At 48.1% G+C, this 115343-nt stretch carries 96 protein-coding genes and 1 riboswitch (2 of these 97 cut by a window edge); of the genes, 23 read left to right on the top strand and 73 right to left on the bottom strand.

All coding sequences use genetic code 11. The annotated features are described in order from the left end of the window. Together ACXADP_RS05275 and ACXADP_RS05270 are read left to right on the top strand one after the other, a co-directional pair. On the top strand, window positions 1–1144 hold the 3' portion of the coding sequence (locus tag ACXADP_RS05275; RefSeq protein WP_474969468.1) for an APC family permease. Its footprint begins 317 nt before the window's first position; 1144 of the gene's 1461 nt are visible here — the last part of the coding sequence; its start codon lies beyond the left edge, outside the window; the stop codon is at window positions 1142–1144. Between the two features lie 177 nt (window positions 1145–1321). Continuing rightward, entirely contained in the window at window positions 1322–2359 is a 1038-nt protein-coding gene (locus ACXADP_RS05270; protein ID WP_474971021.1) for an LCP family protein, read from the top strand. Window positions 2360–2409: 50 nt separating this feature from the next. On the opposite strand, the gene ACXADP_RS05265 is transcribed toward ACXADP_RS05270, so the two are convergent. Together ACXADP_RS05265 and ACXADP_RS05260 are read right to left on the bottom strand one after the other, a co-directional pair. Continuing rightward, window positions 2410–2667, bottom strand: coding sequence for a hypothetical protein (locus ACXADP_RS05265; RefSeq protein WP_474971020.1), 258 nt, complete (start codon window positions 2665–2667; stop codon window positions 2410–2412). 360 nt (window positions 2668–3027) lie between these two features. After that, complete coding sequence (locus tag ACXADP_RS05260; RefSeq protein WP_027955031.1) at window positions 3028–3237, bottom strand: YkvS family protein; 210 nt, start codon at window positions 3235–3237, stop codon at window positions 3028–3030. Window positions 3238–3432: 195 nt separating this feature from the next. On the opposite strand from ACXADP_RS05260, the gene ACXADP_RS05255 reads away from it, so the two are divergent. Beyond that, window positions 3433–4026, top strand: a complete 594-nt coding sequence (locus tag ACXADP_RS05255) for a YdcF family protein (protein ID WP_474969471.1) — start codon at window positions 3433–3435, stop codon at window positions 4024–4026. Window positions 4027–4150: 124 nt separating this feature from the next. Further along, the gene (locus ACXADP_RS05250; RefSeq protein ID WP_474971019.1) at window positions 4151–6907 is read left to right on the top strand and encodes an alpha-amylase family glycosyl hydrolase; all 2757 of its coding nucleotides are present in this window, start codon (window positions 4151–4153) and stop codon (window positions 6905–6907) included. A 35-nt stretch (window positions 6908–6942) separates the two neighbouring features. Here the strand turns inward: ACXADP_RS05250 and ACXADP_RS05245 are convergent, their stop codons facing one another. From ACXADP_RS05245 to ACXADP_RS05195, 11 genes are all read right to left on the bottom strand, one after another. Then, window positions 6943–7410: a hypothetical protein gene (locus ACXADP_RS05245; RefSeq protein WP_474971018.1), complete on the bottom strand. Its 468-nt coding sequence runs from the start codon at window positions 7408–7410 to the stop codon at window positions 6943–6945. Between the two features lie 84 nt (window positions 7411–7494). Then, window positions 7495–9174, bottom strand: a complete 1680-nt coding sequence (locus ACXADP_RS05240; protein ID WP_474971017.1) for a catalase — start codon at window positions 9172–9174, stop codon at window positions 7495–7497. Window positions 9175–9304: 130 nt separating this feature from the next. Next, window positions 9305–10327, bottom strand: a complete 1023-nt coding sequence (locus ACXADP_RS05235; RefSeq protein WP_474971016.1) for an SEC-C domain-containing protein — start codon at window positions 10325–10327, stop codon at window positions 9305–9307. 162 nt (window positions 10328–10489) lie between these two features. Then, window positions 10490–11527, bottom strand: a complete 1038-nt coding sequence (locus ACXADP_RS05230) for a LacI family DNA-binding transcriptional regulator (RefSeq protein WP_474971015.1) — start codon at window positions 11525–11527, stop codon at window positions 10490–10492. A gap of 331 nt (window positions 11528–11858) precedes the next feature. Then, window positions 11859–13559, bottom strand: coding sequence for a methyl-accepting chemotaxis protein (locus ACXADP_RS05225; RefSeq protein ID WP_474971014.1), 1701 nt, complete (start codon window positions 13557–13559; stop codon window positions 11859–11861). Continuing rightward, window positions 13556–14683: an ATP-grasp domain-containing protein gene (locus ACXADP_RS05220; protein WP_474971013.1), complete on the bottom strand. Its 1128-nt coding sequence runs from the start codon at window positions 14681–14683 to the stop codon at window positions 13556–13558. Before ACXADP_RS05220 ends, ACXADP_RS05225 begins: the two co-directional genes overlap by 4 nt. Before the next feature lie 207 nt (window positions 14684–14890). Then, on the bottom strand, window positions 14891–15841 hold the full coding sequence (locus ACXADP_RS05215) for an ArsA family ATPase (RefSeq protein ID WP_474969480.1): 951 nt from the start codon (window positions 15839–15841) through the stop codon (window positions 14891–14893). A 12-nt stretch (window positions 15842–15853) separates the two neighbouring features. Then, window positions 15854–16117: a cory-CC-star protein gene (locus ACXADP_RS05210; protein WP_474969481.1), complete on the bottom strand. Its 264-nt coding sequence runs from the start codon at window positions 16115–16117 to the stop codon at window positions 15854–15856. A 12-nt stretch (window positions 16118–16129) separates the two neighbouring features. After that, on the bottom strand, window positions 16130–16510 hold the full coding sequence (locus ACXADP_RS05205) for a hypothetical protein (protein WP_474969482.1): 381 nt from the start codon (window positions 16508–16510) through the stop codon (window positions 16130–16132). Window positions 16511–16566: 56 nt separating this feature from the next. Then, on the bottom strand, window positions 16567–18303 hold the full coding sequence (locus ACXADP_RS05200; RefSeq protein WP_474969483.1) for a carbon starvation CstA family protein: 1737 nt from the start codon (window positions 18301–18303) through the stop codon (window positions 16567–16569). Between the two features lie 156 nt (window positions 18304–18459). Beyond that, window positions 18460–19599, bottom strand: a complete 1140-nt coding sequence (locus ACXADP_RS05195; protein ID WP_474969484.1) for an acyltransferase — start codon at window positions 19597–19599, stop codon at window positions 18460–18462. A 788-nt stretch (window positions 19600–20387) separates the two neighbouring features. Between ACXADP_RS05195 and ACXADP_RS05190 the strand changes: the two genes are divergently transcribed. The 3 genes from ACXADP_RS05190 (at window position 20388) to ACXADP_RS05180 (ending at window position 23986) form a co-directional block, all read left to right on the top strand. Then, window positions 20388–21596, top strand: coding sequence for a S8 family peptidase (locus tag ACXADP_RS05190; RefSeq protein WP_474969486.1), 1209 nt, complete (start codon window positions 20388–20390; stop codon window positions 21594–21596). 254 nt (window positions 21597–21850) lie between these two features. Beyond that, window positions 21851–22816 (top strand): sodium:calcium antiporter, encoded by a 966-nt coding sequence (locus tag ACXADP_RS05185; protein WP_474969487.1) that lies wholly within the window; start codon window positions 21851–21853, stop codon window positions 22814–22816. 225 nt (window positions 22817–23041) lie between these two features. Next, a complete protein-coding gene (locus ACXADP_RS05180; protein WP_474971012.1) occupies window positions 23042–23986 on the top strand; it encodes a nuclease-related domain-containing protein in 945 nt (314 codons plus the stop codon). A 170-nt stretch (window positions 23987–24156) separates the two neighbouring features. On the opposite strand, the gene ACXADP_RS05175 is transcribed toward ACXADP_RS05180, so the two are convergent. The 9 genes from ACXADP_RS05175 to ACXADP_RS05135 form a co-directional block, all read right to left on the bottom strand. After that, window positions 24157–25452 carry a (Fe-S)-binding protein gene (locus ACXADP_RS05175; protein ID WP_474969489.1) on the bottom strand — a complete coding sequence of 432 codons (1296 nt, stop codon included), beginning with the start codon at window positions 25450–25452 and terminating at the stop codon, window positions 24157–24159. Then, window positions 25445–26848 carry an FAD-binding oxidoreductase gene (locus tag ACXADP_RS05170; protein WP_474971011.1) on the bottom strand — a complete coding sequence of 468 codons (1404 nt, stop codon included), beginning with the start codon at window positions 26846–26848 and terminating at the stop codon, window positions 25445–25447. Before ACXADP_RS05170 ends, ACXADP_RS05175 begins: the two co-directional genes overlap by 8 nt. A 15-nt stretch (window positions 26849–26863) precedes the next feature. Further along, window positions 26864–27757 carry a MurR/RpiR family transcriptional regulator gene (locus ACXADP_RS05165; RefSeq protein ID WP_474971010.1) on the bottom strand — a complete coding sequence of 298 codons (894 nt, stop codon included), beginning with the start codon at window positions 27755–27757 and terminating at the stop codon, window positions 26864–26866. A 14-nt stretch (window positions 27758–27771) separates the two neighbouring features. Beyond that, complete coding sequence (locus ACXADP_RS05160) at window positions 27772–28608, bottom strand: carbohydrate ABC transporter permease (protein ID WP_474969492.1); 837 nt, start codon at window positions 28606–28608, stop codon at window positions 27772–27774. A gap of 19 nt (window positions 28609–28627) precedes the next feature. Continuing rightward, window positions 28628–29521 carry a carbohydrate ABC transporter permease gene (locus ACXADP_RS05155; RefSeq protein WP_474970434.1) on the bottom strand — a complete coding sequence of 298 codons (894 nt, stop codon included), beginning with the start codon at window positions 29519–29521 and terminating at the stop codon, window positions 28628–28630. A gap of 81 nt (window positions 29522–29602) precedes the next feature. Further along, window positions 29603–30979: an extracellular solute-binding protein gene (locus ACXADP_RS05150; RefSeq protein WP_474969493.1), complete on the bottom strand. Its 1377-nt coding sequence runs from the start codon at window positions 30977–30979 to the stop codon at window positions 29603–29605. Between the two features lie 57 nt (window positions 30980–31036). Continuing rightward, window positions 31037–31942 carry an N-acetylmuramic acid 6-phosphate etherase gene (murQ, locus tag ACXADP_RS05145; RefSeq protein WP_474971009.1) on the bottom strand — a complete coding sequence of 302 codons (906 nt, stop codon included), beginning with the start codon at window positions 31940–31942 and terminating at the stop codon, window positions 31037–31039. Window positions 31943–31949: 7 nt separating this feature from the next. Further along, window positions 31950–32909 carry an N-acetylglucosamine kinase gene (locus ACXADP_RS05140; RefSeq protein WP_474969495.1) on the bottom strand — a complete coding sequence of 320 codons (960 nt, stop codon included), beginning with the start codon at window positions 32907–32909 and terminating at the stop codon, window positions 31950–31952. A 133-nt stretch (window positions 32910–33042) separates the two neighbouring features. Continuing rightward, window positions 33043–34119 carry a YkvI family membrane protein gene (locus ACXADP_RS05135; protein WP_474971008.1) on the bottom strand — a complete coding sequence of 359 codons (1077 nt, stop codon included), beginning with the start codon at window positions 34117–34119 and terminating at the stop codon, window positions 33043–33045. Between the two features lie 185 nt (window positions 34120–34304). Between ACXADP_RS05135 and ACXADP_RS05130 the strand changes: the two genes are divergently transcribed. From ACXADP_RS05130 to ACXADP_RS05115, 4 genes are all read left to right on the top strand, one after another. Then, entirely contained in the window at window positions 34305–35555 is a 1251-nt protein-coding gene (locus tag ACXADP_RS05130) for a PucR family transcriptional regulator (protein WP_474971007.1), read from the top strand. A gap of 107 nt (window positions 35556–35662) precedes the next feature. Continuing rightward, window positions 35663–36793, top strand: a complete 1131-nt coding sequence (gene ald, locus ACXADP_RS05125) for an alanine dehydrogenase (RefSeq protein ID WP_474971006.1) — start codon at window positions 35663–35665, stop codon at window positions 36791–36793. Window positions 36794–37090: 297 nt separating this feature from the next. Beyond that, on the top strand, window positions 37091–38746 hold the full coding sequence (locus ACXADP_RS05120) for a M4 family metallopeptidase (protein ID WP_474971005.1): 1656 nt from the start codon (window positions 37091–37093) through the stop codon (window positions 38744–38746). A 516-nt stretch (window positions 38747–39262) separates the two neighbouring features. Further along, window positions 39263–40165 (top strand): acetamidase/formamidase family protein, encoded by a 903-nt coding sequence (locus ACXADP_RS05115; protein WP_474971004.1) that lies wholly within the window; start codon window positions 39263–39265, stop codon window positions 40163–40165. A gap of 58 nt (window positions 40166–40223) precedes the next feature. Here ACXADP_RS05115 and ACXADP_RS05110 read toward each other — a convergent pair whose 3' ends face one another. From ACXADP_RS05110 to ACXADP_RS05085, 6 genes are all read right to left on the bottom strand, one after another. Continuing rightward, complete coding sequence (locus ACXADP_RS05110; RefSeq protein WP_474971003.1) at window positions 40224–41516, bottom strand: aldehyde dehydrogenase; 1293 nt, start codon at window positions 41514–41516, stop codon at window positions 40224–40226. Between the two features lie 552 nt (window positions 41517–42068). Further along, the gene (locus ACXADP_RS05105; protein ID WP_474971002.1) at window positions 42069–44228 is read right to left on the bottom strand and encodes a TRAP transporter permease; all 2160 of its coding nucleotides are present in this window, start codon (window positions 44226–44228) and stop codon (window positions 42069–42071) included. Then, a complete protein-coding gene (locus tag ACXADP_RS05100) occupies window positions 44228–44707 on the bottom strand; it encodes a DUF1850 domain-containing protein (protein ID WP_474971001.1) in 480 nt (159 codons plus the stop codon). The genes ACXADP_RS05105 and ACXADP_RS05100 overlap by 1 nt, the downstream gene beginning before the upstream one ends. Before the next feature lie 53 nt (window positions 44708–44760). Next, on the bottom strand, window positions 44761–45756 hold the full coding sequence (locus ACXADP_RS05095; RefSeq protein WP_474969504.1) for a TAXI family TRAP transporter solute-binding subunit: 996 nt from the start codon (window positions 45754–45756) through the stop codon (window positions 44761–44763). Between the two features lie 132 nt (window positions 45757–45888). After that, window positions 45889–46578 (bottom strand): response regulator, encoded by a 690-nt coding sequence (locus ACXADP_RS05090; RefSeq protein ID WP_474969505.1) that lies wholly within the window; start codon window positions 46576–46578, stop codon window positions 45889–45891. Then, window positions 46553–48175 (bottom strand): ATP-binding protein, encoded by a 1623-nt coding sequence (locus ACXADP_RS05085; protein WP_474971000.1) that lies wholly within the window; start codon window positions 48173–48175, stop codon window positions 46553–46555. The genes ACXADP_RS05090 and ACXADP_RS05085 overlap by 26 nt, the downstream gene beginning before the upstream one ends. Before the next feature lie 85 nt (window positions 48176–48260). On the opposite strand from ACXADP_RS05085, the gene ACXADP_RS05080 reads away from it, so the two are divergent. Together ACXADP_RS05080 and ACXADP_RS05075 are read left to right on the top strand one after the other, a co-directional pair. After that, a complete protein-coding gene (locus tag ACXADP_RS05080; RefSeq protein WP_474970999.1) occupies window positions 48261–49319 on the top strand; it encodes a DctP family TRAP transporter solute-binding subunit in 1059 nt (352 codons plus the stop codon). A gap of 13 nt (window positions 49320–49332) precedes the next feature. Continuing rightward, the gene (locus ACXADP_RS05075; RefSeq protein WP_027954985.1) at window positions 49333–49638 is read left to right on the top strand and encodes a DUF3870 domain-containing protein; all 306 of its coding nucleotides are present in this window, start codon (window positions 49333–49335) and stop codon (window positions 49636–49638) included. Window positions 49639–49788: 150 nt separating this feature from the next. On the opposite strand, the gene lhgO is transcribed toward ACXADP_RS05075, so the two are convergent. The 23 genes from lhgO to ACXADP_RS04960 form a co-directional block, all read right to left on the bottom strand. Next, on the bottom strand, window positions 49789–51000 hold the full coding sequence (gene lhgO / locus ACXADP_RS05070) for an L-2-hydroxyglutarate oxidase (protein ID WP_474970998.1): 1212 nt from the start codon (window positions 50998–51000) through the stop codon (window positions 49789–49791). An 18-nt stretch (window positions 51001–51018) separates the two neighbouring features. Further along, window positions 51019–51954 carry a glutarate dioxygenase GlaH gene (glaH, locus tag ACXADP_RS05065; protein ID WP_474970997.1) on the bottom strand — a complete coding sequence of 312 codons (936 nt, stop codon included), beginning with the start codon at window positions 51952–51954 and terminating at the stop codon, window positions 51019–51021. A gap of 450 nt (window positions 51955–52404) precedes the next feature. Then, window positions 52405–53613 (bottom strand): MFS transporter, encoded by a 1209-nt coding sequence (locus ACXADP_RS05060; protein WP_474969521.1) that lies wholly within the window; start codon window positions 53611–53613, stop codon window positions 52405–52407. Next, window positions 53600–54037 (bottom strand): MarR family winged helix-turn-helix transcriptional regulator, encoded by a 438-nt coding sequence (locus tag ACXADP_RS05055; RefSeq protein ID WP_474969522.1) that lies wholly within the window; start codon window positions 54035–54037, stop codon window positions 53600–53602. Before ACXADP_RS05055 ends, ACXADP_RS05060 begins: the two co-directional genes overlap by 14 nt. Window positions 54038–54354: 317 nt before the next feature. Next, a complete protein-coding gene (locus ACXADP_RS05050) occupies window positions 54355–55134 on the bottom strand; it encodes an enoyl-CoA hydratase/isomerase family protein (protein ID WP_474970996.1) in 780 nt (259 codons plus the stop codon). Between the two features lie 29 nt (window positions 55135–55163). Next, window positions 55164–56348, bottom strand: a complete 1185-nt coding sequence (locus ACXADP_RS05045) for a thiolase family protein (RefSeq protein ID WP_474970995.1) — start codon at window positions 56346–56348, stop codon at window positions 55164–55166. 16 nt (window positions 56349–56364) lie between these two features. Further along, window positions 56365–57516 (bottom strand): acyl-CoA dehydrogenase family protein, encoded by a 1152-nt coding sequence (locus ACXADP_RS05040; protein WP_474970994.1) that lies wholly within the window; start codon window positions 57514–57516, stop codon window positions 56365–56367. A 76-nt stretch (window positions 57517–57592) separates the two neighbouring features. Further along, window positions 57593–58816, bottom strand: a complete 1224-nt coding sequence (locus ACXADP_RS05035) for an ABC transporter substrate-binding protein (RefSeq protein WP_474970993.1) — start codon at window positions 58814–58816, stop codon at window positions 57593–57595. A 60-nt stretch (window positions 58817–58876) separates the two neighbouring features. After that, complete coding sequence (locus tag ACXADP_RS05030; protein WP_474970992.1) at window positions 58877–59584, bottom strand: ABC transporter ATP-binding protein; 708 nt, start codon at window positions 59582–59584, stop codon at window positions 58877–58879. Continuing rightward, entirely contained in the window at window positions 59577–60341 is a 765-nt protein-coding gene (locus tag ACXADP_RS05025; protein WP_474969527.1) for an ABC transporter ATP-binding protein, read from the bottom strand. Before ACXADP_RS05025 ends, ACXADP_RS05030 begins: the two co-directional genes overlap by 8 nt. A 2-nt stretch (window positions 60342–60343) precedes the next feature. Next, window positions 60344–61366, bottom strand: a complete 1023-nt coding sequence (locus tag ACXADP_RS05020; protein ID WP_474969528.1) for a branched-chain amino acid ABC transporter permease — start codon at window positions 61364–61366, stop codon at window positions 60344–60346. Then, the gene (locus ACXADP_RS05015) at window positions 61367–62230 is read right to left on the bottom strand and encodes a branched-chain amino acid ABC transporter permease (RefSeq protein WP_206933365.1); all 864 of its coding nucleotides are present in this window, start codon (window positions 62228–62230) and stop codon (window positions 61367–61369) included. 64 nt (window positions 62231–62294) lie between these two features. Next, window positions 62295–63974 carry a long-chain fatty acid--CoA ligase gene (locus tag ACXADP_RS05010; RefSeq protein WP_474969529.1) on the bottom strand — a complete coding sequence of 560 codons (1680 nt, stop codon included), beginning with the start codon at window positions 63972–63974 and terminating at the stop codon, window positions 62295–62297. A 46-nt stretch (window positions 63975–64020) separates the two neighbouring features. Beyond that, window positions 64021–64782 (bottom strand): SDR family NAD(P)-dependent oxidoreductase, encoded by a 762-nt coding sequence (locus ACXADP_RS05005; RefSeq protein WP_474970991.1) that lies wholly within the window; start codon window positions 64780–64782, stop codon window positions 64021–64023. Beyond that, the gene (locus ACXADP_RS05000; RefSeq protein ID WP_474970990.1) at window positions 64779–65192 is read right to left on the bottom strand and encodes an acyl-CoA thioesterase; all 414 of its coding nucleotides are present in this window, start codon (window positions 65190–65192) and stop codon (window positions 64779–64781) included. The genes ACXADP_RS05005 and ACXADP_RS05000 overlap by 4 nt, the downstream gene beginning before the upstream one ends. Before the next feature lie 61 nt (window positions 65193–65253). Next, the gene (locus ACXADP_RS04995) at window positions 65254–65823 is read right to left on the bottom strand and encodes a TetR/AcrR family transcriptional regulator (RefSeq protein WP_474969532.1); all 570 of its coding nucleotides are present in this window, start codon (window positions 65821–65823) and stop codon (window positions 65254–65256) included. A gap of 68 nt (window positions 65824–65891) precedes the next feature. Further along, window positions 65892–67067: a thiolase family protein gene (locus ACXADP_RS04990; RefSeq protein ID WP_474970989.1), complete on the bottom strand. Its 1176-nt coding sequence runs from the start codon at window positions 67065–67067 to the stop codon at window positions 65892–65894. A gap of 14 nt (window positions 67068–67081) precedes the next feature. Further along, window positions 67082–67855 (bottom strand): SDR family oxidoreductase, encoded by a 774-nt coding sequence (locus ACXADP_RS04985; RefSeq protein WP_474970988.1) that lies wholly within the window; start codon window positions 67853–67855, stop codon window positions 67082–67084. Then, window positions 67842–69074: an acyl-CoA dehydrogenase gene (locus tag ACXADP_RS04980; protein WP_474970987.1), complete on the bottom strand. Its 1233-nt coding sequence runs from the start codon at window positions 69072–69074 to the stop codon at window positions 67842–67844. Before ACXADP_RS04980 ends, ACXADP_RS04985 begins: the two co-directional genes overlap by 14 nt. Before the next feature lie 13 nt (window positions 69075–69087). Further along, window positions 69088–69507 (bottom strand): MaoC/PaaZ C-terminal domain-containing protein, encoded by a 420-nt coding sequence (locus ACXADP_RS04975; protein WP_474970986.1) that lies wholly within the window; start codon window positions 69505–69507, stop codon window positions 69088–69090. Further along, the gene (locus tag ACXADP_RS04970; RefSeq protein WP_474969537.1) at window positions 69504–69938 is read right to left on the bottom strand and encodes a MaoC family dehydratase N-terminal domain-containing protein; all 435 of its coding nucleotides are present in this window, start codon (window positions 69936–69938) and stop codon (window positions 69504–69506) included. Before ACXADP_RS04970 ends, ACXADP_RS04975 begins: the two co-directional genes overlap by 4 nt. A gap of 19 nt (window positions 69939–69957) precedes the next feature. Beyond that, the gene (fabG, locus tag ACXADP_RS04965) at window positions 69958–70722 is read right to left on the bottom strand and encodes a 3-oxoacyl-ACP reductase FabG (RefSeq protein WP_474970985.1); all 765 of its coding nucleotides are present in this window, start codon (window positions 70720–70722) and stop codon (window positions 69958–69960) included. Between the two features lie 15 nt (window positions 70723–70737). Beyond that, window positions 70738–71907, bottom strand: a complete 1170-nt coding sequence (locus ACXADP_RS04960; RefSeq protein WP_027954953.1) for an acyl-CoA dehydrogenase family protein — start codon at window positions 71905–71907, stop codon at window positions 70738–70740. A gap of 279 nt (window positions 71908–72186) precedes the next feature. Between ACXADP_RS04960 and ACXADP_RS04955 the strand changes: the two genes are divergently transcribed. Next, window positions 72187–73008 carry an alpha/beta fold hydrolase gene (locus ACXADP_RS04955; RefSeq protein ID WP_474970984.1) on the top strand — a complete coding sequence of 274 codons (822 nt, stop codon included), beginning with the start codon at window positions 72187–72189 and terminating at the stop codon, window positions 73006–73008. Between the two features lie 350 nt (window positions 73009–73358). Here the strand turns inward: ACXADP_RS04955 and ACXADP_RS04950 are convergent, their stop codons facing one another. Both ACXADP_RS04950 and ACXADP_RS04945 read right to left on the bottom strand, forming a co-directional pair. After that, complete coding sequence (locus ACXADP_RS04950) at window positions 73359–73550, bottom strand: hypothetical protein (protein WP_474970983.1); 192 nt, start codon at window positions 73548–73550, stop codon at window positions 73359–73361. 261 nt (window positions 73551–73811) lie between these two features. Continuing rightward, on the bottom strand, window positions 73812–74732 hold the full coding sequence (locus ACXADP_RS04945) for an aminotransferase class IV (RefSeq protein ID WP_474970982.1): 921 nt from the start codon (window positions 74730–74732) through the stop codon (window positions 73812–73814). Between the two features lie 188 nt (window positions 74733–74920). On the opposite strand from ACXADP_RS04945, the gene ACXADP_RS04940 reads away from it, so the two are divergent. After that, window positions 74921–75292, top strand: coding sequence for a DUF948 domain-containing protein (locus tag ACXADP_RS04940; RefSeq protein ID WP_474969542.1), 372 nt, complete (start codon window positions 74921–74923; stop codon window positions 75290–75292). A gap of 175 nt (window positions 75293–75467) precedes the next feature. Here ACXADP_RS04940 and dhaM read toward each other — a convergent pair whose 3' ends face one another. The 9 genes from dhaM to ACXADP_RS04895 form a co-directional block, all read right to left on the bottom strand. Further along, window positions 75468–75848 carry a dihydroxyacetone kinase phosphoryl donor subunit DhaM gene (dhaM, locus tag ACXADP_RS04935; RefSeq protein WP_474969543.1) on the bottom strand — a complete coding sequence of 127 codons (381 nt, stop codon included), beginning with the start codon at window positions 75846–75848 and terminating at the stop codon, window positions 75468–75470. Beyond that, window positions 75848–76456 (bottom strand): dihydroxyacetone kinase subunit DhaL, encoded by a 609-nt coding sequence (gene dhaL, locus ACXADP_RS04930; RefSeq protein ID WP_474970981.1) that lies wholly within the window; start codon window positions 76454–76456, stop codon window positions 75848–75850. The genes dhaM and dhaL overlap by 1 nt, the downstream gene beginning before the upstream one ends. A 13-nt stretch (window positions 76457–76469) precedes the next feature. After that, window positions 76470–77465 carry a dihydroxyacetone kinase subunit DhaK gene (dhaK, locus tag ACXADP_RS04925; RefSeq protein WP_474970980.1) on the bottom strand — a complete coding sequence of 332 codons (996 nt, stop codon included), beginning with the start codon at window positions 77463–77465 and terminating at the stop codon, window positions 76470–76472. A 62-nt stretch (window positions 77466–77527) separates the two neighbouring features. After that, window positions 77528–79021 (bottom strand): glycerol kinase GlpK, encoded by a 1494-nt coding sequence (gene glpK / locus ACXADP_RS04920; protein ID WP_474970979.1) that lies wholly within the window; start codon window positions 79019–79021, stop codon window positions 77528–77530. A 21-nt stretch (window positions 79022–79042) separates the two neighbouring features. Next, a complete protein-coding gene (locus ACXADP_RS04915) occupies window positions 79043–79942 on the bottom strand; it encodes an MIP/aquaporin family protein (protein ID WP_474970978.1) in 900 nt (299 codons plus the stop codon). A gap of 889 nt (window positions 79943–80831) precedes the next feature. Beyond that, window positions 80832–85121, bottom strand: coding sequence for a cell wall-binding repeat-containing protein (locus ACXADP_RS04910; RefSeq protein WP_474970977.1), 4290 nt, complete (start codon window positions 85119–85121; stop codon window positions 80832–80834). A gap of 229 nt (window positions 85122–85350) precedes the next feature. Further along, a complete protein-coding gene (locus ACXADP_RS04905; protein WP_474970976.1) occupies window positions 85351–85755 on the bottom strand; it encodes a GNAT family N-acetyltransferase in 405 nt (134 codons plus the stop codon). Between the two features lie 116 nt (window positions 85756–85871). After that, a complete protein-coding gene (locus tag ACXADP_RS04900; protein WP_474970975.1) occupies window positions 85872–87938 on the bottom strand; it encodes a S8 family serine peptidase in 2067 nt (688 codons plus the stop codon). A gap of 177 nt (window positions 87939–88115) precedes the next feature. Then, the gene (locus tag ACXADP_RS04895; RefSeq protein WP_474970974.1) at window positions 88116–88886 is read right to left on the bottom strand and encodes a tyrosine-protein phosphatase; all 771 of its coding nucleotides are present in this window, start codon (window positions 88884–88886) and stop codon (window positions 88116–88118) included. A gap of 559 nt (window positions 88887–89445) precedes the next feature. Here ACXADP_RS04895 and ACXADP_RS04890 point away from each other — a divergent pair. The 7 genes from ACXADP_RS04890 to ACXADP_RS04860 all read left to right on the top strand — a co-directional run bounded on the left by ACXADP_RS04890 (window position 89446) and on the right by ACXADP_RS04860 (window position 98791). Continuing rightward, complete coding sequence (locus tag ACXADP_RS04890) at window positions 89446–91041, top strand: DUF2334 domain-containing protein (RefSeq protein ID WP_474969552.1); 1596 nt, start codon at window positions 89446–89448, stop codon at window positions 91039–91041. A 52-nt stretch (window positions 91042–91093) separates the two neighbouring features. Then, window positions 91094–92809, top strand: a complete 1716-nt coding sequence (locus ACXADP_RS04885; RefSeq protein ID WP_474970973.1) for a DUF2334 domain-containing protein — start codon at window positions 91094–91096, stop codon at window positions 92807–92809. Continuing rightward, window positions 92802–94082: a glycosyltransferase family 2 protein gene (locus tag ACXADP_RS04880; RefSeq protein WP_474970436.1), complete on the top strand. Its 1281-nt coding sequence runs from the start codon at window positions 92802–92804 to the stop codon at window positions 94080–94082. The genes ACXADP_RS04885 and ACXADP_RS04880 overlap by 8 nt, the downstream gene beginning before the upstream one ends. Next, window positions 94060–95169 carry a glycosyl hydrolase family 8 gene (locus tag ACXADP_RS04875; protein WP_474970972.1) on the top strand — a complete coding sequence of 370 codons (1110 nt, stop codon included), beginning with the start codon at window positions 94060–94062 and terminating at the stop codon, window positions 95167–95169. The genes ACXADP_RS04880 and ACXADP_RS04875 overlap by 23 nt, the downstream gene beginning before the upstream one ends. A gap of 121 nt (window positions 95170–95290) precedes the next feature. Continuing rightward, window positions 95291–97018, top strand: coding sequence for an ABC transporter ATP-binding protein (locus ACXADP_RS04870; RefSeq protein ID WP_474970971.1), 1728 nt, complete (start codon window positions 95291–95293; stop codon window positions 97016–97018). A 301-nt stretch (window positions 97019–97319) separates the two neighbouring features. Continuing rightward, the gene (locus ACXADP_RS04865; RefSeq protein ID WP_474970970.1) at window positions 97320–97754 is read left to right on the top strand and encodes an S-Ena type endospore appendage; all 435 of its coding nucleotides are present in this window, start codon (window positions 97320–97322) and stop codon (window positions 97752–97754) included. Window positions 97755–97906: 152 nt separating this feature from the next. Next, the gene (locus ACXADP_RS04860) at window positions 97907–98791 is read left to right on the top strand and encodes a hypothetical protein (protein ID WP_474970969.1); all 885 of its coding nucleotides are present in this window, start codon (window positions 97907–97909) and stop codon (window positions 98789–98791) included. Between the two features lie 468 nt (window positions 98792–99259). Here ACXADP_RS04860 and ACXADP_RS04855 read toward each other — a convergent pair whose 3' ends face one another. Next, entirely contained in the window at window positions 99260–100201 is a 942-nt protein-coding gene (locus tag ACXADP_RS04855; protein ID WP_474970968.1) for an LCP family glycopolymer transferase, read from the bottom strand. A 232-nt stretch (window positions 100202–100433) separates the two neighbouring features. Here ACXADP_RS04855 and ACXADP_RS04850 point away from each other — a divergent pair, with 232 nt between their 5' ends. Next, complete coding sequence (locus tag ACXADP_RS04850; RefSeq protein ID WP_474969565.1) at window positions 100434–100778, top strand: VanZ family protein; 345 nt, start codon at window positions 100434–100436, stop codon at window positions 100776–100778. A gap of 808 nt (window positions 100779–101586) precedes the next feature. On the opposite strand, the gene ACXADP_RS04845 is transcribed toward ACXADP_RS04850, so the two are convergent. From ACXADP_RS04845 to ACXADP_RS04800, 10 genes are all read right to left on the bottom strand, one after another. Further along, window positions 101587–103194 (bottom strand): C40 family peptidase, encoded by a 1608-nt coding sequence (locus ACXADP_RS04845; protein ID WP_474969566.1) that lies wholly within the window; start codon window positions 103192–103194, stop codon window positions 101587–101589. 85 nt (window positions 103195–103279) lie between these two features. Then, on the bottom strand, window positions 103280–104908 hold the full coding sequence (locus tag ACXADP_RS04840) for a gamma-glutamyltransferase family protein (RefSeq protein ID WP_474970967.1): 1629 nt from the start codon (window positions 104906–104908) through the stop codon (window positions 103280–103282). 219 nt (window positions 104909–105127) lie between these two features. Continuing rightward, complete coding sequence (locus ACXADP_RS04835; protein WP_474969568.1) at window positions 105128–105505, bottom strand: hypothetical protein; 378 nt, start codon at window positions 105503–105505, stop codon at window positions 105128–105130. Between the two features lie 43 nt (window positions 105506–105548). After that, window positions 105549–106706 (bottom strand): CapA family protein, encoded by a 1158-nt coding sequence (locus ACXADP_RS04830; protein WP_474969569.1) that lies wholly within the window; start codon window positions 106704–106706, stop codon window positions 105549–105551. Between the two features lie 12 nt (window positions 106707–106718). After that, entirely contained in the window at window positions 106719–107168 is a 450-nt protein-coding gene (pgsC, locus tag ACXADP_RS04825) for a poly-gamma-glutamate biosynthesis protein PgsC (protein WP_160837953.1), read from the bottom strand. Between the two features lie 19 nt (window positions 107169–107187). Continuing rightward, window positions 107188–108369: a poly-gamma-glutamate synthase PgsB gene (gene pgsB / locus ACXADP_RS04820; RefSeq protein ID WP_474970966.1), complete on the bottom strand. Its 1182-nt coding sequence runs from the start codon at window positions 108367–108369 to the stop codon at window positions 107188–107190. 298 nt (window positions 108370–108667) lie between these two features. Continuing rightward, a complete protein-coding gene (locus ACXADP_RS04815; protein ID WP_474970965.1) occupies window positions 108668–110545 on the bottom strand; it encodes an LTA synthase family protein in 1878 nt (625 codons plus the stop codon). A 120-nt stretch (window positions 110546–110665) separates the two neighbouring features. Next, on the bottom strand, window positions 110666–111616 hold the full coding sequence (gene mmuM, locus ACXADP_RS04810; protein ID WP_474970964.1) for a homocysteine S-methyltransferase: 951 nt from the start codon (window positions 111614–111616) through the stop codon (window positions 110666–110668). Next, complete coding sequence (mmuP, locus tag ACXADP_RS04805) at window positions 111582–112991, bottom strand: S-methylmethionine permease (RefSeq protein ID WP_474970963.1); 1410 nt, start codon at window positions 112989–112991, stop codon at window positions 111582–111584. The genes mmuM and mmuP overlap by 35 nt, the downstream gene beginning before the upstream one ends. 86 nt (window positions 112992–113077) lie before the next feature. Then, window positions 113078–113182, bottom strand: a riboswitch (SAM riboswitch). Window positions 113183–113308: 126 nt separating this feature from the next. After that, window positions 113309–115343, bottom strand: partial view of a cell wall-binding repeat-containing protein gene (locus tag ACXADP_RS04800; RefSeq protein ID WP_474970962.1) — the 3' portion only. 425 nt of this gene lie beyond the right edge of the window; only the last 2035 of its 2460 coding nucleotides appear in the window; its start codon lies off the right edge, out of view; the stop codon is at window positions 113309–113311.

The following is a 115343-nucleotide window of genomic DNA, read 5'->3' as shown; positions in this document are numbered from 1 at the left end:
TGCATTAAATGCCTCAGCCCTCGCACTGCTGGCAAAATTCCTCTTCCCTGATTTTGTTCAGACAGGGAATATGTATACCGTAGCTGGATATGATGTTTCCATGATCCAGATCGCGATTGCATCTCTAGCCCTTATCGTATTTGCTCTATTGAATATCCGCGGTGCCAGCTTTTCCGGACAGACACAATTTGTTTTCAGCCTGATCTTGATTGCGGGAATCGTCCTGCTTGGGATCGGTGCCATCATGACCGACGGACCAAGCGTATCCAATATCTCCCCTGGATTTACACCGGATCAGACCGCAATGGCATCCATTTTAACGATTCTTGCCATTGCCCCGTTCGCGTACGTCGGGTTTGACAACATTCCTCAGACAGCGGAGGAATTTGAATTCGAACCGAAAAAGGCCTTCAGCCTGATCATCTGGTCGCTGCTCGCTGCAGGAGTTGCCTACAGCGCCATGATTCTGATTACAGCCAGTACGATGCCTTGGCAGCAGCTGCTTGCGATGATCAACGACACCCAGTCGGTCTGGGGTACCGGTGACGCGATTGAAAGCTACCTCGGACGCGCCGGCGTCTTCATCATTGCTGTTGCTGTCTGTATGGGTATTTTCACAGGATTGAACGGGTTTTACATTTCTGCCAGCCGTCTGACATTTGCTATGGGACGTGCCCGCATTCTGCCGGACATCTTCCGCAGGCTGCACCCGAAATATAAAACCCCCTATGTCGGCATCCTGTTTACGATGACGATCTGTCTCGTCGCTCCGTGGTTCGGCAGAGAAGCCCTGCTATGGGTCGTCGATATGTCATCCACCGGCGTCGCCATCGCGTACTTTTTCTGTACCGCAACGGCGTACAAGTTTTTCCGCTGGTCAGAGAATTCTAAGGCGGAGAAAAAAGCCAGCACGGTTTCCCCTGGACGCAAGCTTCTTTCCCTGGTCGGAATGATCAGCTCCATCGGCTTTCTCGTTCTCCTTCTGCTGCCATGGTCACCGGCAGCCTTAGGGAAGGAATCCTACATCGCTCTTGGTGTATGGATCATCATCGGCATCGTCTTCTATCTATTAAATGCGAAACGCTACAACGAAATCAGCCGTAAGGAAATGAACTATCTGATTTTAGAAAAAGAAGAATTATAATAGGAAAACTCCCCGGAAATGTTTCGGGGAGTTTTCTTTTTCGACAAAATCACTACAAAAACGACGTTGTATGACAGCCAGTTAACAATTTCCCAATCCTCAAAAAGAACGCCTTCCCCCCGTTTTCATCTATGATAGAATGGGAATTTGAGAGGTTAGAAAACAGAGGTGGAACAAATGGCGAAAAAACTCGTCCGCGTCCGCAGACGCAGGAAAAAAAGAAGAATAAGAAGATGGGTCGTTTTTTTATTTGTCCTGTCGCTGCTGATCGGTGGTGGCTTTTATTACGTGAATAAAGTCTACACCGCCTCTTACGAAGATCTGGATAGAGGAGAAAAATCAGACCTGCGGGATGAAGCTGTGGACATCGGTGATGATCCGATTTCAATTTTACTGATGGGTGTTGAGGATTATTCGACAGAAGGCGGCGCCGGCCGTGCGGATACCCAGATTGTAATGACTCTTGATCCTGATACGAAGGACATTACGATGACAAGTATTCCACGGGATACGCAGGTGGACATCCCGGCCTATAAAGTCGGCGATCAATATGCAGGCTCCCACAAATTGAACGCAGCCTACTCACTCGGGGAAGTTTCCGGATACGGGGCTGAAAAGCTGACGATTGAAACCGTAGAGGACTACCTCGGCATTCCGATTGATAAGTTCGCGTCCGTCAATTTCGAAGGGTTCATGGAAATTGTCGACCTGATGGGCGGCGTCACGATCGATGTAAAGGAAGGCTTCTGGGAACGAAGCAGCCTGGATTATGATAAGAAGATTGAATTTGAAACTGGTGAAACAACGATGAACGGGGAGGAAGCTCTCGCTTTTGTGAGGATGAGAAAGCGTGATGTTGCCGTATCCTATCCACGGGACGAGCGACAGCGTCAATTCATCCAGGCAAGCATTGATGAGGCCCTTTCTGCCGACAATCTGCTCAAAGCCGGTGAATTTGCGGATATCCTCGGTGACAGTGTCAGTACGAACCTGACGATCTCCGAACTGTACGCCATCCAAAAAACGCTGTCTTCCGAAAATCCTTCGACGACAACCTATACGATTGAAGGACAGGACATGCGTCTGGAAGACGGGTTGTATTATTTCGTCCCGGACGAAGGGGCTCTAGAGGAAACGAAGCAGAAACTGCAGCAGGCTCTCGATATTACGCCTTCCGGATCCTACGGGAACACTACGGATGATTCAAGTGAATAAACACAGCAAAACTGACCATACTCCGGTGTGGTCAGTTTTTTTATGTATCCTTAAGCTGTCCTGGTAAAAATCAAGATTCCGTTGGTCCGTTTCGATGTGTAGGGACCTTCGTACTCCTGTGGAAATCCCTCTTCATCACTTTCAAGTTTAATCCGCTGTATGAAGGCTTTCTCTTTCAATATCCGGCGGAACGTATCTTCTGTTAAATGTCTGAAAGGTTCCACGACAATCGTTTTGTCAATCCGCACGCTGCACCGGCCGCTCACCGGCAGTTCTGTCTGGTCCAGTAAAAGCTTGGTTACATGCACTACCCCTGACATCCTCTCTGTATAAAATGACAAAGAGCCCTTCCTTTTGAAGGGTGCTCTACCCATATTATAAGAAAAGGAGAATAAATTGGAAACGGCAGATATTCCTAGTTGGTTAGAAAGCCTCTTTCATTAATCTTTGAATTTCGTTCTTCCAATATCACTCCTTCCACCCTAAATCCTTATTCCCGCGGGATTGAAGGTCTTTTTCCGGCCATTGAGCCATCCGAAACTCATAGATCCTATGGAAGGATCCCTTCGTACCACTTTTCAGTCGATCCAATTACTTCCATCCCCTAAACCGGCTGATCGTCTCCATAAAAAAACCTTCCCCACCGGAGTGGAGAAGGCCTGTTCATGTTATTCTTCGATAATGCGATAGTTTGTATGAGCTACAACCGTCCTGTCATATTCGAAATCGATGTCATTCAGATTATCCATAATGGTTAAATCAACGATGACAGACTGCTGGCATTGACTTGGAATAACTCTTCCTTTAAATGTGATATCATTTCGTTCAAAGGTAACAATTTGACCAGGTGTTGCAATACGATCATCAGGTTGTATCATATCTCTCTATCCTTTCCGAATCAACATTATTGGTTTCAAAAAAGTTTACATGAAATAAACAAACAATTCAAACAAAACTTTTACAATATATGTTACTAAATTCGACAAAAGTATACAAGTAAAATACTTATGGTTTCACAAATCACTCAGGCGGTATATAGTAGAAATAGAAAAAAATGGAGAGGATGATCTTTTTTGTCTGTAGCCGTTTATAAAATAAAGCGGACCATCCTGATCTTGTTCGGGGTTTTTCTCATCGCTGCGGCAGCTTTCCTTTTCACACTCTACCAACTGGGTACGGATTTTCTTATCCTGGAGGATACCGTGGAGGAGGATCCGGAGGCGGATGCCATTATCGTCTTGAGCGGTAGTGCAGAAAGACTGGAACGCGGAGCGGAATTGTACACCATGGGAGCATCAGATACGGTCATTTTAACGAATGCCGAAGAAAACGGGACGACGCCGGACCGGGCGGTTTCCCTGGGGATATCCGAAGCCGATCTTTTAGAAGACACAAAAGCGACGAGTACATATGACAATGCCCTGTACGCCAAGGACATTATGGAGGAGCAGAACCTTTCCTCAGCCATCGTCGTTACGAGTGAATTCCACTCGCGGAGGACGAAAATGACGTTCGATGATATTTTCGGAAAAGACTATACGTTAAGCTATGCCTTTACCTCCTCCTCGTACAATCCCGCTGACGGTTTGACGGAAATGGAAAAAAAGACAACCTTCAGCGAATATACGAAAATGATCTTTTACTCGATCCGTCTGCTCTTTGACTGACTTTTTATATGCAGTATCCATGCGCCTGAAACAATCACTAGGATAGTCCTATGGACAGGCGTATGTCTATCCGATACAATGAAAGCGATTTCATAAAAATGGAAAAAGGAAGGAATGAAAACGCATGAAGAAATCATGGATCTGGATGATTGGGCTTATCCTTTTATTTTTACCTTTTGTGCAACCGGTTGCACAAAAGGTTCAAGCCGATGCCAAAACGTACGACAGCGTCGTTCTGCGCGGCAGTGCCGAGGCGCTTGACTGGAGTTCTGATCGTCATCCACTGCAGTATGACGAAGAGGAAGGGGTATGGCTCAGTGAGCCGGTGACCCTGGAAGGCGGTGAAACAACAGAATACAAGTTTGTGTACGACGGGACATGGATGACTGGTTCCAACCTGACCGTCACTGCTCCTCAGGATGCATCGTATATCTTCGCTTTTCACCCCGAGGAGGAGCGGACGGTGGATATCCGTCCTGCCGGAACGCATGAAGCATCCGCCACACTCGAACTGACTGTACCGGAACATACACCTGAATGGGTGAAACCGACCGTTGCCTCAAGCACGAACGATTTTCATTACACGGCTGCCCCGATGACAAAGACGGGGGAAGATACGTATACGTTCACGCTTGTAGGTAATGAAGGACAGAACGTTTCCTATACGTACAGTCTTGCGGGGAAAGCCTATGAGGAAGTCCGCAGCGAGCGGCGCACGGTCACTTTGACAAAGGATCCAAGCGTCCAGAACGATACGGTGGAGCAATGGCGGACGATTCCCGTAGCCCAGTCAGTCACCCATGATTTCAACCACGATCCTTACACCCCCACGAAAAAAGATGAGGTGGACGTAACGGTGGAGGTCGAGCACTTTGGTCCCATTGATACAGGAGCTGTTTATTATACGACGGATGGATCCTCCCCTTCCGGTAAGCGCGGAGAGGCTGAAAATGGGACGATCGCTGCTCTACGTGTCGTCGAAACGAGCGGATCAGCCGACGGCTTAAAAACTTCAACCTTAAAGGGCACGATTCCTGCTCAAAAGAATGAAACGCGTGTGAAATACAACATCGATGTTTGGAACACTGGATCGCAGGGCTCCCAGTTTGCCGACAACAACGTCCTGGACCCTGAGGAAGCCACCGAGTTTGCCTATTACGTCGAAGACTATCAATCTCCCGACTGGGCTAAAGAATCTGTGATCTATCAGATTTTCGTAGACCGTTTCCGCGATGGCAGTGAGGAGAACAACACATCCGTCGATCCGGAACTTCCGATAGATGAGCAGTTGAAAGGTTGGATGGGCGGTGACCTGCAAGGCGTGTTGGAAAAAATCGATTACCTCGACGAGCTTGGGGTGAACACACTATGGATCTCACCGATTTACGAAGGTCCGTATTCCCACGGCTATCATCCAACAGATTTCATGAACATCGACCCCCGCTTCGGCAGCAACCAGCTGATGAAGGAACTTGTCGATGAAGCTCATGACCGCGATATGAAAGTCGTCTATGATCTTGTTCCGAACCATACATCCAACCAGCATCCATTTTTCCAGGACGCCGTTGAAAAAGGAGAAGCCAGTACGTATTACGAATGGTACACCTTTTTGAAATGGCCGGATGAATATGAAACGTTTTATGATGTCCAGGAGCTTCCGGAACTGAACAACGACCATCCGGAAACGAGGGCCTATATGCTTGAGGAAGTGGTTCCATTCTGGATGGAGGACATCGGTGTTGACGGCTTCCGTCTCGATTATGCGAAAGGACCGAGTCACAGTTTCTGGGTCGATTTCCGCCACCAGGTGAAATCCATAGATTCCGACGCCTTCATTTTCGGCGAAGTATGGGACAGCCTGGAAACGATTGATTCCTATGCCGGGAAGCTGGATGGAGCGATTGATTTTGAAACCCAGTCCGCGATTTTCAATACGTACATTAACGATGGATCGATGAACAGCTTAGCTGATTCCTTGATAACGATTCATGAAACCTATGATGACGAATTCGTACCTGCCACATTCCTGGACAGCCATGATATGCCGCGTTTCATCTATGAAGCAGATGAAAATGGAACCACGATGAAAAACGCAGCAACCCTCCAGTTCGCTCTGCCGGGAGCTCCGATCATCTATTACGGAGATGAAGTCGGTTTGTCCCAGAGCGGTGATCATACGAAAGTGGAAGAATGGAAAGACCGCTACTACCGGGAAATGATGCCGTGGGATGAAAGTAAACAGAACCTTGATATAAAAGCCCACTATGAAGAATTGATTCAGGCGAGAAAAGATCAACCGTCCCTAGCCTACGGAGATATGAAGGTGATTTATTCGGATGATGACGTCCTCGTATTTGAACGGAGAATGCCTCAGGATCATGTGCTTACCGTCATCAATAAAGGGGAAAACAGCCGCACATTAAACATCAAAGAGCTGTACAACCAAAAGACGCGGAATAAAGTTATGCTGCAGTCTGTGATTGATGACAGCCGCACGCTGAGCCGCCGGGATGACTTGTACGTCAAAGCAGACGCCCATTCCGCCCAGGTGTACGATGTCAAAGGCACATTGACATACGAAGAGCCTTCCGAAGAGAAAAAGTACAACAAAGTGGTCCTCCGCGGTTCTGCTCCTCTGGACTGGGAAACGGATAAGCACGCCCTGACGTACGATGAACAAGCAGGCGTCTGGAGCAGTGCCCCTGTCGCTTTGAAAGCAGGTGAAACTGTCGAGTATAAATTCATCCGTGACGGCGAATGGCTGGAAGGAGAAAATCTGACGTTTACTCCGGAATCGAGTGGAGACTATATCTTCCACTTCGATCCACAGCAGGAGCATGCCGTCAAGGTCGATCAGGTTCCTTCTTCAAAAGCATCTTAATCGAATGGCCTCCCCTATAAAGGCGGAGGCCTTTTTTATTTATTGTAATCCCAGAGTATCTTCCAACCGCCCTTTTCCTCAGCCACATATACATCCTGATGAAGGCGGAATCGACCGTATTTCCCTTTGAACGTCTGCTCAACCGACACTACGAACACGTTCTTAAACGGATCCGTCCCTTTTTCCATCGACCAGGTGTCCAGATGATTGACCTCTCCCGTTGTGAAAGTGAACGTTTCCACGCCGAAATGATTCATAAACACATGAGCCCTGTCCTGTATGTAATGACCCTTTCCGAATTTATCCTTCATCCGGGAATGAAGCAGTAACCAGGAATCCGCGTACTGACCTTTCTGTTCGTAGCTGTAAAACGTCTCCACTGTCTTTTCCGCCTGATAACCCGGGCGGGATGTGATGAACAGGCCGGCAGCCGTCACAGCAGCAGCCAGAAGGATGAGGGCCGTGATGACAAGGAATTTCCCACCAGAACCTTTCTTCTTCATTCCATCGCCTCCCTTTATCACCTTATGCGGAAACAGGTGAAAAAAGAAAAGCCGGCCTTCCACCATTGGAAGACCGCCTTTCAATCAATACGGATCTGCTTCGTGTCCTTTTTCCTCGGCCTGCTCGACCGCATCCGCAGCCCCATCGCTGCCTATCGGAGAGCCACCCCGCTTTGGAAGTCTCCCTTTGGAAGGAGTGATGTCATCCGCAAATTCCTCGTTCATCTGTCCCGCTGCTGTATTCATTCCAAGTCCCTCTGCCACTCGGCTTCCATAATCCTCATCGCACTGGGTCAGCAAGGATACCATCTTCTTCTGGATATGGGTGTGGCACGGCTTGAGCGATACGACGAGGTTGTTGATTAAATCATCCCGTTCCCAGTCCTTCAGCATCCGGTACCGTTCTCCTGCCTGCTTGAAATTGTTTTCCCTGTCAATCGGCTCTTTCTTCAATTTCCCTTCCACGTACGGCTGGTGAGGTGCCTTTTTCGGAGGGGATTCCTCCAGACCATTCAAGGAGGAAGGCTCATAGTTCACGTGCGGGTTGGACCCTTCCGGCCGATCCACAAAATAAGACATGCTTCCTCCTTCATAGTTGGTGGCGGCATGTTTTTTCGGTGCGTTGGCCGGAAGCTGCTGGTAGTTTGCTCCGACCCGGTAGCGCTGCGTATCAGAATAGGAAAATGTCCGTCCCTGAAGCATCTTATCATCAGAGAAATCGAGACCGTCGACAAGCACACCTGTACCAAATGCCGCCTGCTCGATTTCATTGAAATAGTTGTCCGGATTTTTGTTCAGCACCATTTTTCCGACTTTCAAAAACGGGAACTGATCCTCCGGCCACAGCTTCGTATCATCAAGTGGATCAAAATCAAGCTCAGGATGCTCGTGGTCCTCCATAATCTGGACGCAGAGCTCCCATTCAGGATAATCGCCGCTCTCGATGGCTTCGTACAAATCCTGTGTCGCATGGTTGAAGTTTTCTGCCTGGATCTGGTTTGCTTCCTCCTGGGTCAGGTTTTTGATCCCCTGCTTGAGAGGCTCCCAGTGATACTTCACGAGGACTGCTTTTCCTTCGTCGTTGACCCACCGGTATGTGTTCACACCGGATCCCTGCATCTGGCGGTAGTTGGCCGGGATGCCCCACGGGGAAAACAGGAAGGTGACCATGTGCATTGATTCGGGCGTCTGGCTGAGAAAATCAAAAATCCGCTCGCTGTCCTGGATGTTGGTCACTGGATCAGGCTTGAACGAATGGATCAAATCCGGGAATTTCATTGCGTCACGAATGAAGAATACCTTCAAATTGTTTCCGACCAGGTCCCAGTTGCCATCCTCTGTGTAAAATTTGACGGCAAATCCGCGCGGGTCCCTCAGCGTCTCCGGAGAACCAGCCGAATGGGTCACCGTCGAAAACCGGACGAGCACCGGTGTTTTCTTCCCTGCTCCAGAAAAAACTTTCGCCCGTGTATATTTCTCCACCGGTTCATCGCCGGCTTTCCCGTAAGTTTCAAAGTAGCCGTGTGCCCCTGTTCCCCGGGCGTGGACCACCCGCTCAGGTACACGTTCCCGGTCGAAGTGGGAAATCTTTTCGATATAATCGTAGTTCTCCAGCGTGGCCGGTCCCCGGTTCCCGATCGTCCTTAAATTCTGGTTCGTCCGGACCGGGTGCCCCTGCCTCGTCGTCAGCGTTTTTTCGCCTTCTCCTTCGGCAAAACGATGGTCGTCCGCACCGCCGGGTCCCTGTTCTTTATAGTTGTCCATATGGTTCCCTCCTGTCATTGACTATCTACAAGGAGAGTTTCTGCAGGCATCCGGTTTTTTATTCCATCTTTTCCATCAACCTTTTGATCCTAAAAAAAAACGCCCAGGAAGATCCTGGACGTTGAAGTACTTATGATGGAAGAAGATAATCCGACAGCTGAGTGATGCGTTTGCTCATGCTGCCCGGACTGACTTCATACTTTTCAGCTACCGCTTTTTTCGTTACTTTTTCCGGTTCCGTACGGAAAGCAGACGTGCTGCGGTACATATGCTCAAGGGCTGCGGTTACGACTTCCGGCTTACGGAATGTCGGGTTTTCCGCCTGCTTGTACATTTCCCAGCGCTGCTTCAACAGTTCAAATCCTTCTTCCTGCTTCAAGCTTTCGTCGAACAAGTCAAGCACGTCATCACCTTCAGCAGGGGCCTCGACGGGCTGTTCAGCTGGGGCCTCTTCCGTTTCATCTGTAGAAGTCATATACATCCAGCTGCGCAGCTGTTTTATAATCGTTGCCTGCATATAGTCATAAATCGTCGCAGCACCGCTCGCTTCAAACGCTTCTTCCAGCTGTTTGCGGAACGTCACGTAAGAAGACTCGTAGTTCGGGATCGCCAGGGGTACGAAGTTATGGACAGGTCCCCACTTCAAGAGAACGCCGATACAGTATGGCATGTGCTCATAATTCTCTTCTTTCAAAGGAATGCCGTCCTTTTTCACTTCAAACGATTCTCCGCTCCACACGTCTTCTACAGAAGCGGTGGATTCAGAGGCTGAACCGTTGATTTTGAATAAGCTCACGTGCGGAGATTTCCAGGCTTCCATCGTTGCCATCGTTGCCGGACGGATGATTTTATCCTGTTTCTTCGCAAAAAATTCCTCATACAGGGTGGAGCCATCCTCCTGTTTGTCGATCAGGACACGCTGCACCATCTGGAACGCCGCTTCTACTTCTTCTTCCTGTGTTTCTCTCGACTCAGATGGCGTAACGTTCGGATAATTACGGTTCACATAAGCCATAAAGTGGCTGTAGTTACTCTGCAGTTCCTCATGAAGGCTGCTGGATCCGACAGCCTGATCATCTTTCACCATGCAGCATTTTTTATATTTTTTCCCGCTTCCACAAAAGCAGGGATCATTCCTTTTTGTCTTACTCATATAAATCCCTCTCCTAATTGTTTAAAGGTCAACTCTACTAGGGTACCGAAAATTGCGCAAACATGCAAAAAATTTTCCACATCTATGCAGTTTTCTGTAAAAAAAGGCGGATATAGGAAGTTTATGGAACAGATGCCATCTTCATAAAAAACCGCCTGAAGGTTACCCTTCAGACGGAGCGGAGCGGGAGATCGCCGACGAACGATATTCAATTTTGTGCGGAATGATGATACGCTTCGGCGGCTGCTCCCGCCGCTGCACGTTCTCAATGAGGCAGGCGGCTGCCTCTGTCCCTAAGGCCTGGATGTGGACGTCCACCGTCGTCAGGGCCGGACGGGACACCTGAGCAAGGTAGACATTGTTGAAACTGACGATTGATAAATCCTCCGGTACGTGAATGCCTGCTTCCTCCAAAGTGGATATGACGCCAATCGTCATCAGATCATCGGCGACAACAAGCCCGGTCGGCGGATGAGTGAGAGACATGAGTGCACGAACAGCTGAGCGTCCGCCCGATTTCAAGAACTCTGTATGGACTTTATAATTGTCTTCAAGGGAGATTCCGGCCTCTTTTAACGCCTCCTCATACCCTTGAAGGCGGTCGAGCGTCACCACGAGCTCAGGAGAACCCCCGATAAACGCCACCCGCTCATGACCGAGATCGATCAGATGCTTTGTCATATCCTTGGAAGCCTGAATGTTATCGTTATCAACGTGCGTCACGTAGTTTCCGTTTTCTGCCGGACGGCCGACGACGACAAAAGGAAACTTCTGCTCCAGCAGAAAGGATTGAATCGGGTCACGGACCTGCGAATAGAGGAGAAGAATCCCATCTGTCTGACTGCTGTACACCATCCGTTTCACAGCCTCCAGCATTTCCTCATCCGTTTCTCCCGTGCAGAGAACAAGGGAATACTCCATCTCATGGGCGATGGAACTGATGCCCCGAAGCACCTCCGGAAAAAATGGATTCTGCAGCGCTTTATCTGCACTGAAAGGCAGAACAACACCGAGAGATTTCGTCGTCCGGCTTGCTAAATTACGGGCGGTCACATTCGGGTGATATCCCATCTCCTCCATCGCGTGCTTCACTTTCCTTTTCGTAGCCGGACTGATCCGCGGATTGTCTGCAATCACACGGGAAACCGTCGAGGGCGCTACACCTGCCGCTCTGGCTACATCCTTAATGGTTACGTCCAAAACAATCACCTTCTATTCATATACTGCCTCCATCATAACACTCCCCGTTCCAAGGGAGGAATGAGTATTTAGGTGGCCAGGAAGAAAAGGTGTCCTCCAGAATGAGAGACCTGCCCCACCCTTTCCTTCCGGCTAAACGTGCATCCACATGAACGTTTCAGAATTCGCTTCCCGCACCTTTTTACAGGAGACAGGGCTCTTCCCCGCCCGGACGTGAAGGATAAAAAAAGAAGACCTTCTAATAAACAGAAGATCTTCCTCTTTTCAGCTCATCAATCGTCGCAAGCGGCGCTGACGCCACCTTCACACATGACCTTCTACACGAGTGGTCCTACAGTTTAAATTGCTGGATCTCCTCGTTCAACTGTTCAGAAAGCTCAGACAGCTGACGGGCACTGTGAGAAACTTCTTCCATTGAACTTGTCGTCTGCTGCGAGGAAGCGGCCACCTGCTCCACCCCTGCCGCCGACTCCTCGGAAACAGAAGCAATCTCTTCAATCGACTGGTTCATCTGCTGGCTGTTTTCTGCAATATCCGAAAGGTGCTCGGAAATTTCCCCGATCCGTCCGGACATGTCACTGACCGATGTATGGATATGGTGGAAGGTTTCCCCGGTCACCTCTATCTGTTTCGTTCCTTTGTCCACTTCCTGATAGCCGGATTCAAGCGATTGAGCGACCCGGTTCGACTCGGATTGGATACTTTCCACAATGGATGTGATATCAATGATGGACGTTGAAACCTGCTCGGCAAGCTTGCGGACTTCATCAGCCACGACAGCAAATCCTTTGCCATGCTCCCCGGCTCTGGCCGCCTCTATAGCCGCGTTCAAGGATAACAGGTTGGTCTGTTCGGCAATATCCTGAATGACCTGGACGAGTTTATTAATTTCCTTGGACTGCTTATCCAGTCCGTGCACACGCTCTACAGACTCCTTGACGATGCCATTGATGGTGTTCATCTGTTGGACGGACGTCTCCATCAACCCCCGCCCTTCTTCGGTCATCGACAGCACTTCCTTCGATGTTCCAGCTACTGCTTTTCCACTTTTGTTGGCTTCATCCAGACGTCGGACGAAGTTGTCCATCCCTTCGGAAAGGCTGCTGGAGCTGTCTGCCTGGGACTCTGCACCAGAGGACAGTTCCTGCATCGTAGAAGCGACCTGCTCGCTTCCTTCTTTCACTTCGTTGGCCGACTGCGTGAGTTCCTCACTCTGCGCCGACACTTCACTCGACGCTGTCGTCACCCTCTGAACAAGGCTCCTCAAGCTCTCCACCATTTCATTCATCGCCACAGACAGCTGACCAATTTCATCGGCCCGCTTCGTTTCGATGTCCTCTGTCAAATCTCCATCACTAATCCGGTTCACCGACGACAGCAGGGAGCGGACAACTTTCGTCAGACGGCTGCCGAAGATATAAGCAAACCCGGCACCAAGCAGAACAGCGACCGCTAAAAAGATAGCAAGGAAGCTATTGATTTCCTTCTGGAGGCTTCCAACAAAGGAGGTACTCATATCGACGCCGACAATCGCATCCATGTCACCAATCTGCATGAAGACCGATTTATGGACGCCCCATTCATCTTCATAAATGGAGGTCACAACGGTATCCCCTGTCTGGAACGCCTCCCTCTGCTTATCTGTAAAAGGAGACTCCACCATTACATCCTCAGAACCGTTCAAGGCGACGATGTATTCCTGCTCTCCCTGCTTTGTCAATATATAGGCATATTCCAGACGCTCCTGTCCTTCAATGAAGCTGTCCAGCGTGTTGATCAAGCTGGCATGGTTCTCTGATGGGTTTTCCATTGCTTCACGGACGGCATTCGGTTCAATCGAGCGGACAAGCTCCTGACCATTTGTCAAAAGAACCTGTTCAAACTGCGGCAGAATATGATCATCAATCATATTACCGGTTATATATTTCACGAATCCGAAGGTCAGTCCACCAAGAATAAGGATCGGAATGATGAAATTAACGAACAACTGGGTTTTTAACGACTTCTTCGGGTTCAAGGCCTGCCAATTCATCGGACAGCCTCCTTTGCTGGTTTCATTGTAAGGAAGGGCTCTAAATCAAGGGTAAGTAACCGGTCCAGTTCATTCAGCTGGTTCGTTTTGAAAAAGACGACGGCAAACGTCCGGTCACTGGCTGACTGGATGATCCGATACTCCAGGATGTGACTGAACTCTTTTTTCAGCTCCTCATGCTGAATGGATTGAATAAGATTCACGCTGATATGCCCCGGCACTTCCGCACAGAAAAATCCGTAAAAGGACTCGTCGGCCCGCTTCACAATCGTTTTCCAATCCGGCTTTACGCCCTTGAAGTAGGCTGAGGCCGAGTTGATATCATAGGCGTAATGACTCACATCTGTCGTACCTGCCCCGGCAAAGCGGAGCGGATTCATCTCAATGGGAACGATGCCGCCGTCGTTTTGTCTCATTTCTATGTGAAAAGGATAGTTTCGGAGCTGAAGACGGTCATTTAAAAGACGCAGGTAATCCAGCGCCTGCTCACGTACTTCCTCAAGAATCCGGCTGGACGTGTAATAAATGCGGTCGGACGTATCCTGATCGTGGGCAAACCGGCGTTTCAGGATATTCAAAATCACCGGCTCACCCGCTTCGTCATAGTAGCAGTCAAGCGCATACTCCTGTCCTTCAATATATCCTTCAATAATGATCTGTTCACTGTCCAGAACGGCATCCGAATACATCGACCGGGAGAGAAGCAGGTCGGAATACAATCCTTGTACCGCCTGATCCCACTCCGCTTTTTCCTTCACGATATAAACACCGACACTGGAATAGCCTTTGTTCGGCTTGATAACGACCGGGAATGGGAGATCTTCCTTGTTTGAACTCATCAATTCATCAAGCGTGACAAGCTTGAAATAATAGTCTTCATCCAGATCGGCAATCAGCTCCCGGAACCGGGCTTTGTTTTTGACCATCTGGGATACTTTCGTATGTATGTGCTCCGGATGGTGGTGCTGCAGCATCTGCAGACAGCTTTCCGAATTGGTTAGTAGTTTAGAATGTTCCTTCATATCCAGGGCTCTTTCATCGTCCTTATAATAGATAGGCAAATGATGAATCAGGGCCGTTTGTACTAGGATAGGGGACACCGTTTGTTCATCAATAATCAGCATAAATTCCCTCCTGAGCGTGCAATTTCAACTTATTTGTGCTCGACTCCTTATATATCGGCCTCCCTCGGAGTTCATACAGGTCCCTACGCCCGATTTAGTCATAAAGTCCTATGTAATCAGAAAATTAAGCACAAAAAAATCCGTGTACGGCTACACGGATTCCGGTGAATGATGAGTCGGACTTTTTCATCGATTGAAGGTAATCTTCTAGTCAGAAACAGGGATCGATGATTGAAAAGAGCCCGCAAACGTATGCAGCTTTTCCATATCGGAGACATCTTCTTCAAAAAGAGGCACATATACCAGCTCTTTGTCTCTAAACGTCCGCTTGATCTTATCAAGGTAAACACGCTCCTGTTTTCTCCTTTTAGCGAGAAAAGCACCATCAGCGTAGTCAGGCAGAACTTTATTCACAATCAGTGTCTGCACATCAAGTCCATGTTTCCCCAGCTGCTCCACGGCTTTCTTCGTTTCAAGAATCGGGAGGCGCTCAGGAATGAGAACAAACACAAAGGCGGTCTTCTTTTCGTCTAATATGATTTTCCGTACGGCGTCGAATTTTTCGCGGCGCCTCTGCAGCACGTTGAAAATCGGGTCATCTACAGGCTCTCCATCATGAAGCAGCTGTGTGTACGTCTCATTCATCCGCCCCCGGCGCTCCAGCATGCCATCAATCCATACGTTCATGATCTCAGGGAGTGTAAGCAGGCGGATCGTATGTCCGGTCGGAGCGGTGTCAAACACGATTTTATCGAACCGGCCGGACTCTTCCAGGATAATGGACACGAGGCGGTCAAATAAGGCGGCCTCATCTGCCCCGGGCGAGGCGGATGCCATATCGATCTGCCGGTGCACCTCCTCGACCATTTTAGACTTCACAAGCCCTTGCAGGTTTTCCTTCACCCCTTCAATATACCGCTTCGATTCATAACCGGGATCAATTTCCATCCCGTATAAACGCTTGGCGAGCTTCGTTTTCGTATGGGATAAAGACGTAAGAAAAACATCGCCGAGATTATGAGCAGGATCTGTCGATACGACAAGCGTTTCATATCCCTGTTCAGCAAAGGAGAGCGCAAGGGCCGCTGATGAGGTCGATTTTCCGACACCGCCTTTTCCTCCCGCAAAAATGATAGAGTGATGCTGGATATGTTTCATAGATAACCCTCCTTAACAGCAGCGGATGCCATCGAGCGGGGATTTCTCCATGCCCATCCGCAAATGCCAGTCATGAAATTTTTCAACAATATGTGGGTACAATTCAAGCGTGTAATAAAACGCGGGGTTGGGGATGCCGAGCAGATCGGAATAAAGCAGCAGAAGAAAAAGATCTTCTTCATCCCTCAACTCCCGGGCCACCTCCTGCTTATGTGGCAGACTCAATACTTCATCATACAGTTCCACCATCCGTTTCAGGGAAAGCTTCTTTTCCATCCGTCTCCCTCCTCAGGATTTTGTCCATTCCAACAGCCGCTCTTCATAGCGTCCGGCTGAAGCTGTATATTCTCCATTTACAAACACCGCCCCGTACGTGCTGTGCAGCAGAAAGGAAGCCAGTGCCCGACGGCGTGTAATACGTCCCCGGCGCTGCTGCTGACAGAAATAAGCGGCTGCAGCCAGCAGGTTCCTTGGGTCGATGAATTGCATGTTGATATCAGGATCGATCTCCAGTGTCATAAGATAAAGCTGCTGCAGATTTTTTCGTTCTTCGTCATGGTGCGAAAATTCGTCCTCCATGTTAATCAAACCATCCGGATCGGAGCAGATGCCGCCACAGCACCCCATCCCGATTTCCTTCTCCGCTCGCATCATCATGACATCGATCATGCCTTTTTCCTCCTTACTGAATGGAAAAAGCCGTACATCGGCACGGCTTCTTCTTTTTAAGCACTTCGTTCGATGGAATTTTTATGGTCCTTCGTAATCGCTGAAAAGGCCGTCAGTAAAATCCAGAAGGTGAAAACGAGGATGACTGCACCAAAAGCAAACAGCATCCAGTCACTATTCTCATTCCAAGGCGCCCATTCTGTCAGCACCTGTGAAATCATCGCCCACAGCGTCATGAACATGAGAAAGACCATTGGAATAATTGTCGGAAGGTAATTTCTCCCCTGACGCTTCAGCCAGATCGATACGAGCAGGAGACTAATGCCGGCCAGGAGCTGATTGGATGTTCCAAATAACGGCCAAAGCAGATAACCTCCGGATCCGAATCCCTTCGGCCCCTGCGGAATCAGGGTCAGTGCAGCGCTTGAAACAACCGCCAGCGTAGTTGCGACATGCATTTTCGTCAGTGGTGTGATCTTATATTCAGTACCGAGCTCTGCGATAATATACCGCATCAAACGAACCGAAGAATCCAGTGTTGTCGCAGCGAAACTGACGACAATCACACTCACAATCGTAGCCGCGACAGAGGCGGGAATCCCGAGTCCCGCCGCCAGCTGGCCGGCCCCTTGGATGAAGACACCAAGTCCGGCATTACTGGCCGCCGCAAAACCGCTGTAGGTTGCAGTGAATTCCGCCGCTGTTGGGAAGAAGGTGACAACAGCGATGATCGCGACTAAGGCGAGAGCTCCTTCTCCGACGGAACCAAGATAGCCGACAAACCGCGCTTCTGTTTCATTGTTCAACTGTTTCGAAGAAGTCCCTGAAGATACGAGACCGTGGAATCCGGAAATCGCTCCACAGGCGATGGTAATGAACAAAAGCGGGAACCAGGATGTATCCGCCGACGCATTGGTCACCGGTGCTGTAATTTCAGGGTTGGAAAACAGCAGCCCGAGATAGAGAAGGCCCAGTCCGACAATCAGCTGATGGGAGTTGATATAATCCCTTGGCTGAAGCAGTTTCCACACAGGAAGCGTCGATGCAATATACACATAGATCATGAGTACGATGATCCAGACGAAAAACGCCATGGATGTCGCACTCAATCCAAAGGCTGCTTCCGCTCCTTCGCCTCCGAAATAGCGGACAAGGTCAATCTGCAGGGCAGGGACATAACTTGCAATGACAGCAGAGAGATACATGACAGCAAGAGCTACTAGCGATGGCAGAAGCATACTGCCCTGTCTCTTGTAGACACTGTAACCAATCCAGACAGCGAGTGGAATTTGAATAAAGACCGATAATACACTCGCAGGAAACGAGATGAACAAGTTGGCAATGACCCAGGCGAACACTGCATTGACCATAAGAACAAGCAGAAGGATAATGAACAAAAACAACACCTTCGCTTTCTCGCCGATCAACTTACTCGCCAGCGTCCCGATCGACTGTCCTTTGTTTCGCACGGATAAAACGAGTGTACCGAAATCATGGACCCCTGCAGCGAACACCGTGCCAAGCAGCACCCAGAGCACAGCCGGAAGCCATCCCCAGTACACCGCGATGGCCGGCCCTACAATGGGAGCTGCTCCAGCCACCGACGTAAAGTGGTGCCCCCAGAGGACGAACTTGTTCGTAGGTACGAAATCGACACCATCCTTAAATTGATGGGCGGGCGTTACGTAATTCGGATCAAGCTTATAAATCTTTTCGGCAATAAACTTAGAATAATACCGATACCCTAGAAAAAAGACAAGCATACCAACAACGGCCAGCCAAATCCCACTCACAAAAACCCTCCTTTTATGTATGCGCTTACACATTATGGTTATTATATCTCACCATTCGCCATCGTTTCAATGAAATTTACAGATTTATCAGAAAATAGAAGCCATAAAAAAACCGCTCCTTTCGGCAGTCCGGTTGGAGCGGTTTTCTCATGACGATTATAAGATGGCTTTTCCTGTTTCCTGCTGCGACTTGTTCCCCTTCGATCGGTTTCCCTCGAAAAAGCCCGGTTTTTTATTCGGCAGTTTTCCGAAGAACAAACCAGCAAAAGGAAGGTACCTGTGGGACAGCCAGATGATCACATAACATGACAGCAGGGTGGCAGCGAGCCGGACAATGATAGCTGCGTGGAACATGTTTCCGGCCGGAATGGGAATGGTAAATTCATAGATCTTCAATACGAATGGGTGAAGAAGATAAAAGCCAAACGAATAGACCGCAATATTCTTCACGTAGGACAGCGCCACCGGCCACTTGACGACCAACCGTTCCGCAATACGGAACATGGCATAGCTTCCGACAACGAGAAAGAGCATATTAATAATCAAATAGCCCCATGTCGGCAGCTGTGCGCCAAAGATCTGATACCCGCTACCATGCAGGTAAACAGTCGTCAGACCTGCAAACAGGCCTCCGACTGCCCATATAGGTGTTGTTCTTGAAAAAGCTGCCGTCTTCTGCTGTTTATAATAGGCGCCGATCCACGCACCGAGCAGGTAAGGTCCCATACTCGTCATAAACAGGTTGAATGAAAACACTTGAAATTCCCGGTTGAAGAAGTAGTACCCGACCTGCAGGATCATTCCGAACAGCCACATGTACTTTCTGAAGAAAGCCCATTTCTGTGCGGCATAGAGGACGACAGGGAAAAACAAATAAAACTGGACGATTAAGAAAATAAAGTGCAGATGATAAAACGAATCCCCTGTAAACACCCGGGTCAGAATGTTTTCCGGCGTCGTCGACACCACTCCGAGATAAATAGAGAAAGCTTCATAGAAAAGCGCCCACAGGAAATAGGGAACGACAATATAGAGAGCTCTCTTCCTGAAATAAGAGAAGAGTTCCTGTTTATCCATTTTCTGATCGATATACTTATAGAAAAAGACCATCGCCGTAAGCATAATGAAGATGCCGGCTTCAATCCGGATGATCCGGTTGATAAAATGATAGGCCTCATACATGCCCGTGCCTTCCGTAAGAACCTTCACATAGGCCGCGCTGACGTGTACGAGGACGACCATGACCATGGCAAAGATGCGTAGAAAGTAGATGGACTCAATTCTTTCTTTTTTCATGGAATCATTCCTTTAATGGTTCGACTTAATGGTGCGTGAGCCATTTTACCATGAAATCATGGTCTGCTTTCGCATTGTAGCCGATTATTCATGAAATTATTGAACTGTCGTAATATAAATTACATTTTATTCCTATTCGTATCAATACGACCGAGGAAAAAGCCATCGATTCTGTCGAGACGTCCCTTTCACCGGAGTGGCCGGGGCATCGCCATTGTAGACCTGGGCATTTTCGAGATGAATGTATTGAATTTCCTCCTGCGAATCATTCATCTGACTGGCTTTTTCAAGCTTTTCACTTAGGGACTGAGCCGTTTATCTGCCTTCAGCAGGGGTACCGCTTAAAGAGTGGAAGTATTTTTCAGCCGAAACCGTTGTCCCTGTCACCAAAGCTCCGTTAACGTTTAACGTCATGTCCAGGGAAAAATCTTCCCTATCAGCTGCTTTCACAAATTTTCTCAGCCCATGACCCATCAAGGATCTTCCTTCCTGACTGGATATTGAACGGGATCGGCATCAATCTATTTTACGGGATCAATACACCTCTCATCGAGCCATCGTTTATCTTTTTACTTCCCAATTGGACGTTTCTGAAACCCCGGGAAACTCCCATTCTATGAGAAGGATCATCATGATGGATTTGGTTACAACATAAAGTTGCCCAACCCCTATGTCGAAACCACGCTTAAGGGGGCTTTTTTCCACACCTCTATCCCAACCCCGATATCGCAGGAATCCTTACGATTTCTCCGAATTACTAGAGTATATCTTTTAAAGGAGGAAATCGTTTGAAGTTTAAAAAGCTTGCTTCCCTGTCCCTTGCCGCCGCCCTTGTCCTTATGCCGTCCACTGGAGGTGTCCTGGCCGATTCCCTTTCCGACAAAACATCATCAGAACGGACAAACAAAATTGATACTTATCTCGAAAAAGGAAAGTACGTGCCGGGTGAAGTCGTCGTGAAATATAAAGAAGGCTTCTCTCCAAACAAAAAAGAGATGAACCAGATGGACGCTGTTGTCCTGGAGGAACAACAGGAAGTCGTCGAAGCTGAGGAGAAAGTGTTGAAGGTAAAAAACGTTGAAAAAGTCGTCGAAGCCTTAAACAAAAATCCGAATGTGGAATACGCAGAGCCGAACTATCTATTCCAAGCCACCTGGACACCAAATGATACGTACTACAGCGGCTATCAATATGGACCGCAGAACACAGATACCCCAAGGGCATGGGACGTAACACGCGGAAGCAGCAGCCAGGAAATCGCCATCATCGACTCCGGTGTCGACTACAACCACCCGGATCTTGATGGAAAAACGATCAAAGGCTATGACTTCGTCGATAACGATAACAATCCAATGGATCTCAATGATCACGGCACGCACGTAGCCGGAACCGCCGCCGCTGAAACCAACAACGCCAGAGGTGTCGCCGGAATGGCTCCGAATACAAAAATCCTTGCCGTCCGCGCCCTCGACGCGAATGGCAGCGGCTCCCTGAACGACATAGCAGATGCCATCCGCTACTCCGCTGATCAAGGCGCAGAGGTCATTAACCTTTCCCTTGGCTGCAACTGTGATACACAGACATTGGAAAATGCGGTCAATTACGCTTGGAACAAAGGATCCGTCGTCATTGCAGCGGCAGGAAATGACGGAGTTTCCACAACTTTCGAGCCTGCTTCCTATGACAACGTCATCGCCGTAGGAGCCGTCGACCGCTATGATAGAAAAGCCTCCTTCTCCAACTACGGCACGTGGGTGGATGTAACAGCGCCAGGCGTGAGTATTGCGTCTACGATGCCGAACGGAGGGTATGCCTACATGTCCGGAACATCCATGGCAGCCCCTCACGTAGCCGGTCTTGCCGGACTGCTCGCCTCCCAGGGCCGTTCCAACAGCAATATCCGTGCAGCCATTGAACAGACAGCTGATCCAATCAGCGGAACAGGTTCCTACTTTGAGCACGGATTGATCAATTCCTACGACGCGGTGAACTATTAAGTAGAAAAAGAGGAAGGCGCCTGCATGCGCCTTCCTCTTTTCTTATCGGTTGACTCCCGGACGAATCTTTCGCTATAGTAAAACTACCAAAGGGAGTAGCGACCGCATATCCGCGGCTGATGAATCGTCATTTCGGTGATCCACTCACCTGGTTCATCAAACTATATAGATAGGACGCGAGACTTTGGCCCTCCACAGGGCCGGAGTCTCTTTTTTTTGAGCAGAGCCCTGTGTATAGAAAGGAGATTGGAATGATGGTTTACTTTATTTTTCTATTATCCGCCGTCATCGTTGTATTTGCGGCTGTCCAGCTGAACCGGTTCGGCGATGTGATCAGCCGGAAATCCACGCTGAGCGGTGCTGTCGTCGGCACCTTTCTCATCGCCGGGGCGACCTCTCTGCCGGAGTTGACGACCAGTTTAACAGCCGTCTATATCGACAACCCTGACATCGCTGTCGGGAACATGCTCGGCAGTAATGTGTTCAACCTGCTCATCATTGCTGTTGTGGACATGATTTACCGAAAACGGAAAATGTTTAACGCCATCGATGAGAAGCAGCACATGCCAACAGCAGTGGCCGGTATCGTATTCACCCTGATTGTAGTCGCCGCCCTCATCCTGCCGTTCGATTTTTCCTTGTTTAACATTGGGGTAGAGATGTTCATCCTCGTCGGGTTGTATATATTGGCCACCCGATTTATGAATCAAGGGGAAGAAGAGGAGATGGATGAAGCAGCCGCCGCAGGCAAAGATTATACGTTAAAAGCAGCGGTCATCGGTTTCATTGTTGCAGCACTCATCGTGTTCGCCTCAGGGAGCGCCTTATCGATTTCCGGTGATCAGCTCGCCCAGCAGACAGGGATGAGTTCAAGCTTTGTCGGAAGCTTCCTCATTGCCGCTTCCACCTCGCTTCCGGAACTCGTAACCGTCCTTGTGGCCATGAAGATGTCCAACTACGGCATGGCGCTCGGTTCTATCCTCGGAAGTAACCTGTTCAACCTGCAGCTGCTTGCTGTGACGGATGTGTTTTACCAGAAAGGCGCGATTCTGCAGTCGCTCAGCTCCACCCATCTGCCTGTGGCGCTTTTAAGTACAGCGATGCTTTTCCTGACCGTATTCATGGTGAATCGCAAGCCGAAGGAAAACAGCTTCCGTTATGCGGTACCGTCGCTGCTTATGATCGTCATTTATTTTGCAGCATCGTATCAGTTGTTTTAAAAAAAGCAGGAGAGCGCCGGCTCTCCTGCTTTCATTTATTTATGTCCCGTCTCAATTTAGTTGATATACCTGAGGTTTAGTTGATATATCTCGAATTTAATTGATATATCTCGAATTTATTTGATATATCGCAGAAAAAATTGATATATCGAAAATAAAATCGATATCCGCCATAGGAATACCGATCTCCGTGTCGAATAAGGAAAGAGCGAAAGGATGGATGCCATGATTATGAAAGAACGCACTTTCCCCAGCGATATCAAAGTTCTGCAGGCTTTGAAGCGGAGACTGATGGACCATCACCCTCAATCCGCAGCTGTAAACGAACAGTTGAAGCTCCGATTAACCGGCTACAAAGGCGAACTCTCCTTGAATTATCCTCTTACTTTTCTCCCCTCGGACCATGATATTTTCCATGACCTGCGTCTGTATGACGGCACCCACCATTTTCAAATCGACTGCCTTGTCGTAACCGCTGCTCTCCTAATCATTCTTGAAGTGAAAAATATTGGAGGGGAGCTGTTTTTCAACCAGCGTTTCCACTACCTTGAACGAAAATGGGAGGAAAATCATTCGACGTTTGCCGATCCTGTCATTCAGGTAGGCCGTCATACCCGCCAGCTTCAGAAGCTGCTGAAGCTCTGGCAGATTCCTAATGTTCCGATTTACGGTCTGGTCGTCAACAGCCACCCTGCGGCAAGGATTGATACAGACGATGCTGACCTTGAGAACGTCATCCGGATCGAAACACTTTCCGAAAAGGTGGCGGATCTGACGGAAGATCGAACCTCCATTTTGAATGCCTCCCAGATGAACCGCTTATCCACCCACTTGCTCACCAATCACGAAAGCTACTTTTATGACTATGTGAAATTTTTCAAACTGGAAAAAGAAGATTTCAAGAAGGGAGTATTCTGTCCGGAATGTTCCTCACTTCCAATGAAACGTATACACGGCAGATGGAAATGCTTGAACTGCGCTCATATCAGCAAGTCCGCTCATGTGGCTGCCTTGGAAGACTATTCGCTCTTAATTGGAAAAACCATCTCAAACAAACAGGCCAGAGATTTTTTGCATGTTCCCTCTCCCTCAGCTGCTAATATCCTGCTAAAAGCGATGAAGATTAAAACAGTAGGCAGGAATAAAGGAAGAATATATGTATTGGAATGAGTGTTTAAATTGATATATTGGATAATTCGTTGATAAGTTGCTGAATTAATTGATATCTGCGGAAAATAATTGATATATCGCCATTTTAATTGATATACACAAGAAATAATCGATATCCGCGCACACGCACCCCGCTTAAAGAAAAAAAGCGCCCCACAAAAGGGGACGCCTTACATTTTCGGCTGAGGATCCGCTTCCATCAACACATCCACCAAATGCACGGCTTCCATCCGGTCGCCGGCACCTTCGCGGACGACGCCGAGCTTCATCTGCAGCAGGCAGCCCGGGTTGGAAGTGACGATGCCATCGGGATCAACGCCGCAGACGTCCTGCATTTTAACATCGAGGATGTCCATCGCCTCTTCGTAGTTCACGATGTTGTAAATCCCTGCAGAGCCGCAGCAGAATTCTGGACGGTCCATCTGTTTCAGCGTCAGGCCGGGCACTTTTTCCAACAGCGCGACAGGCGCTTCGGTGACCTTCTGGACGTTTCGCAGGTGGCAGGAAGGCTGATAGGTGACGGTTCGCGGAACGGACTGCTCAAACTGGAGGCCGTCCAGATCGATCAGCACTTCTGAGATGTCCTTCACGTTTGCCGCAAAGGCAGAAGCACGGCTGTGCCATTCTGTCCCCTCTTCAAACAGGTGCGGATATTCAATCAGACGAGCGCCGCATCCGCCTGCGTTATTGACAATGTAATCAAAACTTTCCTCTTCAAAGGCTTCAATGTTCCGTTTGGCCAGCTCAACAGATGCATCGACTTTGCCGGAGTGCGCGTGAAGAGCCCCACAGCACGTCTGCTGGTCTGGAAAAACAACTTCCGCGCCGCTTCGCAAAAGCAGTTCCATCGTGTTTTGATTCGTTTCATAAAACACACTATCCATGATGCAGCCCTTGAAAAAAGCAACTTTGGCTGTGGCCGGACGTTTACGGACGTATCGGCCCGCCCTGGATTTCCGCCGCTTCGGGGAAGGCATCTCGGGAAGTACGGCCTCAAATTCATGGATGTGCAGCGGCGCCCGCTTCGTCAGACCGAACCGCTGGGACACTTTTTTCAGACCACTGGATTGATAGAGCCAAGTCGCATGTCCAAGCGAATCCATCCACGCCGTGGAAGGAAAGAAGCGTTGGAACATGAAGTTTTCGACCAGTTTCCGTGGTCTGCTTTTTTCCTCGTGTTCATCAATGACGTGCTTGGCACTCTCAAGGATTTCTCCATACTGGACGTTGGTCGGGCATACAGTTGTACACGCCATGCAGCCGAGACATTTTTCGATCGGCTCCTTCAAATCCTCGACGGATGCTTTGCCTTCCGCGACCATTTTCACGAGGTTGATCCGGCCGCGCGGCGAGTGGGTTTCTCTTTCCATCGTCTCATACGTCGGACAGGCAGGAAGACAGTAGCCGCACTGCACACAGTCAAACGTCTTATCATAGCTGAGCTTTTCCTGCAGCAGACTATTCATGATGCAGCACCAGCTTCTGCCCTTTTTCCGGGAAGACCTTGCCAGGGTTCAGGATGCCGTTGGGGTCCCAGCTTTCCTTGATCCGCTTCATCATATCCAGCCCGACTTCACCGAGCTCCATCTCCATGAACGGAGCTTTCATCGTTCCGATTCCATGTTCACCGGAGAGGGTGCCGCCGAGCTCCAGAGCTGCTTCAAACATTTCTTCCACAGCTTTTTCCACCCGGTTCATTTCTTCGACATCACGTTTATCACAAAGAACATTCGGATGGAGGTTTCCATCCCCGGCATGACCGAAGGCGACCACTTCCACGTCATACTTCTCTTTAATGACCTGAAGCCGGTCCATAAAATCGGGAATTTTACTGCGGGGCACCGTCGCATCTTCGGAAACCTTTGTCGGCTTGATTTTCGCAATCGCAGGTGATACTTGTTTCCTTGCATGCCAAAGCTTAGCCGCTTCTTCGTCTGACTTAGGGATGATCACATCCAGCGCACCCATATCCTCCATAATTTCTTCAATGAGCCGGCGCTCGACCTTCAACGTCTCCGGATGACCGTCCAGTTCAATAATAATGACGGCAGCAGCATCGACAGGCAGACCGGCCGGTTGAAATTTTTCTACAGCCACAACACAAGCCTGATCCATAAATTCCATTTTGGACGGAAGGATCCCGGAGGTAAGGGTCTGGGAAATCGCCTCTCCCGCTTTTCGCACTTCATCGAACGTGACCATCAGCGTCTGAACAGCCGGCGGCTTCGGCATCAGTTTCAGCGTCGCCCCGACGATGACACCCAAAATACCCTCTGATCCTACAATCAGCTTCGTTAAGTCAATGCCGGTGACATTTTTGATCGTCCGTCCGCCGGTGCGGATGATTTCCCCTTGCGGAGTAACGACCTCAAGACCAAGCACATGATCTTTTGTTACCCCGTACTTCAAGCCGCGCGGGCCTCCGGAATTCTCTGCAAGATTGCCGCCGATCGTAGCAACATGGGCACTGCTTGGATCCGGCGCGTACATGAGGCCGTGCTCCTCAGCGGCCTTATTGATATTAGCCGTAAGTACACTCGGAGTGACGTCCACGGTGAGATCCCGGGGGCTCAGATGGATTTCAGCGGGATATTGAGACATGTCCAGCACAATTCCTCCGTGTACGGGAAGCGGGCCCCCACTCAGACAGGTGCCCGATCCTCTCGGGTGGACGGGGATGTTATGCCGGTTGGCCAGTTTCAAAACATCAGCGGTTTCCTCCTTGGTTTTCGGCTGGACCACAACATCGGGCAGATGCTCGCCGAACGAGGCATCAAAGCTGTAGCTGTGCCGGTCGGCGAGATCGGTCAGCACCCTTTTTTCAGGGATAATGCGGCGGAGTTCCTCGATCCATTCGTCCATATACTCAGCTCCTTATTAAGATTGGGCTTTTTTCTGACGAAGCGGTTTTCCTTTCAACACATCCATGACGTCGGTAATTTCATTAAAGTAATCGGACGCTTCATTCCACTGGTCTGTGACAAGATTAACGAACAGAATGTCGATCATATGCAGTTGTGCCAGCCTTGAAGAGGTCGCCCCGCTCCGGAATGGGGCGGGAATTTCCCTGGAGGCTGAAATATACAGCGACACATCTGCATGGGCCGTCACAGGGGAATGCCCGTAGCGGGTGAGACTGACCGTTTTAGCCCCTTTGTATTTGGCAATCTCCATGATTTTCGCCGTTTCATACGTCTCACCGGAAAAAGAAATGCCGAAGACGACATCATTTTCCTTTACGTTCGCAATGTTCATCGCCGCATTGTGCATATCCGTAAATGCGGACGTCGCCTTGTTCATCCGAAGGAACTTCTGCTGGGCATCCTGGGCGATGATCCCGGAGGCCCCGACACCGAAGAAGTGGATGGTATCCGCTTTTTTCAAGACGTCCACCGCTTTTTCCAGGGTCCGGTAATCGACCATTTCCGTCGTTTCCTTGATCGCCTGCAGGCTGTTGTTGGTCACTTTTTCAACAATCGAATCGGAGGGTTCCCCTGGCTGGATATCCCGGAAGCGGGCCTCCGGCTTTTTCTGCAGGTCTCCGGAAATCCGCAGCTTCAGCTCCTGCAGACCCTTCAACCCGAGGGACTTACACAAACGGATGACAGCCGCACTGCTGGTGGAACTCAGTTCACCGAGCTGTGTAGCCGTACAATGGATCGCTTCATGAGGCTGATCCAGTATAAATTCGGCAATCTTTCTTTCTGACGGGGGCAGCTTGTCCTTCATTTCATTCAGAATGACAAGCCCGCCTTTCAATGAATTTTTCATATCTTCCACCACTCTTATCCTTTAATAGCTCCTTCTGTCATTCCTTTGACGATGCGCCGCTGGAAAATCGCATACAGGATGATGACAGGAACGATGGCAATCACTAAGCTTGCAAATAAGGTTCCCCACGCATTGGTGTACTGGGTCTCATTGCTTATGTAATCGATCGCCAGGGCCAGCGTATAGTTTTCTTCCGTCTGCAGGAAGATCAAAGCCATAAAATACTCATTCCAGAACTGGATCATGTTCATGATCGTTACGGTAATGATACCCGTTGTCGAGAGCGGAGTAATCACCTTCCATAGAATCCCATACGGGGACATTCCATCAATGGCTGCGGCTTCTTCCAGGGACTTCGGTATCGTAGCCATAAAGCTCGTCAGTACGAAAATGCTGAAAGGCAGCTGGCTTACCGCATAGACGATGCTCAATCCGAAAATGTTATCCAGTAGGTTCAGCTGCATCAATAAAAAGAAGAGCGGGATCCAGCCGAGAACCATTGGAATCATCATCGCAGAAATGTACAGCGTAAACAACAGACGGTTGCCGCGGAAACGCATACGCTCCAGGGCGTAGGATGTAGGAATCGCCATCATCAGCGTTAACGTGGCACCGAGACCTGTCACAATGAAGCTGTTGAAAACACTCGTGTCGATATTGTAGTTGCTCCAGGCATCCACAAAATTAGCAAAGCTGAACGATTCCGGCAGCCCCCACGGGTTGGCGTAAATTTCCGCGTTCGATTTAAACGCGCCCAGAACCATCCAGACGATCGGATACAGGACAGCGAGTGTCCAGATGATCAAAGGAATTCGAACGATGGTACGTGAAAAGAATTTTCCTGTCTGCACTCCATTCCCCTCCTGTCTGTTAATATTCCACTTTTTCCCTTCTCATGAAAAACTGCATAATAAGAACCGTGACCAACGATAGAATTAAAATCATCACACCAATCGTTGCGCCATAGCCGAAATTGTACTTCACAAACGCCTGTTCATATAAATACGATCCCATCACATGGGTCGAATTGTTCGGCCCACCCTTTGTCATAACCTGGACAATGATGAAGGAACCATTCAATGTCGTAATGATGATGTACAGAATGCTGATCTTAATCTGCGGCCAGATGAGCGGCAGGGTCACTTTCCAAAACTGCTGCCACTCTGTCGCACCGTCGATCTCAGCGGCTTCATAATAGCTTTTCGAAATGTTGGAAATCCCGCCCATCAGCATGAGCATGAACAAACCGATCCCTGCCCAGACAGAAGGAAGTACAAGGCTTGGAAGCGCCCAGTCCTCACTGCCGAGCCACGGCTTCGTCCAGCTTTCCAAGCCGATCAGCTCAAGACCGGAGTTGACAAGACCAAGACTCGGATTATAGATGAACATCCATAAGATACCGATGACCACCACCGACATAATGTTGGGAAAGAAGAAGACGATGCGGTAGAAAGGGGCTTCTTTAATTTTCAGCTGTGTCAAAGCGACGGCAAAAAATGTCGACAAAATCATGATCCCGACCACTTTGGTCACAACAAGGAAATAATCGTGAAGGATGGTTCTGGGGATAATCTCGTCACTGAACAGCCGGCGGTAGTTATCAAACCCGACAAATTTCGCCAGCGACGACGCACCGGACCACTCAAAGAATGAATAATAAAGGCCGTTGAACAACGGATAAAGGGTGAAAACAGAAAACAGGATAAACGTAGGAACAAGACAAAATGCAAGAAATAGATTCCTCTGCCTGCGCGATTGGACCATCATACTTCCCTCTCTTTCTGTATGGTTATGAAAAAAGGAATGTGAAGACAAGAGCCTTCCCATTCCTCCTTCCATGTAAGCCTACTCTAAACTGCTGCGGTATTCAGCTGCGGCTTTTTCAGCCTCCTCCACAAATTCCTCTGCTGTAATGTTTCCAAGCATGAGGGAAACGAGGGAGTTGCTGATCGGCGTTTCCAGCTCTGAACTCATTGGGTGGGGCTTCTGATGAATCTGCACCTGTTCCGGATCATTGATCATTTCATTCGCTTCGATCAAGAAGGAAGGTACTTCTTCACTGGAAGACAGATCAACACCCTGCAGGTTCATGATCGCTCCGGTATGTTCAGAGAAGCTCTTCGCATACTCTTTCGTGAAAACAAACTCGACGAACGCTTTTGCTGCTTCCTTGTTTTCTGCTTTTTCAGCAATCGCCAGCGGACGAAGATCAGGAACGATGGCATAAGGCTCTCCTTCATCCTGCATCGGTGATGGAACGAATCCATACTCGAAGTCATCCGGTGTATCGTTGGCCATTTCGTTAGGCAGCCAGAACCCGACAGGAATGAACGCATTGTCATGAAGAAGGAAGTTCATCTGGGACTGCGTATGGTTCAAAGCACCGAACCCGTCATCAATCATGCCTTCTGCCTGCATCTGCTCGACTTTTTTCATAACCTCAAGAACCGGATCGCTCGTCCAGGCTCCTTCCTTACCTTTAATCACATCCGTCAAAAGCTCATCCCCGCCGGCTGCACCAAAGGCGGGATACAGCACACCGCGCAGGAAGTAATACGGGTATTGACCAGTGGTGACAAAAGGAGCGATGCCCTCTTCGTCCTTGATCTGCCCCATCGTGTCCATAAATCCAGGAAAATCTTTTGGAACTTCCCAGCCTTTTTCTTCAAACCAGGCATTGTCATACCACGTGCCCCATGTATCAAAAACAAGCGGCAGGCTGTATACGCTGCCATCGTAATCAGCCGGATCGACGATAAAGCTCTCGCTCAAAGCCGTACCATCCTCAAGCTCGACACCTTCCATCCAGTCGGTCAAGTCCATCAACTGTCCGTCTTCCACCATTTGAGTTTCACTGGATCCTGCTCCATCGATGTAAACGACATCAGGCGGATCGTCCGAGACCCAGCGGGAACGCATTTCTTCGTTAATATTCGGACCGGCATGCTCCGTAATCGTGACATCCGGATACTCCTCCTGGAAATCACCGATAACCTCTTTCCACCAGGAATCTCCGTAACCACCGACAAAATACTGAATTTCAAGTTCTCCTGAAACCTCTCCGGATTCTTCTCCGCTGTTCTCTGAAGAAGACTCCTCTTCGGTGCCCTCACTATCTGTCTCTTCTGTTCCTGCTCCGGGCGCACAACCGACGAGCAAAAGAAAACCAAATAAAACGGCGGCAATCAACCAAGCTGATGTTTTCCTCCATAAACTCAACATAAGCTCCCCCTTTTTTGATTGAAATCATGTATTTGAAACCAACGTGTGGTCTTCAAATTAAGTTTTCGCTTTCACCGCATCCCGGAGCTGCCCGTCACAAGTATCGAGGAGACGTTTGGCTTCCTGAAAGGACACCTTCTTTTTCAACATAACAATGGCAGGTTTCACCTGATGCTGCGCTTTCTGCAGAGCTTCTTCCGCTTCCTCATAGGAAGTTCCGGCCGCTTCCATTAAAATGCTTTTGGCCCGCTCCCGCAGTTTGTAGTTGTTTGCATGCACATCCACCATCAGGTTTTCATACACCTTTCCAAGCTTGACCATCACCGCTGTGCTCAGCATGTTCAACACCATCTTATGGGCCGTCGCTGACTTCAAACGGGTGGAGCCTGTCAATACTTCTGGTCCGACGATGACTTCGATCGGGCATTCGGCCTTCCCACTGATTTCGGACTTATCATTACAGGAGAGAGAGATTGTAAAAGCGCCGATCTCCCCGGCATAAGTCAGCGCTCCGATAGGATAAGGGGTCCGGCCGCTGGCGGTAATCCCGACAACGACATCTTTTTTGCTGAACCCGCGGGCCTTCAAATCTTCCCGGCCCTGATTCTCGTTATCTTCGGAGTTTTCCTTTGCTTCTGTAAACGCCCGGCCGCCTCCGGCCATCACTGCCTGCACAAGCGAAGGGTCGACCATAAATGTCGGCGGACACTCTGATGCATCAAGTACGCCGAGTCTGCCACTCGTTCCTGCGCCGACGTAAAATAAGCGGCCTCCGTTTTTCAAGGCTTCTGCGATGTGATCGACAGCTTTTGTAATCGCCGGCAGTACGTTTTTCACAGCCTCCGCTGCTTTATGATCTTCGTCATTCATCACCGTCAGCATTTCTATTGTTGTCATCTCGTCCATATGTATCGTCCGTGCGTTCCTCTGTTCCGTCGTTAAAAATGTAAGGGAATCTGTCATGAGTCCATCACCTTTCTTTTTCCATTCCGGCTGCTCTGCCAAGTAAAGCCGCTCCATATTCCGGTGGAGCGTAAGGATCGGTCAAGGGACCGAACTGCCTGTCTTCCAACAGTTTTCCAACATGATTTCGTAGAACCTGGGAGTATGTAAGGATGGAACCCGCTGCTGAAACAGGCGCTTCCGGATCCACTCCCTGCTTAACGAGACTTTCAATATGAAGCACCAGCTCTTCCGCCGCTTCCTTCAGCAGATCCACCGCTGCCTTATCGCCCTGTTCAGAGGCTTCGATGATGCAAGGAGCAAAGGCAGCGACTTCCTTCTTCTCAAAAGGACGATCATACATATACCGAATCAACTGTTCCGGTCGCTCTAAACCGCAAGCACGCAGTATATAAGAAGTCATTTGTGTAGGTTCCCCTCGCCCATCTGCTGCTTTGGCCACTTTTGATAACGCTTTCAAAGAAAGGTGATAACCGCTGCCTTCATCTCCAATTAGATGTCCCCATCCCCCGCATGTCACAACTTTCCCCGCCGCTGTTATTCCAACAGCATTGGATCCCGTACCGGAAATCAGCAGCATCCCCTCTTCTACGCCTGGGGCCAGCGATCCCTTCAACGCCGCATGCACATCGGATGTGATACACAAGTTTAAATTTTCTGAAAAATTTAGGTTAAAAAAAATTGTACGCACCGTACCAGCCATCTGTTCGACCTCATCCCGCCTGCCGACGCCTGCCAGCCCCATTCCTGCTCCGGATATTTCGTCCGGTGCAAGGGAGAACGTCTTCATTCCGTGCCGGATCAGGTTCTCCAGTCTTCTGCCGGCTTCCTCAAAACCAACGACGTGTGGGTTTGTCCCCGGCCCTTTCACGATCAGCGGCCGCTCGGGATACGCCTTTTCGTCCGCTTTCAAGAACAGACAGGTCGTCTTGGTTCCTCCACCGTCAATACCTATGATGTACGTCATGGGCTTCCTCCCAAACCTTGTTGAACTCATTATAGAGCGTATGAATTTTCATATCAATAAAATGTTAGAAAATTCGTAATTATATTTCAAGAAAAAGAAAAACCCGGACTGTTTGTAGTCCGGGCTGCCTTTGTTATGCTGCGCGTTTGCTGTTCTTCCTTTCTTCCGCCCTCAACCGGAACGGAGCAACAAGGAGGGCCGCAATTAAAAAGAGGCCCATATTTCCAATGAGAGGATAGAACAAGGAAACGAGATCGGTAAATCCGAGGAAGCTCAATCCGAAAGCAGCCGCAATCATGATTAGAACGAACTTTTTATGCCGGGCTGTCCCCAATGTTGTAAATCGTGCAGCGAAAGAGAAGAACATGCTGACCGCGGTGTTGAATACCATTCCAAATAAAACGATGGAATAAAAGGCCCCGAGCACCGGCGACAATTCGTCCACTAAAGCCAGCAGCGGCATGTCGTACCCCGCAATGGAATCGACTCTCGAAAAAATGGCAAGATGGCTGAGCACGATCATCAGACCGAGACCGAGTCCGCCAAAAAATCCGCCAAGCGCAGAGGTTTTTTCATCTGTTTCATTCCCACCCATCAACAGCGCCATCGAAGCACCGACAGCGATATTAAAGGACACATAATTCATGGCAGAAATGAACCAATAGGAAAAGTCACTCGGCTGCTTCAGGGCGGTCGCTTCCAATACAGCAAAGCTTTTATCCATCGACACCACACTATAGATGGAAATGAGCACGACAGTCAGTATTAAAAACGGAGTGATACTGCCAATAATCTTTACCACTTTGTCGACATTCAGCAATAGGGCCGCCGTCACGATGACGCACATGAAAATGATACCTGTAATCGCTGGGATTCCGAACTGCTGACTTGGAATCGAACCTGCACCGGCAATCATGACAACGCCTACGCCGAATAACGTGAAAATGATAACCGCGTCAACAATCCATCCCAGCCAGCGCCAGCCGCTCACACGGTGGATGGCTTCTTTATGAGATTCGGCTTTCATCCGGGTGCCGAGCTTTGTCAGCATCATGCCCATGTAGGCGAAGAAGGCTGTGGCCAGTACGGCTCCTGCGGTACCCATATGTCCGTAACTGGTGAAATACAACAACACTTCCTGGCCGGAAGCAAAACCTGCTCCTACAATAATTCCGATAAATGCACTGGCCATCTTAAAAATTCTACTCATCCTGCTCCTCCTTATGTAAAAATTCTTGTTGTTTTTATAATCCGCCCTCCACCTTTTGTGGTTTTACACAAACAGACCTTTCCATCTTCGTATAAATACACAAGATAAGCAAGAGAAAATGGTCATGTCTGCATACGAAAAACCATGATAGAATAGAGGTAATGATTGAAAGAAGGAGAACGTCTATGAGTCCATCACCACGTATCCCTAAAACATTGAACGATCTGATTGATTCTCCCGAAGGATTAGCCGATCGAATCGCCGAAAGCCTTGGCTGCCCCGTTACAATCGAAGATGCCAATCACCAGATTGTTTCCTACAGCAAACATGAAGAACGTGTGGATGATGCCAGAACGGCTACAATCATGCGCCGGAAAGTGCCGGAAAGTGTTGTCAACGGCTTATGGAAGCACGGCATTATGGCAAGGCTTTTTGAAAGCGGACGCCCGGTCATCGTCCCTCCGATTGAAGACATCGGCCTCGGCCGCAGGCTTGCCGTATCCGTCAGGCATAAAGAGGACATCCTCGGCTTCATCTGGGCACAGACCGCGGAATTGACGATCACGGAAGAACATCTTCAGACGATTGAAGATGCCGCCCGTATCGTAAGTCAGCATCTGCTCCGCCAGCAGGCGAAGAAAAAGAAATCCGAAGAAAACCAAAAAGAGTTTTTCTGGCAGCTGTTAACCGGCTCTTTGGAAAACTCCTCCGATATCAAACGACTGGGAAAAAAACATCAAATGAATCTTCAGGGCCAGCTTTGTGTAGCTGTCTTCGAATTCACGGAAGACCTCAGTCAGTCTGTCGAACGTCAGGCCTATTATTTATCAGAAACACTGTACCAGACTAGGATTGTCAGCCGGATTTTTGACGATCATCAGCTGATCCTGCTTGTACGGACAGATCCTAAAGAAGAGGCGGACCACTTGAGCCGTGCTTTTCTGAACGACTTCACCCAGAAAATGAAAGAACGGCTGAACTTCGATGATTTAAAGGGAGCTGTCGGCCTCGTCTACCATACACCGTCGCTGATCCACTCGAGTTACAAACAGGCCCTTAAAGTGCTTGAGTTGAAGGATCAATTCCCGAAAGCCCTTGCGGAAGTGGATCACTACCAGGACCTCGGCATCTATCAGTTCATTAACGAAATTGCCGATCTGCAGAGGAAGGAACATTACCATAATGATGCCCTCCGTAAAATCAAGGCGTATGATGAAGATAACCGGGCGGCCCTGCTCGAAACATTGAAGGTGTTCCTTGCTCATAACAGCAATGTCCATAAAGCAGCCGAAGACATGCATATTCACACCAACACGTTGAATTACCGGCTGAAAAGGATCCGGGAAATCGGTGGTATCGACTTTAAAAATGCCAGTCAGAAAATGATGCTGTTCATAGATTTGTTAATCGATGAAAAAGAAAAAGAGGATTTGTGATTTTTCACAAATCCTCTTCTTTATTTTCTCACTTTCTGCTAAACAAAAAACTCATTTCCCGGGCTATACTTTTCTTACAAATTGTTCTGAAAGGTGGTCATTTTCTTATGATTATCGGAGTACCGAAAGAAATTAAAAACAATGAAAACCGTGTAGCTATTACACCATCAGGGGTTGTAAACCTTACAAAAGCAGGACATAAAGTATACATTGAAGCCGATGCCGGTCTTGGCAGTAACTTCACGAACGAAGAATATCAAGCTTCTGGTGCTGAGCTTATTGAAAGCGCTTCAGAACTGTGGGCTGCTTCTGAAATGGTTATGAAAGTTAAAGAACCTCTAGCTTCAGAATATCCGTATTTCCGTAAAGGGTTGGTCCTTTTCACCTACCTTCACCTGGCGGCAGAGCCTGAATTGACGAAAGCGCTTGTGGAAAATGAAGTAACGGCGATCGCTTACGAAACCGTTTCTGCTGATCAGAAACTTCCTCTGCTTACACCAATGAGTGAAGTAGCCGGTCGGATGGCTACCCAGATCGGTGCTCAGTATCTGGAGAAATCCTACGGCGGCATGGGCATTCTATTGAGCGGTGTTCCAGGCGTTTCCCGAGGTAAAGTAGTGATCATCGGCGGCGGAATCGTTGGTACGAATGCTGCGAAGATTGCGATCGGCCTTGGTGCTCAGGTGACGATTCTTGACCTTAACCCGACACGCCTGCGCGAACTGGATGATCAGTTCGGTTCCGATATCCAGACATTGATGTCCAACCCGTATAACATTGCTGAATCTGTGAAAGATGCAGACCTTGTCATCGGCGCGGTTCTTATCCCAGGAGCTAAAGCACCGAAACTCGTTTCTGAAGATATGGTGAAATCCATGAAAGAAGGTTCCGTCATCGTTGACGTCGCCATCGATCAAGGAGGAAACTTTGAAACAGTGGATCACATTACGACTCACGATGATCCGATTTATGAAAAACACGGGGTTCTTCACTATGCTGTTGCCAACATTCCGGGAGCTGTCCCTCGCACGGCAACCATCGGTTTGACGAATGTCACCATTCCTTACGCGCTGCAGATTGCGAACAAAGGAGTTACCGCCGCAGTCAGTGACAACAAAGCCATCGAAGAGGGTGTCAACACAGCGAACGGTCATTTGACGTACGAAGCGGTTGCTCGTGATCTCGGCTACTCCTACACACCTGTGCTGGAAGCTTTAAAAGAAATTGCCCACGCCTAAGAAAAGACAATAAATGCTAACCATAAACCCGTGCTGGGAACACAGCACGGGTTTTACAATGTCTCCTTTTACAAATGCACCGCTCGTTCCTATAAGGAGCAGCGGACTTTTCCCCCACTCTTTATTCGTGAAACCACCGCCTCAAATGACCAGCCCCCTCCCCTTCTTACCTGCGTAAATAGTCACGATTCTTGTTATTCCCGCATAATTTTCAGAAAAGATAAACAGTTCAAACGACTCTGTCTTTTTTACCTATTTTTTCCTATAATTGGTTGTATTCTTGATAGGAGGTTGATTATGAAAAAGAAGTACGTCATTCCAGTAGCCGTCTTATCGTCCGCCTTGTTTATGGGAACATTAGCACCCCAGACGCATGCCGTCAGTACATCAGACCAGACACAGGTTCAACAGCAGATTGTACATAACCAGCAGAACAAGCCTTTTTTCAACAAAGAAAAGACACAGACGTCCTCAAGTGCCACGGAAAAGTCCGCCCAGGAGCACTTGAAGAAAAACAAAAAGACGTATAACATTTCCAATCCGGACAAGAGCCTCAAACAGACCGATTTGAAAACCGATGATCTCGGAATGACCCACGTTACCCTGCAGCAGACAAAAAACGGTGTTCCGGTCGAGGGACATCTCGTTAAGGTGCATTACAGCGAAGACGAGAAAGTGGAAGCTGTGAATGGACAGTTCAACACTTCTATAGAAAAGTCCACCATGTCGACAAAGCCATCCATAACAAAATCAAAAAGTATCACCACCGCTAAGAAAGCGGTTACGGCACCCGATGAACTAGTGGAATCCCCAACTTCAGAGCTTGTCATTTATCCATTCAACGACGAAAATCACCTGGCTTATAAAGTAAACGTCAACTTCCTCGGAGAAACGCCGGGCAACTGGTTTGTCTATGTGGATGCAGAAACGGGGAAAGTCATCGATCAGTACAATACGATCATGCATGCCAGCTATAAAACATCCCGCGGCTTCGGTATCGGGGTGCTTGGCGATTACAAGACACTTCACATTTCCAAGGACATGAGCACCCAGGGGCGCGATTACTACCTGCTTGATCAGTCCCATAAGGACCTGGACGGCATCTATACGCTCGATGCTGAAAATCAATATGTGCTTCCAGGAAAGCTCTTCTCATCCTCTGATGCTGCTTTCCGGACAAGCTATGAACGTCCGGCAGCAGATGCGCATTACAATTCTGAAGAAGTCTATAAGTACTTCAAGGATGAACACGACCGGAACTCTATTGACGGGGAAGGCATGCCGATTGTGTCCACCGTCCACTTTGGAGAGGATTACAACAATGCCTTCTGGAATGGTCAGCAGATGACCTACGGAGACGGCGACGGGGATTTCTTCATCCCACTATCCGCAGGTCTTGACGTTGCTGCCCACGAAATGACCCACGGAGTGACGACGTTCTCAGCAGGGTTGAAGTACCGCTTCCAATCTGGTGCTTTGAATGAAGCCTTCTCCGACATTTTCGGAGCCTTGGTTGATGAAGAGGACTGGGAAATGGGTGAAGATATTATGGGAGCCGGGGCGAAATCAGAAGGCCGGACAGCCCTACGCAGTTTGAGCAATCCGAGTAAGTTTCCTGTCGGGGCAGATTATGTCTCTTACGGAGATGGAAACGGCATGTATCCTTCCCATATGGACGAGTATTATGACCTGCCTATCGAACTGGACAATGGCGGCGTCCACATCAACTCCTCCATCATCAACCATGCCGCCTACCTGACAGGTGAAAAGATCGGTAAAGATAAACTCGGCCATATTTATTACCGAGCGCTTACAGTATACCTGATGCCTGATTCGGACTTTGATCATGCACGTGAAGTGATCATTCAATCAGCGGTCGATCTTTACGGGGAAGACAGCCCTGAAGCAGCAGCTGCTGCTTATGGACTGGACGAAGTAGGAATCACAGGCTGACCAATCGGAGGCTCCGATTGGAGAGAAATCTTTTTTCTAGTGATTCCAAAGGAACGGTCATCAATACTTGGTCATGGATAGGATTTTTCCCATGTAAGCGGAAGTAACGCAGCCTCTACTGTTCTTTGAAAACGGCGAGGAACTATGATCACCTTTCTCTTTTATCAGAGGGGAAAGCTATTTTCGCACAGGCATCGGCACGAGGAGCGTACGGTGGTGACGCCTGCAGGAACAGCGCGAGCCGAAGATCGACTTGGTCTAATGGTTTTCTTGACCAAGTCAGCTGAGGCCGTGCCCGCGGCAAGCATCCACCGATAAGCGGAACGTGCCCCCTCAACACGACATGCAGACAACTCTAACTGGATAACACGGATTTTTCTACAGCCTGAGGCTCCCATTAAGGGAGCCTCTTTCATAAGAATGGGCGGGAGCTCTCATCAGAAGAGAGGGGTCCAAGTCTTCGATACTGAAGAGTCATAATCTATTGATGTACGGCAACAAAAGGAGGAAAAGCCTATGACAGTCACTTTATCCAAGGAACATTTCATCTATGCGATGGACAAGGAGCATCCGCCTGCCTTACACGTTTCATCAGGCACAACGATTCAGGTGCATACACACGACTGCTTCGAAGGTCAGATCCAGTCGGAGGATACCGAAATCGATGCGGTGGACTGGAATCGGATCAACCCCGCTACAGGTCCTGTCTACATTGAAGAAGCAGAGCCCGGAGATACATTGAAAGTCACGATTCAGGATATTCAATTAGGAGACAGCGGAGTGATGGTCACTGGTCCCGACCTTGGAGTGATGGGGCACCGAATGGAGACATTCCAGGCAAAAATCATTCCTGTCGAAGACGGAAAAGCTGTTTTCAATAAGGATGTATCTCTTCCGCTTAACCCTATGATCGGGGTGATTGGAGTGGCACCTGAGGGTGATGCCGTATCCTGTGGCACACCAGGCGCCCACGGAGGAAATATGGATACAAAAGAAGTGACGACAGGATCTTCTCTCTACTTCCCTGTTTTTCATAAAGGGGCCCTTCTTTCTCTGGGGGATCTTCACGCAGCCATGGGAGACGGAGAAATCAGTGTCTCCGGTGTGGAAATTCCGGCCGAAGTTTCGATCCATGTAGCGGTTATCAAAAGCCGGCCACTTCCTTTCCCTTTCCTGAAAAATGAGGATGGACTGAGTATTCTTGTCTCTAAAGACACGCTGGATGAAGCTGTAGACACTGCGGTTGAGCTGATGATTGATTTCCTCCAGCCGCAGACAGACCTTTCTTTATCAGAACTGACGATGCTGATGAGTGCTGCCGGGCAGGTACAGGTCAGTCAGGTCGTGGATCCGCTGAAAACCGCCCGCTTCTTTGTACCACACACGGTGCTTAAAGCCTATTCCATCTCTATAGAATAAAAAAAGAGCTGCTTCCGGAAGTAAACCGGAGCAGCTCTTTTCGTAGAGGAATATTTTTTCATCGTTTCAAAACACTCTTGAAGTGTGTGAAAGTATCAAAGCTTGCTTTGCCGTGATAAGCTCCCATCCCACTGTTTCCTACACCACCAAATGGGAGGTAGTGGGTTGTCATATGGTTGATCGTATCGTTAATCGCACCTCCACCAAAGGAGATGTTCGTGAAGACCTCGTTCTGGACTTCCTCGTCTTCTGTAAACAAATAGAGGGCCAGCGGTTTCGGACGGTCCATGACCGCTTCAACAGCTTCAGATACTTCATCAAATGTGAGCACAGGAAGAATCGGACCAAATATTTCGTCCTGCATCACATCGTCCTCCCAAGTAATTTGATCAAGAAGCGTCGGCTCAATAAATAAGTTCTCCTTATCCGTACGTCCGCCCATGTAAAGTTCGCCGTTATCCAAGAAGTTTTTGAGACGATCGAAGTGCTTTCCGCTAACTACGTGAGGATACGCATCAGCCGGAACCACATCGCCATACGTGTTCGTTTTCGCTTCTTTGATTTTCTGCATCAATGCCTCTTTTACATCGCTGTGGGCTAGAACATAATCGGGAGCCACACAGGTTTGCCCGGCGTTCATGAATTTACCTCCAGCAATACGGGCAGCTGCCTGATCCAGATCAGCGTCCTTGTGAACAATCGCTGGACTCTTACCTCCCAGCTCAAGGGTCGTTGGTGTTAAGGTCTTCGCGGCAGCTTCGGCTACGATACGACCGACGCCTGTACTACCCGTGAAGAAGATGTAGTCGAAATTTTCTTTGAGCAGGGCCGTACTTGTCTCTACTTCCCCTTCGACTACATGGATGTATTCTTCCTTGAAATTTTCATTAATCATGCCGGCCAGCAGGCTGGATGTGTTCGGCGTTAACTCAGACGGCTTCAATACAGCCGTGTTTCCTGCTGCAATGGTTCCGACAAGTGGGGCCACAGCCAGCTGTACGGGGTAGTTCCACGGAGAGATCACCAGGGTAGAACCATAAGGCTCAGGCTGGATAAAGCTTTTGGCTTCGCCATGAGCTTCAGGAGTCGGAACTTCCTGCGCGGCCGACCATGTATCCAGATTCTCAAGCATAAAATCAATTTCTGCCAGTACAAGACCGATTTCTGCACGGTTAGTCTCTTCCTCCGGCTTATTCAAATCCGCCTTCACTGCATCGATGATATCCTGTTGGTGAGAGATCATATATTCTTTGATTGTTGTTAAAGCTTCTTTACGAAAAGCCGTTTCCTTCGTCTTTCCACTACGGAAAAAGGATTTCTGCTTCTGTACCAGTTCTTGATAGTTTTCCATCATAAACGTCTCCTTTTGAATGTTGAGCAGTCAAACGACCTTCTTGTACAGGCTGTCATGCCCCGGCTTTTCCCTGTCCAGGAAACGGTGAAACGCCGGGACCGTCTGCGGCCCAATTCCTTGGACTCACCTAACCAGATGAGCGTGCTGTCTAAACTACTCCTCTATAACCGGACAGTCAATTGATTTGTCTGGAAGAGGCCTTTAAACCAAAATCCCCTGACGTGATTTTTGAATCTCGCCAGGGGTCGAAATGCTTTAATTTTTCAGCTCTGTTAAAGTCTGTTGTTGATATTTTAAACGATTACTAAATCGTCTCCGTCTGGAATCAGGGGTCCGGTCCGTTATTACTCAGAGCGTGGGATGGCAGGGAAAACCGTCCGCTTTCCGGTGGGAACGATGAGCCTCCTCGAACTTCGTTCTCCGGGGGCTCACGGTACCCCACGGAAAGGGAGTCATTCCCAAGGCCGCCTCCTACAAATCCCATGACAGAAAAGGGTGATCTGAGCTCACATGTTACATAACAACACCAAGCAATAACAGAGCCAATTTTTAAAGAGCAGACCTCTGCTCACTGACTCCATTCGTCTGTCTAAGGTTGAATAGAAGGATGACCACAAAGGCTGCCAGTCCAATAAAGTCGGTCCATAACCCCGGATAAATCAGCAGCAGAGCGCCTGCTCCGGCAAGAAAACGATAGCCGGTGGAAACCTTCGTCTTCAAGTATCCCTCTGTCATGATGGACAGGAGGAAAACGCCGATGAGTGACGTAACAGTAATCGTCATGATGTTCATGATCGTCGCATCGATCATCAGCATTTCGTGCGAAAATACAAACATGAAGGGCACGATAAATCCGGCAATCGCCAGCTTCATCGCTTGGAAACCGGTTTTGTTCGGATCACCGCCTGCGACTCCGGCTCCGGCAAAGGCCGCCAGAGCGACAGGTGGAGTAATGTTGGCAAAGATACCGAAATAAAATACGAACATATGGGCAACAAACGTCGCCGTTTCCGTCGATCCTGCCAGCTCTCTATAAAGCGGAAGCTGGAGAAGAATAGGCGCAGCCATCGTACTTGTGATGATATACGTCGGAATACTTGGAAGTCCCATACCTAAAATAATCGACGTGATCATCGTAAGCACCAGCGTAATGATCAGCTGGATCAGCGGACTGTTCACCGCACTTCCGATACTTACGATACTGTTGGCAATTTCCAGGGCTACCCCTGTTAAAGAGGCAATCCCTACAACGATTCCTACCGCTCCACAGGCTATTGCAACAGGCACCGTTGTTTTCGCGCCTTCCTCCAAAGCTTTCAAGCAATCAACCACGCCTACTTCATCCCCTTTGATCCGGAGACGCTTCCTCCATAGATTAATAGCAAGTGGAACGGCTACAATAAGCAGCAGCTCCCACCAATCACTCCGCACATTCGGTACGGCGCTTCCGGACAGAACCGCAGACAGCTGCGGCTGGAAGATGAGAAACATAGAGATTCCAAGGATAATAGGAATCATCCGGCTCGTCCCGGCAATGATGACAGTGGCAATGATCGACCAAAACGCTGCATAAAACGGGGTTTTCCCGGAAAACAACAAATAAAGCAGAGTGAGCATCGGAATGATTAAGTGTCCGCGTTCAGCGATGACTTCCTTCACAGACGGCAGTTCACTTTTAGGCAGCCCCTGCAGCCCCCGTTTTGCCGCCCGGAAATGAACCTGAAGTAAAATCCCTACATAGAACAAGAGGGCAGGAATGATTCCTGCAAGAATGATTTTTGTGTAGGGAACGTTCAAATTCTCCGCCATAATAAAAGCAGCAGCCCCCATGATCGGAGGAAGGATCTGTCCACCTACACTGGCCGCGGATTCCACAGCACCGGCAAAGTTCTTTTTATAGCCGATTTTTTTCATCAGAGGAATGGTAAACGTTCCTGTTGTGACGACGTTGGCAATCGCTGATCCATTAATGGATCCTAAAAAACCACTGGCGATGACCGCCACTTTGGCAGGTCCGCCTTTCGTATGACCGGCCACGGCAAGAGCCAGATCATTAAACAACTGCCCCATACCGGACCGGGCTAGAAAAGCGCCGAATAAGATGAACAGGATAATGTAGCTGGCCGATACGCCGATGGCTGTTCCGAGCACTCCTTCGGTGATGAAGACGAGCTGGGCAATGATCTGCTTCGCCACACTCGTAACAATGACACCGTTCAGATCTGGATAGACAGACAATTTTACATAAAAGCCATAAACCAAAAAGCCAAGTCCCAGAAGGGTAAGCCCCCATCCCGTCACCCTTCTCGTAATATCAAATAAAAGAAGCAGAATGAGAATCCCTGCGTAGAAATCCATATCATTGATCTGCCCTCCGGATTGGATAATCCGTTCGGCCGTCACAAACATATACAAGCCGGCAAATACCGAGAGACCGGCCGTGATGTAATCATAAACCGGAACTTTACTGCTTCCCCTTTTTCTAACCAGAGGATACAGCAGAAATCCGAGCGTCATTAATGTATACAAGTGGATGCTCCTCTGTTTTACATCCACAAGGGAACCAGCATAGGACGTGTACAAATGAAATAAGGATAATGAAATCGCAAGGACAGAAATCGCAAGCGCCATCGGCTTTACAAAGTCCGTTCTCGTTGTACTTTCCCTGTCATACTTTTCTGCCGTTTCACTGTTCTGTTTGTTCATCATCATTCCTCTCCCTTCCACCCCTGTCCTTTCAAAACAATATACTTCCATACGGGCATCCGACGGACAGCAACCTGATAAGCCTTCTTTTCATCCAGCTGGTACGTGATATCCTTTCCATAGAAAAGGCGGTGTTCGGTTGCTTCCCCTGTACGGACGACCAGCTCGCTTCCGACCGGCTGGTGAATGCCTGTCATATACACCCACCCGTCCTGGACATACGTATCTTCCCCCGTATCGTGGGGGACGCCTGCCCCAAAAGTTTTAAAGCGTGTTTCTGTCAGGGTGATCTTCCCATCCTGGACAATAAATACTTCTTCCCAATCTTCTTTTTCAACCGAATGCTCCCAGCGGATGCGTAACGTCTGCTCCGAATCTGTAAGGTGTACAGCTGTGATCTTTCCTTCTTTCTTTAAAGTCAGCGCTTCCATAGAAAAAAAGACTGTAAAAAGAGAAACGGCTGATAAACCGATTAGAAACATATAGAAAATTCTCATCGTAGTAAAGGGCACCGGATCAACGATGCCCCTCTCCTTTACTCTAAAATTCCCTGTTCCTCATAGAATTTCTCCGCACCTGGATGCAGCGGAGCAATCAGGCCTTTCGCAATGTCATCTCTGTCCAGCTGTTTTAACGCTCCAACGGAAACTTCTTCTGTTCCTAAATACTCGTAATACCGTTTGGTCATGTCGTAAACGACGTCTTCACTCAAATCTTTGGACACGATAATCATGTTCTGAATACCAACGGTTTCCACTGCTTCATCAAGATCATACGCCGCTTCATTACCGGCCTCTATCGTATTCGCCTTATAGAACGGATACTTGTCCATCAGCGTCTTGGCTGTCTCCCCGCTGATTTCGACAAACTGGATATCTGACTGCTGCATCAAATCGGTAATATTACTGTTCGGTACCCCTGATGTGAAGAAGGCAGCATCCAAGTTTCCATTCTTCATTTCCTGCACGCTGTCGGCATAGCCGGTATGCGTCACTTTGGAAAGATCATCATAGGTAATATCCTCTGCCTCCAGCACTTTCTTCGCACTCTGCTCTACGCCGGAACCGACTTTTCCAACTCCGACTTTCTTGCCTTTCAAATCAGCCACAGACGTAATCCCACTGTCTTTTAAAGCGACAATCTGGACAACATTCTGGTACATTCCTGCCATCGCTTGAACGTCAACCGCATTTCCATCAAACTGTCCCTGCCCTTCTATTGCATCATAACCGACATCACTCATAATGATGGCCATCTGATTCAAACCATCTTTAATATTCTGGATGTTCGCGACAGAAGCCCCAGTTGATTCCACGGTGACATTGTCCACATTTTCACTTTCCTCAAATACGGGTTTGACCGCTCCGCCAATGGGATAATAAGTTCCTGATGTACCACCTGTGCCTAATACAATCGATTCTGAACCTGATTCACCGGACCCGGATGCCTCTTCAGAATCTCCGCTGCCTCCGCAGGCCGCTAAAAATGCCGTAAGAATCAGTACAGATATAAGAAAAACACGCTTCATCATAGAATTGCCTCCAATTCGTAATATTCTAAAAATAATGATAACGCTTACAAATCAGATTGAGAACATTACGGACATAATGAACATTTTGGTCTTTTTGTTCATAAAAAAACTCCCCTGCCTATGAGGAGAGAGTCAAGATCTTATCCGATAGCGGTTTACCGGACGGCCTACCGTTCCATATTGAATATCAATGATGACCGAGCCTTCTTTCTGAAGATATTCCAGATACCTTCTTGCCGTGACACGGGCTGCCCCGATCGCTTCAGCCGCTTCCTCTGCCGACAGAGGGTGCGGGGAGGATGTCAATACATGGACCACTTGTTTCAGTGTCTGCTCATTCAATCCTTTAGGAAGCACCTTATTCTCTGCTGGGACAGCCGATCCAAACAGCTCATCCAGCTGAGTCTGGCTGAGCTCCCCATTTCCAATCACAGCCGTCCGGTACGTTCTGTACTTTTCCAGTGCGTGCTGCAGCCGTTCGAATTTGAATGGCTTGATGATGTAGTCAATCACTCCGTACTGATACATCGTGCGGATGGTTTCTTTCTCTTTGGAAGCCGTAATAGCAATCACATCCGCTTGAACACCGTTCGCACGGAGCTTTTTCAACGTCTCTACTCCGTCCAGTTCGGGCATGTACACATCGATGACAATCAGCTGAGGGGTATGCCGGGAGGCCAGTTCAACTCCCTCTCTTCCATTGGAAGCAATGGCCTGCACCTTGTAAGAAGGCACCCTTTCAATGAACTGCCGGTTGACTTCCTGAACCATTGGGTCATCTTCAATTAAAAGAACTTCAAGCGTTTCTAACGGTCTGCTCATCCTGTCCCTCCTCGATGATAAGTGGTACATCAATAATGATGGTTGTTCCCTGTCCCTCCGCCGATTTCACCGTTATTTTACCCATGGCCTGATCCACGAGATTTTTAACAAGATACAATCCTATGCCGGACCCCTGATCTCCTTTCGTAGAAAAGCCTTTTTTATACATCTGCCGGCTGACCGAGGGACTCATCCCCATCCCGTTATCTTCAACGATGATGGAGCACGTTTCGTCGTCCTGTATAACTGATACCCGGATCGTTTTTTCATCCTGTTGGATCCCTTCAAAGGAGTGAAAGGCATTTTCAATCAGATTTCCCAATATAAGCACCAGATCATGATGGTCCCAGAGCGGCGGAAATACCATCAATCCGCTTTCTTCCTCTACCGAAACATCAACCCCTAATTCCCTGCCTCTGGAAATTTTACTCAGAAGGAGGCCGGCGATGCTGTAATCCTGGAAGGTGGCCAGAAGGGAACGTGACAGCTTCTCCTGTTTTTCTGAGGTGTCAAATACATACTGCAGGGCTGCATCGTTCTGTTCCAGCTGAATCATACCGGCGATGGTATGAAGCTTATTGCGATGTTCGTGGTTTTGTACCCGCAGGGCATCCACAAAAGCTTTCACACCTGTCAGTTCTTCAGCGAGCCGGGTCACTTCGGTCCGATCCTGAAAGATCAAAACGGCTCCTTCATATCGATCCTCCACTTGGATCGGAATACATGTAACAAGAAGAAGCTTCATCCCAGCCCGGATCTCACGATTCAACACAGGCTCTCCACCAGCAAGGACATCTCCGAGTTTCAGACCAGGGACGATAGTATGTACAGAATGCCCTGCGGGTGAGTCCGTAACATCCAGCAGGGATCCTGCCCTTTGGTTGATTAATGTCACTTTCCCAGCTGCATTTACAGTCACGATTCCTTCATTCATGGCTTCGAAAGCTGCGGTCCGTTCTTCATAAAGCTGAACAATTTCGTGAGGCTCCAAAGCAAACATCTGCTCCTTTAAATGACGCGCAAGCAGCCAGGATCCGGCCATCCCGAATAGAGAGGTGAGAAGAAGAACAATTCCGATATCGCTTTTCATCTCCCAGATGATTTCCCCCATAGAGGGAAGAATTTCACCGACCACTACAACACCGATCTGCTCATGATTCTCATCCATTACAGGGACGAACCCGCGCACGGCTGTCCCGGATTCCCCTTTGGCTTTGGAGGTGTAGCTGTGTTCAGCAAAGGCCGGCCCTTCATCCCTCCCGGAAGACAGCGTGCCCAGATTTTCCTCGACAGGGTGGGAGTAGCGGATCCGGTTCATGTTCAAAACAACGATGTAATTCGACTGGTAGACGGTACGCATCTGTTCGACCAGGGGTTGAATGTTCTCCCATCCCCTCGATTCTTTGAGATGGCTCTGGATTTCAGGAAGGCTTGCGATGGTCTGTCCGGTCAGGAGCGCCCGTTCTCCCAGTTCTTCTTCTTTTGTTTCGACCGTATGACCGACAATGAGAATTCCACCGATCAATAATGAGAAAAGGACCATACCAAACGATAGAATGGTAATCTTCCAGCGTATCGGCATGCGTTTCAATGACATGAATCTGCTCCTTTCCCCTTTTGTCCTTCCAGTGTATCATCTTCCAGACAGATTATGGTACACTTGTGTAAACGATTTCAGAGGAGTGCTGTCATTGAGAACGTTCGCACTCATTTCACTCTTTATTTGCAGCGGAGTGCTGGCGGCTTTCGTTTTCGGTTTTGACCTCAGAGATACTGTACAAACGCTGGAATATGATGATGAACAGGAAGGCCTGGAAGATCAGGTCGTCATCAAATTCAGCCATGTCGCGTCTGAACACACCCCTAAGGGTTTGGCCGCGCGTAAGTTTGCGGAGCTCGTGGAAGCACGGACAAATGGCACCGTGTCAGTAGAAATCTATGCCAATGGGGCGTTGTATAACGATCAGGATGAACAGCAGGCTCTTAAAGAAAACCGGGTACAGATGATTGCTCCCGCTACATCTAAACTCACTTCAGAGTATCCCGTTTTTCAAATTCTGGACCTTCCTTATGCTTTCTCTTCCTATGAAGAAGTTAGAAAAGCTTATGAAGGTACAATCGGGCGGACGCTGCTTGGTGAATTGAACAAATCAGAAATGAGAGGGATGGGATTCTGGTATAACGGCTTCAAACAGATGACAAGTACCAGCGAGCCTCTCTTTCACCCGAGCGACTTTAAACGGATGCATTTCCGCAGAATGCCGAGTCCGGTGATCGAAAGGCAGTTTCAAGCCCTGGACGCCAGTACAAGCCTGCTGCCCTTTAATAAAACCTACGAAAATCTGGATGTGGAATTTATCAATGGTCAGGAAAATACCACGTCCAACATTTATACGAAAAAGCTCTATGAGACACAGGATCACTTAACCATCAGCAGCCATGGCTATCTCGGCTATATCGTCCTTACAAATGAAACCTTCTGGAAGAACCTCTCCGAGGAACAACGAGAAAGCATTGATACGTCCATGGAGGAGGCTACGGATTGGATCCGCCGTCATTCTATTGAAACGAACGATGCCCACCTCAGAGAATTAAAGCGCACGGACTCGATCAGCATCCATTATTTAAACCAGGAGCAGCAGGACGTATGGCGGCAGGCGCTCGAACCCGTCTACATAGAAACAGAAACATTCGTGGGCAGAGAATTGATGCAGGAACTTGAACAAATCACCGACCAGTGAAGGAGGCATACCAATGAAAACGATTTTCGTAGCCGGCCACGCCAAACTCCCAGCAGGGATGGCCGCCAATCATATCTCGGAATCTTTAACACTGACGCTTGAAGTGGACAGAAAGTATGGCGTCATCGTCGATGCTTCCTGTACACTTGCTACAGAACACGGACGAAGTTTCGTCAAAGCGTTACTGAAAGGCTACAGTTTACAGGACGGTGTGGAAGAGCCTGCAGCTGAATTAAAAACAGGATATCTGGGTAAAGCAGGGAACGCTCTCGAAGCCTCCCTTAAAGACGCACATAAGCAGTACCTTCTCCATCAATAATGGTTTACTATGTAAAACCCCGTACAATGATTCAATCATTGTACGGGGTTTTTTTATTGGAGCGTGCACGACCTCCGCTTTCCTTAGAGATGCGTCCACAGGGTAATCCTTTCAAGAAATGGATAACCCCCTTACACGATGATTCTTTAATCAGCTGATCGACACACGTTCCCGTCCCAGACCGGGCAGTTTTTCAGCAATTTCCTTCCCGATTTCCAACGAAGCAGTAGCTGCCGGGGAAGGGGCGTTGCATACGTGAACCGTCCGTTTCCCTGGAATAATATAAAAATCGTCTACGAGCTTCCCATTTTTCAACATCGCCTGTGCGCGTACACCGGCATCCGTCGGTACAATATCATCCGCATTGATTTCGGGAACGAGACGCTGCAGGCTCTTCACAAAGCTTTCCTTATGGAAGGATCGGACCATCTCTTTCATCCCCTCCTTCATATTGGCTCCTGCAAGCTTCCAAAAACCAGGGAACGTTAAAACCTCTTTCATGTCCTTCCAGTCCATATCCACTTTGCGATAACCTTCCCGTTTGAGACTCAGCACCGCATTCGGTCCGGCATGAACGCCTCCATCCATCATTTTCGTTAAATGAACCCCTAGGAAAGGGAAATCCGGGTTGGGAATCGGATAGATTAAGCCTTTGACGAGGTGGCGTTTTTCCGGCACCAATTCGAAATATTCCCCGCGGAACGGAACAATCTTCACATCCGTATGAATGCCGCTCATCGCTGTCATCCGATCACTGAATAACCCCGCACAGTTGACCATATACCGGGAATGAATGGTACGCCCGGGTGTCTCGATGATAACCGCATCCTTGTTTTCTACAATATCCTGGACAGGAGAACCGAGAAAAACATCAGCTCCTCCTTTTTTCAATTGTTCCATAAGCTTCCGGCTGACCTCTTTATAATCGACAATGCCTGTCGTCGGCACCTTCAATCCAGACAGCCCATTCACATGAGGCTCTATATCATGAAGCTCCTCCTGCGACAGTCTTGTCACATGCAGCCCATTCTGCCCCACCCGTTCATATAGAGCTTCCATCCGCGGCAGTTCCTCGGGCTCTGTGGCCACAAGCACTTTCCCACAGACATCGTGGGGAATCTCATGCTCCTCGCAGAACCTCACCATGGAATTTCTGCCTTGAACGGCCATTCTAGCTTTGAGACTGCCGGGTTTATAATAGACACCCGAATGGATCACACCGCTGTTCCGGCCAGTTTGATGAGCCGCAATTTCCGCCTCTTTTTCAACAATCGCGATAGAAGCGTGCGGTTCTTTGTTTTGTAATGCGTACGCTGTCGAGAGACCGACAATACCAGCCCCGATAATCACATAATCATACATATAGAAGCCCCCTGCCTTTTACTTGGAAAATCGTCCCCGCTGACGGAGCAGCTCTCTGTGGAGATCGGTATTCTTCTCAAAAGCTCCGCGTCCATGCAGCCAGAAGCGGTTGTTCAGCATCACCAGATCTCCTGTCGGAAGTTCAAGCTCCACTAAGTTTTCCGAGTTCTCCATTGAATGGGATAGATCCTTTAAATACTGGGCCTGTGTGATCGTTTCTGGATAGACAAATTGGTCAATAAAGCAGATGCACGGCTCGTTGTTCCACGTATAAAAGGTCTCCCTCTGCACGTCCTCACTTACATTTTTACTTGCAGGTGCCTTGTACGTAAACGGATAATCCGCCAGCGCATGACTTCTGTAGTAATCCAGGTCCTCCCACTCATCCAAATGAAGAAGGCGTGAATTTCCACCGTTGGCATTCTCCTCTTCCATCTTCATCATCAGGAGCCAGTCCGTCGGCTCATCGACATACGTCCCGTCCGTATGAAGGGTGAATCTCCGGTAAGCCTGTCGGAGGTAGGAATCACTGTCATCCGTATGCTGGACAGAGAAACGGGCGTAATATTTTTTCGACATCGCATCAAAATTCGGAATACCTGCCAGGTGAGAAAACGCAGTAGAAAATTTCACATAATCCTGAGCATCCATCGTCGTTCCCTGGACACCTGTGGTAAAACCGCCGGATCGTCTATCATTCAGAATAGACGTCACATGCTTTTGGAAATCTTCGTCCAACACGTTCACTAACGCTTGAGCCGTCAACAGCCGCTGGTAAGGAATATACTCCAGCTGCTCATCACTGATATCCTTCACGTCTTCCAAGAACTTGTGAACCGCTTTTGTATCCAGTTCAATCGTATACAAACGTTCATGCTTTTCATGAGGTTGAATCTTATATCCATTCCCTGAAAACACCGGTAATTGTCCTTTTCTAACGTCTACAGCACACATAAACATTCTCCTTTTTTTGATAGAATTGATCTTCCATCCAGGCCTGGATACGAAAAAAGCCAGTCTTCCCCATAGGAGGAAAACTGGCTTTGAACTGCGGATGGTCTCCGGGTCATGGAGACGGAGCAGTTTTAACAGTTTGATATCGCTACAACGTTCATGGCAGACCGATTGGAAAAGGGGTTACCTTTTTTGAGGTCTGCTTTCTATTTCTAAGGTTATATCTTTTACAATTTTCTGTCAACAATCATTTCCATTCAAGAAAGGTTAATCATCTGGGGATTACCGCATTAAATAGACCACTGTCAAAATCAATCCCCACAAAGGAACCGATAATAAAACCGCCCAGAGCAGCCCCTTCATAAAGTTTCCTTCCTCTTTCACCATTTGACCACCTCTTTGTCACCAGTGTAGCCAAATGAGCTGCTTTTTATAGAAAAAGCTGTCCCATCAGATTTCTTCAGCTCTCTCTTTTACCATCCGCGTTTTCTGTTGTCGTGTATAAGCATAATAAAAGATTCCGAGTACGAGAAGAACGAGAATCCCACTGATCTGATAGGTCACACGAAAGCTTGTCATGGAAACGAGCAAACCTAAAACATAGGAGCCTGCTGCGATTCCGGTGTCATACATCATGAAAAAGGTGGCCGTGGCATGGCCGCTCCGATGCTCTGGAGCAGACTGGACAGCCATTGTTTGGAAACTCGGCAGCAGTGATCCATAACCAAGGCCGATGATGGCTCCGGCGAGCAGCATTCCCCATAAGGAATCGATATACCCAAGCAGGATCAAGCCTCCTGCAAAAATAAGCAGACTCGGAAGAATGACAATACTCGGTCCTTTATTATCAAATGCCCGGCCGAGAGAAGGGCGTGAAACAATCATCACAACAGCGAAGACGACAAAGAAGTAACTGGATACGCCTCCGAGCCCCAGGGTATTCGCGTATACGGATATAAACGACACAATACTGGAATAGGAAAAAGCAACAAGGCTTGCAATCAAGGCTGTCGGCAAGGCTCTTGTTTCAAATAAATCATGGAAAGATACCTTCGCTGTTTTCTGTTCTGTCTTCGGTGCGGCTTTTTCACTTGAAGAACGGATCATCAATGAACTGATCACACCAAGCAGCATAAACACACTTAAAACGATAAACAAGGTCTCAAAAGGAGCCGCCTGGAGAATCGAAAGACCAACAAACGGTCCGACAACGACCGCCACATTCATGGACATCGCAAAATACCCAAGTCCTTCTCCACGCCTTTGTGCGGGGACGACGTCCGCTGCGATAGCTCCTGTTGCTGTCGTTACAACGGCGAAGGAAAGACCGTGAATAAACCTCAGAGCAATCAATCCTTCAAACTGAGAGACCGTCAGATAAAAGATCATCGTAAGCAAATAAAGGGAGGCTGCTGCAATAAGCCCTTTTTTCTTACCTGTCTTTTCTAAAAACTTACCGGAAAACGGCCGGATCAAAATGGCGGCCACCATAATGGCGGTGACGACAAGACCTCCCTGGGCCTCATTACCGCCAAGTTCATCGATCACGTAAATAGGGAGAGTGGTTAGCAGCGCATAAAAGGTTACAAAGACAAAGAAATGCGTGAGTGATACGCTGATAAAGTTTTTTGTCCAAATCGGCTGGTTAGTCTTCTGCATTGTCATTCCCCTCCTCTATGATCATTCTTTCCAGGAGACCACGGAGCTGCTTTTCTTCTGCTTCTGTAAGTTGAAGCAGCTGTTCATCTTCATACTTCCGAATACTTGCGGCTATTTCATCTCTTCGTTGTTCCGCCTCAGGAGAAATATGGATGATGCGCTGCCGCTTATCGGACCCCTGCTTACGGACAAGCCATCCCTTTTCTTCCAAACGGGTAATGGTCCTTGTAACCGTCGGAGCTTCCACATTCAAATACTGCCAGATTTCTTTCTGCGTCATCGGCCCCATCCTATGGAGGGTATATATGACCGCCCATTGGGACATGTACAAGTCGTATTCCTTCAGCTTTTCGTTCATCCTTTGGTTCAACCGCCGCACCTGCTGGTTTAACAGGTGGAGAATATTATGATCGGAGCGTTCCATCCTATCACCTCTTGATTATTTACTTAGGTAAGTATTTTGCATACAGACTATCTTAAAGGATGTGAGGAGTATTGTAAACCGGCAGAAAGGATGAGGAACTTAGGGTTAGAGGTAGATGGATATCCATTTTTTTGTCCATATATCAATTAGTTTTTGAATATATCAATTAAATTCGGAATATATCAGCCAAATTTGAAATATTTCGATTAAATCGGAACTATATCAACCAATCACTAAATCACCACTAATGCCTGATCCATATTTCCCGGGAAATCCTCCGGAAATCACAAAAAGGGCGGAAATCCGCCCTTTTCCTGTTATCTGCCTTCAAAAGAAGGCTTCCTTTTTTCGAGAAAAGCCCGCGCCCCTTCATTTTTGTCCTCAGAGTTGAACAGGACCGCCTGAGAGAGGCGTTCAAGCATTAGTGCGGTTTTCATATCAGTTTCCGCCCCCATATGAACTGAAAGTTTTGCGAGCTGGACGGCGAGCGGACCTTTAGCCAGAATGCTCGCACTTGTTTCCTCAACCTCTGTGCGCAGTCGTTCCGGCGTAACCACTTTCGTGACAAGCCCGATCGCCAGAGCTTCTTCTGCGGATATCCTTTTCCCTGTCAAAATCATTTCCAGAGCCTTTCCTTTGCCCACTAAACGGGTCAGGCGCTGGGTACCTCCGGCGCCCGGGATGATGGATAACGACAACTCAGGAAGACCGAAGGAAGCGTGGATGGAGGCGATACGGATGTCACAGCACATCGCCAGTTCACAGCCGCCACCGAGCGCAAAGCCATTGACCATGGCTATCGTCGGCTTTTGGTAAGCTTCGATCTTATCGTACAACTGCTGCATATCGCCGTTCTTCAATGCATCCACCGCTTCCGCTTCGGTCAGCTGCTGAATATCAGCGCCGGCGGCAAATGCTTTTTCTCCCTGTCCAGTGAAAGTGACGACGCCTACGTCATCATCTCCCTCTGCCCGGCCCAGCGCGTCCTCCATTTCATCGAGCACGGCCTGACTTAAGGCATTCCGGACCTCAGGACGATTAATAACAATATAAGCGAGACGATCTTCTTTCACATACGCTATGTTTTGATATTCCACAACACCGCTCCCTTTCTTAGATTCCTTCCTTAAGCACGTTCCAACAGCATCGCCATGCCCTGACCGCCACCCGCGCACAACGTGGCAAGTCCATATCTTTCCTTTCTCCGCTTCATTTCATGAATCAGCGTTGTCACGATCCGCGTCCCACTTGCCCCGACCGGGTGACCGAGGGCAATCGCTCCGCCACTGACGTTCACGATATCGGAATCCACTTCCAGCTCCCGGATAACGGCAAGTGCCTGAGCAGCAAAAGCTTCATTCAACTCTATCAACCTGATATCCTTCAGACTCAAGGCTGTGCGGTCCATCAGCTTTTGGACAGCGGGTACAGGACCAATTCCCATGACTTCCGGGGAGACACCGGCCACCGCCCAGTCCGTGATTTTGACAAGGGGGACACATCCCATTTCCTCTGCTTTCCGCCTCGTCATCATGACCACAGCAGCCGCTCCGTCATTGCGGCCGCAGGCATTCCCGGCTGTCACCGTCCCATTCTCCTTAAATACCGGACGTAGAGAAGCCAGCTTTTCCTTTGTCGTTTCCGGACGTAGGTGCTCATCAATCTTGATCGTTTGAATCCCTTTTCTACCTTTCACTTCATAAGGGATTACTTCGTCTGAAAAAAACCCTGCCTCCAACGCAGCAGCAGCACGCCGCTGGCTCTCAAGCGCAAATACATCCTGATCTTCTCTTGAGATGCCATAGCGTTCGGCGACATTTTCAGCGGTTATACCCATCCCGAGGTCAGGCCCATAAATTTCTTTTGGCTGCTGACCGGCTTCCTTATGGGAGTCTACTAAGACAGGGTCTCCTTCCCCAAACCTTGCCTGTCTTAAATACAGGGGTGCGCGGCTCATACTCTCTGTGCCGCCGGCTACTACAATATCTGCCTGTTGAAAAGCAATCTGCTGGACACCAGAAGCGATCGCTTCCAGACCGGATGCACACAACCGATTGATCGTATATGCCGGGGATGATTCAGGAATTCCTGCTCTCAAAGAAGCCACACGGGCCACGTTCGAAGCTTCTGTCGTCTGCCGGACTTCTCCAAGAATCACTTCGCTGATATCGTCGCCCTTCAGCCCGGCCGCGGATATGGCACCTTTGATCGCCTGAGATGCGAGATGCCCGGAAGATTCATTCCTCAGCGAACCGCCATACCGGCCGACAGGCGTCCGCACAGCACTGACGATAACGATTTCTTCGTTCATGAGCGCCCTCCTTCCATCAACGGGCATATTCCTTCCGCAGCTGCCCGGCTATGATATTTTTTTGAATCTCTGAAGTCCCTTCATAAATCCTTGTAATCCTCGCATCTCTGTAAAAGCGTTCTACCGGATAATCTGAGATATAGCCGATCCCTCCGTGCACCTGAACCGCCTTATCCGCCACGCGGTTATACACTTCCGATCCATAAAGCTTCAGCATGGCGGCTTCTTTAATGACCTTTTTTCCTTGATCCACCATCCATGCCACCCGGTACGTAAAGGAACGGAGCGCTTCGATTTCCACTGCCATTTCCGATATCATATGGGCGACCGCCTGGTGCTCGATAATCGGGACCTCGAACTGCTGCCGCTCCTCCACATACTGCATCGACATGTCGAGCAGTTTCTGACAGGAGCCCAGGTTCCTTGCAGCAAGACCAGCCCTGCCGTTGGCAAGAATCTTCAAGGCATTCACATACCCTTCCCCTTCTTTTCCGAGCACATTTTCTTCCGGAACTTCACAATCTTCGAGAATGATTTCGGCTGATTGGGAGCCGTGCAGGCCCATTTTCGGTTCCACAGCTCCGACCTTGAAGCCGGGAAAATCCTTTTCTACAATGAACGATGTGATCCCCTTCGCCCCTTTTTCCGGATCGGTAACGGCCATAACTGTAAACACATCCGCAACCGTCGCATTCGTAATGTAATGCTTCGTTCCGTTTAGAATATAGCGGTCGCCTTGTTTCACCGCCGTCGTCTTTAAAGCACTGGCATTGGATCCTGCTCCAGGCTCGGTCAGGGCAAAAGCGCCCAGCGATGTCCCCGCTGCCATCCGGGGCAGATACTTGGCTTTCTGCTCCTGGGTTCCAAGCTCGACAATCCCTACGCTGCCAATGCCTGTATGTGCGCCGATCACTGTTGTATATCCGTTGTGGGTCGCTCCGATTTCCTCATACAAGGCACATTTTCCGACCATTGAAATGCCTAATCCGCCGTATTCCTCCGGGATGCTTAATCCGAACAATCCGAGGTCTCGGGACATTTTCATAATCGCTTCAGGAATATGGTCTTCCTTTTCAATGACGGCGGCAGCCGCTTCCACTTCTGACTGTACAAAAGCTCTGACACTCTTTTTCAACGCTGTCGTCTGATCGTCCAGTTGAAAGTCCATCTTTCGCCTCTCCTTCCTCCTTGAAAAAAGAAACCCGGCGATGCTGTAGGAATCACCGCCAGGTTGTCCGGTACCATCAATCGTTGACTTCAATCGTTACGATTTCACCATTTTCCACAGCAGCAATGCTTAAATCCGTAGCAAAACCGCCATCTTCCCCGATTTCTTCAATGGTGTACACTTCTTTTTCTTCCGGCAGGGCATCAAGGCCGTCCTGTATATGGTCACGGATGGCTTTCGGATCATCGACGCTGCCTGCCGCCTTCATCGCTTCCATCAAAATGTTCATCGCTACATAATGGTACCCTGCTTCAGATCCCGGCACTTCATTGTGCTCCTCTTTATATTTTTCGATAAAAGCGGGCGTTCCCGGGTATTCGGAATTGGCCAGTGGCAGAACCCCGACGGACCCTTCCAGTGATTCATACGATCCGGTAACCGCCTCCATCTCATCCAGTTTAGCCTGGTCCATAATCATAAACCCGCCTTCGAAACCAAGCTCCCGTGCCTGCTTCGCTACTTTAGCAGTCGGTTCAGATGGGCCTCCAATGAACAAAACGTCGGGATCTTCCTTCAAGGCGTTGGTCACAAGCGTGAAAAAGTCGGTATCCTTGGAAAAATCGATCGAAGAATTGTACACCACTTCTCCGCCTTGTTCTTCCCAGTAAGGTACAATCGCTTCTGTCCAGTCCTTCCCATACTGGGAGGCTGTTGGCAGGGCCGCAAGCTTCATGCCGTGGTTTTCCATCGCATAGGATGTAAATGGTTTAAGGTAACCATCATAGCTTGGAGGTACCCGTACGGTTAACTTGTTTCCTTCAGCGGTAACGGCAGGTTCACTCGTATACGCCCCAATCAAGAAGTTCTCCTGTTCATTAAATACCTGCATCGCCTTGATTCCGCCGCTGTGGGGGGAAAATACGACCGGTGTGTCGTTTTCCTGAATCAGGCGTTTCGCATTCGCTGCGGTTTCATTCGGCAGATACTTGTCATCCAGCGACACGAGGTTGAACTTGTATGTCTGCTCATCAATGTCAAAGCCGCCATTATTGTTGATTTCATCAACAGCAAGCTTGAGTCCGTTTAATGTACGCTCGCCGTAATAGGCAGCGGGACCGCTCAATGGACCACTGTATCCGATACTGACGACTTCTTCTCCCTCTTCGACTTCCGGTGCTTCGGATTCAGCTTCACTGCCTCCCCCGCTTGCGGACTGGTTCGATGGGTTATCAATACAGCCAGCGAGAAGCAGAAGCAGGACGGCCAATAGGAAAACAGCTGAATCTTTGATCATTTTCATAAAAGATCCCCCTAGATATGAAATGTTTGGTGCAGACCGGACAAAAGCGGAACGCTGCCATCAGGCCCCGATATAAGCTTTCCGGACCGTATCATTTGCCAGCAGTTCTTCCGCTGTCCCTTCTACAACGACCCATCCACTTTCAAAGACATAGCCTCGGTGGGCAATCTTCAAGGCCGCAAACGCATTCTGCTCGGCAAGCAGGACCGTCGTCCCGTCTTGATTAATTTTCTGAATCACTTCGAACATCTGCTCGACAATCAGCGGAGCGAGGCCGATGGATGGCTCATCCAGCAGCAGCAGCTTCGGTTGAGCCATGAGTGCCCGCCCGATGGCAAGCATCTGCTGCTGGCCTCCGCTTAAGGAGCCGGCGGGCTGATCTTTTTTCTCCTGTAATATCGGGAACAGTTCAAAAACATCCTGCAAAGACTGATTCACCTGCTTCCGCTTCCTCCGGTGCACATAGCCTCCCATTACAAGGTTTTCCTTGACCGTCATCTGCGGAAAGAGCTTCCGGTCTTCAGCGCACTGGACTATGCCTGAACGGACGATTTTATCAGGTCCAGCCCCTTGAATCGGGCGGTCCTCGAAAAGAATGGTTCCGTCACTCGGTTTCTGCAGTCCGCTGATCGTGTTAAACGTCGAACTTTTTCCTGCACCGTTGGAACCGAGCAGAACGACGAGTTCTCCCTTTCCTACGTGAATATTGATGTTTTCTACAGCGGTAAAGGATCCATATCGTATCGACACATCGGTTAACTCAAGCACTCGCACCGCCCCCTAAGTAAGCTTCGATGACCGCTTGGTTATTCATGATTTCCTCGGCCGTCCCTTCAGCAATTTTCTCACCATAATTCAAAACCATGATTTTGTCCGCCAGCTTCATGATCATTTTCATTTTGTGCTCAATCAAGCAGACGGTAATGCCCCGCTGCACCATTTTTTCCATCAGTGAGGCCAGCCCTGCGGTTTCCCCGGGGTTGATACCTGCTGTCGGTTCATCCAGGAAGACGACTTCGGGATTAGTGGCCAGAGCAAGGGCAAAGGCCACCCGCTTCTTCTCCTCCTGGGTGATGCTTCCGGCCGGCTCGTCCATGACATGGGTGAGCTCGACGAAATCCAGCACTTCCATCGCTTTATCCCGGCATTTCTTTTCTTCAAATTTGAAACGCTTCGTGCGGAAAACGGCATCCCATAAATTTGATGACGTCCGGAGGCGGTGACCGACAATCACGTTATCGAGCACGGTGGATTCTTCAAACAAATGCGTCGTCTGAAACGTCCGGGCAACGCCAAGCCTTGCGATTCTTTCCGGCGGCCGTTTCGTAATCTCCTGTCCTTTATAAAACACCTGACCAGCGGAAGGGGTGTACGTACCACTCAGCAGATTGAAAAAGGTGGACTTTCCAGCACCGTTCGGTCCGATGATCGCATTGATCTTCCCTTTTTCAATCGTAAAATCCACGTCATTGACAGCCGTGAGACCACCAAACTGCTTCGTCAGCTTTTTTGTCTCCATCAACATGCTCATCCCTCCTTCACCTGTTTCTCCGATTCTTCTGTCTCAAAGTACTCCTGCTCTTTCTGCGGACGCCTCCGCTGAGCAGGATTCCGTTTCAAACGCCAGTCATGATAGGCTCCAACAATTCCCCGCGGATAAAAAATAATCAATAAGGTTAAGAGCGGGCCGAAGATGAGCATCCGGTAATCCTGAAGAAACTGCAGCGACTGAGACAAGGCGACAATGAGGAAGGTTCCTACGATGGGACCTGCGAGTGTTCCGATACCGCCGACCAGCAGATAGGTCAGCAGATCAAAAATAATCGTAATGTAACCAATGTCCGGACCAATGAAGCGGATGAACGAAGCATACAGAGCCCCGGCAAGGCCGGCGAAAAACGCCGAGAGGACAAAAGCCATCAGCTTATTTTTCATCGTGGATATGCCGAGCGTGCGTGCCAGGTCTTCACTGTTGCGGATCGCTATAAACGTCCGGCCGGTCAAGGAATGGACGATCCGGTACATAACCAGAATCGTGAACAGAAGAAAAGCAAAAATTAAATAGTATTGAGAAATCGGCGTCTGGAAGGATATGGGTCCGATATTGGAAGGTTCAGGGATGCCGATCAACCCGCGCACACCGCCGGTAAGGCTGTCCCATTTGTCGATGATGAGGTAGATGATGTATCCGACACAAAGCGTATAGATGGCAAAGAAGTGCTCTCTCGTTCTTAGAGCTACGAGACCGACGATCAAACCGACCGCACTAGTGATCAGGCAGGCCAGGAGGAGCGCGAACCAGTAGTTCATACCTGTCTTGACCGTCAACAATCCCAACCCGTACGCACCGACGGCAAAAAATCCAGCATGGGCCAGGGACAAATAACCGGTGTAGCCGGCCAGTAGATTCAGACCGTATACGGCAATCATCCAAATAAAGGCGAGCGTTAAAATATGCAGAAAATAAGCGTTGGGCAGAACAAAGGGAAATAGAACGCCGGCAGCGATAAACCCCATGATCCATCCTCTGTTTTTCAGAAGTGAGACCAATTAAAAGCCCTCCCTTGAAAACAATCCTTTAGGCTTGATCGACAGAATGATCACAAGCATTAAGAAGGCAATGATATCCTTGTAGTCATTCGAGATGTACGTGGCTCCAAGGCTTTCGGTAAACCCTAGAATGTACCCGCCTAAAATAGCTCCGGGTACGCTGCCCATCCCCCCAAGGATAATAATGACGAAAGCTTTCAGAATGACGAGATGCCCCATACCGGGAAACACAAGGTTGATGGGTGCGGATAAAGAAGCAGCAACAGCGGCGAGGCCCCCGGACAGCATGAACGTCAGCATGGCGACCCGGCTTGTGTTGATGCCCACTAAACTGGCCCCTTCGCGGTTCTGTGCCATAGCAATGATCGTGGAGCCTGTGTACGTCTTTTTCAAAAACAAGTAAAGCAGAATCATGACGACGACAGCTCCGATATTAATCAGGACACGCTGCGTCGTTGCGGTCATTCCGAAAAGGTTGACGACCTGACCATATGGCGTTTCCATTGTACGGTAGTCCGCTCCCCAGATCAGCTGGGCAAAGGCTTCAAGAAACAATAAAATACCGATGGCCGCAATTTTGTCATGGATCGGCGGTGCATTACGAAGGGGATGAAACACCAGTCTGTCCATTAACACTCCAAGCAGACCGACAACAAGAACCGAAACAGCCATCGCAATCCAGTAATGGATCCCCCACAAAAGCATCATCGTCAAGGTTATGTACGCACCCAGCATGTATAATGCGCCATGGGCAAAGTTCGGAATGTGAAGGATGCCGTACACAAGTGTCAGACCAAGCGCCACCAGACTGTAGACACTTCCAATCGTCAAACCATTAAACACCTGCTGAATGAAGATATCCATGGAACGTCCCCTTTACCTTCAATTTAAAAGCGGCCGGCCCCGGATTTACCGGGACCGGGTGTTATTATTCCAGTGGTCCGGTTTCTGCCTTCTGCCTTTCCTGTTCCTGAAGCTTGCGCCAGAGGATTTTCCCGCTGTTGGTCATCGGGAATGCCTCGACAAATTCCACCTTGCGTGGATACTTATAGGCAGCCATCTTTTCTTTGGCCCAGGAAATGATCGCATCTTCCGTGATCTCTCCCTCAAAGCCGTCATTCAAAATGACAAAAGCTTTGATTTCCTCTCCTTTTCTTGGATCAGGAACCCCGACGACACACGCCTGCTGGACTGCTGGATGATCGTAGAGCGCAGACTCGACTTCTGTCGGCCATACGTTGTAGCCGGAAGCGTTGATCATCCGCTTCAAACGATCGACCATGAAAAAGTAGCCCTCTTCGTCAAAGCGTCCAATATCTCCCGTTCTGAAAAAGGATTTCCCATCGATATGGATAAACGCATGCTCGTTTTCATCCTCCCGGTTGTAATAGCCGGTCATCACCTGGGGGCCATGCACGACAATTTCACCAATCTCCCCGGCGCCCATTTCCTCAAGAGTCCCGGGGTCGATGATTCTCGCATCGACATCAAAGGAAGGAATGCCGAGGCACTGCATTTTCGGCCGCTCCTGTGGATTGAAGTGGGTCTGGGCAATCGTTTCTGAAAGCCCGTATCCTTCCACAAATTCAAGACCTGTCAGCTTGTACAATTTTTCGCCAAGTGCCTTCGGAAAAGCAGCACCGCCTCCGGATATGCCATGAAGAGAAGCCATGTCCTCCGCCTGCAGTTCAGGGTTCGCCAGAAAATCCACAAGCATCGTACTGATCGTCACCCAGTGAGTACACTGCTCGCTGCTCAGCAGCTGCCGGGCGGTTTCCCTGTTCCAACGTGTCATAAGCACCATCGTGCTTCCACTGTAAATCGGCATATGCATGCTGTGGACCATACCAGTGACGTGGAACAGGGGAAGCGTCCCGAGGGAGCGGGCATCCATCGTCACGCGTGACCAGTAATAGGCACCGAGTGTATTCGCCTGGACGGTCCGGTGCGTATGCATACAGCCTTTTGGAAGTCCGGTCGTCCCTGACGTATACGGCATGACAGCGAGATCATCGACACTCGCAGCGACGTCTCTGGCAGGCACATGCAGAGCAAGAGCTTCCGACCATACGTGAACGGCCTCCTCGGTATACACTTGTTTAGCAGCCGACACTTCCGGCGGTAGCTCCACGCTGCCGGATTCCTTCACATAATCAGAGTAGGCCGCGGCTACAATGGATGACAGGGACGACGATTCCAAGAGCGGTTCGACGACATCCATCAGTTCCTGTCCAGCAAGGGCATGTTTGATGGCCCCGTCTTTCACATAAAACTCCAGTTCGTTCGTCTTCAGCATCGGATTGATCGGTACAACGACCGCTCCCGCTCGTAAAATGGCATAATACCCGATAATGAACTGCGGAGAATTCTGCATGAACAACAAGACTTTATCTCCCTTGTCCACGTCCAAATGGACCTGAAGGTATCCGGCCAGGCTGTCTACCTGTTCCTTCAATTCCCCGTAGGAAAGACCCGTTCCATAATAGCGGATCGCTTCATGGGTTGGATAGCGCTCGGCGGATATACGCAGGTTATCGTAGAGTGTCGTTTCAGGAATCGTGAGTGTCTTCGTTAACGTCGGCCAGAAATCATAATGCTTGGTCAGCATGAGATCACTCCTCTTTAATGTAAGCGTTACCAAAAATTCAGACAGACTACTTTATGAGCCAGCCTCCATCAACAAGAAGATCTGAACCTGTCATGTATGAGGCTTCATCGGACGCAGCAAAACAGATGACGCTGGCGATTTCCTCCGGCTGTCCGACTCTTCCAAGCGCTGTATTGCGATTGACAGCCTCTTCAAAGCGTTTGTTCTTCAGACCATCCGCCGTCATCGGGGTTTCAGCGAATCCCGGTGATACGGAATTGACGCGGATCCCTTTTTCAGCAAATTCAAGAGCAAGAGAACGTGTGAAATGAATCACCGCCGCTTTCGATGAGCTGTAGTGCGGGATTTTTGCTCCTGCCTTATGGCCGGACAGGGATGCCACATTGATGATGGACCGTGCACCATCCGAACCTTCCATCATAATTTTCCCAAGCGCCTTGGAGGTCAGAAACACACTTTTGATATTCGTTTCCTGAATCCTGTCCCATTCATCAGCACCCAGTTCCATAATCGTCGCATTGCCCGATGTTCCCGCATTGTTCACAAGGATATGCAGATCCCCAAACGTTTCTTCGACGAAGGAAGCAAGTCCGGCTACTTGATTCTCGCTTTTCACATCCGCTTGGAAAACAAAGACCTCTGCCCCTTCGTTTTCCAGAATGTCAGCGGCCACCCGCTCCAGTTTTTCCTTTGTACGCCCGACAAGGACGACAGACGCTCCTTCAAGGGCAAGTTTTTTGGCTGTCTGCTCCCCGATCCCACTGCCCGCTCCTGTTACAACGGCCACTTTGTTTGTAAAACGACTCAAAGGTTCACCCCCTTTTTTACGTAATCCTCAAGCATCACCCGCCATTCCGGCGGGAGGGCTTCGCTTTTCTGCCTTTCATAATTGAAATGGACAACCACCGCTTCCGATGCAGCTACAAGCTGGTCGGTGCCTTCTACATAAACGCGGTGGGCAAATGTAAAGCTGGAAGTTCCAATTTTTGAGATCGTCGTTTCTATAAGCAGGTGCTGTCCGAAGTAGGCCTGACTGATGAAGTCACACTTCGTTGACGCGAGGATAAACCGGCCGAGCGTATCCTCCTGTTCTTGAAACAAGTCGCGAAAAAACTTTCCCCGCGCTTCCTCCAAATAGATGAAATAACTCGTGTTATTCACGTGACCGGCCATATCCGTTTCAGAAAACCTGATTCCTACCACGCTTTTATAAATCATCTCACACCATCCATTCCTACCAGTCAGTATGTGAATGTCGAAGCCTTATGAAAAAGGCTTGTCATTCCTTGGAGCTGATTCCATTCAAGATCATCGACAAGTAAATGTTCGTCAGTTCTTCGGCCGACACTTCCCGGTCCGGGTCAAACCAGTAATAGCTCCAGTTCGTCATCCCAAGGATGCCTCTTGTCACCATATTCGGATCCAGACTGCTTTGGAAATCCCCCTTTTCGATTCCTTCTTCCACCAGCTGTTGGAGGTTGACGCGGAACTGGTCCCTTTTTTCTACAATCTGTTCTAAATAATCAGGGCCGAGGTTGCGTATTTCACGGAAAAAGATCCGTGCGCTCTTTTTCCTGTACTTGATGCTGTCCAGCACCATGAAAATCATCGAACGCAGTTTGTCCTTGGAATCCTGATTGGTGTCGTTTAAGATTTTCTGCTGGTTTCCGAGCAGGAATTCAATGAAATCCAGATGGATATCCGTCAGCAGCTCCTGTTTATTTTTAAAGTAGTAATAAAATGTTCCTTTTGTCACGCCGATCTCCTCGACGATTTCCTGGAGAGACGTTTCGGTGAAGCCTTTTTTATCAAATAAATGAATACTTGTTTGAATGATTTCCTGTTTCATAGATACCGTGTCCTTTCATGTTGGGAAGTGATTTTATTATAACATCCCCGTTTTTTATGAAAGAGACCTTATTTCGAACGTTCCAAAATCATAGCGATCCCCTGCCCGCCGCCGATACAAGCCATCACCAGCGCGTAAGAGGCTTTCTGACGCTGCAGTTCATAAATGGCTTTTACTGCAAGGATCGCCCCGGTAGCGCCTAGCGGATGACCGTGGGCTATGGCTCCGCCGTTCACATTCACCTTATCCATATCCATGTCCAGTTCCGCCTGGCAGGCTAATACCTGGGCCGCGAACGCCTCATTGATTTCAATCACGTCCATATCTTCCAAGGATAATCCCGTTTTCTTCAGGACCTTCTTCACAGCCGGCACCGGGCCGATTCCCATCATGTTCGGATCTACACCTGCGACCGTACAGCCGAGGACTTCAGCCATAGGAGAAGCTCCCATTTCCTCCGCTTTGGCCCGCGACATGATTGTGAGAGCTGAGGCCGCATCATTCAAGCCCGAGCTGTTGGCTGCCGTCACGGACCCTTCTTTCCGAAAAGCCGGTGGAAGCTTCGCCATGCCCTCAAGCGTAGAGTTCGGGCGCGGGTGCTCATCTTTATCAAATACGACCGGCTCTCCTTTTTTCACCGGAATATGAAGGGGGACGATCTGCTCGGTAAAACGTCCGGCTTCCACAGCAGCCGCCATCCGTTCCTGACTCGCCTGGGCGAACTGATCCTGATCCTCTCTGGAGATCTGGTAGTTTTCCACCAGGTTTTCGGCTGTCATCCCCATCGGTGGATCCCCGATTTCCTCAGGTGAAAGCTGCGATCCTCTGAATTTCGGTGGAGCCGGATGGTAGGCACGCTCAGGCTTGTCCATCAAGTACGGCGCCCGGCTCATACTTTCCGTTCCTCCTGCGACATACACTTCTCCATGTCCCGCTTCAATGGCCTGGGCAGCCAGATGGATCGCATTCAATCCTGATCCACACTGCCGGTCCACCGTCAGGCCGGGAAGCTCCATCGATAACCCGGACTGCAGGGCTGACAGTCTCGCAATGTTCCCGCCACCACTCAGCACGTTACCAAAAATGACATCTTCAATTCTGTCTGCCTGTACACCCGAACGCTTCACCGCTTCTTTGATGACTTCGGCCCCAAGAAAGTGGGCAGGAACAGAAGCCAGTGCTCCGCCCTGCCTGCCTATCGCTGTCCGGACGGCTGAAACGATGACAGCCTCTCGATCACTCATATTCTTCCTCCTTTTCACATCGCATGTGATCCACCATCAATGATAATCACATCCCCTGTGATATGCTTTGATGCTTTCGAACTTAGGAAAATCACCGCACCTTTCAAGTCATCTTCACTGCCGAACTTCCGGAGCGGGGTATTCTTCAAGAACGCCTCACCGCTCCGCTCCATAAGCACTTCCGACATTTTCGTCGGGAAAAATCCCGGCGCAATGGCATTGACGCGGATGCCCCTCGGCCCCCATTTCACCGCCAGATCCTTAGTAAAGGTTAAAACGGCACCCTTGCTGGAATTGTAGCCGATCGTATCCATATACTCCGGATCCGATCCTTTCATGCCTGCCACAGAAGAGATATTAATGATTGCTCCTTCTCCCTGCTTCAGCATCACACGGCCGACCGCCTGGGACATGAGAAAGGTGCCGGTCACATTCACTTGGAATACCTTCTGCCACGCACTCAGCGGCATGTCCTCGACAGGAGCGCCCCAAGTGGCTCCACTGTTGTTGACGAGAATATCAATTTTTCCGAAGTGGTCGACGGTTTTGTCTACGACGTCCTGGATGGAATCCGGGTCGGTGACATCACAAGCGAATGCAAGAGCATCCACACCGTGCTCCTTCAGCTGCTCACTCACATCCAGGCAGGGCTCATACTTTCTGGAGCAGACGACCACATGCGCGCCTGACTCAGCCAGGCCTTGAGCCATCTGTCTGCCAAGACCGCGCCCACCACCTGTAACGACCGCTACCTGACCCGTGAGATTAAACAGCTCACTGGCGTGCATGGACCATGCTCCTTGCATAGTCTTTCGCCAGCTCATACTTGGCGATTGCCCGGCGGTGAACTTCATCAGGCCCGTCCGCCAGCCGTAACGTACGAATGTTGGCCCAGTTGGCCGCCAGTTCAAAATCTCCGCTCACACCAGCCGCTCCGAAGGCCTGGATGGCGCGGTCAATGACTTTCAACGCCATGTTCGGGGCCACCACCTTAATCATGGCGATTTCAGATTTAGCTTCCTTGTTGCCGACCGTATCCATCATGTAGGCCGCTTTTAATGTAAGCAGGCGGGCTTGTTCAATATCAATCCGGGAATCTGCAATCCACTCACGGACCACCCCTTGGTCAGCCAGCGGTTTTCCAAAAGCCTGCCTGCTTTTCACACGTTCGCACATCAGCTCGAGCGCCCGTTCTGCTGCGCCGATCGTACGCATGCAGTGATGAATCCGCCCCGGTCCAAGCCGGCCCTGGGCGATAGCAAATCCTTTACCTTCGTCCCACAGAAGGTTGGAGGCCGGTACACGGACATCCTTGAATTCAATTTCCGCGTGCCCATGTGGGGCATGATCATAGCCGAAGACGGGAAGTAAGCGCTTTATCGTAACGCCTTCGGAATCCAGTGGTACAAGGATCATCGACTGCTGTTCATGCCTTGCCGCATCCGGATCGTTTTTCCCCATCACGATACTGATTTTACAGCGGGGATCACCGGCACCTGACGACCACCATTTCGTCCCATTAATGACGTATTCATCTCCGACTTTCGTGATGCTCGTCTGCACGTTTGTAGCATCGGAAGAAGCGACATCCGGCTCTGTCATTGAAAAGCAGGAACGGATTTCCCCGCGCAGCAAAGGCTCCAGCCACTGCTTTTTCTGTTCCTCTGTCCCATAGCGTACGAGTACTTCCATATTGCCTGTATCCGGTGCGGCGCAGTTGAAGACTTCCGGTGCAATGGCCGAACGTCCCATGATCTCACACAGCGGCGCGTATTCCATGTTTGTAAGGCCGGCCCCGTATTCACTTTCGGGGAGAAATAAGTTCCACAATCCCTCTTCTTTTGCCCTCGTTTTCAATTCCTCCATGATCGGTGGAACTTCAGAAAAGCGGTCTTCCTTTTTCAACTGCTCCTCATACAAGGCTTCATTCGGGTAAATGTGTTTTTCCATGAACGTCGTCAGCTTCTCCTGCAGCTTTATCACTTTCTCAGAATGCTCAAAATACATCGCTTTTCCCCCTTTATGTAGCTGAAGTTTCTAAATGCTTCCTGAATACCACATTTCCACGAATCACATCTTTTTCCTGCTGGTTTCTCGCATAGACATCAAATGTAATCATGGATTCCTCGTGACTGACGACATCCGCATGCAGGGTCAGGACGTCGCCGACAAACACCATCCCCTGAAAGCGGATGGAATAATCCTGGATAAATCCATCTTCATAAAAAGGAGTGAACAGCTTGGCAAGACTTCCCATCGTCCACATCCCATGCGCAATCACGCCGGGGAGCCCTGCTTTTTCTGCTTCTTCATCAACCGTATGAATCGGATTATAATCCCCGGATGCCCCGGCATATTTGATTAAATCAAGTCTTGTTACAGCCGGAAGCGTCACCGTCTTCAGCTTATCTCCGGGCTGGACGCCGTCCATTGGGTTCATACGTTCATCCCCTTTCTGACCGCTTCCGTAATGATCACAACCTGTTCTTCTGAAAAAATGAGCCGGCCGTCAATATCTTCGCCATACCGCTTCACTTTAAGAAACCCCATCTCGCCGCTCCGTCCGCTCCGCTCATAATAATCGTCCACCTGGGCGTAACAATAAACATCTTCCCCCACATAGAGAGGGCGGCTGTAGTGATAATGCTGCTCCCCGTGAATCAATCCTTTTTCAGGGAGGTGGAGTCCTTCGATCCCCCCATATTCAAACACCCGCGGAAAGGTAGGCGGAGCAATATTTCGCTGCACCGCTTCTTCATCGATAAACAACGGATGCGGATCCCCGATGGCTTCTGCGAACTTCTTCACTGCCCCACGTTCAACGACGTTCTTTACCGGCGTCGATTTTTTTCCTACCGTTTCTTTAAACACGGACACCTCTCCTTTTTTGTTACGTTCTTGGTCCACCTGCGACGTAGATGACCTGGCCGTTGACAAAAGATGAAGCTTCATCCGCAAAGAAAGCTGCCGTATTTGCTATATCCTCCGGCTTTCCGCTCCGCCCGACAGGAATCTGAGCCACACTAGCCTGGACAAGCTCATCAAAAGTAATCCCGATCCGGGCAGCTGTCGCTTTCGTCATATCGGTTTCAATGAATCCGGGGGCTACCGCGTTGGCGGTCACGCCGTATTTCCCAAGCTCAATCGCCAGCGTCTTCGTAAATCCCTGCAGACCGGCTTTAGCGGTGGCATAGTTCGCCTGACCACGGTTTCCGAGCGCAGAGGTCGAGGAAATGTTCACGATTCGGCCGTACTTCTGTTCCACCATATACGACTGAACGGCTCTGGCTGCATGAAAGGACCCTTTTAAATGGACATCCATTACGGTATCCCAGTCCTCATCTGTCATTTTGTAGAGCATATTGTCACGGATGACACCGGCGTTGTTAATCAGAATATCGACCGATCCAAACCGCTCGTGGGTCTCCTTTACAGCCTTTTCGACTTCTTTGTACTGTGTCACATCCGCTTTTTGGCAGAAGACTTCAAAGCCTTCGTCACGGAATTCTGCCTCCAGTTCCTGAAGCGCTTCCTCATTGACGTCAATAACGGCCACCTTCGCTCCGTTTTCTGCGAAATGGCAGGCTATACCTTTTCCGATACCACGGCTCCCACCGGTGATAAAGGCTGTCCTGTCTTTAAATCTCTCCCTCATCGTATACCTCCTCCATCAACCAATCTTCACATGGCCTTTTAATAGATTTCTGGATATGATCAACCGTTGAATCTCGTCTGTCCCGTCATAAATCCGCCACAGCCTTGCTTCCCTGTACCACCGTTCAATCGGCAGTTCCCGCGTATAGCCCATACCGCCGTGAATCTGTAGAACACGGTCGATCACATTGTTGCCCATGTTCGCTCCGTACAGCTTCGCCATCGATGCGTAGTGCCGGTTATCCTCTCCCTGGTCCAACGTAAAGGCCGCGTTTAATACGAGCCACTTCGCTGCTTCCACCTCCACAGCGGAATCCGCAATCTGCCATTGAATCGCCTGCCGCTCCCCAATCGGCTTTCCGAAGGTTTCGCGTTCGTTCGCATAATCGATGGCCATGTTCAGCAGACGCTCTGCTGCACCAACCGCGCGTGCTCCCACGATCCAGCGGGCAAACCCGATCCATTCAAGGCCGAGATCATACCCATGATCGATCTCACCAAGGATATTTTCCTCCGGAACCCGGACGTTATCAAAAATGAGAGCCGCCGGACCCCATTCGCCCATCGTATGGATGTACTCAGATTCCCAGCCCATCGAACGATCTGCAATGAAACAGGTCACCCCTTTTCGTCCATTCGATTCTTGATGAAGCTCTTTGTTGGTTACCGCAATGACCATGACAAAGTCTGCTTCATTTCCACCGGTGATGAATGTTTTCTCTCCATTGATCACCCAGTCACTGCCATCCTTCACCGCTGTTGTCCGAAGGTTCCTCGTATCCGACCCGGCTCCCGGTTCTGTCATCGCAAAACAGGATTTCTTCTCTCCCTGAATCGTCGGGATTAAGTACGTTTCCTTCTGTTTCTCATTTCCGTAATAGAGAATATTGTCGGCAGAACCGCCAAACTGGAAAGGCACAAACGTTCGTGCAACTTCCATTTGAACGATGGCCAGCATCATCTGCCCTAAATCTGCGCCGCCATAGTCAGCCGGGGTATTGATCCCCCAGAAGCCCGCTTCCTTCGCCTTCTGTTGAAGTTCTTCCATCTTCCCTTCCGGAAGGCTCGGCTTTCCTTCCCGTTCATTACGAAGCACATCGTTTTCCAGAGGTATTAGTTCCTTTTCCACAAATTTACGAATGGTTTTTCTTACCATTTCCTGTTCATCGGTCAAGCGTAAATGCATGTGATCAACCTCTTTCCTCACTGAGAGTCCACATACCTACCGGTGGGTATGTTACTTTTTATATTATTTTAAATTTTCTCAAAATACAACACCTTTCCGAAAATTACTGCAAAAATTATCCATACAAAGGCAGACCCCTCTCCTTCTCCACCAGGGATAAAAGCTTAGGATAACAGGGTCCAAGGAATGTGCTGAAGAATTCAGAGATTTAAACAATAATGGTACACAATATGTTATAAATATTCTAAAGGAATTTTTTTATAGACAGGAGAAAAATATTTGTTAGAATATAAGATTTTCGGTAATGACCCAAATAAAGAGTACGTATTTTTAATTCACGGTATCGGGGGAAGTGCAAATATCTTCTTCCCTCAGATTAAAAGCTATCGAAATCATTTTAATGTGGTCGCCGTGCATTTAAGAGGACATAAAAAATCTCCAAGCGTTCTTGACGTTGACGATTTTTCATTTACGCGGGGAGCCCGGGATGTTGTCGATGTCCTCGATGATATCGGTATTCACAAAGCTCATATGGTGGGAATATCATTGGGGGCCGTCGTTGTCCATCAAATCCTTGCCATTGCTCCCAATCGTGTCGAAACGGCTGTCCTTGGCGGAGTGATTACGAAAATTACACCACTTCCCAAGCTGTTGCTGCTGATCGGCAGCATGGTCAAAAAGTTTGTGCCGCACATGTGGCTGTATACGATATTTGCTCACATCCTTATGCCACGTAAAAATCATCAGGAATCCAGAAATTCGTTTATTAAAGAGGCGGCCCAAATGAAAAGAAACGAATTCCTCGGCTGGTATGACATCGCTCCGACCGTCAGAGGGACGTTCACAGAAGCCGCCGAGCCATCCGCTCATGTCCCGAAGCTTTACATGATGGGCGAAGGAGATCATATGTTCATCGATCATGTGCTGGAGGATATCTCAGGGCTCCCTAACGCTGACTTTATTGAAGTGAAGGGATCCGGACACGTCGTAAACCTGGATGCTCCCCACACGTTCAACCAATATTCGTTGTCGTTTATGAAGTCTAAAGGGGCTGAGACGGAGGCGCCGGATCATGAGACCGGCAGAAGGCTCCGCTCTTAAAGAACATCATCCTCAACTTCCAAAAATAAGATAGAAATACAGCGGCAAGGTGTCATGACACAAAAATGACACCTTGCCAACCTGTCGGAATCGTTCCTTACCTGGAGACTAACAATACGATTGAAGGATATTTCTTCATTTATGTACATGGGGTTTTGACTAGTTGTTTTGGTAAAACAGAGGAGCAGGAAAACATACTTATCGTAGTAGAATAAGACTACTTCCTTCAAGGCAGGGAGCATATAGGTGAAGAGGAGGGAGAGCCCAGCCAGAGGCGTTCATTTTCAAACGAGGAGAGAAAATACACCCCCCGGAGTTTAGGTTCTGGGTGACTGTTATAAAGCGGGTAACTATATTGGAAGAATAAGCTGGCTTAAGATAATCATAAGAAGCAGTATGCCGAATCCCAGCCAACCAAACCCTCTATTTTTCCCATCGGAAAAGGGGGCTTCTTTTAACTCTTTCCAACTTGGATAGAAGAAACTGATAATCTGGACGACTAAGATGCCAAGCATGACGCAGGCAATCACCAATACTTTCATATAAAAATGCCCTCCCTCCTTTTCCATATCCTTACTTCCCCCCCTTGAAACCAGAAGCCTCTTATCGCTGTCACGGAAGATAGAGAAGAGCGTTAAATAAGAGTAAACGAAGGAAAAAAAGAGGACGTGATACTTTCATCGGAGACTTAGGAGAATAGAAGCTCATTGATTATCTTGTTATTTAACACCAACTCTAAAATGAAGATGTAGTAAAATCATCAAAGGGGACTACAGGATCCTGAGCGATATTTTTCATGTAGACTACGTTTTCCCGAATTTAATAGACAGAAGTACAGTAATGAAGATAAGACGGCAGTTTCCCCGGACCATCCGATTGTATACGTGCTGAATTTCCAACGTAACCTTTCCCGGCTTCCCTTGCCCTATGACTCTTCGATCAACTTCAACTACCGGCTTAATTCCAACAGCCGTTCCCGTAAAGAAAATTTCATCCGCATCGTATAATTGAAATCTTGCCAAACTCTTTTCATACAGCGGTAACTTCAACTCTCTCTCCAGTATTTCCGCTACTGTATTACGAGTGACTCCCGGAAGAATGTCATCAGATAAAGGGGGAGTGAAGACTTCATTTCCTTTAACGATGAAAATATTTTCCGTAGCCCCTTCGCTCACATTTCCTTCTTTTGTTAAAAAGACGGCCTCATCATATCCATTCAAAGATGCTTCAAGTATCGCTAATCCCGAATTCATATAACCAGCGGTCGTCTTCGCTTGAGGAGGAATCATATTGCCTCCTATTCTCGTCCAGGAAGAAACCGCCACCTTAAAGGAAGGTTCAGACTTGTATTCTGATTCATCCATGTAGACAGCCAGATGATTAAACGGATCTCTCAGGTCGGGACGTAAGGTATTGCTGTCTTTAAAACAAATCGGACGTATATAAACATCCTGAGTCACCCGGTTGATGATCAGCATCTTTTTTATGATGTACGATAATTCTTCTATGGAATAGGGGATTTTAATAAACAAACTCTCACCAGACTGCTCAAATCTCTTTAAATGATCGTTTAGTCGGAATAATGATAATTGTTCTTGGCCGGAATTCCAAAAAGCTCGGATACCATTTATACAACCCAGGCCATAATTCAAACCTTTATTCTTCACACTAACACTCAGCAAACGATCATCGACAAAGTGGTCTTTATCAAACATTACGGCCATTGAATCCACTCCCTTCCTATCACTATATGCCATGATGCTGCGCGACTATACAAACGAACATGGCTGCCTGCTGTTGGTGCGTATCCAGTTTATAATGGTGTATCAGCAATTGCAGCTACCTTCCCGTTCACTGGAATGTCCGAGCCTTCCCTTCCATAGATTTAGAGAGAAGAAGGGAGGTGGTTTTAATGATTGAGTGGAGTGTTACCATTGCAGCGGTCGGGTTTATTTGTCTCGTCATCTTTTTAATTTTCACTTTACGAAAACTTATGGCAACACTTACGGAAACTAAAGAGACGCTGTCTGACGCTCGAAAATCAGTCAACAGCATTACAGATGAGGCTGAAGAACTGATCCATGAAGCTAACAAAATTTCAACTGATGTAAAAGGGAAAATGGAAGCCGTTGATCCCTTAATTGATTCCGTTCACGATATGGGCGATATGATACATGATGTCACAAGTTCAATAAAACGAACGGCCCTGCAAAAGGAAAACAGGAAAACAAATGATTCAAAAGATAAACAAAAAAGCAAGCCGGTACAAATTAAATTGAAGTAAGCAAAACTATATCGCTGCCTATACATCTATGGATATGATAAGAAGTCAAATGGGAGCCGTATCACGTGCTGCTCATCGCCGGTTTTTGGATTTTCCAAAGTGATCAGGAAGACCAAGTCCATCCACCATTTTCATCCATACAAAAAAACCACGCCGAACCGGCGTGGTTTTTTGATTACGATTTTCCAAATTCTTTTTCAAGCGAGTCCAGAATCTCTTCCAGACTTTTATCTATACTTGCTTCAACAGCGGCAAGATAAGCCCCTTCCAAAATCGGGTGGGAGACAAGTTTGATCTGATCGGACTCTGTGACTTCAATAGCCATTTCGGCATTCATCCGCGCACTGCCGAGATCATAAAAGACGACCGTGCTTTCCGCTTTTTCTGTGACCTTTTCCAAAGCGGTCTGTATCTTTTCAAAGCTTGTCCCAAGTTCTCCCTCATCCGTGCCCCCGGCGGCTTCGATTGGAAGATCACCGACAACCTGATGAATAAGATCTTTCACACCTTCCGCAACCTTCTCACTGTGTGAGACTAATAGAATTCCTACAGTCATCAGCCTTCCTCCTTCAGCGCCTCAGAAAGGCTCGCAAATAAGTAATAGGAGGATACAGCACCAGGGTCCAGATGCCCTTTGGAGCGCTCTTTCAAGTAGGAGGCTCTCCCTTTGGTAGCGGTTAAATCCTTCGTCGCTTCCATGGCCTTCTGAGCGGCTTCTTCCACATTCGCTGCATCAAATCCGCGGCTCTTCACTTCCTCAAGAACAGGAACCCACACATCGAGCATCGTTTTTTCTCCGGTTTCTGCTTTTCCCCGCTGTTTGATTCCGTCAATCGCGGCTTCAAACATGTCCGCAAAAACATTGCCTTCGATGTCTTTCCCTTTAGCCGCCATGGACATTTTCAATAAGGCTGTCCCATATAACGGGCCCGAAGCTCCGCCAACCTTGGACATCACCGTCACAGCGGCCTTGTTCAACACGTCTGCTGATGTCTCAAACGTTTCTGCCTCCACTGCCTTGGCAGCTTCAGCGAATCCTCTTGCCATATTGATTCCGTGATCACCGTCACCAATCTTCCTGTCCAGGGAAGTTAGGTAGTCTTTTTGATCCTGGAGATGCTGATTGTAGTGTGTAATCCATGCTGCCGTTTGATTGACATTCATCTGAAACACTCCTTTATATACGGAAAGCCGGTGCTTGACTAGGGGCATCCAGCAGTTCTTTCAATTGGTCGTCCACTTTCAGAACCGTAATCGAACATCCGGCCATTTCAAGAGATGTCATATATTCCCCTACGAACGTATGAGAAACGGTGACATTCTTCTCGGCCAGAAGTTCATGTACTTTACGGTTCACGATGTAAAGTTCCATTTCCGGTGTCGCTCCCATGCCGTTCACCATGACGGCGACTTCGTCGTTTTCGTTCAATTTGAGTTCAGGAAGAATGCGTTCAACCATCTCGGATGTGATCTCGTCTGCGGTGACGAGCGGCTTTTTCTCAATGCCCGGTTCGCCGTGGATGCCGATTCCCATTTCGATTTCCTTATCGCCAAGTTCAAAGCTTTCTTCCCCCGAAGACGGCATGATGCATGGACGTAGTGCGACACCCATCGTGCGTACGTGTTGAACCACTTTTTCAGCCGTCTGCTTCACTTCTTCAAGGGATGCTCCCGTCTCAGCCAATGCGCCTGCCAGTTTATGAACGAAAACCGTTCCTGCGACTCCACGCCGGCCCGTTGTAAAAGAACTGTCTTCGACGGCAACATCGTCATTAACGACGACTTGATCCACTTGAATCCCTTCGGCTTCGGCGAGTTCAGCAGCCATTTCAAAGTTCATCACATCACCGCTGTAGTTTTTAATAACGAGCAGCACGCCTTTTCCGCTGTCCACAGCTTTGATCGCTTCGAAGACCTGGTCAGGGGTGGGCGATGTGAATACTTCACCGGAAACAGCAGCATCCAGCATGCCTTCCCCGACATAACCGGCGTGGGCCGGTTCATGACCGCTTCCGCCCCCACTGACGATACCGACTTTTCCGGACACGGGTGCATTTTTCCTCGCCACAACGGTTGTATCCTCCACTCTCTTCACGGTCGAAGCATGAGCAGCGACAAACCCATCAAGCATTTCTGTAATCACAAGATTTGGATCGTTGACTAATTTTTTCATCGATTATCCCCTCACTTTATAAGAATGGGCACCTCTGATAATCAGAGGTACCCTTCATTTGATTACTTGAATTTACGTGTCGCTTCCACAGCTTTCTTCCATCCGCTGTAAAGCTCTTCCTGCTCATCAGCACCCATCTGACCTGTAAATGTACGGTCATTATCAGAGTGCTGTTTGATTTCCTCTTTGTCTTTCCAGTAGCCGACAGCCAGTCCTGCCAGGAAGGCAGCACCAAGGGCTGTTGTTTCCTGTACAATTGGACGCTCAACAGGCACACCAAGGATGTCACTTTGGAACTGCATAAGGAAATCGTTCTTCACGGCTCCCCCATCGACGCGCAGGGATTTCAGATCAATGCCGGAGTCAGCAATCATCGCGTCCAGGACATCTTTCGTCTGATAAGCGAGGGACTCAAGTGTGGCACGGATGAAGTGGGCTTTTGTTGTGCCACGTGTCAATCCGAACATCGCACCACGGGCATCACTATCCCAGTATGGTGTCCCAAGACCAACGAAGGCAGGTACAAGATAAACGCCGTCGGAAGACTCTACAGACGTGGCATACCCTTCGGATTCCGGTGCGCTTTCAATCATTTTCAGGCCGTCGCGAAGCCACTGAATGGCAGAACCAGCAACGAAAATACTTCCTTCAAGCGCGTATTCCACTTTACCGTCCAAGCCCCAGGCAAGCGTTGTCAATAGACCGTGCTCAGAAGCGACGCCTTCCTCACCTGTGTTCATCAGCATAAAGCAGCCTGTACCATAAGTATTTTTGGCCATGCCTTTTTCAAAGCAGGCTTGTCCGAATAAAGCGGCCTGCTGATCTCCAGCTATACCGGCGATCGGAACTTCGTGACCGAAGAAATGATAATCAACCGTCTGCGCATACACTTCGGAAGAAGGCTTCACTTCCGGCAGCATGGATTTTGGTACGCCAAGGATGTCCAGCAGTTCGTCATCCCACTGCAGGTCATAGATGTTGTACATCAATGTACGGGAAGCGTTGGAATAATCGGTAATGTGCGTTTTGCCACCGGAAAGCTTATAAACCAGCCATGTGTCGATCGTTCCAAACATAAGATCGCCATTCTCCGCTTTTTCTCTCGCTCCGTCGACATGATCAAGAATCCACTTCACTTTCGTTCCCGAGAAGTACGGGTCAAGCAGAAGACCTGTTTTACTGCGGAACAGCTCATTATGACCGGCGGCACGAAGCTCTTTACAGATGTCTTCGGTCTGACGGGACTGCCAGACGACCGCATGATAGATCGGTTTCCCGGTATTCCGGTCCCACACCACTGCCGTTTCACGCTGGTTGGTAATGCCGATTCCGGCAATTTGGGACGGCTCTACATCCGCTTTTCTTAATACATCCGCAATACAGGCAAGAACGGATGTCCAGATTTCGTTCGCATCATGTTCCACCCAGCCCGGCTTCGGGAAGAATTGTTCAAATTCCTTCTGGCCGGTTTCAACGATGTTACCCGCTTTGTTAAAAAGAATGGCTCTTGAGCTTGTCGTTCCCTGATCAATGGATAAGATATACTGTTCTGACATTCAAACCCTCTCCTTTTCGTTTCAGCTGATTTTTTCTTCTACTTGATTACCTAATGTCTTCCCCTTTTTGATCTCTGCATTAGCTGCTCCAATCAGGATAACCGCCATCACGACAGACATTACCCAGAAGCCTGCAGAGAACTCAGACATAAACATGGCCCGGTAGAATAGTGCACCATAGATACCGCCTAAAATCGGTCCAACAACCGGTATCCAGGAGTAACCCCAGTCTGATCCGCCTTTTCCAGGAATCGGAAGCAGTGCATGGGCAATACGGGGGCCAAGGTCACGGGCAGGGTTGATCGCATACCCAGTCGCTCCGCCAAGCGACATACCGATCGCGATGATCAACGCACCCACAATCAGTGGATTCAATCCTTCTGTAAATTCGTTGGCACCGATAAACAGCAGCCCCATAATAAGGACGAATGTTCCAATGATTTCACTGACAAGGTTGGAAAAAGGGCTGCGTACGGCTGGATCAGTAGCAAACACCGCCAGTTTGGCTCCCTGATCTTTCGTTTCTCTCCAGTGCGGCAGATAATTTAAGAATACGATAACTCCACCGATCGCCGCACCAATCATCTGAGCAGTTACGTAAAGGGGCACCTTCGCCCATGGAAATTCTCCAATTGCAGCAAAACTTATCGTTACAGCCGGATTGATGTGAGCACCCGTGAAGCTTCCCACAGCGTACACACCCATCGCAACAGCAAGTCCCCACCCAATGGTGATAACGACCCAACCGGCTCCTTCTGCTTTTGAATTTTTAAGAACGACCCCTCCAACAACACCGCCACCAAAGATAATCAGAATCATCGTTCCAATCAGTTCAGCTAAGAATTCGGACATGTTGTTCACCTCTTCTTTCTCATTTTTCAAGGGGCATGTGTCCAAAAAAAGACCCGCACTAAGGTGCATACGAATGAGGCTGTATGCAAAATAGTGTGGGTCTCCATATCTCCGCCACATGCTTAACTTGTTACTAATACTATAGCGCTTTCTGAAAACGCTGTCAACATATATTCACAAAAAACAACATAGATTGATAGGATTTTGGTCGGAGGAACCAGGAAAATGGTACTACAAATTTTTACCATGGAAATATAATGAAGTTAATGCCGGTATAAAAGGTGCTTCCCTCATAGATAGAAACTACATGATTTTCCGTACCTTCAGGAGCTCCACCCCTTGCCATTCCGCGTAGGAACCGCCTGCACGAGCTGAAGATCCGCCGATAAGCGCAATGTGACCATTTACGCGCAGCCGAAGCAGGTCCGCGGGAGTTTTTTCCATTAGCTCTGTTATTGCTTGGTGTTGTTATTTAGCATGTGAGCTCAGATCACCCCTTTCTGTCATGGGATTTGGATGAGGCGGCCTTGGGAATGACTCCCTTTCCGTGGGGTACCGTGAGCCTCCTCAGGCTGCGCCTTCCGGGGTCTCACGATGTACCTTCATCCCACAGGAGTCCCGCCATTCCCAAAGCGGCCTCTTCAAAGTAGGGTAGTTAGAAAGGACATAACCGAAGTCCGTTACACCACTACAAAAGGGGTGGCAGGGAAAACAGGTAGACTCCTGCGGGAAAAAGGAACAAGGGGAGACCCCGGAGAACGAAGTTCGAGGAGGCTCATCGTTCCCCGCGGAAAGCGGACGGTTTTCCCTGCCATCCCATCCCCTGAGTAAATAACGGACCGGACCCCTGATTCCAGACGGAGACGATTTAGTAATCGTTTAGAATATAAACAACAGACTTTAACAGAGCTTTTCCATTAAAAGAACCCTCCAGTATGGAGGGTTCTTTTAAAACAGCTTATTTGGTGACTTTGTTCTGAAGTTCTTCCTTCGCTTCTGGTCCTACAGCAGCATCGCCGCCGAGAACAGTGACAGAAGAGATATCATGGGTATACACATACTTCGTTAAGTACGCATCCACTTCTTTCGGAAGATCATCAGGCTGAACGAGCAGGAGCATACCATCTTTACCTGTTACAAGCGGTGCAGATGCAAGAGCATCCGGATAGTTACGTCCGCTTGCAGCAAATAGATTCGCTGCATTCGGCTCGAACTCTTCCAAAATGCTGACGAGCGTGCCGTAACGGTTCGCACCGGACAGGCGCTCCACGGAAACGGCGACTTCTTTCGCCTGGTCAGCGACCTCATCAGAGATGACGCCTGTTCCACCGACCACATAAACGTCTTCGTTTTCAAGGACAGCCAGAGCTTCGTCAGATAGATCCTTGCCGTTTGTCAATACAATCGGCATGCCCTCAGCACCTGCGATAGAAGCGGCACTCAACGCATCCGCATAGTTTTTACCTGTTGCAAGGAATACACCATTTCCTTCAAAACCAAAGTCGTTCTGCAGTTTTTCTACGATCTCAAGGTTTGTGCTGTAACGTGTATCACCGGAAACCCGCTCAATCTGATCAGAAGCAATACTGATCGTGTTCAACTGAGCGAAGACATCAGGAGAAACGACGCCTTCTCCACCGACAAGATAAACGTTTTCTGCACCAAGGCGCTCAATTTCTTTCAGCGCTTCCTTGCTCAGCTTCCCATCTCTGTTTACTGGGATGACCGGCGCTTCTGCAGCAGAAGCCATTGGTCCAGCTGACAAGGCATCCGGGAAGTTATAAGCGGTCGTTACTACAACGGTATCCGCTCCACCATCCGGGTAAAGGTCTTGGGAAATTTCAAGCGCTGTACCTTCACGCGTTTTACCGGAAAGGACATTAACAACGTCCGCATCCGTTGTTACTGGTACAAGGTCGAGCACTTCATCTGTATCGGCATCCACCATGTACAGACCCGCGTAGCCTTTGATCGGCTGTTCTGGAGTCGTGATGGAAAGAGGAACGTCTACGGTTTCCCCGACACCAAGTTTAGTAGCTTTGGCATCTGTTGTAACAGAACCTTCGCCTTTTTCATCAGAATCATAAGATAGAAGCTTTTCTTCAGTCATGTTCAGCTTGTAATCAACAGAAGCCGAACCGGTGCCGAAGTAATCCACAGCAATCTGATAGTTTCCATCAGGAAGACCCGTTACAGTAAAAGCTTCATCATTGGAGCTGGAGGCACTGGAGGCGACTTCATCTCCATCTTCATTGAATAGGAACAGGTCCAGATCAACCGGCTCAGCAGGAGCTACATCTACGCTCAAGGAGACATTGTTCTTGATTTCAACATCAATCAAATCACCATCATTCGGGATTTCGTCGACTTCCTGAGTGACTGTTCCTTCAATGGTTTTGTTGATAGGGCCGCTGAAGCCGACCGTTTCGAACTTCACGTTTGCCGCTTCTTTCATGTAGTTGGTAAAGGATACTTCTTTCTCGAATTTTTCAGAAGATCCAACTTTACCAAGATCGATGCTGCCCGGCTCACTAACGATATCCTGGGCGACTGCATCTAAGGTGTACTTGTTCATTTCCTTACCTTCTTGAGGAGCAATCGTTCCATAAACATGGACTTCCCATACCCCGGCCTTCGGAGATGGAACAACAACATCCTCGACATCAATGCCGTCGTAGCCGGCATATCCGACAAACTCATTTACCTGTGTGCCATCCGGATTAAACACCAGCATACGGACACGGCCTTGGAACTCTCCGCTTTCCTTCAGAGCGTTCAAGGAGAAACGCAGCTCACTTACACCGGAATCAACGTCGAAGGTGTAGCCTTTCGTCTGGGAAGACTGCACTTCGTCTGTCGTTCTGAAGCGGTGTTTGTTTTCTTTCGTGAACTCATAGCCCGTGATGATCGTCTGGGCACTTCTAGCTTCGACATAAGGTGTGGAAGCATCATCAATGATTAAGTTCCCTGCGTTCACACCCGTTTCAAGCTTGGATGCATCGTACTCGACATCGATATACTCATATTCGCCTGCACCGAGTTTGACTTCATCAACCGATGGCGTAAACCAGTCATGGGAGGCGGAAACATCAAGAGTCTTGGCTTGATCAGAAGTGTTTTCAATCAACACTTCCACGGTTTCTGGAATGTCCTTGTTGCGCACATACAATCCAGGTCCGCCGGAGATTTTCTCCCCGTGGAAGACCGTTACATCGACATTTTCCACATCATTGACAAAGTTATCTCTCATGTACTCGTAGGCAGCTGGAACATTGATCAGTCCCTGACCTTCCTGAGCACGGTTGTAACCGTCCAGTTTATCCGCTGTCTGTACGAGTGCTTCGCGGGCCAGTTCATAATCAAATGGCAGACGGTCTTTTTCTGCAGCTGATTTCAGCAATGCTACAGCCCCGGCTACATGCGGTGCTGACATACTCGTTCCCTGGAGGACATCATAAGCATGGCCTTCCGGGAATTGGTGGACAGGCTGAGCCGCATAGGCAGAACCAGGCGCTACGATATCCGGCTTCTGATCTCCGGCTTCATTCGGTCCTACAGAGGAGAAGTACCAGAGGCCATCCCCTTCAAGCGGATTGCCGTCTTCATCTTTACCATAAGGGTAGGCACCATATTCCTTCGCCCACATCTGCTCATCAATATGTGCGCCAACAGAAATGACGCTGGCTACGTCCCCAGGTGAACCGACCGTATCAATTCCAGGTCCGCTGTTCCCCGCAGATGTAACAAAAACGATATCGTATTGGTCGCTGAGCAGTGTCATCAACTCGCCGTAACTTCCGCCGCCATCATTCAAGTCCGGCAGAGAGCCAAGGCTCAAGTTGGCAACATCGACACCGTATCCACCTTTAGATTCAGGCAGGGCAGCATCAATCATCGCGCGTTGAATACTCCACGTATAAGCTCCGCCTTCTTCTTTGAACACACGAAGACCGACAAGCTCAGCTTCCGGAGCCACACCTTCACCGGCGATCGCTCCTGTAGCGTTGGATTTCAGAGGCCCATTAGCTGCAGAAATTCCGGCAACGTGGGAACCGTGACCGTTGAAGTCTGTAAACAAGTTGACCTTCTTCACAGCATCGAATTCCTGAGTTTCATTGTTTAATAGTTTTTGCTCTTCCAAATTGTTCACACGGAAGTTGGCACCGGCTACATCATCCGTAGGGTCGATATCAAAAGTACCCGTTTCGCCTTCTTTATAGGCCGTCTCATCTGTAAAATCAAAATCAAAGTCTGTATCCACATAGACTTCATCCCCTGCTAGAAGGACAGGGAACCAGTCGCCGAAGGTTTCTCCAGACTCACCATCGCCGTTAAGGTCGGCCTTGGCTTCGAACCAGGTTTCTCCGTAATACAATTTATCATCGGAAGAGTCGATCCCCTCGGTCTTGAAAATGCCTTCGTAGATCGTGTCTCCTTCTTCAAACTCATCAAAGAAAGGAACATCCCCTTCCGCCAGATAATTGGCGTTCTGTCCTGTATATTCCTTGTAGCTGGAATAACGCTCCTCAGCGGCGTAAGGACGGTCTATGAATTCGTTGGAAATCGTATAGTCTCTGACGTCTGTAATGTGGGAATCCCCATATTTTCTCGTTTCCTCAAATACTTCCTCAGAAGTTTCATCCGACTCTTCATCAACTACCGGAAGATCTGTGAAGGATTCGTGTCCTGGATCTGGACCAGAGTCGATGATTCCAATACGGACACCTTCACCGCTGAATTTATCGTGGAAACCATCAACGCCTGTAGATGGATGGGTCTCCAGCTGATCCGGGTCAACAACTGCATCTTTATCCACCTGGTCCTGGCCGTCCGTATTCAATTCATCAGGATTGACCGGTGCAAGTTCAAGCTCTTGGTTCTCCCCAACCGTACGAACCGAATCAAGCTTTACGATATCCAGAATTTTATTGGTCGGCACTTCAGCCAGATAGCCATAGTTTTTATGGTTTTGGATGACTTTGACGCCCAGCTTCTCCAACTGTTTTGTCGCATCCGTTTTCCCGTCACCGATTATGACCAGCTCTTGTTTTGATTCCGAGCTGTTAGCGAGGGAAACGACTTCATCATAATTCATTAACGTGTTAAAAGATTTCGCAGCTTTTGTTTCTGCCTGAACCCCTGTTGTTCCATATGTACCAATCCCGGCAAACGAAGACGCAACGATAGCTGCACTGGCTAACACCGATAATGCTTTCTTCTTCACGTTCTTTTTGTTTTTCTCAGCCACCAAAGTAAATGACCTCCCTATGATATTGGTCCAACAATAAGAATTTCTATGCCTCCTTTTTTTGCATAAATATTTCAAAATATTACAAATTAGATTGTACGTTATCCTCCGAATATCGTCAATGAATATTCGCTCAATTTAGAATATTTGTGACAAATAAAAAAACCCGGTGACTTCACCGGGTTCGGCCATTCTTCCTATGAAAAATCATGCACATGAACGAGTCATGTCAAATAAGGTCCGAGATGAACAGAGGGGTGGTTCCCTCTTCTTTTTGAAAACCAAGTTTTCCATAAAACTCCACCACGTCCGGGTAGGCGATCAGCACCTTCGTCCGGCATGTTTGGTATCGATCCAGCATGTGGTCCATCATGACTTTCCCAATACCTCTGCCCTGGTACTCCGGATGGATCAGCATGTAATGAAAATAAACCGTCAATGCACCATCAGACAACGCATTCACCAAACCAATCAACCGCCTGCCGTCCCAGGCTGTCATCACGGAATGTGATCCCTGAATCGCTTGTAACAGTTCATCAGGATAGCTGCCTGAGTCCCATTCCACAGAGGTGAATAACGTCTGCAGATCATCCCGGGTGATGTTCCCTGTCGTTGAAGCATAGGAGATTTCCATACAAAACCTCCTTTCCTGAAGATTTCCGAATTCCCTCCCGTACCTTTGTCCTACGAAAGAATCTGCAGCAGGAACTTATTCCTCCAAAGAAAAACCGACTTTCTTCCTATTATAAATTACCGGTGAAAAATATCATCGATTTCCCACGCATGCTCTGCAGGTACAGGCTGCGTCCCTCCAATCATGTAATAACTGGAACGTTCATCGAACCTCCGGATGCTTTCAGCTGTTACAGGTGCATACCTCTCGTTCGTCAAAATAACCGGACTTTCCGTTTTCACGGCCAGAGGAGCAGCTGCCATCGCGTCCGGGAAGTTCTGTCCAGTTGTAAAATAGAGCGTACCGGCAGAAGGAGAGCCAAAGGTCTGATGCATCGCCTTGTTCGTCTCATATCGATTTTTTCCTGAAACCCTTAGTGGATTGGCATCGGGAAGGGCTGTGGCGACCTTTTCAGAAATTGGCTGGGTCCCACCGACAATATAATTCTTTGTAATGCCTTCTTCTTCCATATATGTTTGGACAGCCTCTGGAATTTCACCCTGCTTCACATATAAAATCGGATACTGCTTTATTCCGCTGTACGCCGATGCCGATAAAGCATCAGGGAATTCCTGACCTGAAACAACGAAACCTTTGTTTGTATCATAAGGAATGGATTCATTGACAGCTACAGCCGTCTCATACCTGTCCGCTCCCTTAATCCTGTGGACGTCATAGCCTGATTTTTCAACATCGTCCTCCACTCCAGAAGGAACGGCCACTTCTCCTCCGATAATGATGACGTCGGTCGCGTCCAACCGCTTCAATTCATCTTTAATCGACAGGGAGAGTTCACTGCGGCGTTCTAAGAGAACAGGGCTGTCCAGATAAGAAGCAAGCGGTGATGCAGCCAGACTATCAGGAAAATCCTTTCCTGTAGCGAGAATCACGAATTTCCCCTGCTCCTTTTTTCCGTCGATGGTCAACGTCTCTTCTTGTAGAGCGTCCCATCCTTTTTCAGAAATGGCTGTCGACGTTTCAACGGAAGTCGCTCCAGATATCCGTCGATAATCCCGAACCTGGTCAAGCGTTTTCCCGGCATCAATCATCCCTTCTCCAAGCTCGTACGTACTAGAAGCAGGTTCTGCTGCATTGACAATCAACCGCTGCACCTGTCCAGCCTTTAAATAAGGAGCGTGGTTTTCAACTAAGGCCGCAAGACCACTCACATGACCGGAGGACATGCTTGTTCCCCCCATGCTCGTATACCCATTGTCCAGGTAGGTACTATAAAGGTCTGTTCCCGGAGTGATGACATCAACTTCAGGGCCATAATTGGAAAAAGAAGCTTTTTCTTTTTCTTCGAGGTCATAACTTCCGACAGAAATCACCGGATCCAAAGCCGCGGGGTACAACGCTTTTTCGCGATCATCGTTCCCAGCGGCAGCCACGACAAGGACGCCTTCCTGTTGAGCAAATGCAATGGCATCGGCCAGTGCCGTCCGGTAGACATACGTTCCAAGGCTTAGGTTGATGATATCTACGCCTTGTTCTACAGCGTAGTCAATTCCTTCAATTACGTCGGACAAATTCCCGGACTTAGCCTCCATCACTTTCACAGGCATCATCTGTACATCTCCCGTGGATAAGGATGAAACGCCGAGATTATTATTTGTAGCCGCACCGATCAAACCGGCAACATGGGTTCCATGGCCGAAGGTATCTTCCGGGTCCTCTGATGGTTCGAGGATATTCGTCCCCTCAACTAATCTGCCCTTTAGATCCGGGTGCTTGAGGCTCACTCCGGAATCAATGACCGCAACGACCGGGTCCTTTCCTCTTACCTTTGCATAAGTCGTCCAGGCTTCTTCCGCATTCACAGCATCAAAAGTCTCTTTCTGATTAAGGTAATAGGGATCGTCAGGAATGTCTCCCTGGGCATACACTTTTACATCTGTTTCGATGTATTCCACATCAGGATCCTTCGCCAGTTCCTTTTGTTTCTCAGCGACTTGTTCTTTATCAACTGGTACTACATCCACCGGGAAAGACTGCCCCCCTGACTGTGAGGTGACGTTATCTTTATATTTTACGATCAGGTGAACCTGTTCTCCCTCCTCAGCATGGATCACTGGAATCATTAAACTGAACATCATAAAGAAGACTGCGGCTGCAATGATCGATCGTACGAAGTTCCCGTTCATATATGTACTCCTTTTTATGTAGTAGAGAATACGGGACTGGTTCTAGTCCGATGCCCGTATCCTCCTTTTAGTTTACATGGGGCTGCAGTTTTTTTAAATATTGACTTTGTACCCATCCTTATGGACCTTGACGTTGATCAGGCATAAAGAAAACGCTGGATTTGAAATACCCAGCGTTTACGATTGAAATGGGAAAATCCCAAGTGTCTTTTTCGTTTTCATCCGTTCCGGTGGATCAGTATAAACCATCTCCCCATCAAGGAGTACATGCGCATTCTCCATAAACTGATACATCACATCAGAACCAAATGATTTCTGAACCTTATCATACGCCTGCCTTAAGAAAGAGCCTCTTTTCTTATCATCTACAGCATGGGAAGCAACCACATGCGCCAAATTATGACGGATCATCTGCATCGCAAGCTTCTGGGAAGGTTTTCCCCGTTTATTCGCTAAGCTTGCCGCTGAAATTTGGGTCACGGCACCATTTTTCACAAATTGGTACAGCAGATCCGGCTGCTGCTGGAACACCTGATTCTGTTCAGGATGAACGATGACAGGAATAAACCCTTCCATCTGCATATCATACAGAACCTGCTTGGCATAATGTGGGACGTCCTTGTTAGAGAACACCACGTAAATGTATGGGGTCTTTTCATTCATCGGGAGAATGGAACCATTTTTAAGATCATCGACAAGTTCACCGTAGATCTTCACCTCATGTCCTGGGAGTATATGGAGTTCAATCCCTTGATCGAACAATTCCCTGTTTAACTCTTCGCATTGGTTTTTAACTGCTCTTGGACTCTGCTCAGGATGGAATCTTGGAGCGGCTACAATCGTTTCTACACCCTGTTCAGCAGCTTTTTGGGCCATCGCCAGGCTCCCCTGCATCGACTCCGGTCCATCACCAGTACCCGGAAGGATTTTGCAGTTCAAATCAATCATACCTCTCACCTCTCTGCGTTTTATAGAAGAATCCTTCTTTAAAGGAAACAAATGGATAAAAAATAAAAGAAGCTGAAGGCTTCCCCGGACGTTCATTATTGAGAACTATATCCAGTATAATACAGACGTCCTCCTGGAATAAAGGGGAATTTTGCTTTATTTTAAACGTCATTCTCCTTAAATTATGGATCTTCCCCACTATAGAGGTCTATATCTCTATATTACTTTATATATCTTCCATTTTTGTTTTAATGTAGAAATGATAAATTTCATAGAATTTCCAAAAAAAAGATATGTTCTGTATTCTTATCCCTATTTCTCAATCGAGAACATATGAGATATTATCTATACAGAAAAAACGACATATAATAAGGATTAAACTGCTCCCATAGCTTTCAAATTCCCTGTGGAGTGTGGACGAGCGAACCTGCAGCCATATAATATGAGTCTAAATGTTCATTATTCCAGAGTATCTTCCATCTTCAGATATACTTCTTGTAATCTTTTGTAATTTGTTGTACGTTCTTTATAAAGAATATGTCTGAGGGAGGAGGTCGAATTGCCTCAAAAAATCCTCCTGTTCCTATGGATAGTCCTGGCATTTCCATTCGCTGTCTCTGCCCAGGAGGAACAAGGAATAAAAGAACCGCCTTTTGTAACCGTCGTCTATTCGTCAGATCAGGGGGAATCTGATCCGAACATCCAGAAGCTTGATTTTCTCATCAGTCATTTTACAACCAAGCAGGAATGGATGGATGCCGGAGAATTAAAACCGGAAGATCTTGAAAAAACAACGCATCTTTTATATTTCGGAGCTGTTCAGCGTTCTCTTTCCAACTCCACTCGAAGAGCCATTGATCAATTCAATGGGATCAAGACAGCTTTTGGCTATAATGCTGATCAGCTGGAAGGGTTTGATTTTTATCAATATACCGGGGGTAAGCGGTTGGCAACCGAATTATCCGGTCCCTTCACAGAAGAGAAACTCCCTCTTACAGAAGCTCAGCAGGTATTGGATATCGAGGTTTCAGATGCCGGGAAAATCTGGTTGTATGGGGAATACAAGGGGGCGTCATTTCCCCTGCTCATTCAAGCATCCTCCCATTATTATTACGGGGATACCGATATCTCCTATTCAGATTCCATTGCACTGAGTGAAGTGTTTCATGAAATTTTCGGCATGCCCCATTCAGAGATCCACCCTGGTTTTCTACGATTGGAAGATGTTAACCCGACCCTCGATCCATCCCTGCTTATGGATTGTGCCGATTTTTTATTCTCTCAGGATATCCCTTTTATGGTATCGGTCACACCCGTTTACAAAAACCCGGAGGCAGGGGAAACCTATTACCTTGAGGATGCTCCCCAGCTTATTGAAGCTCTGCAGACCATTCAGAATAAAGGAGCTGTCATCGTCCTGCATGGGTATACCGATCAACACGGGGAAGGAGTGTCCGGAGACGGGTTTGAGTTTTCACCAGAAGAAAACGAGCAGATGAATGAAGAAAATCTCATACAGACGCTGAACAATAAACTGCAGAAAGGCATCCATCAACTCGCTGCACACAACCTGGTCCCTTATGGATTTGAGTCGTCCCACTACAGCCTCACGAAGGAGGGATATCGGACGGTCTCCCGTTATTTCCCTATATACATTGGACAGGTGCAGCTATCTGATTCCAATTGGATGGTAATGGAAGAGTCACCGGTACTGACCAAGCCTGATATGCTAAATAACATGACATTTATTCCAGAGACTCTTCGATATCAGGAAGATGGTAACACTTCTTCTATAGACGATATGATGGAACGGGCGTCCCGCCTTCAGTTTACGAGAGACAGTGTGATGAGTGCTTTTTACCACCCTTATATGGGAGTCGACGGATTGAAGGAGATGATCCAGGAATTGAACACAATTCCTGGACTCGTGTGGCAGGGGCTTCCGGTGAATCCTCAAAAAGAAGAGGAGTGGCTGGGGGAAGACAAAAAAGAACCGCAAGTGGAAAAACCCGCAGAAACACCTGCATTAAATAAACGGGAGGTTACATTTACTATGGAATGGTTACCCATTATTACCGGGATCAGTCTTTCAAGTATAGTCATCGGTATGTCGTATATGATATCGATTAGAAAACGACGGGAAGATGAGTTTTAACATACCCTTTCGTTCTTTATAAAAAACAAACATTCTTTAAAGAGGTGCAAACATGAAGAAATACCTGATCGTCTTATGTGCTTTCCTGATGGTGTTCACCAGTAAAGGCCTGGTTTCTGCTGAAGCAGAAGATACAAAAACACTGGTTGTTTATTCATCCTTGAACCGTCAGATTGACGAAGACGAACGCAAATTGGACATGCTTTTGAGTCATTTCACAGAAAACATCGATTTCGTTCATGTGTCTGATTTCCAGCCGGAAGATACGAAGGATACCACTCACGTCTTCTATTATGGCAGCCGGAGCGAACAGCTTCCCGATTCCTTCCTGGAATCCATCGGCACCTACGATGGCACCCTTACTGTGATCGGTCATAATCAAAAGCAATTCAACAATCATTTCAGCTTTGAAGCGTCGAAGAAGTTATCCAACTTCAACTATATGTACCTTGATGGAGATAAGAAAGATAAAATAAAGATCCCTCTTCAATCGTTATTCACCGTTCCAGAGACCAAAGACATGCAGGTGCTCGCCTGGGGAAAAGGTGGAAAGAAAACTCATCCATTAATAGTGGAGGAGCATGGATCTTATTTTGTGGCGTCTCCTGACGTCATCTCCCCTGTTTCTACACTGTTCGGAGATCTCCTTCATGAAATCTATCACAGCTCCCACGAGGAACAGCATCCAGGGTACATCCGCCTCGAAGATATTCACCCGCTGGTGGATCCTGAAAAATTAAAAGAAACAGGCGAGGTTCTCATTGAAAACGATATTCCTTTTATGATGGCAGTCATCCCTGTATATACGGATCCTGATACAGGCAAAAGGTCACACTTCTCAGATTATCCCGAAACGCTTGAGGTCATTAAAGACCTGCAGGAGAATGGTGGGTCGGTTGTTCTTCACGGGTATACCCACCAGTACCGTACCTCTGAAACAGGGGAAGGATTTGAATTTTGGGATGTAGAGAACAATACCCCCGTCTATAAAGAAGGCAGTGATCCAACCCCGATAAAAAGACCAGATGATTTTCATACAAGAGAAGCTTATCAAGACTATATGGCAGAACTGAAAGCTTTTGAAAAAGAGTATACAGAAACTAAGTTGAATAAAGGGATACAGGAACTCACCGGATTCGGCCTGTACCCCCTTGCGTTTGAGGCCCCTCACTACACGATGTCGCAGCACGGATATGAAATAGCCTCCCAATTCTTTTCCACGTATGTAGGGCAGATGCAGCTATCCGACGAGAATTGGCAGGTTATGGACAGCGCTCCATACACCACCTCCCCGTCATTCACTCATGGAATGACGGTTCTGCCCGAAACATTAGGCTATGTGGAACCTGATAACAACCATGCAGCAGAAGAGATTGTTCAGAAGGCAAAGCAGCAGTTGTTGGTAAGAGACGGCATGGTCTCCTTCTTCTATCACCCTTACCTCGGAGCTGAGCGCCTGGAAGAAGTGGTGGGTGGACTGAAGGAAATGCCTATTGATTGGATTGACTTGAAAGAACAAGACACAACGGTCCAGTCAGATGAAGTAGTCATCACCACTGTTGACGGACAAGTGCATGTAGATAAGAATACGTTCCAATTATTCAGAGACTCCAAAACGCTGTTTAACTATTTTGTGCAGAATACCGCGGATAAAGTGACGTGGGCGATGGTCGGAGTCAGTTCTGTCAGTGTCCTGCTGTTTTGTTTTTACACTTTCATTTCCTACAGACGCTTAATACGAAACGAACGGAGTGATCAAGTTGGCTGACATTCTTCTCTACACGTCCCTTTTCCTCATATGGGCCATGTTGTTCTACCATATGTTCCTTATGCAGGGAGGCTACAGGCATTCCATTGAATACCGCCGTACAAAAGAGCGGTGGGAAAAGAAACCCTTCCACTATCCTTCTGTGAGTGTTCTGATTCCGGCTCACAATGAAGAAATGGTGATTGAAGAAACGATGAAGGCGATGCTGAACCTCAATTATCCAGAAGACAAAATTGAAGTCATCGTCATCAATGATAATTCCAGTGATGCCACAGGGGAAATCGTTGATACCTACGTCAAAAAATACCCGAGAATCAAGGCGGTTCATACGAAACCCCCGCACGCCGGCAAAGGTAAATCCGGTGCGTTGAACCAGGGTTTAAAGAAATCGACCGGCGATGTGATTGTCGTGTATGATGCCGATAATACCCCCGAGCCGGACGCGGTCCGCTACCTGGCGCTCGGCATTGAGAACGATGCCAAAGCCGGGGCCGTCGTCGGTAAGTTCCGGGTCACGAACGGAAACAAAAACCTGCTTACCCGCCTGATCAATATTGAGACCATTACCTTCCAATGGCTGGCGCAGGCCGGAAGATGGTTCTGGTTCAAAATGGCCACCATCCCCGGAACAAACTTTGCGATCCGCAGGTCGATCCTTGAAAAACTTGGCGGATGGGATGAGAAAGCCTTATCCGAAGATACCGAGCTGAGTTTCCGGGTCTACAATCTGGGCTACCACATCCGCTTCTTCCCAGCGGCGATCACCTGGGAACAGGAGCCGGAAGTATTGAAAGTATGGTGGAAACAGCGGACACGCTGGGCGCGTGGCAATGAGTATGTCATTTTCAAATACCTGTTCTCGCTTCACAAGCTGGAGAAAAAGAAGATTGTGATTGACCTCGTCTATTTCCTGTTCACCTATCTATTATTCTTCGGAGGGGTGATGATTTCCCACTCGATTTTCATTTTGAATCTTTTCTGGGATTTGAACTTGTCTATGGGAATGGTTTCTTATGTCCTTCTCGTCCTGGGCTTCCTCCTTTTTGTCACAGAGGTGACACTCAGCCTCAGCTTTGAAAGAGAGCAGCTCACGTGGAAAAACTTTGCGGTCGTCCTGTTTATGTATTTCACCTACTCCCAGCTCTGGATCATTCTCGTCGTCTACGCCTCCTTCCTTGAGGCGAAACGTATTCTGTTCAAACAGGAAGTGAAATGGTATAAAACACAGCGATTCCAAGGTAAGCAGACCAATGAAAACCGTTCAGCATCTTAAAGCAGGAGGAAAAAAGGCAGCGGTCTGGCTGCTGGTTATCCTCTTAATCATGATCGGAGGGAGAATCATTTACGGAAATGAAGACAACCAGGATACCCTTGCCTTTTTAAAGACGTCCTTAACGAACGAGAACAACACACCTGCCACGTATATGAAACCGGAAACAGCTCTTGATTCTGACGAAGTGCAGGGAAGGGAGAGCTTATCAGAGTCGATGGGTTTTCTTCTCCTCTATGCGGTAGAAGCTGAGGATGAGTCGTTGTTTGAAGAGCAGTTTCAATTACTTCTGGATTACTTTATGGATGAGGAAGGGTTGATCTATTGGAAGATTGACTCTTCCGGACAACCTGAAGTACCTGTGAATGCTCTAGTGGATGATTTAAGAATCGTAAAGGCCCTCTATGCTGCAGGAGAACAATGGAACAAACCGAAATATACAGAAGCCGCAGCACAGGCAGGAAACTATGTCAGCCGGTCCTTAACGTATCAGTCCACCCTTGTCGATTATTCAGATCAGTCCAGCGGAGGAACAGCCCACTCCCTCACGCTTTCTTATATTGATGTGGAAGGGATAGAACTTCTCCGGCAGCAAGGGCATATCACTCAGGACGTCTATGATACGACCATCGACGTACTTGAAAAGGCAGAAACGAAGAACTCCTTCTACCCTAAGACCTACGACATTGCGAAGGGGTCTTTTGCCTATGATGAAGAAATCAACATGATCGACCAGATGATTACCGCCAATAACCGGCTGCATCTGGGAATTCCTTCCAATGCCTTGATTTCTTTTATTAAGGAAGAAATGGAACAGGACGGTGTTCTTTATGGAAGATACAACCCTTCTGATTATGAGCCCGTAGTCGACTATGAATCTCCAGCTGTGTACGGCTTTTTAATCATGTACGCCATCGAATTGAAAGACAAAGAATTAGCCATGCAGGCGTATGATCGTATGACAGCGTTCCGTTCCAATCATGTGAGTTACCGCGGGGGATACTCCATTCATGATGGAAACACACACATTTTTGATAACCTCGTTCCTTTACTGGCTGTTGAAAAACTTAAGCATACCGGATGGCTTTAGCACAACCGCCTTGTTATACACAAGGCGGCTTTTTTATAATGGATACACTATAGAAGAATAATGGGACAATCTTCTTTATAATGAAAAAAAGACCATGATATAGTGGAAGGAAATTTTGTAAATGAAACCAAAATGGAAACAACTCATCACCCTCATCCGCACCACCCAGCCCCCAAGGCTGTTATTCAGCATCGGAATAGGGCTCAGTCTGCTAACTACGATGGCCAGCCTCACCATTCCCCTGCTCGCCAGCCGGCTGATCGACAACTTTGATGTCAGTCAGCTGAGTACAGTCGTCATCATCGGCATCATTGCTGCTTTCTTCATTCAGGCTCTGGCCGGCGGCGTCTCTGTTTATGTACTGGCAAAAGTAGGGCAGCACATCATTGCTTCGCTCCGGGAGCGATTGTGGAAGAAACTGCTTGTGCTCCCCGTCAGTTATTATGATGAACATGAAACCGGGGATGCGGTCAGCCGGATGACCAACGATACCGGTGTCATAAAAAATCTGATTACCGAGCATTTCACCGGCTTTATTACAGGTGTGATTTCAGTCGTTGGCGCTGTCATAATTTTGTTTTACCTGGACTGGCCTCTGACCCTTGTGATGTTTTCCATTATTCCCTTATCCCTGCTGTTTCTGATCCCTGTCGGACGGAAAATGGCCGAGATATCACGGAACCTGCAGGCAGAAACCGCCGGATTTTCCGCCCACCTCACGCGGGTGATTTCTGAAATCAGACTTGTGAAAGCATCGAACGCAGAGACGATGGAATGGGACAACGGCCGGAGGGATATTCGGAAGCTGTACCGTCTCGGCGTTCGCGAGGGCGTTATCCAGGCTCTGATGTCCCCTCTTGTGTCCTCGTTAATTATTGTCGTGCTTGTTTTGATTATCGGATTTGGCGGCATAAGAGTGAGTTCCGGAGCGATGACAGCTGGTGAACTGGCTGCCTTTTTCATCTACCTGTTTCAGATTATCATGCCGATCACCCAGATGGTCGTGTTTGTGACCCAGTTCCAGAAAACGATTGGAGCGACAGAGAAAGTGCTGACCATTCTTGAACTGGATGAAGAAGAGCTGGAAAAAGGAACTGGTAACGTACCTGACCACCAGAACCTGGCTGTCCGGCATGTATCGTTTCACTACCAGCCGGATGAACCGATTTTAAAAGAGGTCTCCTTCACTGCTGAAAAAGGACAAGTAACGGCAGTCGTGGGTCCAAGTGGGAGTGGAAAAACAACGATGTTTTCGCTGATTGAGCAATTTTACAAGCCAGCGTCCGGGGAAATCCTGTACGGAAGGGAATCGATCAGCCATTATGCACTAAAATCGTGGAGAAAAAAACTCGGCTATGTATCCCAGGACAGTCCGATTTATGCAGGAACCATTATGGAGAACCTCACCTACGGATTGGAGGAGGAAGTGACACGGGAGAAAGTGATCCAGGCCGCTGAAATGGCTTATGCCCATCCCTTTATCAACGAACTCGCCCATGGATATGATACAGAAGTCGGAGAGCGTGGGATCAAATTATCCGGAGGCCAGCGTCAACGGATTGCCATTGCCCGTGCCCTGCTGAGAGATCCGGAGATTTTAATGCTTGATGAAGCCACCTCCAGCCTGGACAGTCAGTCTGAAGTCGTGGTGCAGCACGCATTGAAAAACTTGATGAAGGGCCGGACAACGCTTGTGATTGCACACCGGTTATCGACCATTGTTGATGCCGACCGGATTGTCTTTCTGGAAAAAGGTGAAGTTACAGGTGTCGGCACTCACGAAGAGCTCTTCGCCACACATGCTCTTTATCAGGACTTCGCCCGCCAGCAGCTGCGTATCGAGGGATAAATCCTCTTCTACAGGGGATGAAAAGAAAAGAAAATAGATATGAACATACCCCAGTCCTCATCGTCCAAAACAACAGAACCCCCGTTCTTATCTGGAACGGGGGTTCTGTTGTTTTTATTCACCGAATTGGATAGTCAATCTGATAACATGACCAAAGATGTACAGAGGAACAGCATAATCTATACGATGAGTAGACCACCTATTCTCACATTGGGAATCACCCTTCCACGTCTGACACGTATAGATATACTATACCTTTATGGACGCAGGTCTATAAAACAAACGAAGGGAGAGTAAAATTATGGGGAACAATTTTCATGGGAAATGCACTCAAAAAATTCCTATGGACAAGAAGAAAGTGAAGAAAACAATAGAAAAGAAAGAGCATAAGGAGTTATGCGGCCACTCCAATCCGGCAATTAATCTAACTATCCCGGCCTCTACAGAATTTACTATCTTTAACCCGATTACATTTCAAGGATACAATGGCATGATTTCTATTGAAAATCCAAATTTCGGCGGAAGTTCCGACACGATAACGGTTGCTTTTATACCTCAATCGTATGGAGATTATATACCAGTTACGCTGCAGGCCGGTCAGTCTCAGACCATCCCTTTTGAACACATTAGAGAAATAAAAATAAAAAATAACAGCGCCACCGATTCTGTCAGTTTAGATTACGAGGTATGTGTGTTCCTAACAGACACTGAAAAAGAAAAGAAACGTTGTCAATAACTATCCAATAACATGGAGGGAGGAGAATAAAACTGAACAATCAAAGCTTTGCAGCACTATGTAACAGCCAGGAAGCGGATATTGATGCAAGAGTTCCACCAGGCAGTACCTACACAATCTTCGACTCTACAAACGGAGGAACATTTGCGGGTATGATTACGCTAAGCTGTCCGGACAACCTTTTAAGTGCTGTCTCTATAGATTTTTTTCTAAAGTGTAGGAAAACGGATAAAAGAAGTGTGACTCTAAACCCCGGTCAATCTGTAACCATACCTTTTGAAAGCATAAAAAAAATTGATTTAACCAATAATGATTTGGTTATCAGGGCAGACATTAAATATACCATCTGCATCTTTTTATCTTCCAGTAATAATAAAAGTATAAACAGAATAGAATTATGCAGTTTTGCTGACCCTGATATCAATACCGAGTTACCTCCAAGTGCTGAATATACTATATTCACCTCAACGACAAGAAAAGAATACACAGGAATGCTTAGTTTGGACGAAGTAGGAAGTATTGCGACGCCAGATTTATCTTTAACCATCACCTTCATAAGTCACACAGGAGCAAATTCAACGTTTGTTGTATTAAACGAACAAGGCATTACCATTCCTTTTTCCAATATAAAAGAAATTAAGGTACGGAATAACAGTAGTATCTCAGATTATAATTTTGCTTATGCCATCTGTGTATTTCTACCAAATCCAGATGCTGAAAAAGAAAAACTCTGCAGTCAGGACTGCCCTAATATTTTTACATTTATCCCCAGTGCTACTACTGCATCTATATTCAAAGGAAAGAAATGCGAATCTTATGCAGGCATGCTGTCTGTAGAATCTGTGAATGAACCCATGACGATTCGATTCATTCCTTCCACTCCATCAAAAGACCGCCTCATCTTTGCTTTAGATGTAGGAAATTCCATTACCATCCCCTTCGAAAATATCAAAGAAATACAAGTGACGAATGATAGTGCGGTAAATGAACTATCCCTGCAGACGGAATTCTGCATCTTCTTAGAAGAGGGGCCTTAATGCAACCATAGGTGAACTTATACCTTCCTCAATGGAAACCTGTCCAACCGCTTATACTACTGACGGCCGTGGCAGGCATCCACTGATAATAAGCCTCCTGACGACCTGGATCTAATCCCCACATAATCAGGAGAAGGCAAAGAGCTTCTCCTGAGTAAAAAAAAGCGGATTGAATGGAATATTATATCCATTCAATCCGCTTTTTTCTATTTTCATAAGCCTTATTCTTTCTATTCCTTCATTCGTTTCACGTTCGCTCTAAAATCGCAATGTCGACGCCTGCGGGAACAGCGCGAGCCGAAGACCCACTTGGTCCAATGATCTTATTGACGAAGTCAGCGGAGGCCGTGCCCGCGGCAAGCATCCATCGACAAGCGATTTGTGAGAATCAACAACAACCTTTAACCCTTTCTCTTGATAGAAGATAGGAAGGAGCTTTTCAGCGGGCTTCTTGAAGGAGCGCTTTTTTTAAGATTGATATCCCTGAATCTGTGAACGGACTTTATCCACTTCATCATCTGAAACCAGCAGATAATAGATGCCGTCTATTCTTGTACCACTTCCGGTCATCTGATAGGTTGTCATGTTTTTGCGGGCGCTGCCGTAATTCAACATCAGATCCTTCATAACCGTAAAGTCCATATTGGTCGTAACATTCCCACCAAGAACATCAAGCATGTCCCCGATTTTATTGACAGAGCCAAAGCTTGCTCCTTTTTCAATCACACCCTGGATGACTTCACGCTGGCGTTCGTTACGGCCGGCGTCCCCTTGTGGATCTTCATATCTCATGCGGACATATCCGAGGGTTTCCTCCCCGTCCAGGTTCAGCTCTCCTTTTTTATAATGGTAACCGTTGCTCCCCTGCCAGTCGAGGGAATTCTGGACAGTGATGCCGCCCACAGCATCGACCATTTCAGCAAGGCCTTCCATATTCATCCGAACATAATAATCCAGATCGATGTCGAGGAAATTCTCTACCGTCTGAATGGCCATATCCGTCCCGCCAAAAGCGTAGGCGTGGTTGATTTTATCCTGCTCTCCATTATGGCTGGAGTCCCCGACCATCTCTGTCCGTGTATCTCTTGGAATACTGACAATCTGGCTTCGGTTGTTATCAGGATCAAGAGAAAGAACCATTAAAGCGTCGGACCGACCGGAATCATTAGAGCGTTCATCTACTCCGAGCAGAAGGATATTCAACGGCTCTTTATCCTGGACTTTCTTTTCCGTCAATTCATGATCAATCGATGCGACCTCTTCATTCATTTTTTTATCGACCGTCGCTTTGGCCCCATTATAGACCGTAAATAGATAAACCCCTCCAGCTACAATAAGGATACTGACAAACAGCAGGGGGATTTTCCACCAACGGCCTCTCTTTTTCTTTTTTTCTTGTACGCGGCTCATTCTCGTTCCTCCAATTTTTTCAAGCAATCTAACAACCATTATATAAAAAATCTACCAATTATGACAATTGCTTTTTGTATAAAACTCCTGTTTTCCCCCGAAACTGCTAGCAGGGAGGAGTTGATTACTTGTTGAAAAAAATAACCGTCGTCCTGCTTCCTATTCTCTATATGGCTGCTATTTGGATTCAGTCCAGCTATTCGATATCCGTTGTGAAAGGATGGATCCTATCATGGCTGTAACCTTAGGGACACTTCTTGAAGCCATGCATGTAATAGAGTTCGCTCTATTATATGCATGGATCATCACGGCCCTGTGTGTTTATGGGAGATTGACCCAATGGACAAGCATCGCCGCCGGGATATTCAGTATGACGTACGGGGTCGTGGATGAGTGTCACCAATGGTTCACCCCCGGCCGGTCGTTCTCCGTGATCGACATCGCTAAAGACTGGACCGGCGTCCTTGTCATGATGGCCGTGGTCCATTGGAAGCTGCGGAAGTCCACGTTCCATAAAAAAAGACCGCGCCGGGAAGAAGGCCTCTTAAAAACTGAGGGTTTGTCAAAGGTAAAGTAAAAATGCGGATTGCATGGGTAAAATATTCCATGTAAGATGAGGCAACCTCATCTTTGGGTCTGAGCTTTAATTCACTATGCTCCGCTTCAATTTTATACCTTTTTTTTAGGCCTTTGTTTGATATTCTTACTGTTTCAAAAGAAAAAAAGAGTGATTTTCTTTTATAAATCAAAGAAAATCACTTTTTTTAGATAGCTCTGTTAAAGTCTGTTGTTGATATTTAAACGATTACTAAATCGTCTCCGTCTGGAATTAGGGTTCCGGTCCGTTGGTTACTCAGAGCATGGGATGGCAGGGAAAACCGTCCGCTTTCCGCGAGGAACGATAAGCCTCCTCGGACTTCGGTTATGTCCTTTCTAACTACCCTTCTTTGAAGAGGCGGCCTTGGGAATGGCGGGACCCCTGTGGCATGAAGGTACATCATGAGACCCCTGAAGGCGCTGACTGAGGAGGCTCACGGTACTCCACGGAAAGGGAGTCATTCCCAAGGCCGCCTCCTACAAATTCCATGACAGAAAGGGGTGATAGGAGCTCATATGTTAAATAACAACACCAAGCAATAACAGAGCCTTTTAGATAAGACACCGTTGATTCCACGATGAGCGTTCGATGGTGACGCCTGCGGGAACAGCGCGAGCCGAAGATCCACTTGGTCAAGTGATCTTCTTGACCAAGTTAGCTGAGGCCGTGCCCCCCGGCAAGCATCCATCGACAAGAGATTCGTGAGAAACAACAACCACCTCCAACCACTTCTCTTGATAGGAAGGAATTTTCAGTGGCCTCCAGGGAAGCGCGGTCCTCCTAGCATTCAGTTGATCCTTTTAGCGCCGTAATATTTAGGAGCCCAGTAACTGTTGGTATGCATGTTCGTGACTCTCACCCCATCCGATAACGTCACATGGACCACCTGGCCGTTCCCGATATAAATTGCAGGGTTCAAGTAGCTGCCCTGGAAGAAGACGATATCTCCAGGCTGTAAGTCTTCCTTCGCTACTTCTGCCCCTGTATTCCACTGGTCGTCCGCATACCGCGGCAGAGAAATCCCCGCTCCCTGCTGGAACGCGTATTGAACGAATCCTGCCGTATCAAATCCTTCCGGTGTCGTGCCTCCGGACTGATAAGGGACTTCTCCAATGAACTGGGTCGCTGCTGAGACGACCGGATGCTCCTTCGGGATCTGTAGACCGTCAAATCGTTTTACACCGGTGAACTTCTTCTGCCAGTACGATTCGCTCAAGTAGGAAATGGTCACCTGTTCTGAGCGGGAGGCGTGAATAAACTGCCCGTCTCCGACATAAATCCCGTTGTGAGAAATCCCTTCTCTGTACGTGTCACTGAAAAAGACGACGTCCCCCGGCTGGATATCAGCAAGGTCCACATCTTCGCCTACCTGCCATTGCTGATCCGTGGAACGAGGCAGGAAGATCTGCCCGGCCTTTTCAAAAACATGCCGCGTGAAGGCGGAACAGTCAAAGCCTGTTTCCGGTGATTCACCACCAAAGACATAAGGGACCCCTAAGTATTTCAAGGCCTCTGCTACGAGATCATGATCTTCAGCGATTTGAGGACCTTCTGTGATTCTGCGGGCTTCCATAAAGCTCCCACTCCAATAGCTGCTTCCTTCAAATGCGGTCACTTCTACACCGCTCGATAAAGTAGGATGGACGATTTGATCACTGCCAGCATATACAGCCGTATGGGTAGGCTTACTTCCATCCTTGCTGAAGAAAAGGATGTCCCCTTCCTGGATCGATTCCCTGGACACCGGCTCTCCCATACCAATCTGTTGGGCCAACGTCCGAGGCATATCAAAATTCAGGACCTGCTGAATGACATACTGCACAAATCCCGAGCTGTCAAAACCATCCGGCTGCTCTCCACCGTAGACATAAGGCGCGCCTACATGGGTTAAGGCTTCCATGGCAATCGGGTGGGAAGTTGAAACAGATGATCCGGCCGGTTCTTCATTCACCCGCACGGCTTTCGTATAACGGGAAGACCAATAGCTGCTGTTTTCATAATTGATGAGTTCAATGCCTTTGGATGCTGAAGCATGAATCATCGTTTGATTCCCTGCATAGATACCGACATGGGTCACACCGCTCGTCTCATCTTTACTAAAGAAGAGCAGATCCCCGGATTGAAGCTCATTGTTCTGTACAGAAGCTCCAAACGCCGCCTGATCGCGAACGGTCCGCGGCAGATCGATGCCGGCTCCTTCCTCGTATACATACTGGCTGAACCCTGAGCTGTCGAATCCTTCTGCAGGAGATTCACCACCGTATTGATAAGGAACACCTACATGCTTCTCAGCTTCCTCCACAACGGACGTCAGAGCGGCATCCACAAGCTTTTCATCCAACAATAAAACCGTACAAACCATCAACGTCAAGACCCCGTAAAAAAATCGTTTCACCATCACTTCTCCTCTGCTTTATAAATAAGCTCAAAAAAATAAGACTGCAGTCCTAATATCGGACGGCAGTCTTCATTTGTTTACATTATTCGCTGTCTTTCACCTGCCAGGCTCCATCGCGGCGGTCATCCTTACCGCCGTACATCGTGCTGTTGACTTCATCAACAACAAGCGCCTGCACTCCGCCGTAGTAGAAAGCAGAGTCTTCCAGGTATACGGTATACCCTCGTTCTTCCAGTTCCTGCCTTACCGCAGGGTCAAAATCTTCTTCTACAAAGATGTTGTCATCCTCGATGTAAAAACGTGGAGCAGCGATAGCCTCTTCAATCGGTTCATCAAACAGGAGATTACGGGTCAACACCTGTGTCAGCACCTGCGGGATCCTTTTCCCACCCGGTGTACCGATGCCAATCTTTTTCTCGTCACTCGTTAAAATTGTCGGTGAAGTAAAACTGCGCGGGCGTTTTCCAGGCTCCTTATCATTCGGTTTCAACCCATTCATACTGAAGTTTCTCATCGTATCATTCAGGAAGATTCCGGCGACATTCTTACCAGAGCCGAAGAAGTTACTCAAGGAGTGAGTCGCTGTCACCATCATCCCGTCTTTATCTACAATGACGAAGTGGGTCGTATTATCATCATCTTCGATATCAGCAATCGAATCATCGACTTCATAGTTCTCCGATAGTTTATCCATGGAAATCGTAGAAGCCATTTCCTCAGAGTATTCCTTCGTCATGATTTTATCCGTTTCGATCTTATGGAAATCAGGATCAGCGATTTCACTCAGACGATCATCATAGGTCCGCTTAGAAATCTCCCCGATCAAATGGATGAAATCCGAAGAGGTTCCCTCTGAACTTTTAATATCAAGCATTTCAGCCATCTGCAGCGACTGAATGGTCGTTGCCCCTGCAAGCGGCGGCGGAGACGCATACACATCGAAGCCGGCAAATTCCCCTTGGACCGGTTCGCTCTCGACAACTTCATAAGCGCCGAAGTCGCTGACTTCCACTCCGTTGACTTCTCCGGCAATCTGTTCCGCAATTTCACCGGAGTAAAGAACGGAAGATCCCTGCTCCTGGATTTTGCGGAGCGTTTCAGCCAGTTCCGGCTGCTTCAATGTCTGGTTCGGCTCAACCGGCTGCCCTTGTGGGTAAAAGTTTTGAAGCTGGCTCATGTTCATCCGGTAGGCCGCTCCCTGCAGACGATCTGTCAAATGCTTGTCCGTTGTAAAACCTTCCTCTGCATAAGTGACAGCAGGATCGATCAACTCGGCTATATCTGTCGTACCGTAGTCTTCATGAATGGCTTCCATTCCTTTAACAATGCCTGGAATGGCGAAATTATACTGTGGATCGCCACCGGAAAGTGGTGCGGTCTCTTTGTAGTTGTAACTTTTCGGGGTGTCTGCGTCACTTGGAAGAACCAGCATTTCCCCTCCGCCCCCGATTCCGGAGCCATAGGGCTCTACCACACCAAGGGTATATGTAACCGCTACAGCTGCATCAACAGCATTCCCTCCGTTTTCCAAAACTTCCATCCCTACTTGAACGGCAAGCGGGTGTGTGGAACTGACCCCGTAACCATTCGTCGTTTCAATCGGATCCGTCGTCTCCACTTCGTAATCCACTTCATCACTTTGAAACTTTCCTTGACTGTAGTACACAATACCGACGCCTACAACCACAATGATAAAGAGGCTAATAAACAACCCTTTATTCTCCATCCATCCCGACGCACCTTTCATCTTTTTAAATGATTGATTTAAGAATTACAGCTTTCGTAAATCTTTGGTCCTTTATGTCTCTATAACATTTCCCATGTAATTTTAGTATTTTCAGAACGATTTCTATTATATGATAAAAACTTTCAAACAACAAATACTCTATGCTTTCGAAAAAGAGCACATTCCTAAGAATGTGCTCCAACATCATGACCCAAGCTTATACTTTTCATAGTACTGTTCGCGGTTCTGCTCCCAGTCGGTCAATGTCGTTTGATAGACCTGCTCACCGGAGTTGTTATAAACACGGACAATACTTCCATCACTTGTGACAGCATAATCATTTTCTACAGCAGCTTCCGTCTGAGGCTGCTCGGACTGGACACTCTCCATGCCGGCACTCGTTTCTGCTGATGCCGTCAAGGGTTCTGACTGCTCCTCAGCTGCTGCCTCCGCTTCCTGCTGGAATACATCAATTTGGTACGCCTCTGTAGCAGACAATGTTTCCAGCTGCTTATACTGCGTCATAAAAAACATAGCTCCGAACAACAAAACAAATGGAAACACCGATTTAACTACTTTCATCTTCATACGCACTCCTTTTTTAATGTAGAACGCCGGTATACAATTACTGGCTGTTGTTTTTCTGCTCTAAAATGGATGAATGATCGACTTCTATCGTTAATCTGCCGTTCTCCTCTGTGAAGTTTTCCTGTGGCTCTCCACGAGTCAACTGCAGAAAGATTTTCTTCTGGTTATAAGGATTGGTCGTCAAGGATGGTCTCGCTTCCCTGATCCTCATCGGGAGGATTTCGAAACGGCCTGTCCCGTCATCCATCAAGTTGTAATTGACCAGAGCACTATCGCGTGTTCTGGACCATCCCTGGTCAAAAATAAAGTTTCCAAGACTGTAAAAGATTACAGAATCCTTATACACTTCCACCGGTGACAAGACGTGTGGGTGGTGCCCGATGATGACATCTGCTCCTGCATCCACAATCGCCTCGGCCAGTTTCCGCTGTCTCGGGTGCGGTTCGTTGTCGTACTCGGCTCCCCAGTGGATATGGACAAAGACCATATCCGAGTTCTCACTCGCTTCCTGTACTAAAGGCAGGAACTGTTCAGGATCGGCATCTGCCACACCTGCACGGAACTGCAGGGCCTCGGAACCGGCTACAGGAACATCAGAAAACCCAAGAGTCGCAACGTTCAAACCGTTGATCTCCTGATAATCAATCTCCTGAGCTTCTTCAATGTTTTCCCCTGCCCCCACATAAGGAAGTCCTGCTTCGGTAAGGGATGCCATCGTTTCAATCATCCCCTGCTCCCCGAAGTCCATCGTGTGGTTGTTGGCAAGGTTGATGTTCGTGAAGTTCATCCTCGCCAGTGATTGGACAGGTGAAGCATCTGAACTTAAATGAATCGATTTTTCAAGCTTCTGGTAACTCTCTTCGTCTTGAAGGGTGACCGCATTCTCAAAGTTACCTGTCACATAATCAGAACTCTGGAAGTACGGGGCCACATTTTCAAAAAGAAAGTCGGTCCCTTTATTCTCTGTAACCTCCAGCACGTGCCGCCCAAACATCATATCGCCTACGAATGTGGCACTGAACTCAGAATCTTCCTTGGATTCAGCTTCCGGGACAGGCTGGGTATAAAACATTTCAAATCCCGCGATAAACAGGAATGTCACAATCAAAGCGATGAATACATGCTTTGGGGTGGCCTTTTTATCACGTTTAATCCTCTTCAGCAGTTTCTCTTTGAAATCTAATTGTTTAGACATGTGATATCCACCTTAAATCAGGTAATAAACCGTCATGATCAAGAAAGTCAGACCGCTGAGCAGCAATGTACTTGCTGTTGTGACAACCAAGCCCTGCTTCTGCATCGTATTAGCGATCAACCCTGGTACAATAACCCCGATGCCGCGGAATTCCATAATCTCAAATGGAACAACCGGGTAGAGGAAATCAAACAGCAGCTTGAGTACAATCCCTACACTCAGCATCGCTGCAAATTTTCTGCGTCCGTACAAAATTGTAAACTTTGAAACTCCAAATGTAACAATGACATAAGTGAGTAGACTAATAAAAAAGACAACCGCAATAAAAATCGGCTGGTCAAAGACCAGAGCCAGATATCCGGGTACAACGAGGCCTGCGGGCAGGACACCCGTTTTCTCAGCAAAAATCAAGCTTAGAATGATCCCTAATACAAGGGATATATATAAATCCGAACCAAACATTTCTTTCATTTCCCCCTCGTCAGCTGACGCTTGTTTGAATCTTATAATCCTGCATTCGTTCAATCATCGGTTCTGCAGCTCCATGAATGTTTCCAACTCCATAAATGACGCGGTCCGTGAACATCTCTGAAAGGACATCCATAATCTGATCCGTCGTCTTCCCTTCTAAATCAAGCAGCGTTTCCACTTTGATCTTTCCTTCGTCAACCGCCGTGACAATCGGTTCGGTCGTTTCCCCGATTAACACAAGCGTATCCGTTGGAATGTAAGGAAGAACGTCACGGGCGAACTGTTCCGTACGATCCACACGGTCTTCCCGGCAGTTCATGACGACAATCGGATTCTCTGTCGGATATCCGAGGAACTCCACACGTTTCCATATATTAATTGTAGAAACGGCATCATTCGCAGCAAAACCGTTCACGAAGTAAGATGGTTTCTCTTGGTCTCCCATCGGGAGGATCCTCATCGCTCCCGGGTCCGGCTGAGCGTTCAGCATTCCTCTGTATGCTGTTTCCTCATCGATACCGAGGGCCTGAGCGACGCCTAATGCTAACGAAGCGTTTTCAGGAAATACCATATATTCAAATTGCAGTAAAAACGAATCGGAAATTCTGCTGTTATCCGCAACAATCACCTCGGTGTTTCGTTTCGCTGCAATCTCTTTAAACATTTCTACATAAGGACTTTCTGAAACAATTAAATGACCGTTGTATGGAATCGTAGCCGTAAAGGATTCAGCCACCTCTTCCAATGTCGGACCCAGAACATCCATATGGTCTTCCAGGACGTTTACGATGACTCCGATATTGGCCTGGAGCATCTTTTCCTGGAACGTGATCTGGTAGTCAGGATTCACTGCCATGCACTCACTGACGAGGGCCTCTGCACCACGATCGACGGCTTCCTTCACAACCATTCTCTGCTCCCTGATGTTCGGACCTTCCGGACGCCGTTTGATCGGCTGTTCTTCCGGTGTATCCCAGAAAATCATCCGGGCAGACGTTCCTGTTGTCTTTCCAATTGTTTTGTAACCCGCTTCTTTTACAATCCCCGTAACAAGACGTGTAACCGTGGATTTCCCACGTACCCCGTTGATGTTGACGCGTATCGGCAGAGCATCGATGTTCTTTTTATGACGCTGCCATTCATAAATACCAGCAGCTAGAACGATGATCAGCACAATAGGGATCAGTAGCATATGAGCTCACTTCCTCTTAAACATATTTCTTCAATAGACTAGATAATTATAGAATAAGCCTCATCGTTCGACAATACTTTTATAATGGACAGCGGAAAATATAATAGTAGATTTACAATTTTTGTTCACAATAGTCCTATGTACCTAATCATAGAAGACACAACTCATAAACTACCAAAATCCTTCCAGTTTGTAAACAGAAGGACACCATTCCATTAAAAATTCATAATTCTATCATTTCCCGACAGAAAAAAAGAACCTTACCCAATATAGGACAAGGTTCTGTATAGTTCTTATTTTAACGCAGGCTTTCGAAGTAGGCATCCGACCATTGGAGCAATTGTAGAATGTCTTCTCTTTCCTCTTTAAAAGCATGATTCGGGTCTTTATACGTATCTTCAATCCGCTCGTTTGTTTGCATATTCAATATACGTGCATCGAAGCGGCTGTTCTGTGCAATATAGAACGTTCCATTGTTCAGGAACGAGCTGGTCGGAACATAGTAACGCATACCGAGCAGGTTGTTCTCATAATGAAGCAGGTTATGTCCAAAGTACAGGGACTCCGGTTCCACACCCAGCAGATTCAGGAGCGTCGGCATCATATCAATCTGCCCGCCGGTATGATCATTCGTTCCTGTCAGCTCCTCTTCACCGGGGACACCTACAATAAACGGGATGTTAAAACGGTTCAACAAGGAATACCGCTCCCCTAAAAAGTCAGCAAGAAGATCCTGATCCTCGTCTTTAAGCAGTTTGCCGTGAAGACCGGAATGGTCACCGTAGAGGGCAATGACTGATTCCTCCCAGAGGCCGCGGTCTTTCAAGTCCTGGAAGAACTCCCCAAGGGCCTGATCCGCATAGTGAACGGACTGGAGATAGTTCCCTGTTAAAGTTCCTTCATACTCAGAAGGAAGTTCCAGGCCTTCTTTGTCTGCAGGCATTTCAAACGGTGTATGACTCGTTAACGACAGCACATGGGCATAGAACTTGTCATACTCTTCGTCGATTTCATCAATCGCACCCATCGAGCGATGGTAAAACCATCCATCCGATGGTCCGAAGCCGACCGTATCTTTCTCTCCGTAAAACTTATCATCATAATAATCATCAAAACCAAGAGCTGGATAAAGTTCGTCCCTGTTCCAGTACTCCACCTCATCGGCATGCATGGTCACGTTATGGTACGACTTTTCATCAAGCATTCTCGGCAGAGAGGGAAGTTCCATGCCGCCGACTTGATCGGTGGTCGCTTTTTTCCCTAATGGATAAAGTGACGTATTCATGAGGAACTCTGCGTCTGATGTATTGCCTGAACCGATCTGTTGGTAGACATCCGTGAAATACATACTATCGTTCAGCCATTCATTTATGTTCGGTGTGATTTCCTGGCCATCGATCGATTCACCGATAACGAAGTCCTGAAGCGATTCAATCTGGACGACGATCAAGTTCCGATCTTCCGCCACTCCGAAATGATCATGCTCACTCATCGGCGTATAGGAATTGCCTTTCAGCTCTTCTATTTTCTGCTGCGTGACATTTTGATCTTCACCGGAAAAAGCGAAGGCTTTTTCACTGTTTGTCTGGTCCTGGTAATACTGAACAAACTGCGTATTGAATAAGCCGTTTTCCTTAGCAAAAAGAGCGCTGTCGAGAATGGGCTCTCCTTTATTCATTTGAAAATTGAAAATGGCGATTACAAGACCCGCAATAAGGAAGACAGACATAGCGAAATTGGACGTCTGTTTCGTTGGATACGTCCATGTCCTGCCCACAATCCAAATGACAACAAGCAGAAGCAGATCTGCGAGAAACAGAAAGTCTGTGCCATTGACGAGCAGCCACATGCTTTCATTCACACTGCCAACTTGATTAAGCTGGGATAGGTCATAGTATGTAGGAACGGTTCCGAAGTAACGCTCGTAAATCAACATGCCAATAAACAAAAGAGACAAAAACAAATCCAGAACAAGATAGGCAGCCGCTTTGCCCCGCTTAAAGACAAGCTCAATGAGAGCCATAAAAATCAAGATAAACGAAGCATCATACCAAATTCCTGCCCAAATACTCGCATCTTGAAGAAGCAGATAACGCAAAATTATAAACTTCAAGGAAATCATAATAAAAAAGTAAAAGAAATAACTGGTTAGTAAACGTTTCATCGAATCTTTCATATAAACACCTCTCTATTATTCTACCCAAATGTAAAGTTTATGTAAACTTAATGTAAATAAGGTAGAATAAGGCCGGTTCATCAGCATGGCTTCAAAAGGCGCTTGAGAAGATTCTGTTATTCACTCTGATTTCCACATGTCTGCGAGCTTTTTTATATGGGCGGGCGTCGTTCTGCAGCAGCCACCGATGATCCTTGCTCCATACTCGTACCAGAGTTTGGACTGCTCATGAAAGTCAAGCCGACTGGCAGACCCATGCCACGTCTTCGTTTCCGGATCATAATCTTCCCCGGAGTTTGGATAGACGATCAGCGGCTTGCTCGAACAGCGGTTCAACTCTTGTAAAGCTTCCGCCGCATGTTCCAGAGGCGCACAGTTCACACCTATAGCAGCCACATGTGTATTACCCTCCAACGCTGAAGCGACCTCCTTGAGCGGAGTACCCTCACTGATCGATTGACCATCTTTTAACGTAAAAGAAATCCATGCAGATGCAGACGGATACTCCTGTAAAATTGAACCGATCACCTTTGCTTCCTGCAGAGAAGGCAGCGTTTCAACCGCTAAAACGTCAGCACCCGCTTCAACAAGTGCTTGAATACGTGGTTGGTGAAAATCAAATAAAACCTGATCCGTGACGCCGTAATGACCGGAATACTCCGAGCCATCCGCTAAATAGGCACCATAGGGTCCGACAGAAGCAGCTGTAAGCGGCCTTGGCCGCTCAAGATTTTCCCTCCACACTTCGTCCCGTGCTTCCCCGGCAAGCGTGACCGTTTTTTTAATGAGAGTGACAGCCTCTTCTTCTGATAAGCCCCTTTGGGCAAAACCATCAGTCGTCGCCTGGTAGCTTGCGGTGATGCTGATGTCTGCTCCCGCTCTGTAGTAGGAGGCATGCACATCTTTGATCGCTTCAGGTTTTTCCAACAGCACTTTTGCGGACCATAAAGGATTATCAAGCTCGCATCCGTATGATTCCAGTTCCGTTGCCAAAGCCCCGTCCAGGAGAACCATCGATTGTTTTTCCAAAAGAGATTCAATGGGATTGGATAGATTTTGTTTGTTGGACATGTTTTACTCCCCTTTTCTTTTTCATAGATTCTCTCACATAATAAGCCGCATAGCAGAATGCAATGAACGGACCCCCACAGTACAAGGCGATCCGCTGTGTCGGATCAAAGGCAATGCCGATACAGGATGCCAGGCATAGAAGAAAAGCCGCAATCGGGACCACCGGGTACCACGGGGCTTTGTAGGATAAATCACTATCATTTCCTTCTGCCCGCCGGTGCGCCCGCCGGAAAAGGAAGTGGGAAGCGCTGATGCTCATCCAGACGACGACTACAGCCAGCCCTGAGATCGATACCAGAATGATGTAAACGGTATCCGGGGCGATGATACTGGATAGCAGCGCCAGACCGCCGCCAAGCATACTAAAGATGATCGCTGTCAAAGGAACTCCCTTTTTTGTCAGCTTCGCAAACACCGGGGAGATGGTATCCTTGTCCGCCAGTGACCACAGCATCCGGGCCGACGCGTATAATCCGGAGTTGGCTGCGGAAAGGATGGCTGTTAATATGACAAAGTTCATGACATCGGCCGCATAAGGAATACCGATGCGGTCAAGGACTGCGACAAACGGACTTTCCACAACCCCTGCCGCCTCACTTGGAAGAAAGATGGATAAAATGGCAATGGTCCCAATGAAGAAAATAATCAACCGTGCCACCGTTGTCCGAATTGCCGTCGGGATGGTTCTCGCTGGATCCTGCGTTTCCCCTGCGGCAATCCCAATCAATTCTGTACCGGAAAAAGCAAAATTGACAGCAAGCATCGTCATGAAGATTGCCGTTATACCATTTGGAAACAAGCCCTCACTCGTAAGATTTGAAAAGAATGGAGCCGGTTCTGACCCCGACAGCTGTATCCACCCAAAGGCGGCCCCGAATCCGATAATGATAAAAAGGACAATGGCTGCCACTTTGACAGAGGAAAACCAAAATTCTGCCTCCGCAAAAAATTTCACACTAAAGGCATTGAATCCGAAAATAAGAGCGGCGAACAACGCACTCCAAATCCACACACTTACATCGGGAAACCACCGCTGCATCAAGAGCCCGGCAGCTGTAAATTCTGACCCGAGAGCTACCGTCCACGTCAGCCAGTACAGCCATGCTACAGTAAAGCCTGTCCCCGGCCCTATGTAGTTATGAGCGTATGTATGAAAAGCCCCTGTTTCAGGGTTATGAACGGCCAGCTCTCCTAAACAGAGCATCACCAGATACACGACCAAAGCACCAATCAAATAGGCTAGGATTGTCCCGAACGGACCGGCCTGCTGGATGGTGTACCCTGAGCTTAAAAACAGTCCCGTACCGATAACTCCTCCCAGTGAAAGCATCACCAGGTGTCTTGTTTTCATTTCTCTCTTAAATTGATATTCCATTTGTCTCCCCCCTTGTGATGGTGGGCAAACAATTAAAAAACGCACCCTTGAATGAGTGCGTCAACTGACAAATAATAGATGGAAGTCTCTTATCGATCAGGATTGTTCACCCGCTGGAATTAGCACAGTATCTTCACAGACCTGCTGCTGAGGCTTCCAAGGGCCAGTCCCTCCACCTCTCTGGATAAGATATTTTTTTATAACTCTACTAGTCTTAATCATAATTGTCAATTTATTTTCAATATTCTATCCTTCATACCATCCAAATGAAAAGCCCCTGGTTCATAACCAGAGGCTTTTCACTCATACTCATATGCTTATTTCTGTTCCAATTGCTCTGCCACTTCATCGCTGACAGCATTTGTACCGCCGAGCACCTGGAAGTTGTTGATTTCAAGCTTTCCAATCGTCTCTTTTGTGGATTCCGGAAGCTGATCCGGCTTAACAAGGAGCATGGATGCTTCTTCCTTCGCAGCCAGAACAGAGCCCGCTAAAGCGTCAGCGAAGTTCTGACCATTCGCTACGAATGTCTTCCCTTCCTGCACACCCAGCTGTTCTGCAATGGTAGAGGCTGTTTCATAACGAGTCTTACCGCTGTAACGGGAAGCGTCAGGAAGCATCGCTTCGACCTCTTCAGAAATGGCATTCGTTCCACCTACAACAATGCTCTGTTCAAAGTCAGCAAGAGCTGTTTTGGTGATGGATGGCAGCTCATCTGTTTTAGAAAGGAGAATCGGGTAGCCTTCCTTCGCCGCATAAGGAGCCACAGCCAGAGCATCCGGATAGTTGAATCCATCTGCTACAACTACATTCTCAGGGTTTCCGTCAAGGCGGGCGGCAATATTAGCCGCCGTGTCAAAGCGCGTTTTCCCAGAGATGCGATCTACGTCGACACCCATTCCTGATAATTTGTACTTCACATATTCAGAAACGGCACCGGTCCCACCAAGGATAATCGCTTTTTCAGCACCCAGGCGCTTGATTTCCGCAGCTACTTCACTGTTCAAGTTTCCGGACTTTGTCAAAAGGATCGGCGCATCTTCCTTGTAGGCAAGAGGAGCACCGGCAAGAGCATCCGCAAACTCATCTCCCCGGGCAATGACGACTGTGTCAGCAGAATCCCAGCCTTTTTTAGAAATCTCAACGGCTGTTTGGTAACGATCCTCTCCGCTCACACGTTCTGTCGTTTTTTCAACAATACGGGATTCTTCATCAGGAGAAACCGTGCCCTGCTCTTCCAGGTATTCATTGAATACTTCATAGTCTACAAAGAATAATTCTGTCATCTTACCGGCATCCTTGGCTTCCTTGAATGTTTCATATCCATCGCCACCTGCGGCGATAAAGGCGTTCGTAGCCACCGTGTATTCTTTGTCCAGATCAAGCGCTTCATATCCATGGTCTGTTTTCACTTTGACATTAACGATACGGTCTCCTGCTTCATTTGAGCGATCGAACGTATATTGCATTCCCGATACATGAGCAAAACGGCCGCCGGTATTCTCAATGTCGCTCACTGCATTTTCAAGAGCCTCCCACACCTGCTGCCCTGTTAGGTCCAGAGTGACAAGGGTGTTACCAAATGGCATCGTTGTAAGGACTTCTCCCATCGTGATTGGTCCTTGATCAATGGAAGCACGAATGCCCCCACCATTCTGAATCGCAATTGAAGTAGACGGCACTTTGTCTTTAGCTTTGGCAAGCATACTGTCTGTGATTAAGTTTCCAAGATTCGTTTCTCCACTTCTTACATCATTACGTTCTCCGTTCAAGGCAACCGTCGTTTCTCCAACGACTTCTTTCTTCAATTCATCAAGAGGCTTCTCCAGTTCAGCAAGCAGTTCGGCTGCTTCTGCATTAGGTGCTACATCACTTTCTTCTACATTGATTAACTTTCCATCCCATTCCGTAAGTACACCTTCACCATCAAAAGATACTTGAAGGTCTCCAAGGTACTCTCCATATTCTGATGCCTGGACAACAAGTGTCGGCTCAGCCTCTTCGTTATAGACAAGCGGCTCCTCCAGCTTTGTATGGCTGTGAGATCCAACGACAACGTCCACCCCTTCCACTTCCTGAGCAAGCGTTTTGTCATAGTTAACGCCAAGGTGGGTCAGAGCGACAATCTTATCGACGCCTTCTCCTTCAAGCCTCTTCACTGTATCTTCAGCCTTTTGGAGATAGTTTTCGAAATCAATGGTATCCCCGGGATTGGCAAGGAACTTCGTTTCTTCTGTCGTCAAACCGAATACCCCGACTTTTTCACCATCGACATCGATGACGGAAGCAGGATAGATATTTCCATTGTCCCCAGGCATGCCGATTTCATCGTTGAACAATCCGTTCAAGCGC

The sequence above is a fragment of the Halobacillus sp. AWH4_228 genome, assembly GCF_056158365.1.
This window is presented reverse-complemented; position numbering and strand designations above follow the sequence as displayed.

What these genes read in the sequence shown, in the direction of transcription:
- ACXADP_RS05270 (WP_474971021.1), top strand. Translation starts at nt 1,322, where the DNA reads ATGGCGAAAAAACTCGTCCGCGTCCGCAGACGCAGGAAAAAAAGAAGA.
- ACXADP_RS05260 (WP_027955031.1), bottom strand. Translation starts at nt 3,237, where the DNA reads ATGATACAACCTGATGATCGTATTGCAACACCTGGTCAAATTGTTACC.
- ACXADP_RS05250 (WP_474971019.1), top strand. Translation starts at nt 4,151, where the DNA reads ATGAAGAAATCATGGATCTGGATGATTGGGCTTATCCTTTTATTTTTA.
- ACXADP_RS05245 (WP_474971018.1), bottom strand. Translation starts at nt 7,410, where the DNA reads ATGAAGAAGAAAGGTTCTGGTGGGAAATTCCTTGTCATCACGGCCCTC.
- ACXADP_RS05240 (WP_474971017.1), bottom strand. Translation starts at nt 9,174, where the DNA reads ATGGACAACTATAAAGAACAGGGACCCGGCGGTGCGGACGACCATCGT.
- ACXADP_RS05235 (WP_474971016.1), bottom strand. Translation starts at nt 10,327, where the DNA reads ATGAGTAAGACAAAAAGGAATGATCCCTGCTTTTGTGGAAGCGGGAAA.
- ACXADP_RS05225 (WP_474971014.1), bottom strand. Translation starts at nt 13,559, where the DNA reads ATGAATTGGCAGGCCTTGAACCCGAAGAAGTCGTTAAAAACCCAGTTG.
- ACXADP_RS05220 (WP_474971013.1), bottom strand. Translation starts at nt 14,683, where the DNA reads ATGCTGATTATTGATGAACAAACGGTGTCCCCTATCCTAGTACAAACG.
- ACXADP_RS05215 (WP_474969480.1), bottom strand. Translation starts at nt 15,841, where the DNA reads ATGAAACATATCCAGCATCACTCTATCATTTTTGCGGGAGGAAAAGGC.
- ACXADP_RS05210 (WP_474969481.1), bottom strand. Translation starts at nt 16,117, where the DNA reads ATGGAAAAGAAGCTTTCCCTGAAACGGATGGTGGAACTGTATGATGAA.
- ACXADP_RS05205 (WP_474969482.1), bottom strand. Translation starts at nt 16,510, where the DNA reads ATGATCGATGTCATGATGATGCGAGCGGAGAAGGAAATCGGGATGGGG.
- ACXADP_RS05195 (WP_474969484.1), bottom strand. Translation starts at nt 19,599, where the DNA reads ATGAAAAAAGAAAGAATTGAGTCCATCTACTTTCTACGCATCTTTGCC.
- ACXADP_RS05185 (WP_474969487.1), top strand. Translation starts at nt 21,851, where the DNA reads ATGGTTTACTTTATTTTTCTATTATCCGCCGTCATCGTTGTATTTGCG.
- ACXADP_RS05180 (WP_474971012.1), top strand. Translation starts at nt 23,042, where the DNA reads ATGATTATGAAAGAACGCACTTTCCCCAGCGATATCAAAGTTCTGCAG.
- ACXADP_RS05175 (WP_474969489.1), bottom strand. Translation starts at nt 25,452, where the DNA reads ATGAATAGTCTGCTGCAGGAAAAGCTCAGCTATGATAAGACGTTTGAC.
- ACXADP_RS05170 (WP_474971011.1), bottom strand. Translation starts at nt 26,848, where the DNA reads ATGGACGAATGGATCGAGGAACTCCGCCGCATTATCCCTGAAAAAAGG.
- ACXADP_RS05165 (WP_474971010.1), bottom strand. Translation starts at nt 27,757, where the DNA reads ATGAAAAATTCATTGAAAGGCGGGCTTGTCATTCTGAATGAAATGAAG.
- ACXADP_RS05155 (WP_474970434.1), bottom strand. Translation starts at nt 29,521, where the DNA reads ATGGTCCAATCGCGCAGGCAGAGGAATCTATTTCTTGCATTTTGTCTT.
- ACXADP_RS05150 (WP_474969493.1), bottom strand. Translation starts at nt 30,979, where the DNA reads ATGTTGAGTTTATGGAGGAAAACATCAGCTTGGTTGATTGCCGCCGTT.
- murQ (WP_474971009.1), bottom strand. Translation starts at nt 31,942, where the DNA reads ATGACAGATTCCCTTACATTTTTAACGACGGAACAGAGGAACGCACGG.
- ACXADP_RS05140 (WP_474969495.1), bottom strand. Translation starts at nt 32,909, where the DNA reads ATGACGTACATCATAGGTATTGACGGTGGAGGAACCAAGACGACCTGT.
- ACXADP_RS05135 (WP_474971008.1), bottom strand. Translation starts at nt 34,119, where the DNA reads ATGAGTAGAATTTTTAAGATGGCCAGTGCATTTATCGGAATTATTGTA.
- ACXADP_RS05130 (WP_474971007.1), top strand. Translation starts at nt 34,305, where the DNA reads ATGAGTCCATCACCACGTATCCCTAAAACATTGAACGATCTGATTGAT.
- ald (WP_474971006.1), top strand. Translation starts at nt 35,663, where the DNA reads ATGATTATCGGAGTACCGAAAGAAATTAAAAACAATGAAAACCGTGTA.
- ACXADP_RS05120 (WP_474971005.1), top strand. Translation starts at nt 37,091, where the DNA reads ATGAAAAAGAAGTACGTCATTCCAGTAGCCGTCTTATCGTCCGCCTTG.
- ACXADP_RS05115 (WP_474971004.1), top strand. Translation starts at nt 39,263, where the DNA reads ATGACAGTCACTTTATCCAAGGAACATTTCATCTATGCGATGGACAAG.
- ACXADP_RS05110 (WP_474971003.1), bottom strand. Translation starts at nt 41,516, where the DNA reads ATGGAAAACTATCAAGAACTGGTACAGAAGCAGAAATCCTTTTTCCGT.
- ACXADP_RS05105 (WP_474971002.1), bottom strand. Translation starts at nt 44,228, where the DNA reads ATGATGAACAAACAGAACAGTGAAACGGCAGAAAAGTATGACAGGGAA.
- ACXADP_RS05100 (WP_474971001.1), bottom strand. Translation starts at nt 44,707, where the DNA reads ATGTTTCTAATCGGTTTATCAGCCGTTTCTCTTTTTACAGTCTTTTTT.
- ACXADP_RS05095 (WP_474969504.1), bottom strand. Translation starts at nt 45,756, where the DNA reads ATGATGAAGCGTGTTTTTCTTATATCTGTACTGATTCTTACGGCATTT.
- ACXADP_RS05090 (WP_474969505.1), bottom strand. Translation starts at nt 46,578, where the DNA reads ATGAGCAGACCGTTAGAAACGCTTGAAGTTCTTTTAATTGAAGATGAC.
- ACXADP_RS05085 (WP_474971000.1), bottom strand. Translation starts at nt 48,175, where the DNA reads ATGTCATTGAAACGCATGCCGATACGCTGGAAGATTACCATTCTATCG.
- ACXADP_RS05075 (WP_027954985.1), top strand. Translation starts at nt 49,333, where the DNA reads ATGAAAACGATTTTCGTAGCCGGCCACGCCAAACTCCCAGCAGGGATG.
- lhgO (WP_474970998.1), bottom strand. Translation starts at nt 51,000, where the DNA reads ATGTATGATTATGTGATTATCGGGGCTGGTATTGTCGGTCTCTCGACA.
- glaH (WP_474970997.1), bottom strand. Translation starts at nt 51,954, where the DNA reads ATGTGTGCTGTAGACGTTAGAAAAGGACAATTACCGGTGTTTTCAGGG.
- ACXADP_RS05060 (WP_474969521.1), bottom strand. Translation starts at nt 53,613, where the DNA reads ATGCAGAAGACTAACCAGCCGATTTGGACAAAAAACTTTATCAGCGTA.
- ACXADP_RS05055 (WP_474969522.1), bottom strand. Translation starts at nt 54,037, where the DNA reads ATGGAACGCTCCGATCATAATATTCTCCACCTGTTAAACCAGCAGGTG.
- ACXADP_RS05045 (WP_474970995.1), bottom strand. Translation starts at nt 56,348, where the DNA reads ATGAACGAAGAAATCGTTATCGTCAGTGCTGTGCGGACGCCTGTCGGC.
- ACXADP_RS05040 (WP_474970994.1), bottom strand. Translation starts at nt 57,516, where the DNA reads ATGGACTTTCAACTGGACGATCAGACGACAGCGTTGAAAAAGAGTGTC.
- ACXADP_RS05035 (WP_474970993.1), bottom strand. Translation starts at nt 58,816, where the DNA reads ATGAAAATGATCAAAGATTCAGCTGTTTTCCTATTGGCCGTCCTGCTT.
- ACXADP_RS05025 (WP_474969527.1), bottom strand. Translation starts at nt 60,341, where the DNA reads ATGTTGATGGAGACAAAAAAGCTGACGAAGCAGTTTGGTGGTCTCACG.
- ACXADP_RS05015 (WP_206933365.1), bottom strand. Translation starts at nt 62,230, where the DNA reads ATGGATATCTTCATTCAGCAGGTGTTTAATGGTTTGACGATTGGAAGT.
- ACXADP_RS05010 (WP_474969529.1), bottom strand. Translation starts at nt 63,974, where the DNA reads ATGCTGACCAAGCATTATGATTTCTGGCCGACGTTAACGAAGACACTC.
- ACXADP_RS05000 (WP_474970990.1), bottom strand. Translation starts at nt 65,192, where the DNA reads ATGATTTATAAAAGCGTGGTAGGAATCAGGTTTTCTGAAACGGATATG.
- ACXADP_RS04995 (WP_474969532.1), bottom strand. Translation starts at nt 65,823, where the DNA reads ATGAAACAGGAAATCATTCAAACAAGTATTCATTTATTTGATAAAAAA.
- ACXADP_RS04990 (WP_474970989.1), bottom strand. Translation starts at nt 67,067, where the DNA reads ATGAGTGATCGAGAGGCTGTCATCGTTTCAGCCGTCCGGACAGCGATA.
- ACXADP_RS04985 (WP_474970988.1), bottom strand. Translation starts at nt 67,855, where the DNA reads ATGCACGCCAGTGAGCTGTTTAATCTCACGGGTCAGGTAGCGGTCGTT.
- ACXADP_RS04980 (WP_474970987.1), bottom strand. Translation starts at nt 69,074, where the DNA reads ATGTATTTTGAGCATTCTGAGAAAGTGATAAAGCTGCAGGAGAAGCTG.
- ACXADP_RS04975 (WP_474970986.1), bottom strand. Translation starts at nt 69,507, where the DNA reads ATGAACCCAATGGACGGCGTCCAGCCCGGAGATAAGCTGAAGACGGTG.
- fabG (WP_474970985.1), bottom strand. Translation starts at nt 70,722, where the DNA reads ATGAGGGAGAGATTTAAAGACAGGACAGCCTTTATCACCGGTGGGAGC.
- ACXADP_RS04960 (WP_027954953.1), bottom strand. Translation starts at nt 71,907, where the DNA reads ATGCATTTACGCTTGACCGATGAACAGGAAATGGTAAGAAAAACCATT.
- ACXADP_RS04950 (WP_474970983.1), bottom strand. Translation starts at nt 73,550, where the DNA reads ATGAAAGTATTGGTGATTGCCTGCGTCATGCTTGGCATCTTAGTCGTC.
- ACXADP_RS04945 (WP_474970982.1), bottom strand. Translation starts at nt 74,732, where the DNA reads ATGGCCGTAATGTTTGATAAAGACCACTTTGTCGATGATCGTTTGCTG.
- ACXADP_RS04940 (WP_474969542.1), top strand. Translation starts at nt 74,921, where the DNA reads ATGATTGAGTGGAGTGTTACCATTGCAGCGGTCGGGTTTATTTGTCTC.
- dhaM (WP_474969543.1), bottom strand. Translation starts at nt 75,848, where the DNA reads ATGACTGTAGGAATTCTATTAGTCTCACACAGTGAGAAGGTTGCGGAA.
- dhaL (WP_474970981.1), bottom strand. Translation starts at nt 76,456, where the DNA reads ATGAATGTCAATCAAACGGCAGCATGGATTACACACTACAATCAGCAT.
- dhaK (WP_474970980.1), bottom strand. Translation starts at nt 77,465, where the DNA reads ATGAAAAAATTAGTCAACGATCCAAATCTTGTGATTACAGAAATGCTT.
- glpK (WP_474970979.1), bottom strand. Translation starts at nt 79,021, where the DNA reads ATGTCAGAACAGTATATCTTATCCATTGATCAGGGAACGACAAGCTCA.
- ACXADP_RS04915 (WP_474970978.1), bottom strand. Translation starts at nt 79,942, where the DNA reads ATGCACCTTAGTGCGGGTCTTTTTTTGGACACATGCCCCTTGAAAAAT.
- ACXADP_RS04905 (WP_474970976.1), bottom strand. Translation starts at nt 85,755, where the DNA reads ATGGAAATCTCCTATGCTTCAACGACAGGGAACATCACCCGGGATGAT.
- ACXADP_RS04900 (WP_474970975.1), bottom strand. Translation starts at nt 87,938, where the DNA reads ATGAACGGGAACTTCGTACGATCGATCATTGCAGCCGCAGTCTTCTTT.
- ACXADP_RS04895 (WP_474970974.1), bottom strand. Translation starts at nt 88,886, where the DNA reads ATGATTGATTTGAACTGCAAAATCCTTCCGGGTACTGGTGATGGACCG.
- ACXADP_RS04885 (WP_474970973.1), top strand. Translation starts at nt 91,094, where the DNA reads ATGAAGAAATACCTGATCGTCTTATGTGCTTTCCTGATGGTGTTCACC.
- ACXADP_RS04875 (WP_474970972.1), top strand. Translation starts at nt 94,060, where the DNA reads ATGAAAACCGTTCAGCATCTTAAAGCAGGAGGAAAAAAGGCAGCGGTC.
- ACXADP_RS04870 (WP_474970971.1), top strand. Translation starts at nt 95,291, where the DNA reads ATGAAACCAAAATGGAAACAACTCATCACCCTCATCCGCACCACCCAG.
- ACXADP_RS04865 (WP_474970970.1), top strand. Translation starts at nt 97,320, where the DNA reads ATGGGGAACAATTTTCATGGGAAATGCACTCAAAAAATTCCTATGGAC.
- ACXADP_RS04860 (WP_474970969.1), top strand. Translation starts at nt 97,907, where the DNA reads ATGATTACGCTAAGCTGTCCGGACAACCTTTTAAGTGCTGTCTCTATA.
- ACXADP_RS04855 (WP_474970968.1), bottom strand. Translation starts at nt 100,201, where the DNA reads ATGAGCCGCGTACAAGAAAAAAAGAAAAAGAGAGGCCGTTGGTGGAAA.
- ACXADP_RS04850 (WP_474969565.1), top strand. Translation starts at nt 100,434, where the DNA reads ATGGCTGTAACCTTAGGGACACTTCTTGAAGCCATGCATGTAATAGAG.
- ACXADP_RS04835 (WP_474969568.1), bottom strand. Translation starts at nt 105,505, where the DNA reads ATGAAAGTAGTTAAATCGGTGTTTCCATTTGTTTTGTTGTTCGGAGCT.
- ACXADP_RS04830 (WP_474969569.1), bottom strand. Translation starts at nt 106,706, where the DNA reads ATGTCTAAACAATTAGATTTCAAAGAGAAACTGCTGAAGAGGATTAAA.
- pgsC (WP_160837953.1), bottom strand. Translation starts at nt 107,168, where the DNA reads ATGTTTGGTTCGGATTTATATATATCCCTTGTATTAGGGATCATTCTA.
- pgsB (WP_474970966.1), bottom strand. Translation starts at nt 108,369, where the DNA reads ATGCTACTGATCCCTATTGTGCTGATCATCGTTCTAGCTGCTGGTATT.
- ACXADP_RS04815 (WP_474970965.1), bottom strand. Translation starts at nt 110,545, where the DNA reads ATGAAAGATTCGATGAAACGTTTACTAACCAGTTATTTCTTTTACTTT.
- mmuM (WP_474970964.1), bottom strand. Translation starts at nt 111,616, where the DNA reads ATGTCCAACAAACAAAATCTATCCAATCCCATTGAATCTCTTTTGGAA.
- mmuP (WP_474970963.1), bottom strand. Translation starts at nt 112,991, where the DNA reads ATGGAATATCAATTTAAGAGAGAAATGAAAACAAGACACCTGGTGATG.